Genomic DNA, 114723 nt, shown 5'->3' with positions numbered 1-114723 from the left:
GACGGCCTGAGCCGCCGCGACGCCGCTGCCGGCGGTGACCGGAATGCCGACATCGAGCATCGCCATCTCCGCGCCGGCGATGGCGCCGAGCAGCATCAGCTCGTTGAGGTCGCCGAGATGGCCGATGCGGAACACCTTGCCCGCGACCTTGTTGAGGCCGGCGCCGAGCGCGAGATTGTAGCGCTTGTAGGCGATCTCGATCACCTTGGCGGCGTCGAAGCCTTCCGGCACCACGATCGCGGTCACCGTGTCGGAGTTCCACTTGGCCTCCTTGGCGCAAGGCTTGAGGCCCCAGGCCGCGACGGCGGCGCGAACGCCCTCGGCGAGATGGTGATGACGCGCATAGACCTGATCGAGTCCTTCCTCGAACAGCACATTCAACGACTCGCGCAGGCCGTAGAGCAGCGGCAGCGCCGGCGTATAGGGGAAGTAGCCGGTGGCGTTGGCCTTGATGTGGTCCTGGAAGTCGAAATAGGCGCGATGCAGCTTGGCGGTCTCGCCGGCCTGCAACGCCTTCTGGCTGACGCTCATGATGGCGAGGCCGGCCGGCAGCATGAAGCCCTTCTGCGAGCCGGACACGGCGACGTCGACGCCCCATTCGTCCTGCTTGAAGTCGAGCGAGCCGACCGAGCTCACGCCGTCGACGAACAGCATCGCCGGATGCTTGGCGTTGTCGATCGCCTTGCGCACCGCGCCGATGTCGGAGGTGACGCCCGTGGCGGTCTCGTTATGCGTGGCGAAGACGGCCTTGATCTCGTGATTCTTGTCGGCCTTCAGCGTCTCTTCGATGCGCTCGGCGTTGTTGCCGACGCCCCACTCCTCGTCCTGCTCGATCACGTCGAGGCCGATGCGCTTGGCGAGGTCGATCCAAAGATGGGTGAACTGGCCGAAGCGCTGGGCGATGACCTTGTCGCCGGGCGACAGAGTGTTGGTGATCGCCGCTTCCCAGCCGCCGGTGCCGGACGCCGGGAAGATGAAGGCCTGGCCGCTCTCGGTCTTGAACACCTTCTTGAGCTGCGTGAACAGCGGCAGCGTCAGCTCCGGGAACTTCGGCGAACGATGGTCCTCGGACACGACGTGCATCGCGCGCAGAATGCGGTCCGGAATATTGGTCGGGCCCGGAACGAACAGAAAATTGCGGCCCGGAATTCTGGAATTCGACATGTGTTGGGCTCCCTTCGAGCTCATCGGTTCCTGATTATTCGCCGGACGCCGCGGACTGACGAGCCCGGCGCCCGAAGCTTCTTGCCGCGACGGCCGCGTTTTAGAACAGGCCGGCGATGCGTCCGTCCGCGCCGACCTCGATATTATTGGCGGCGGGGACCTTGGGCAGGCCGGGCATGGTCATGATGTCGCCGCAGATCACGACGACGAATTCGGCGCCGGCCGACAGGCGCAGCTCGCGCACCGGGATCACATGGCCCGAAGGCGCGCCCTTGGCGTTGGCGTCGGTCGAGAAGCTGTATTGCGTCTTGGCGATGCAGACCGGCAGATGGCCGAAGCCTTCCTTCTCCAGCTCGGCGAAGCGCGTCTTCACCGATGGATCGAGCGCGATGTCGGAGGCGCCATAGAGCTCGCGCGCGATGGTGCGCACCTTCTCGACCAGCGGCAGATCGTCCGCGTAGAGCGGCTTGAACTGCGAGGGCTTGGATTCGATCGTCGCGACGACCTTATGCGCGAGCTCGGCCGCGCCCTCGCCGCCCGAGCCCCAATGATCGGCGAGCACGCAATCGACGCCCTCGGCCTGGCTCAGCTTCTGCAGCAGCTCGATCTCCGCCTGCGTGTCGGTGCTGAAGCGGTTGACCGAGACGATCACCGGCACGCCGAACTTCTGCACATTGGCGATGTGACGCTTCAAATTGGCGAAGCCCTTCTCCAGCGCCGCGACATTCTCGACCTTGAGATCGTCCTTGGCGACGCCGCCGTGCATCTTCAGCGCGCGAATTGTCGCGACGATGACGGTGACGTCGGGCGTGAGCCCCGCCTTGCGGCATTTGATGTCGAAGAACTTCTCCGCGCCGAGATCGGCGCCGAAGCCGGCCTCCGTCACCACATAATCGGCGAGCTTCAGCGCCGCCTTGGTGGCGATGACGGAGTTGCAGCCATGGGCGATGTTGGCAAACGGCCCGCCATGGATGAAGGCCGGATTATTCTCGAGCGTCTGCACGAGGTTCGGCGCGATCGCGTCCTTCAGCAGCGCGGCCATGGAGCCCTGCGCCTTCAGCTCGGAGGCGCGGATGCTCTTCTTGTCGCGCGTCTGGGCGACGATGATGTCGCCGAGCCGGCGCTGCAGATCCTCGAGGCTGGTGGCGAGGCAGAAGATCGCCATCACCTCCGAGGCGACGGTGATGTCGAACCCGTCCTCGCGGGGGAAGCCGTTGGCGACGCCGCCGAGCGAGGAGACGATCGAGCGCAATGCGCGGTCGTTCATGTCCACGGCGCGGCGCCAGGAGATGCGGCGCGGGTCGATGCCGAGCGCATTGCCCCAATAGACGTGATTGTCGATCAGCGCGGCGAGCAGATTATTGGCCGTTCCGATGGCGTGGAAGTCGCCGGTGAAGTGAAGGTTGATGTCCTCCATCGGCACGACTTGTGCATAGCCGCCGCCGGCGGCTCCGCCCTTCACGCCGAAGCAGGGGCCGAGGCTCGGCTCGCGAAGGCACATGATGGCCTTCTTGCCGATGTGGTTGAGCGCGTCGCCGAGGCCGACCGTGGTCGTCGTCTTGCCCTCGCCGGCGGGCGTCGGCGTGATGGCGGTGACGAGAACGAGCTTGCCGTCCGGGCGGTCCTTCAGGGAGGAGAGATAATCTAGGGAGATTTTCGCCTTGTAATGTCCGTAAGGCAACACATGTTCGGCGGGGATGCCGAGCTTCTCGCGCGCGACATCGACAATCGGCCGCATCGATGCGGCTTGCGAGATCTCGATGTCGGACTTGGGAGAAAGATGCTGGTTGCCTTTCCCGCTCGCGGCGGGGGTGGACGTTTCGGACATTTAAATTTTTCTCCCCTCGCTCGAAGCGTTTCGCTCGGCCCTTCGAAGTTTTATGTCCGCGCCGCGCGAGACCGCCCGAGGACGCGCAAACGGCTGCGGGGCGAAGACCACGGCTCGCCCGGTCTTCGCCGTTATCGAGCGGCGAAGTTAGAACCTTCCGATTGCTTCATCAAGTTGTCCCCGGATGCAGTCCCGCGCCTTCGGCGCGTTGTCGCCCCTCGCGGCATCCGGTCGAAAACTCGCCCGCGCCGCCCCTATGGCGGAAAGCGAATTTCCTCGTCAAGGGAAATTATTGTCGCGGCGCACGCGTCTATCGCCCCGAAAACAGGGGGAATTGCGCATTCCCTCTTCGCTCGGAGACGCATATGGGGAGACCGCCATATTCGATCAGCCGGGCTGTAGACCCTGCCCGAACCCCACTCGTTCAGGCTAGCACGGGGGCGGCGCCCAGACGATCGCCGCCTGGGACGAAAATCCCAGCAAAGGCCGAGCATTTTCGGCTCGACGAATCAGCAGAACGGTGTGCCGCTATCTCTAGAGGTGGGTCGGGCGGCGCCGGTGGAAGGTCGGGACCCCACCCTGCCCCCCACGAGCGGGGGAGGGGTGGGTCGCTCGACGAATGGGACAACGCCCACCCGAGCGTCACTCCGGAAAAAAATTCAGCGCGACGCCGTTGATGCAGTAGCGCAACCCCGTCGGCGGCGGGCCGTCGGGAAAGACATGGCCGAGATGAGAACCGCAGCGGCTGCAATGGACTTCCGTCCGGACCATGCCATAGCTGCGGTCGACGGTGGTCGCGACCGAGCCCTCGACCGGATCGAAGAAGCTGGGCCAGCCGGTGCCGCTGTCGAATTTCTGGCGGGAGGCGAATAGCGGCTGATCGCATCCGGCGCAGGTGAAGACGCCGGCGCGCTTTTCCTCGTTGAGGGCGCAGCTGCCGGGCCGCTCGGTGCCATGCTCGCGCATCACCGCATATTGCTCGGGCGTCAGGCGGGCGCGCCATTCCTCGTCGGCGCGCGTCACCGCGAATTGATCGTCCTTCATCTCTCGTCTCCTCGAGCGGGTCTCGGGACTGTCTCTGGCGGGCATTCTAGCACGGGCTTGCGGCGGCGCGAGCAGACCGGAGACGCCGGCTCTTGTTTCCGCTCCGCGGCGCAACCATAATCTCCCGCCGATTTCGGGCCGCGCTCCCGTCCGGGAGCGCCACTCGCAGGGAAGGGGTATTTGGTGGTCCAAAAAACGACGACCGGCGCCAAGACGCCGAGGCGGCATTTCTTCGCCCGCAAGTCGGTCGAGCAAATCCTCGCCGAGCACGATCGTGGCGAGGGCGTCAAATTCGCGCGCGCGCTCGGTCCCGTCTCGCTCACCGCGCTCGGCATCGGCGGGATCATCGGCGCCGGCATATTCGTGCTGACCGGCACTGTGGCCGCCAATTCCGCGGGCCCGGGCGTCGCGCTCTCCTTCGCGCTCGCCGGCCTCGCCTGCGCCTTCGTCGCCTTGTGCTATGCGGAGCTCGCGGCGCTCATTCCCGTCGCCGGCAGCGCCTATACCTATACTTACGCCACGCTCGGCGAGCTCTTCGCCTGGATCATCGGCTGGGACCTCGTGCTCGAATATGGGCTCGGCGCCGCCACGGTCGCCGTCGGCTGGGCCGGCTATTTCAACCGCGTGCTGAATGGATTGGGAATCGTTCTGCCGCCGCAATGGACGACGGCCATGTTCGCCGATCCGGGCCATGCCGGCGGCGGCGGCTATTTCAACGTCCCGGCCGCGCTCGTCGTGCTGGCGCTCTCCGCGCTGCTGGCGCGCGGCACGCGCGAATCCTCGCAATTCAACAATTTCATCGTGCTCGTGAAGCTGGCGGTGGTGCTGATCGTCATCGGCTTCGGCGCCTTCCATGTCGACATGGCGCATTGGACGCCCTTCGTGCCCGAGAACACCGGAGAATTCGGTCATTTCGGCTGGAGCGGCGTGCTGCGCGGCGCCTCCATCGTCTTCTTCTCCTACATCGGCTTCGACGCCGTCTCGACCGCGGCGCAGGAGGCCAAGCTCCCGCAGCGCGACGTGCCGGTCGGCATCATCGGCTCGCTCCTCATCTGCACGATATTGTTCATCGCCGTCGCCGCCGTCGCGACCGGCGTCGTATCTTACACGACGTTGAATGTGCCGGATCCGATCGCCGTGGCGATGGATGCGACCGGCGCGTCCTGGATGGCCTGGATCGTCAAGATCGGCGCCCTCGCCGGCCTCACCACTGTGATCTTGGCTCTGTTGTTCGGCCAGACCCGCGTCTTCTACTCGATGGCGCATGACGGCTTGCTGCCGCCGATCTTCGCCCGGCTGCACCGAAGCTGGGGCACGCCCGCGATCAGCCAGATGGTCGTCGGCGTCCTGGTGGCGATCGCCGCCGGCCTGTTTCCGATCGCCATTCTCGGCGAGATGGTGTCGATCGGCACGCTCTCGGCCTTCGCCCTCGTCTGCGGCGCGGTGATATATCTGCGCCGCAAGAGCCCGGATCTGCACCGGCCGTTCCGCGCGCCGGGCATTCCGGTGGTGCCGATCATCGGCATTTTCTCCTGCTTCGGCCTGATGGCCGCCCTGCCGATCGAGACCTGGATCCGTCTCTTCGTCTGGATGGCGATCGGCCTCGCCTTCTATTATTGCTACGGCAGCCTGCGCACGCGGCGCGGCTGAGAATCGCGGGCGTGGAAGCGCGGCCAGACACTCGGATTGCAAGATGCTCGTTCTTCCCTTTCCGATGATCGATCCGGTGCTCGTCGAGATCGGCCCGGTTCCGATCCGCTGGTATGCGCTCGCCTATATCGCCGGGCTCGCGCTCGGCTGGGCCTGCGCGCGCCGCCTCGTCGCCGCCGATGGGTTGTGGAGCGCGACGCCGCGGCCCTCGCCTGCGAGCCTCGACGACCTCCTCGTCTATGTCGCGCTCGGCGTCATCATCGGCGGGCGGCTCGGCCATGTGCTGTTCTATGAGCGCGCCTTCTATTTCGCCCATCCGGAGGAGATCGTGAAAACCTGGAAGGGCGGCATGGCCTTCCATGGCGGGCTCATCGGCGCGATCGTCGGCATGAGCGTGTTCGCTCTGCGCGAGAAAGTGCTCGCGCTCACGGTGAGCGATATTTGCGCGACCGTGGCGCCGATCGGCATTTTCTTCGGCCGCCTCGCCAATTTCATCAAGCCGGAGATGTGGGGCCGGCCGAGCGACGTTCCGTGGGCCATGGTCTTTCCGGGCGCGGGCGATGTGGCGCGCCATCCGAGCCAGCTCTACGAGGCCGGGCTCGAAGGGCTCGCGCTGTTCCTCGTGCTCGCCGTCGCGGCGCGGCGCGGCGCGTTGAAGCGGCCCGGCCTCGCGACGGGCCTGTTCGGCGTCGGCTATGGCGCCGCGCGCATCGCCAGCGAGTTCTTCCGCGAGCCCGATCCCGTGTCCGAGGCGCTCGGCGACGGGCTCACCATGGGCATGGCGCTGTCGGCGCCGATGGTTCTCGTCGGCGCGGCGCTCGTCGCTTTCGCGCTTCGCCCGCAGCGGGTCGCGGCATGAGCGCGCTGCGCGACGAGATCATCGCGTCGATCGCGCAGGACGGCCCGATCACGCTCGAGCGCTTCATGTCGCTGGCGCTCTCGCATCCGACGCTCGGCTATTACATGACGCGCGATCCGTTCGGCGCCGGCGGCGATTTCATCACCGCGCCGGAGATCAGCCAGATGTTCGGCGAGCTCCTGGGCCTGTGGGCGCAGGAGGCCTGGCGCGCCGCCGGCGCGCCGGCGCCGGCGCAACTGATCGAGCTCGGCCCCGGGCGCGGAACGCTGATGTCGGATGTGCTGCGCGTCGCGCGCATCACGCCGAGCTTCCTCGCTGCGATGCAGGTTCATCTCGTCGAGACGAGCCCGGTTCTGCAGGCAACGCAGCGCCGCACGCTCGCCGACGCGAAGGCGAGCGTCTCCTGGAGCGCCGACATCGCCTCGATCCCGCAGGGGCCGGCGATCCTTCTCGCCAATGAGTTTTTCGACGCTCTGCCCGTGCGCCATTATGTGAAGACGCCGCGCGGCTGGAGCGAGCGGCTCGTCGGCCTCGACGAGGCGGGCGCGCTCGCCTTCGGCGTCGGCGAGGCGATCGAGCCCGACCTCACCGTCGACGCGCCCGAAGGATCGATCATCGAGATCGGCGCCGTCGGCGTGCGGCTGATGAGCGAGATCGCGGCGCGGCTCGTGGCGCAGGGCGGCGCCCTGCTCGTCGTCGACTATGGCTACACGCAGACCGCCCTCGGCGAGACGCTGCAGGCGGTGGCGCGGCATGCCTATGTCGATCCGCTGGAGGCGCCGGGCGAGGCCGATCTGACGACCCATGTCGATTTCGCCGCGCTCGCCCGCGCTGCGAGCGCGGCGGGCGCGCGCGTCCAGGGGCCGGTGACGCAGGGCGCCTTCCTGGAGCGGCTGGGCATCGTCGAGCGCGCCGAAGCCTTGAGCAAGCGCGCGACGCCGGCGCAGGCCGCGGACATCGCCGCCGCGCTGCAACGGCTCATTGGGACCGACGAGCCGAAGCGCGACATGGGCGAATTGTTCAAGGTGATGGCGGTGACGCATCCGGCCATGCCCGATCTTCCCGGATTCGTCCCATGAACGAGCTGACCGCCGAAAATCTCGCTCTGCCGGGCGTCGCCCATGCCTTTTTCACGCGCGCCGGCGGCGTGTCGGACGGCGTTTACGCTTCGCTGAACGGCGGGGTCGGCTCGCGCGACGATCCGGTCCGCGTCGGCGAGAACCGCGCCCGCATGGCGCGTCGCCTCGGCGTCGCGGCGGAGCGCCTGCTGGTGCCCTATCAGATCCATTCGAACGAGGCGCTCTATGTCGCCGAGCCTTGGCAGGACGAGGCGCGGCCGCGCTGCGACGGGCTCGTCACCGATGTCGTCGGCCTCGCGCTCGGCGTGACCGGCGCCGATTGCGGCATGCTGCTCTTCGTCGATGCGCGCGCCGGGGTGATCGGCGCCTGCCATGCGGGCTGGAAGGGCGCCATCTTCGGCATGATCGAGGCGACGCTCGCCGCCATGGAGCGGCGCGGCGCGCGGCGCGCCGATATTCATGTCGCGCTCGGGCCGGCGATCGCGCGCGAGAGCTATGAGGTCGGACCGGAGTTCGTCGAGCGATTCCGCGCCGAGGACCCCGCCCATGCGGGCTTTTTCGCGCCGTCGACGCGCGAAGGTCATTGCCTGTTCGATCTGCCCGGCTTCATCGCAACGCGCGTGACGCGGGCGGAGGTCGCGTCCTTCGTGGATTTGCGCATCGATACTTACGCCAATGAGACGCGCTGCTTCAGCTATCGCCGCAGCGTGCATCGCGTCGAGCCGGATTATGGCCGGCTCGTCTCGGCGATCGCGCTCGCTTGAGGCGGGGACGATGGTTTCCCACGAAGATCAGCAATTCTAAATCGCCCTCGCGCCGAACGCTCATCAAAAAGCCGAGCTCACGAAAGCCCAAAAACGCGACCCAGGCCCAGCCATTTGGAATCACTGGCGCGCGACGCCTCCGATTGGCGCTGCGAGCGCGATCGGAGTAGAATGGCGCGCGAGCCGAGGACTCGACCATTTCCCATCGTCAGCCGGCTGGCTTGCTTCTTGCCACGCAGGGCTCATGGGCGCGCCGCGCGCGCGAACGGCCGCCCGTGCTGAAACCCCTCGAGGAGAGCGACACGTGCTTTCGAAGGCGGCACAATTCGACGAAATGGGCGGAGTCGACGGCGTGACCCGCCTCCCTTACGAAAAGCTTTCGAAATGGCTGTCATCGGTCGAGCCCGAATTTCTCGCCTCGCGGCGCGCGCAGGCCGAGCTTCTGTTCCGCCGCATCGGCATCACCTTCGCCGTCTATGGCTCGCAGGAGGCGACCGAACGGCTGATCCCCTTCGACATTCTGCCGCGCATCATCGCCCGCGCCGAATGGGCGCAGCTGGAAAAGGGGCTGGTGCAGCGGGTGAAGGCGCTGAACCTCTTCCTCGGCGATCTCTATGGGCCGGGCGAAATCCTGCGCGCGGGCGTCGTCCCGTCGGAGCTCGTGTATCGCAATCCGGCGTTCCGGCCGGAGATGGCGGGACGCCGGGTTCCGCATGATATTTTCGTGCATATCGCCGGCATCGACATCATCCGCACCGACGACGACGGCTTCTATGTGCTGGAGGACAACGCCCGCACGCCCTCCGGCGTCTCCTATATGCTCGAGAATCGCGAAGTGCTGATGCGGCTGCTGCCGGATCTCTTCGCTCTGCATCGCGTCGCGCCGATCGAGAATTATCCGGATCAGCTGCTCGCGACATTGCGCTCGGCCGCCCCGCGCAGCGCCGGCGCCGATCCGGTCAGCGTGCTGCTGACGCCCGGCCAATATAATTCAGCTTTCTACGAGCACTCCTTCCTCGCCGACAAGCTCGGCGTCGAGCTGGTCGAAGGGCGCGATCTCTTCGTCAAGGACGACGTCGTCTTCATGCGCACGACCGAGGGGCCGCGCCGAGTCGACGTGATCTATCGCCGCATCGACGATGATTTTCTCGATCCGCTCGCCTTCCGCCCCGACTCGGCCCTGGGCGTCGCCGGCCTGATGGGCGCCTATCATGCGGGCAATGTGACGCTCGCCAATGCAGTCGGCACCGGCGTCGCCGACGACAAGGCGATCTACACCTACATGCCGGAAGTGATCCGCTTCTATCTCGGCGAGGAGCCGCTCTTGAAGAATGTGCCGACCTGGCGCTGCCGCGAGCCGGAGGCCCTCGCCTATGTGCTGGAGCATCTCGACGAGCTGGTGGTGAAGGAGGTCAATGGCTCGGGCGGCTATGGCATGCTGGTCGGCCCGCATGCGACGCGCGCGCAGATCGCCGATTTTGCCGTCAAGCTCGCCGCCAATCCGACGAACTTCATCGCCCAGCCGACTCTCGCCCTCTCCACCTGCCCGGTGTCGGTCGAGCGGGGCGTCGCGCCCCGCCATGTCGATCTGCGGCCTTTCGTGCTCTATGGCCCGAATGGCGCGAGCGTGGTGCCGGGCGGCTTGACGCGCGTCGCCATGACGGAGAATTCTCTGGTGGTGAATTCGAGCCAGGGCGGCGGAACCAAGGACACCTGGATCATCGACGACGCGCCGGCGCGGGCGTGACGATCTTTCGACGACGACTTGCGCGCCGACACACGACGGGACCTCATGCTCTCACGCACCGCCGATAATCTCTACTGGCTGGCTCGTTACATGGAGCGCGCCGATTTCCTCGCGCGCATTCTGCAGGCGACGCGCCGGCTCGCGACGCTGCCCAAAGCTTATGGCGGCGCGGAGACGGAATGGGAGAGCGCGCTGCTCTCCTCGGGCGCCGCGCCCGCCTTTCACGCCGCCGGCCTTCCGGTCGACGAGGCCAATGTCACCGACTTCCTGGCCTTCTCGCCCGATAATCCGAGCTCGATCCGCAATTGCATCGAGCTCGCCCGCGCCAACGCCCGCGCGGTGCGCACAGCGCTCACCGTCGAAATGTGGGAGGCGATCAACGGCGCTTATCTCGAGCTCAAGGCCTTCGGCCAGCGCGGCGGACGCTCGAGCGAGGATCTGACGCGCTTCCTCGATGTGGTGAAGCAGGTGTCGGCCGCCTATGACGGCGGCGCGCATCGCACCATGCTGCGCAACGACGCCTATTGGTTCTCGCGCGTCGGCCTCTACATCGAGCGCGCCGACAACACCGCGCGCCTGCTCGACGTGAAATATCACGTTCTGCTGCCGGATTCCGAGGCGGTCGGCGGCTCGCTCGATTATTTCCAATGGACGGCCATTCTGCGCGCGGTGTCGGCGCATACGGCCTATCATTGGGTCTATCGCGACAGCTTGAAGCCCTGGCTCGTCGCCGATCTGTTGATCCTGCGGCCGGAGATGCCGCGCTCGCTGATCGCCTGCTATGAGAGCGTCGTGCAAAATCTCGATCGGCTGGGCAAGTCGCACGGCCGCCACGGCCCCGCGCAGCGCCACGGCCGCGCGGTGCTGGGGCAGCTCGAGAACGCCACGATCGAGAGCGTCTTCCACAAGGGCCTGCACGAATTCATCCAGACCTTCATCGCCGACAACCACCGGCTCGGGGCGCTGGTGTCGGAGCAATATCTCTTTTAAGATGCCGAATTCCAACAGAATCGACCCGGCGGAGACATGCTGATCCGAATAAGGCGAGAGACGATCTTTCGCTATGCCGAGCCCGTGAAGACGGCGATCCAGAAGCTCGCGCTCACGCCCCGCAACTATGACGGGCAGCGCGTGCTCGGCTGGCGCATCGACGTCGATCACGATTGCCGCCTGCGCGCCTGCGAGGACGCTTTCGGCAATATCGCGCATAGTCTCGGCGTCGAGGGGCCGCTCGATGCGCTGACCATTCTCGTCGAGGGCGAGGTCGAGACCTTCGACACGGCCGGCGTGGTGCGCGGCGCGGTCGAGCGCTTTCCGCCGCAGCTCTATCTGCGTGAGACCCCGCAGACCGAAAGCGTCGCCGCGCTGCGCGCCTTCGCGTGCGAGACGACGCAACGAGCCGCGGACAATCTGTCGAAGCTGCATGCGCTGCTCGGCGCTCTGCATGAAACGCTGCTGTTCGATCCGCATGTGTGCGAGCCGAAGGGCGCCGCCGCCGACGCGCTGGCGCGCCGCAATGGCGGCGCCGCCGATCTGACGCATGTCTTCATCGCCTGCTCGCGCGCGCTCGACATTCCGTCGCGCTTCGTCTCCGGCTATGTGCTGCGCGCCGACGCGCGCGCCGCCGAGCACGCTTGGGCGGAGAGCCTGGTGGAAGGGCTCGGCTGGGTCGGATTCGACGCGGCGGAAGGCGCCTCGCCCGACGAGAGCTATGTGCGCGCCGCCGTGGCGCTCGACCATCTCGGCGCGGCGCCGATCCGCGCCGCGCGCGCCGGCGGCGGCAAGGAGACGACGCAGGTGCGCGTGTCCGTGGCGCGCGGCCAGAGCCAGTTCCAGAGCCAGTCCTAGAGCGCCATCCGATCCGATTGGATCGGATGGCGCTTTCGAACCGCTAGAGGCGCGCTCCCCGGCCCGCTCGCCTCGAGCTCGCTCTCGCCGACTTGACAGCTCGCCGCCCATGGGCCACTCGGCGCGCCTGTCGAGGGCAATGAAACGAGGCGAGCAGCGCATGGCGAGGGCTTTTCTTTTTCCGGGTCAGGGGTCGCAGGCGGTCGGCATGGGCAAGGCGCTGGGCGAGGCGTTCGCCGAGGCGCGAGCCGTCTTCGCCGAGGTCGACGACGCGCTCGGCGCGCCGCTCTCGACCTTGATGTTCGAGGGCCCGGAGGCCGAGCTCACTCTGACCGCCAATGCTCAGCCGGCGCTGATGGCGGTCTCCCTCGCCGCGATCCGCGTGCTGGAGGCGCAGGCGGGCCTCGATCTTTCTTGCGACGCGGCTTTCGTCGCCGGCCATTCGCTCGGCGAATATTCGGCGCTCGCCGCCGCCGGCGCCCTTTCGATCGCCGATACGGCGCGGCTGCTGCGCCTGCGCGGAAAGGCCATGCAGGCCGCGGTCCCGGTGGGAGAGGGAGCCATGGCCGCGCTGCTGGGCGTCGAGCTCGAGGCGGCGCGCGAGATCGCCGCGGAGGCGGCTCGAGGCGCCGTGTGCCAGGTCGCCAATGACAATGGCGGCGGCCAGATCGTCGTCTCCGGGACAAAGGCGGCGGTGGAGCGCGCGATCGAGATCGCCAAGGGGCGCGGCGTGAAGCGCGCCGTTCCGCTGCCCGTGTCCGCGCCCTTCCATTGCATGCTGATGCAGCCCGCGGCCGACGCCATGCGCGCGGCGCTGGCGACGACGCGGATCGACGCGCCGCGCGTCCCGGTCGTCGCCAATGTCACGGCGGCGCCGGCGCGAGAGCCCGAGGAGATTCGCCGCCTGCTCGTCGAGCAGGTGACGGGAACAGTGCGCTGGCGCGAATGCGTGGATTTCATGGCGGGAGAGGGCGTCGACAAATTCGTGGAATGCGGCGCCGGCAAGGTGCTGACCGGCCTCTTGAAGCGCATCGCGCCGCAGGCGGCGGGGATCAGCGTCGGCGCTCCGGCCGATCTCGACGCCTATCGCGGCTTCGTCTGAGCACGAGAAAAGCCCGGCCGTAGGGGCCGGGCTCTAATTCGGACGGAAGGCGGGCCTCAGTATCTGGCGATGACCGGAGCGGGCGTGAACAGGTTGAAATGATAGTTCACGCCGGCCCGCACCGTGTTGATCTGGGTGCGGCGGCGATTGTTCCACCAGTTCCCGCCCCAGGCGCCGACGCCGACGACGCCGGGCGTGACCGGCAGCGTCGCCAGCAGCCACGCGTCGTTGTTGTTATTGTTATTTTCGAGCTCCGTATAGAGGTATTCGATCTTCGCGGACCAGTTCGGCAGGAAGGCCCATTCCAGGCCGCCGCCGGCGGTCCAGCCGGTGCGGATCTGGCCATTGTTGTTGTTGCCCCACCAGTTCAACAGGGTGGAGCGATTCACCTCGCCATAGCCGAAGCCGCCCGTGCCGTAGATCAGGAGGCGCGAATCGAGCAGGGCGACGCCGAGGCGGCCGCGAACCGTGCCGAACCACGGCACGCGCTCGCGATCGAAGCCGTTGTTCCACCAGCCGGCGCCCCAGCCCCACCAATTATTATTATTGTTGTTGCCGCCGATGCTCGTGCCCTGGATATCGGTTTCGAGGCCGACCACGAACATCGGGCTCAGCTGATAATTATAGCCGATCTGGAGGCCGCCGGAGACGCCAGCGTTCGAGCCGTTGTTGTTGTTCCAATTGTTCCAGCCCCAGCCCCAATTGTTCCGGTCGTTGTTGCGGGTGAGCCAGCTGCCGCCGAGATTGAGGCCGATATAGGGACCGGTCCAGGAGAAGACGGGCGGCGGCACGAACACCGGGGCTTCCTTTCGGGAGGGGAGATCGGCGGCGGCCGCCGGGCCGGCGACGAGCGCTGCGGCGACCGCGAGGGCGGAGAACTTCATATTCATAGGTAGCTCCTTCATTTAAAAAAAATGGCGCGCGCACGCCAATCGCTGTTCGGCTCGTGCGTCACAAGCATTTGGACCGCCACGAAGCAAAGATTTCGTAAATAGGCAGCCGTGTAAACGGCGCGGCTCTCAAAAGCGACATGTTTCCGCGTTTTATATCATCACTGTTGCAAAGAAGCACCCTTAAGTATGGCGATTTTGTCTTGTGATATATACGTAATATACTGACATAGGTTCCGCACAACTACCTAGATCGTTTTCCGATCGAACGGGATCGTTCGATCGATCAGAATTTCCTCCAAATCAAAAAAGCTGGAGCAGAGGGGGCGGCGCAGGGGCGGCGCGGCGGCGATTGCGCGGCGCGCGTCCGGCGCCGTATACAGCCGCGCAAACGACGGGGGAGACATGTTCGATCTGACCGGCAAGACGGCTCTCGTGACTGGCGCGAGCGGCGGCATCGGCAGCGACATCGCGCGTGCGCTGCATGCGCAGGGAGCGGCAGTGGCTCTCTCGGGCACGCGCCACGAGGCGCTGGACGCGCTCGTCGCCGAATTGGGCGAGCGGGCCCATGCCCTGCCCTGCGACCTCGCCGACAAGGCGCAGACGGAGGCGCTGGTCCCCGCGGCCGAGAAGGCGCTCGGCGGGCTCGACATTCTCGTCAACAACGCCGGCATGACCCGCGACATGCTGTTCATGCGGCTGAAGGACGAGGATTGGGAGGCCGTGCTCAACGTCAATCTGACCTCGGCCTTCAGGCTGTCGCGTGCGGCGCTGCGCGGCATGATGCGCAAGCGGTTCGGCCGAATCATCGGCATCTCCTCGGTCGTCGGCGTGACCGGCAATCCGGGGCAGGGAAATTACGCGGCCTCCAAGGCCGGCATGATCGGCATGACCAAGTCGCTCGCCGCCGAGGTCGCCTCGCGCGGCATCACCGTCAACTGCGTCGCGCCCGGCTTCATCGCCACGCCGATGACCGACGCGCTGACCGAGCCGCAGAAGGAGGCGATCCTGCGCGCGGTGCCGGCCGGCCGTCTCGGGACCGGCGCGGACGTGGCCGGCGCTGTCGTCTATCTGGCGAGCGAAGAGTCTGCCTATGTCACGGGCCAGACGCTGCATGTAAACGGCGGAATGGCGATGATCTGAAGCTGCGCCGAAGGGGCGCCGCGCCCCCTCGCCATGGCGAATGAATTATGCTACCAGACGCGACGCTGGCCGGGGGAGTCTCCGTTCGTCGAGTCGGGCGAGCCTCCGGCTCGTTTCCAAAGAGGCGACATTCCGCCGACGTCGCGTGTGCCGAGCAGCGGGAAGGTTGAAGAGGTTTGCCCCCTGAACGATCGAGCGCGGCCGGGACAACGCCGTTCCGGCGCTGCGAAATCGGTATCAGCAGAACAATCGAACGAGGATCAGAACAGATGAGCGATGTCGCCGAGCGCGTAAAGAAGATCGTTGTCGAACATCTCGGCGTCGAGCCCGACAAGGTGGTCGACAAGGCGAATTTCATCGATGATCTCGGAGCCGACTCGCTCGACACGGTCGAGCTGGTCATGGCCTTCGAGGAAGAGTTCGGCGTCGAAATTCCCGACGACGCCGCCGAGACGATTCTCACGGTCGGCGACGCCGTCGCCTTCCTGGAAAAAGCCAAGGCCGCCTGAGAGCGAGCGCTGGCCGCGCGGCGCGATCGGTCCGTTTCGGATCGGCGTCGCGTCTCCCCGTGACATGCGACGTCCGTTGGACGCGGATTGAGAGCAGCGCTCGAGAGCAATCATGCGAAGGGTGGTGATTACTGGGCTCGGCATCGTCTCGCCGCTGGGCTGCGGCGTCGAGGCCAATTGGAAGCGGCTGATCGCCGGCGAGCACGGATTTCGCCGCATCGACACGTTCGAGGCGTCCGACCTTCCCTGTCAGATCGCCGGCGTCGTCCCGCGGGGCGACGGATCGAATGGCGCTTTCGACGCGGATGCTTGGTTCGAACCGAAGGAGCAGCGCAAGGTCGACGATTTCATCGTCTATGCCGCGAGCGCCGCGACGCAAGCGCTGGCCGACGCCGGCTGGAAGGCGGACACGCCGGAGAAGCAGGAGTCGACCGGCGTGCTGATCGGCTCCGGCATCGGCGGGCTCGGCGGCATCTATGAGACGTCCATCACGCTGAAGGAGAAGGGGCCGCGTCGCGTATCGCCCTTCTTCATCTCCGGACGCATCATCAATCTGGCCTCCGGCTATGTGTCGATCATGCACGGGCTCAAGGGGCCCAATCATGCGGTGGTCACCGCCTGCTCGACCGGCGCGCACGCCATCGGCGACGCGGGCCGGCTGATCGCGCTCGGCGAGGCCGAGGTCATGGTGGCCGGCGGCGCCGAATCGCCGGTCAACCGCATCGGCGTCGCCGGCTTCGCCGCCTGCCGCGCGCTGTCCACCGGCTTCAACGACCGGCCCGAGGCCGGCTCGCGCCCCTACGACCGCGACCGCGACGGCTTCGTGATGGGCGAGGGCGCCGGCGTCGTGGTGCTCGAATCCTATGAGCACGCCAAGGCTCGCGGCGCGCGCATCTATGCCGAGCTCGTCGGCTATGGGATGTCGGGCGACGCCTATCACATCACCGCTCCCGCGCCCGACGGCGACGGCGCCTTTCGATGCATGTCGGCGGCGCTGAAGCGGGCGGGGCTGCGGATTTCCGATGTGGATTATGTCAATGCCCATGGCACCTCGACGCCGCTCGGCGACGAGATCGAGCTGGCCGCCGTGCATCGGCTGATCGGCGACGAGCCGCCGCGGCTGTCGATGTCGTCGACCAAATCGGCGATCGGCCATCTGCTCGGCGCCGCCGGCGCGGTGGAGGCGATCTATTCGATTCTCGCCATGCAGCACAATATCGCTCCGCCGACCCGCAATCTCGACAATCCATCCGTCGAGACGGCGATCGATCTCGTTCCGCATGTGGCGCGCGAGCGGACGATCGACATCGCTCTGTCGAATTCCTTCGGCTTCGGCGGCACCAACGCCTCGCTGGTGTTCCGGCGCGTGCAATAGCCGCGCCTTTTCTTTCGCGCTATATGGAGAGCGGTCGCGGTTCCGTCCGTTTCGCGGCCTTTCCGGGATTTCGAGCCGATCGACGCCGCGCCTGACCAAACCGAAGACGGAGTGCTCCGATGATCGATGCTGAGAACGGCCCGCCGGACCAGCCGGAGCACAGCCCAGGCGAGCCGGGTGATCAAAAAAGCTCTCCCGCCTTTTTTCGCCGCCGAGCGAGCCTGCAGAGCGCGAGCCAGGCGCTCCAGCCGGACGCGCCTCCGCCGCCGCCTCCGCGCCGCGCCAAACGTCGCGAGGGCGCGCTCTCGGCGCTCAGCGGCCTGTTGTCGCTGCTGCTGCTGTTCGCCATCGCCGGGGTGTTCGGCCTCATCGCGGTGCTGCACAAGCTGCGCGAGCCGGGTCCGCTCGGCGCGGAAAAAGTGGTCTATATCGCGCCGCGCAGCGACGTTCCCGACATTCTGTCGACGCTCGAGCGCGAGGGCGTCATCGACAGCCCCATGCTGATGAATGTCGCCCTGCTGGTCGAGGGCGCTCGCTCGAAGCTGAAGCCGGGCGAGTATTTGTTCAAGCAGAACGCCAGCCTGCGCGAGGTCATGGACGAGCTCGTCAGCGGACGGCAGCTGCTGCATGGAGTCACCATCCCCGAAGGGCTCACCACCGAGCAGGTGCTGGCGCGGCTGCGCGACAATGACGTGCTCGCAGGCGACATGCCGGAGCTGCCCAAGGAGGGCGCGCTGCTGCCGGAGACCTATAAGGTGGCGCGCGGCTATCCGCGCGCCAAGCTCCTGCTCAAGATGCAGGAGGACCAGCGCAAATTCCTCGACCACATCTGGGCGCGCCGCGCGCCCGACCTGCCGGTCAAGACGCCCTATGAGCTCGTCACCCTGGCGTCGATCGTCGAGAAGGAGACGGGCCGCGCCGACGAACGGCCGCGCGTCGCCGCCGTCTTCGTCAATCGCCTGCGCAAGGGCATGCGGCTGCAGTCCGATCCGACCATCGTTTATGGCCTCGTCGGCGGCAGGGCCACGCTCGGCCGGGGAATCCTGCGGTCCGAGCTCGAGAAATACACGCCCTACAACACGTACACGGTCGACGGGCTGCCGCCGGGGCCGATCGCCAATCCGGGCAAGGCGGCGCTCGAGGCGGCCGCCAATCCCTCCCGCACGCCGGATCTCTATTTCGTCGCCGATGGAACCGGCGGCCATGTGTTCGCCGACTCGCTCGAGCAGCATCAGCGCAATGTGCAGCGCTGGCGCCAGATCGAGCGCGAGCAGAAAGACAAGGCCGCCGCCGGCGTCGACCGGGTCGATCCCGGCGCATTGGTCGGCCCGGCGCCGCAGCCCGATCAACCGCAGCCCGCCGCGCCGCCGGCGCGCCGCCGGCGCAGCGACGCCGACGGCATCGGCCGGCTGGTGGCCGTGGACGAGCCGCGCCAAGAGCACCCGCGCGGTCTGCGCGTCACCGCCGATCATGGCGCGCTGAAGCGGCTCGGCGCCTATCTGCCGGATGTGCCGCCCGAATATTCCGGCGAGAACGAGGAGAGCCTGCGCTCGGCCGCCGAGCGCGCCGCTCTGCCGCAGCTCGCGGCGCCCATATTCGCCACGGCTTTCGCACAGCGCGCCCGGCCCGAGGCGGCCAATGTCGCGCTGCTGCTCGCCGCGCCGCAGGAGGCGGCGGACGCCGACGCCGCCGATGCGGCCGACGACGTCTTCGACCCCTCGGCCAGCTATCCCGTCTCGGATCGTCTGCGCGCCGAGCAGCGTGCGCGGGCGGCGCGGCTCGGCCTCGGCCCGGAGCCGGCGGCGGACGCCGGGGGCGAGACAATGGTCGCCGGCGCCGCGCCGGAGGCAGCCGTCGCGCCTGGACGACGCGGCCGCGCGCGCGCCTTCGACGCCTCCGAGGGCACGCCGCTCGACCCGCTGCGCGACAAAGGCTGGGATTTGAGCTCGCCGAAGACCGTGCCGAATTTGGCGAGCTATCGGTGACGGGCGAATAGCGAGTAGCGAATAGCGAATAGAATGCCGATCGCTACTCGCTACTCGCTACTCGCTATTCGCTATTCGCATTCCACGGGAGCAACATGCCCCTCGCCAGCATGACGGGCTTCGCCCGCGCCCATGACACGCTCGGACCATGGCGCTACGCCTGGGAAATAAAGACCGTCAACGCCAAGGGGCTGGATCTGCGGCTGCGCGCCCCGCCCAATTTCGACGCGGTGGAGATCAAGGCGCGCGCGCTGATCGCCGGGCGCGTCGCGCGCGGCGCATGTTTCGCCGGCCTCACCGCCAAGCGCGACGATTCGGTGGTCGAGACGCGGATCAATCGCGTCGCGCTGGAGCGCCTGTTGAAGGCGCTCGACGACGTGCCGTTCCACGCTTCGCTCGGTCCGGCTTCGCTCGATGGCCTGCTCGCGGTGCGGGGCGTCGTCGAGATCGTCGAGCCCGAGGATGACGAAGAGCAGCGCAGCGCGCTCGACGCGCAGATTCTCGCGACGCTCGCCACGGCGCTCGACCAGCTCGTCGCCTCGCGGCTTGCGGAGGGCGCGGCGCTCACTGCGGTGCTCGCCCAGCGGATCGTCCGCATCGCCGAGCTGACGACGCAGGCCGAGGCGCTGCCCGGGCGCGGCGCCGAGGCTGTTCGCGCGCGTCTTGCGCAGCAGATCGCCGCTCTGCTCGACACCGGCGCCGCCTTCGATCCGCAGCGCCTGCATCAGGAGGCGGTGCTGCTCGCGGTGAAGGCGGATATTCGCGAGGAGCTCGACCGGCTGAAGACGCATGTGGCGAGCGCGCGCGAGCTGCTCGCCAAGGGCGGCCCGATCGGCCGCCGCCTCGATTTCCTCGCCCAGGAGCTCTCGCGCGAGACCAACACGCTCTGCGCCAAATCCAATGACGGCGCGCTCACCGCCATCGGCCTCGAGCTGAAGATCGAGGTCGAGCAGTGGCGCGAGCAGGTGCAGAATATCGAGTGAGGAGCGAATAGCGAATGGAGCGAATAGCGAATAGGGAGTAGCGAATAGGGGGAGTGGACCTTCAATTCGCTACTCGCTATTCGCTACTCGCTACCCGCTCAGTCCCGGACCGCCGATGCCCCACACACCCGACCGCCGCGGTATCGTCCTCATCCTCTCCTCGCCCTCGGGCGCGGGAAAGACGACGCTGACGCGCATGCTGCTGCAGAATCGGGAGCTCGATCTCACGCTGTCGATCTCCGTGACGACGCGCGCGCGCCGCTCCAGCGAGGTCGACGGCATTCATTATTCCTTCATCTCGCAAAAGCGCTTCGAGGCGATGCGTGATTCCGGCGATCTGCTCGAATGGGCCGAGGTGCATGGCAATTTCTACGGAACGCCGCGCGCGCCGGTCGACGAGATTTTGAGCGAGGGACGCGACGCTCTGTTCGACATCGATTATCAGGGCACGCAGCAGGTGCGCGACAAGATGGGCGCCGACACGGTCACGGTGTTCATTCTGCCGCCATCGATGAAGGAGCTGCGCGCGCGGCTCGAGCGACGCGCCGAGGACACGCACGACGCCATCGAGCGCAGGCTCGACAACGCCCGCAATGAGATCCAGCGTTGGAAGAGCTATGATTATGTGCTCGTCAACGACGATCTGCAGAAGACCTTCGACGATCTCATCGCCATTCTGCGCTCCGAGCGCCAGCGCCGGCCGCGGCGCATGAAGGGGATCGAGGCTTTTGTGGCGCGTCTGTTGAGCGAGTGACGTTTGGGGGGCCGATGACGAATTATCAGCGCTTGCTCTTCGCCGCCTGCGCGCTCGCCGGCTGCAATTCCGCGCAGCCCCCGACGGCGGTCGCGCCCGTCGTCGCGAGCCGCAATGTGACGCCGCGGAATTTCACGCTTCCGTCCGGCTCCGGCTGCGCGGGCGCTATCGCGCGCTACCGCGCCGTGCTGGACAACGACCTCGCCATGGGCCATGTCGGACAGGGCGTCTACGCCACGATCCAGTCCGAGCTGGGGCCGGCCGATTCGGCCTGCTCTGCGGGGCGCGACGGCGAGGCGCTGTCGCTGCTGCGCGCCAGCAAGTCGCGCCACGGCTATCCCGGCTGAGCCGCGCTGCGACCTTTGGACCCGGCATAGATTGGAAGCAATCCGATCTGACGCCGTTGTTCGCGCACGATCATTACTTTACGTTATTGTGACAGTTCGTCGACGCTTCCGCGGCCTCGCCCGCGCTCTCCTGGGCCGGTTTTTGCTTCCGCTTCCGCGAGGCTCGGCGGGGGCGTCGCCATTCGCTCTCGAAAGGCATGAGATGACCTTTTTTCGCACCCTTCTCGCCGCCGCCGCTTTGGTGGCCGGTTCCGCCGCTTCGGCCTCCAGCGAGACCGCCCTGCAATTGACGATCAAGGATCACCGCTTCGAGCCCGCTTCGATCAACGCCCGCGCCGGCGAGCCGATCGCCATAACGGTGAAAAATTTGGACGCTACTCCCGAGGAGTTCGAGAGCAAGGCGCTCAAGGTCGAGAAGGTGGTCGCCGGCAATGGCGAGATCACCGTGCGGCTGCGTCCGCTGAAGCCCGGCCGCTACGCTTTCGCCGGCGAGTATCACGAGGACACCGCCAAGGGCGAGCTGATCGTCGAGTAAGAGGGAAGAATACATGCTGGGCGCGCTCATCATCGTCTTTCGCGAGGTCATAGAGGCGGGCCTCGTGATCGGCATCGTGCTCGCGGTCACCCGCGGGGCGCAGGGGGCGCGGCCCTTCATCTTCGGCGGCGTCGCGGCGGGCGCGCTCGGCGCCGGCGTCGTCGCCGCCTTCGCCGACGCTTTGTCGCAGGCGGTCGCCGGCCGCGGACAGGAGCTGTTCAACGCCGGCGTGCTCGCGGTCGCCGTGGCGATGCTCGCCTGGCACAACATCTGGATGGCCCGCCATGGCCGCGAGCTCGCGTCGGAGCTGGCGGCGGTCGGCCGCGCCGCCGCGGCAGGCGAGAAATCCTTTCTGGCGCTCGCCGTCGTCGTCGCCCTCGCCGTGCTGCGCGAGGGCTCGGAGGTCGCGCTGTTCCTCTACGGCATTCTCGCCTCGGGCGAGTCGGGCAGCGCGCTCCTGCTCGGCGGGCTCGGCGGCCTCGCGCTGGGCGCGGCGGTCAGCGCGCTCACCTATTTCGGCCTCGTCACCATACCGGCGCGCCATTTGTTCGCTGTCACCACGGTGATGATCACTCTGCTCGCCGCCGGCCTCGCGGCGCAATGCGCCGGCTTTCTGCAACAGGCCTGGATCGTCACGGCGCTGTCGGAGAGCTTGTGGGACACGTCGGCGGTCCTGCCCGATTCCAGCATTCTCGGCCGCGTCCTGCATACGTTGATCGGCTACACCGACCAGCCGACCGGGTTGCAGGTGATCGTTTATCTCGCCACTTTGGCTGGGATCGCCATTGCGACGAGACTCGCCTCGCCGCCCCCGCGCGCGCCGAAGACGGCGCAGGCCCCGGCGGAATAGGCCGGATCTCACCCCCTCGGCGACGGCCTCACGCTCCGCCCGCCCCTTCCAGCAGCCGCGCGGCGGCGGCGCGGGCCTCGTCGGTAATCGTCGCGCCGGCCAGCATGCGGGCGATCTCCTCGCGCCGCTCGGCCGCCGCCAGCTCGGCGACGCGGGTTGCGACCCGGCCGTCCTCGGCCTTTCTGCCGGCGCCGGTCGCGCTGTTGGCCGCGCTTTTGGCAATGCGCAAATGGCGGCTCGCGCGGGCGGCCACCTGCGGCGCATGCGTCACCGTCAGCACCTGCGTGCGCTGCGCCAACCGGGCGAGGCGCTGGCCGATGGCGTCCGCCACCGCGCCGCCGACGCCGGTGTCGATCTCATCGAAGACGAGCGTCGGGGCCGAGCCGCGATCGGCGAGCACGACCTTCAGCGCCAGCATGAAGCGCGCGAGCTCGCCGCCAGAGGCGACCTTCACCAGCGGGCCGGGACGCGAGCCCGGATTGGTCTGCACCCAGAATTCGACCCGGTCATAGCCGTCCGGCCCGCCACTGCCCGAATCGCTGACGATCTCGGTGCGAAAATGCGCGCCATCGAGCCTCAGCGGCTTCAGCTCCGCATCGACCAGAGCGTCGAGCTTCTTCGCCGCCGCCCGCCGCGCCGCCGACAGGCGTTCCGCCGCGCGCGCATAGGCGGCGGCGGCCCGCTCCGCCTCCTGCTCCAGCGCGGCGATGCGCGCCTCGCCCGCCTCCAGCGCGGCGAGCTCGCCGGAAAAGCGCTCGGCGAGCGCGGCGAGATCGTCGACGGCGACCTGATGCTTGCGCGCGGCGCCACGCAGCGCGAACAGCCGCTCCTCGAGCCGCTCCAATTCGCGCGGATCGAAATCGGCGTCGGCGAGCGCCTGCTCCAGCGCCTGCTCGGCGAAGCCGATCGCGTCGAGCGCCGCCGAGATCGCCCGCGCCGGCGGCTCCAGCAGCTGCGGCGCCTGCGGCAGCCGACGCTCCAGCCGCCGCGCCGCCGCGGCGATCTCCGAGGCCGGCGAATGATCGCCGGAAAAAGCCGCGAGCGCGTCGCGCAGATCGCCGGCGACTTTTTCGGATCGCTGCATGGACTGGCGCCGCTCGGCGAGTAAGGCCTCCTCGCCCTTCTGCGGCGCCAGCGCCTCCAGCTCGTCCACCGCATGGCGCAGATAATCGGCCTCGGCGCGGGCCGCGGCGACGCGCGCCTCCTCCTCGGCCAGCGCCTTGCGCGCGCACTGCAGGGACGCATGCAGCGCGCGGGTCTCCGCGGCGAGGCCGGCGAGGCCGCCATGGGCGTCGACGAGCGCGCGATGGGCGCTCGGATCGACCAGCGCGCGATCATCATGCTGGCAGTGGATTTCGACCAGCTCGGCGCCGATGGCGCGCAGCGCCTGCGCGCTCACCGGCTGGTCATTGACAAAGGCGCGCGTGCGGCCGTCGGCCGTCTGCACGCGCCGCAGCACCAGCTCCTCGCTCGTGTCGAGATCGAAGGCGCGCGCGGCGCCATGGGCGGCGTGGGTCGGCGGCAGGTCGAACACTGCGGTGACCTGTCCCTGCGCCTCGCCGGCGCGCACCAGCGCGGCGTCGCCGCGCGCGCCGAGCGCCAGCAGAAAGGCGTCGAGCAGGATGGATTTGCCGGCTCCCGTCTCGCCGGTCAGCGTGGTCAGGCCGGACGCGAACTCGAGATCGAGCCGGTCGATGAGGACGATGTCGCGAATGGACAAGCGGACGAGCATGTGCGCGCTACTTCACTGCCGGCGCCCGCCGACCATCGCGGCCGTCAGCTGGCGCCGAGCGTCTTCCCGATCTTGGAGAGCCAGGAGCCCTGATGCTCCTGCGGCGCCACGCCGCCCGCTGCGAGCAGCGCGTGAGCGTCCTTGTACCACTGCGAATCAGGGAAATTATGCCCCAGAATGGCGGCCGCCGTCTGCGCCTCGTTGACGATTCCCATGGCGAAATAGGCTTCGGTCAACCGATAGAGCGCCTCCTCGGCATGGCGGGTCGTCTGATATTTGGCCAGCACGTCGTGAAAGCGGTTGACCGCCGCCGGATAATTCTTGCGCGTGAGATAGAAGCGGCCGACGGCCATATCCTTGGCGGCGAGCTGGTCGCGCGCCACCTGGATCTTGTATTTGACGTCGGCGACATATTCCGATTTGGGATATTTCTCGACCAGCTGATTGAAGATGACGAGCGCCTTCTGCGCCGTCTCCTGATCGTGCATCACGCTCGGCACTTGATTATAATAGGACATGCCCGCGAGATAATACATATAGGGCGTCTCGGGCGAGGTCGGATAGAGCCCGATGTAGCGCTGCGCCGAGGCGACCGCGTCGTCATAGCTCGGCTTTTGATATTGGGCGAAGGTCTGCATCAGCAGAGCTTTGCGCGCCCAATGCGAGAAGGGATATTGCTTCTCCAGCTCGCCGAACTTCTTGGCCGCGTTCTCGTAGTCCTTCGCCTCGAGCTTGGCGAGAGCTTGATTATAAATGTCCTCCGCCGGAATGTCGGGCAGCAGCTCCGTCTTGTATTTCTCGCCGGAGAACAGGCCGAAGCCGTTCGAGATGCTGTCCAGAATATCGGCGCGGCCCGGCGCGGCGGGAAGAGACGCGACGAGCAGCGCCGAAAGAGCGATGCGGCGCGCGGCGGCGAAACGGCGGGACGGGCGTGAAATCATCGGCATGTCTTCTGCCTCATCGGCATTCGCGGGTCGACGTTCTGTAAACCATATCATTGCACGGCGCCACTCGGGGCGCAGCGAGCCTGTGAATCGAGAGAAGACGAGCCGCTTCGGGCGAGAATATGGCCGATGCACGAAAGCGCGATCCGTAATCGTCCTCAGGCCGCGCTTTCCCGCGTGCGCTGACGCGCGCGCTCGGGTGCGAGATCCCAGCGGGTGCGGAAGATCGTGTCGCAGAGGCCGGGGCTGCCGAATCCGTCGGAGAAGCTCACATTGCCGCGCGTGTGATGATTGCCATGCGCGACGCTGGAGGTGAGATGGTCGAGAACGAAGTTGAGCCGCCGCCGCCAGCCGGTCGCCGCGGAATCGCGGAAAGCGACGCCGAAATCATAGCCCGAATGCTCATAGAGCCCGCCGAAGGCGCCGAGGCAGGGCACGGCGAGCTGGAACAGCATGTTCGAGCCCCCGCCGCCGACGAGAATGAGCGGCAGCAGATAAGGCAGGGCGATCTCGAGGAAGAAGTCGGCGCCCGATTGGTAGCAGGCGCTGATCGCCTTGCTGGCGCCGGTCGTGTGATGGAGCGTGTGGCCGAGCGGGCGCATCAAGGCGGGATGATGCATCAGCCGGTGCGAGACATATTGCACGACGTCATGGCCGATGGCCATGCCGACCAGCGACGCGACCGCCGGGACGAGCGAAAGCTCCGGCGAGCCGACGAAGGCGAGGCCGAAATATTGCGACGCCAGCATGGCCGGCAGCAGGATCGCCGTCTGATTGAACAGCACCCGCGGCAGCAGCTGCCGATAGCTCATTCGATCGAGGTCGCGCACCTTGAAGCGCGCGAGCCGCCGGGTTCGGTCGCACCATTCGAAGGCGAGCCCGACGCCGTGAAAGGCGAGCATATGGACGAGCCAGGCGAGGAAGGACAGGGGCAGGGCGACGAGCGGATCGAAGAACATGAAGACGAGCATTCCCGAAAGGAGCCGTCGCGACGCGCGCCGCAAAGCGCGCCGAGCGGCTGAACTCGTCAGTTCATAGCCGAGTTCTGGGCGATTTTAAAGGCTTGCGCGCGGCGCGCTTTGTCGCGCGCGGCGGGCGGCGCAGGGGCGATCGACCGCCGAGCGCCGCGCCCTCGATTCGCGCAAGCGGCCGCCGCTCGGCCATCGCTCGGAACCACGATCATCCCAGCGCGCGATTTTGGGTTCTTCCCGACGCTCCGCCACGCCGCCTGGCGCGCCGATCTTCGCCGGCGCCCTCGCTGTGCTGGCCGCGCGCGGCTCGCCGCAATTTCTCGCTCTGCCGGTCGGGGCGATTCTCGTCATCGGCCAGAGCGTCGGCTCATGTCAAAGCCTCTCGAATTCGTCGGCTGGCCTTGGACAGGCTCGGACTTCGGCCGGAGGCCCGTTCCGCCGACCAGCTCGTTCGAACGAACTCGCATAATCTCGAATTATAGCCGAACCCCTGCGACGCCGCGGCGCCTTTCATCGGCAGAAGATCGTTTTGCAAGTCCCTCGGCGCGGCGCGAGCGAGGCGCAGAAGATATCGCTTGGGGTCTCGCAGAGACTCGGGGTCGGCGACGATCTTCTGCGGGGAAATGTGAAGGAACGTCCCTAGTCCTTCTCTGTCCGCCAACAGCCATGCTTCGACCTCGCGAACCGCCACGCGAAAAACGAGATTCGGCGGCCGGGTTTTCGCGCCGAACCATTCACGGATCAGCACGGGCGGACAGGACGCCGCGTCGAGATCGGTGAGAACGATGACCGGCGCTCTCCTCGCCGTTGCGCAAAACTTGTCGATGCTCCGGCGAAGATAGCCATAGCCGTCCTTCCGAACGGCCCGAACGCCTGCTTCGCTTCCCGTGGCCTCGACGACGAGGCGACAGACCACGGCCTCGCTCAACTCGTCCTCCGTCGCGACGAGCAGCATCGGCTCAGCTCAACGCCATTTTATGCAAATCTTTGGGATGCGCTTTGGGGAGCAGAATTTCGGCCGGCGAAAACCCTTCCCGCATCAAATCGAGCTCTTCGTCCGAGGGCGACCGAACAATTGTTCCCTCTTGAACGCGTTCGAGCCAGAGAACGCCTCTTCCATCGACGCTCTTGTTATCGAGCAGCGCCTGACTATGGGTGCTGATGATGATCTGTCGTTGCCGCTTCTTCGTCGAGCGGCGAACCTGCTCGATCAGTCGAGGAAGGTTGCGAACGATCTCCTCGTCGAGAGAAAGCTCGGGCTCTTCCAGCAATAATAAGCTGTCGCCTTCCATGAGCAGCCAGAACAGCGCTATCAGCCGGAGCGTTCCGTCCGAAAACTGATCCTCCCGCTGCCAACCCGCGCGCGGGCGATGATGCGCATATTTGGCTTCTAAATGAGGGCGTCCGGTAATCTCGTCACGGACGAATTTCAATTCCTCGAATTGAGGCACGGCCACAGACAGCGCTTTTTGTATGCGCGACAGCCGGGAGCTTCTGACCTTTGCGCTCGATTTGGCGACACGCTCGAGAAAAGCCTGACCAAACGGATCGCTTTCGACGGTCTGCCCGCCGATTGCGCTTCCGAACTTCACCAATTGAGGCACGAGATGCAGATAGGCGATCTCGCTGAACTGGTCAGCAAGCTCTCTGAATTCAGAGTTCGTCTGAATTTGCTCCAGAGAGGTTTGCGTCAAGCGCTCTCGATCGAGAAGGTCGTTTTTGTCGGGTCTTCGAAGCAGGCAAGTTTCTTTGCCAGCGACGGACTTGTACACTTCCTCTGCTGCAACGATCGGCCGCTTGGCGCCGCCGCCTTCAGACTTGAGCGCGAGAATATATCTCCAGAGGGGCGCCGGATCATCGAATTTTTCCGAGAGCTGAACCTCTATCACAACCTCCGGCTTGCTGCGCGCGTGCAAGCAACGCAGCTTCTTCAGCCCCCCGCGATCGGCTATGGCCTTTTGAATGCCGCCGCCCTGAGCCTTGGCGATATCTCTCAAGAAACGGAACACGTCGAGCAGGTTGGATTTCCCGGTCGCATTTGCGCCGAGCACATAGGTCACGTCCAAAAGCCTCGCTTCTGCGTGCTGGAAGTTCTTCCAATTCTGAAGCTCGACTCGAGAAATCAGCATGACCTATGCGCCCGCCCGATATCTTTTGCGTGTCCCTCGCTTTTGACGCCAACTACGAAAAGCCCGAAGCTCCCTCACGCCGCCTTCTGCTTCGGCGCGATCAGCTTCCTGTTCATCAGCACCTCGGCGATCTGCACCGCGTTCAGCGCCGCGCCCTTGCGCAGATTGTCGGAGACGCACCACAGCACGAGGCCGTTCTCGACGGTCGGGTCGTCTCTGATGCGCGACACATAGGTCGCGTCCTCGCCCGCCGCCTCGTGCGGGGTGATGTAGCCGCCGGGCTCGTGCTTGTCGATGACGAGCACGCCCGGCGCCTCGCGCAGAATATTGCGCGCCTCGTCCGGCGACAGCGGGTTCTCGAACTCGATGTTCACCGCCTCGCTGTGGCCGATGAACACCGGCACGCGCACGCAGGTGGCGACGAGCTTGATCTTTGAATCCAAGATCTTCTTCGTCTCCGCCATCATCTTCCACTCTTCCTTGGTGAAGCCGTCCTCCATGAAGACGTCGATCTGCGGAATGAGGTTGAAGGCGATGCGCTTGGGAAACTTCTTCGATTCCAACGGATCGGAGACGAAGACCGAGCGGGTCTGGGCGAACAGCTCGTCCATGCCCTCCTTGCCCGCGCCGGAGACCGATTGATAGGTGGAGACGACGACGCGCTTGATCGTCGCCACGTCGTGAAGCGGCTTCAGCGTGACGACGAGCTGCGCGGTCGAGCAATTGGGATTGGCGATAATGTGCTTCTTGGTGAAGCCCGCGGCCGCGTCGGCGTTCACCTCCGGCACCACCAGCGGCACGTCCGGGTCCATGCGCCAGGCCGAGCTGTTGTCGATGACGACGCAGTTCTGCGCGCCGATGCGCGGCGACCATTCGCGCGACACGTCGCCGCCGGCGGACATGAGGCAGATGTCCGTATCGGAGAAGTCATAGGTGTCGAGATGACGGCATTTGAGCGTCTTGTCGCCGAAGGACACTTCCGTCCCGATCGAGCGGGACGAGGCGAGCGCGACCACTTCCGAGACCGGAAAGCGACGCTCCGCCAGAATGTCGAGCATTTCGCGGCCCACATTGCCTGTGGCGCCCACGACGGCGACCTTGAAACCCATGGGACGTTCTCCTCGTGCCCCGCCACGACGGCGGCGCGGCAAAGCGAGCCTGAAGGCTCGCGATCCAGTTCCCGCCCTTGGACCGCGAGCCTTCAGGCTCGCTGTTCGCGCTGCCCTTCGACTTTGGGGTTATGGCCGCCGCGGCGCGAATTGTCGAGCCCCGCCGCACGCCGTCACCGCTTGCGCAGCACGCAGCCTTCGTTGCAGGTGTCGCGGAACACGCCGACCTCGAAGATCGCCGGCAGATCGGGCTCGAGGTCGCGCCAGATATAGACGCAGAGATTCTCGAGCGTCGGCTTGCCGAGCCCCTCGAGCTCGTTGAGGAAGGAATGATCCAGCTTCTCGCGCAGCAGCGCGAGGCGGCGGCCGAGCTTGCCGAGGTCCATCACCCAGTCCTCGCCCTCGACCCGCGGCCCGCGCAGCGTCACCCGCACGCGGAACGAATGTCCGTGCAGATTGCGGTAGATTCCCCCTAGCGGGTGCTCCGGGTCGCACAGAGCATGCGCCGCCTCGAAGCAGAACTCCCGATAGACTTCGAACTCGAGCGTCATCTCACCCCGATCGCCTTGTGCGTCTGCAGCGAGAACCGCCAGCGCGGATGCGCGAGGCAATAGTCCGCCGCCGCCCTCGTATTGCGCGCCGCCTCCGGCCCGTCCATGGGCTGGAGCAGGAAATGGTGGAAGGCGAGGCCCTCGAACAGCTCCGGCTCGGCGCCCTCCTGCGGATAAACGAGCTTCAACTCGTCGCCGCTGGTTTGCACGAGCGGCGCCCCGGCCTTGGGGCTGACGCAGATCCAGTCGATCTCCCGCGGGACCGCCCGGGTCCCATTGGTCTCGACCGCGATCTCGAAGCCCTGCGCGTGCAGCGCCTCGATCAGCGCGCCGTCGATCTGCAGCATCGGCTCGCCGCCGGTCAAGACGACGAATCGCCGCTCGCGCTTTTCGCCCCAGAGCGTGGCGAGATGATCGACGAGCGCGGCGGCGCTCTCGAAGCGTCCACCCCCCTCCCCGTCGACGCCGACGAAATCCGTGTCGCAGAAGCGGCAGGAGGCCTCGGCCCGATCGGCCTCGCGGCCGCTCCAGAGGTTGCAGCCGGCGAAACGGCAGAAGACGGCGGCCCGTCCGGCGTGGCGGCCCTCCCCCTGCAATGTCTTGAAAGCCTCCTTGACCGCATAGGCCATGACGCCGATCTCCGATCGATCGGCGCTGATTAGGGCCTCGCGGCGCCTGCGTCCAGCGCGGCCGCGCGGCTCACCCGTGCCGCGGCCTCTCGTCCTTGTCGACGCCGGGCTCCGGGGGACGCGGGCGCGGGTCGAGGCTGCGGATATAGGAGACGATGTCGTCGATCTCGCGTCGCGACAAATGCATGTCGGGCATTTTCGGATGCGGGTCGACGAGGAAATTTGCCAGCGCCTTGGCGTCCTCGCGGCGGCGTGCGATGTCGGCGAAGCTCGGCGCGTCGGCCATGGCCCGCTTCTGCCCGTCGGTCACCAGATGGCAGGACGCGCACCAGCGCTGGGCGATCCGCTTGCCATGGGCGGCGTCGCCGGCGGCAAAGGCCGGAAGGGCGGCGATGATCACGGCCGCTGCGGCGGCGATCGCCGATTTTTGTGGCGCCATTGGCTCTGTCCTCCCTGTGGCGACGCCGGACGCCGCCCACCGATTCGGCATGAGATCATGATTTATCGCCCGAGAGAATGCGACCGAGGCGCGCGAGGGGAGCCCCGCGGGTCGTCTCCGCGAGGGGCGCGCGGCGAATTGTTCGTCGGCGGGCGCTTGACGAGCCTCGCCGCAAAATGCTCAACGTGCGCCCGAGCAGCGTCCCGAGGGCGCCTCGCAAGCTCGACCTAGCAGGAGATCGACATGACGACGGAAATCGTGATCGTTTCCGCGGCGCGTACCGCCGTTGGATCGTTCAACGGAGCGTTCGGCTCGACGCCGGCCCATGAGCTCGGCGCCGTCGCGGTGAAGGCCGCCATCGAGCGCGCCGGCATTGCGGCCGCCGATGTCGACGAGGTCATCCTCGGCCAGGTGCTGGGCGCCGCGCAAGGCCAGAATCCGGCGCGCCAGGCGGCCATCAAGGCCGGCGTGCCGCAGGAGAAGACGGCTTTCGGCATCAATCAGGTGTGCGGCTCGGGCCTGCGCGCGGTGGCGCTCGCCGCCCAGCAGATCCAGGCGGGCGACGCCAGCGTGATCGTGGCCGGCGGCCAGGAGAGCATGTCGCTGTCGCAGCACTCCGCGCATATGCGCGCCGGCACCAAGATGGGCGACGTCAAATTCGTCGACACGATGATCGTCGACGGCCTGACCGACGCCTTCAACAATTACCACATGGGCATCACCGCGGAGAATGTCGCGGCCAAGTGGCAGATCAGCCGCGCCGAGCAGGACGCTTTCGCCGTCGCCTCGCAGAACAAGGCGGAAGCCGCCCAAAAGGCGGGAAAATTCAAGGACGAGATCGTCCCCTTCACGGTCTCCACCCGCAAGGGCGATGTGATCGTCGATCAGGACGAATACATCAAGCATGGCGTGACGCTCGAGGGCGTCGCCAAGCTGAAGCCGGCCTTCACCAAGGAGGGCACGGTGACGGCGGCCAACGCCTCCGGCCTCAATGACGGCGCCGCGGCGCTCGTCGTGATGACGGCGGCGGAAGCGGCCAAGCGCGGCCTCACCCCGCTCGCCCGCATCGCCTCCTGGGCGACGGCCGGCGTCGATCCGTCGGTGATGGGCTCGGGCCCGATCCCGGCCTCGCGCAAGGCCCTGGAAAAGGCCGGCTGGAAGATCGGCGATCTCGATCTCGTCGAGGCCAATGAGGCGTTCGCCGCTCAGGCGCTCGCCGTGAACAAGGACCTCGGCTGGGATCCGGCGATCGTCAACGTCAATGGCGGCGCCATCGCCATCGGCCATCCGATCGGCGCCTCCGGCGCGCGCATTCTCACGACGCTGCTCTATGAGCTCGCGCGTCGCGGCGGCAAGCGCGGCCTCGCCACTCTGTGCATCGGCGGCGGCATGGGCGTCGCGCTGACGATCGAGCGCTAATTGTCAGCGAGTGGCGAGTAGCGAGTAGCGAATAGAATTTTGCTGCTCCTCTACTCGCTATTCGCCATTCGCTATTCGCAAACAAAAGAAAGGAGCATCCAGTGGGCAGAACAGCGGTTGTGACGGGCGGCACGCGCGGCATCGGCGAGGCGATTTCCAAGGCGCTGAAGGCGGCCGGCTATGGTGTGGCCGCGACCTATGCGGGCAATGACGAGGCGGCGGCGAAGTTCAAGGCCGAGACCGGCATTCCGGTCTATAAGTTCGACGTGTCGGACTATGACGCCAGCGCCGCCGCTCTCGCCCAGATCGAGAAGGATCTCGGCCCCGTCGACGTGCTCGTCAACAACGCCGGCATCACCAAGGACCGCCTGTTCCACAAGATGGAGCTGGCGCAGTGGCGGGCGGTGATCGACACCAATCTCAACTCGCTGTTCAATGTCACGCGCCCGGTCATCAACGGCATGCGTGATCGCGGCTTCGGCCGCATCATCGTCATCTCGTCGATCAACGGCCAGAAGGGCCAAGCCGGCCAGACCAACTACTCCGCCTCCAAGGCCGGCGATATCGGCTTCGTCAAGGCGCTGGCGCAGGAGAGCGCGTCGAAGGGCATCACTGTCAACGCCATCGCGCCCGGCTATATCGCCACCGAGATGGTGAAGGCCGTCCCGCAGGAAGTGCTCGACAAGCACATCATCCCGCATATCGCCGTCGGCCGCCTCGGCGAGCCGGAAGAAATCGCCCGCGCGGTCGTGTTCCTCGCCTCCGACGAGGCCGGCTTCATCACCGGCTCGACGCTGACGATCAACGGCGGCCAGTATTTGACCTGACGCATGTCGCGAGGGGACGCGCCGCGCCGGCGCGTTCTCCTGTCACTCGGCGAGGACTTCGTCGCCGTGCTCGCCGGCGAGAGGCAGGGTGAAGCTCAAGATCGCGCCGCCGCCGGGGTTCGCTTCGGCCCACAGCCGGCCGTAATGCGCCTCGACGATCGCGCGCGAGACGGCGAGTCCGACCCCGAGGCCATAAGTCTTGGTGGTGACGAAGGGCTCGAACAACAGGCTGGTGATCTCCTCCGAGAGTCCCGCGCCGGTGTCGGCGATGTCGGTGCGGATCATGCCGCCGTCGACGAGGCGCGTCGAAATGACGAGCTCGCGCTTGTCCGCGCCCTGCATCGCCTCCACGGCGTTGCGCTCGAGATTGATCAGCACCTGCCGCATCTGCCCGCGATCGACGATGACCCGATCATTCGCCGCCGCGAGCTCGACCGTCACTGCGACCTTCGCGGCCATCGGCTCGAGAGCGGCGTAGCCGCGCGCTTCTTCTATAATCACATGCAGGCTCTGCAGCGTCTTGTCCGGCTCCGCGGCGGCGACGACGCCGCGCAGCTGGCCGATGATCTGCGCGGAGCGCATCACCTGGGCGATCGCCCGCTCCAAAATGCGGTCCAGATCGCGGGCGGGGTCCTGCGCCGGCCCTCGCTGCAGCAGCCGCCGCGCCGTGCCGAGATAGGCGGCGATCGCGGAGAGCGGCTGGTTGATCTCATGGGCGACGCCGGCGGCGACTTGCGCCATCAGATCGAAACGGTCGACCCGCAATTTGCGCATCTGCGCCTCGGCGCGGCGACGCTCGGTCAGATCGCGCAGGAAGCCGATGAACAGGCGGCCGCCGTCGAAGGGCGCCTCGCCGATGGTCAGCTCCAGCGGAAATGCGCCGCCGTCCTTGCGCCGCCCCATGAGCTCGCCGGCCCCCGGCGCGCCTGCGTCCTTCGTCGGCGGCCATTCGGCGAGGAGGCGTCCGGGGTCGCACGCTTGCGGCACGAACAGGTCGAGCGGACGGCCGATCGCTTCGGACGCCTCATAGCCGAACATCTGCAGAGCCGCCGAATTCAGCGAGAGAATCACGCCGCTCTCGTCGAGCGTGGCGATGCCGTCGACGGCGCTTTCGACGAGCGCGCGCAAATGGGCTTGATTGGCCATCGCCTCGCGCTCGGCGCGCTTGCGCTCGCTCACGTCCCGCATGGTCCTGGCGAAGCCGCGTAGCTGCCCGCGATCGTCGCGCAACGGCGAAATCTGCGTCTCGACGGGGAACAGCGTCGCGTCCTTGCGCAGGCATTCGCTCTCGCCCCTATAGCCGCCATGCGCGGCCGCATGCTCGAGCTCCAGCGCAGCCGAGCCGCGCCGATCCTCGGGATAGAGAAGGGCGCCGTCGCGGCCGACGATCTCCGCCGCCGCCCAACCGCAAATTCGCTGCGCGCCATGGTTCCAGCTCGCGATTCGTCCTTGCGGATCGAGCGTGAACAGCGCCGTATCGGGGGCGCCCTGGGCGATCAGGCGGAAATATTGCTCGCTGTCGCGCAGGGCCTGTCTGGCGCGATGCGCTGCGACATTCTCGACCACGTCCCAGCGGCCGTTGCGGCGCATCAGCGCGAAATCATGGCGCGCGATGACCTCCAGCGCCTCGTCGGCCCCGCAGCACGACAGCGGATAGGCGCAGAGCGACAGGATACGCCTCGATGCGACCAGCGCGCCGAGCCGCGTCGCGTATGTGGTGATATGGGGCCAGTCGTCGGCGGCGAATTCGGGGGCGTTGCCGGCGATGCGCAGCCCTTCGAAACCGCGAATATAGGCGTCCTCGAGCTCGGCCTCCACCTTGCGCAGCGCTTGACTGCCGTCGAGCCTGCCCTCGAGGACGTAAATCGCCTCGAACGGCACGATCGCGATGCGGCCGCCCTCATGGCGATCGCGCAGCTTTGGCGAGAGGCGACGCAAGGCCGCCGTCGCGTCCGCGACCGCGACCGGCGGGGCCACGGCCCAGAGGCACAGCTCGCCGGCGGCGAGGCCGGCGGCGAAATAGGGCGCGACGATCTCGAGCAGCTCGTCCGCATTGCGATAGAATTGGCAGAAATGCGAGCCCCAGGCCAGCTCGCCGACGCCCTCGATGCCCGACGCGCGCAGCGCTTCGCCTATTCCAAACGATCCCTCGAAGCACAAATGCGTTTCGGAATGCATGCGCTCTGTTCCGGAATAGACAGCCTGCGCCGACATTGGGGCCCCGCGACGGCGATCGCCGAGCGCGTGACTTTGCCGCCGCGTGAACTTTGCCAAAATGGGACAGCGATGGGACGCCTATCCGGGCGGATCAAGAAACGAGCCAGCACTGCTCCGTGCCTGCCTGAAACAAGCGTCTCAGGTCATCGCTCCGCCGTTGCTCCGCCGCGCGCGGCGACCACCTCGCGCGCCTGGCGGCCGACCACCTCCGCGAGATGATCGAAGGCGGCCTCGAAGCTGCCCGCGCCGGAGGTCGCCGAGCGCAGCTCGATGATGAGGGCGCCGATCTCCGCCTCGGGGATGAGCGCCTCGATCTCGTCCCACCCGTCCCAGCCGGCGCGCGGACGAAATCCGAGAATTTGTCCACGTCTGGCCGAGACGAGGGAGGTCGCGCGCGACATTGCCTCGCTCGGCGTGCGGATCACCACGGAGAGCACGGGCTCGAGCAGGACCGGCTCCGCCTTGCCCAATGCCTCGATCATGCCGATGCGCGCGGCGGTGCGGAACGCCATGTCGGACGAATCGACGCTGTGATAGGAGCCGTCGACCAGAACGGCCTCCACATCGACCACCGGAAAGCCGAGCGGGCCGCGGGCCAGCGCGTCGCGACAGCCGGCCTCGACCGATGAGTAGTATTGTTTTGGCACAACTCCGCCATGCACCCGCTCGAGGAAGGCGAAGCCCTCGCCGCGGCCGCGCGGCGCCACCTCGAGCGCCACATCGCCGAATTGGCCATGGCCGCCCGACTGTTTCTTATGCCGTCCGCGCACGCTCACCGCGCGGCGGATGGTCTCCCGATAGCCGATCGCCGGCGGATGGGCGCCGACGGTGACGCCGTAACGGGACGCGAGCCGCTCCAGCGCGACGCGAATATGCATCTCGCCCTGACCGAGCAGCTTCATCTCGCCGAGCTGCTGATCGTGGACGAAGGCCAGCGAAGGGTCCTCGTCGATCAGCTTGGCGAGCGCGGCGGTGAGCCGCATTTCGTCCTTGCGGTCCTTCACGGCGAGCGCGAGCGCATAGACCGGCGCCGGCGCTTCGATCTTCGCGGCGGCAGGCGCCGTCCCATGAGTGTCCGCGCTCAGAATATCGCCGACCGCGGCGTGCTCGAGCCGGCCGAAGGCGAGCGTATCGCCGGACTCGGCTTTGGCCTGACGCGTCGCCGCGCCGCCGATCAGCGAAAAGAGGCCGGAGATCTTGTCCTCGACGCCCGCCGCGCCGACGACGGCCTGTCCATCGTTGAAGCTCCCCCGCAGCACGCGCGCGAGCGACAGCTTGCCGCCATGCGGCGTGTGGACCGCGCGGATGACCTGCGCGAGCGCGGGGCCATTGTCGGCGAGGCCGCGCCGCGCCCGCGTCTCGCCGATCCTCGGCGCCTCGTGGCGCAGCGCCTTCAGCAGCCGCGACACGCCGGCGCCGCGCTCGGCCGCGCCGACGAACGCCGGCGCCACATGGCCGCCGCGCATCTCCTTGGCGAGATCGTCGAAAATCTGATCGCGCGGCGGCTCGATATCGGTGAGCAGCTCCTCCATCAGCGCGTCGTCGTAATCGGCGAGCCGCTCCAGCATGGAATAGCGCGCCTCCTTCTCGAGAACCGCTTCGCCCGGCGGGATCTCGACGACCTCGGACGGCGCATGCTCGCGATAGACATAGGCGCGCTCGAGCGCGAGATCGATGAAGCCGACGGCGATACCATTGTTCCAGATCGGGATCTGCCGCAGCAGCAGCGGCGTGCGCGAGACCGATTGCAGCAGCGACAGCGTGTCGCGCAGATTGCCCTGGGCGACGTCGATCTTGTTGAGGAACAGGAAATGCGGAACGCCCGCATCCTCGACCGCGCGCAGAACGAGCTGCAACGCCGGCAGCTTGCGCGGATCGGCCTCGGCGACGACGATGGCGGCGTCGGCGACGGGCAGGACCTGGCGCTGCTCGTGAGCGAATTCGACCGAGCCGGGGCAGTCGACGAACACATAGCGGTCGCCGAGATAGTCGACGCCGCCGACATTGCTCTCGACGCTCATCGCATGGGCGCGCGCCTCGGGCGAGGAATCGCCGACGCTGGTTCCGTCGCGCACGAAGCCCTGGCGCGCCACCGCGCCGCATCGCGCGAGCAGGCATTCGAACAGGCTGGTCTTGCCGCTCTGAAAAGGGCCGACAAGCGCGATCAGACGCGCGCCTGCGGCTCTCGCCTCGCCGGACGTTCTCGTTTCACTCATGACCCGCTCCCGTTGCCGGCGCCGGCGAGTGGAAACCTTGTCGGCTCCGTCAGACGATGCTCCCACCAAGCCGGCGGGCGCGCAAGCGTGAAACTCGGACGCGTCGCCGCAGGAGTCATTGCGCTGCAGCATCAAGAGATAGGAACGGGAGCCTTCGCATTCCACTGCGCCCAGCGGCCGTGGAAGTCGGCGCGGCCGAGCGCGACGCTCTCGCCGCTGGGCCAGAGCGTCAGCGTGACAGCGGCCGAACGCATGTCGCCATCGGCCTCCATGCGCGCCCAGGCGAAGGGCGCCGCGCGCGTCGCCGCCGCGCCCGCCGCCTCGATCAGCGCTTTGGCGCGGGTCTTCGTCTCGAGCGGCAGATATTGCCAGACGATGCTGTGGTGCAGCAGCCGGGCGCGGCCGGGCGCGAGCGGCGCCGCGAGACGCGCCGCGAGAAAATCGCCGGCGTCGGCGCGCTCGACGCGCTCCTCGCGCCGCGCTGCGAGAGCGAGCGCCGTCTCCATGCGCGCGAGACGCTCGGCTTGATCGGGCCAGACATAGGCGAGCAGGCGCTCGCGGTCGGCCGGGAGACCAGGGTCGAGCGGATCGACGTCGCAACCGGAGCGGGCGGCGATCTCGAGCGGCGCGCAGAGCGGCGGCGGCGCGCCGCGCCAATCGCAGACGAGCCGCAGCCCTGCGTCCGGCGGTCCCCAGCGGCCGACGCCGAGATCGTGAGAATAGCGGTCGAAATGGAGGTTGAGCCCGGCGCTGGCGCCGATCTCCAAGATCTCGAGCGGCCGCTTCACCACAGAAGCGACGTAGAGAGCGCCGCCGAGCAGAATGGACGAACGCGCGGCCTCATTGGTCTGTGGCGGCCGATCGAGAAAGCCGGCCAAAAATTCGTCATGCTCTCCGATGGCGGCGGCGAGCGCGCGCCGCAGCGCCGCTTCGCCGACGTCTTGCGGCGGATAGGCCGCGGCAAGCTCCGGCGCGCGTTTCGAGCGGGCGAGGAAATGCAAGGCGCCAGCGGCGCGCAGAGCGAGCGCGTCGGCCGTCGCCCGCCTGCCCCATGAGAGAATGCGGCGGCCGAACGCGCTCCTCGTATCGAGATCGGCGCGCAGCATCTCGCAGAGCGCGGCGGTGAAGGGCGAGCCGAGATGGCGGCAGGCTTCGGCCTGCGTCGCGAAGCAGGCGTCGACGGGCGCGCGCTCGCCCGGCGCCGCGGCGCGCGAGGAAGGTGTCTCCATAGCGAAATCTTAGCCGAAGATTCCCGTCGAGAAAAATGCTCCGGCGCGCAGCGTCAATGAGAATGCGCGTGCGGCTCCCCTTGGCCGGCCGAATGCGAAGCAGACCCGCGATGATGCGCAGCGTGCGCTCGCGCATCCGCGCCGTGATCATGTCCCGCGCCATGCTCATGCGCATGCTCATGCTCGGCGTGCTCATGATCGCCGTGATCATGATCCGCGTGATCGGCGTGACCGTGATCGGAATGCACGTCGCCGAACAGCGGACGCCCGATCGTATCGGGAAAGATCTTGTCCAGATAAATGCCGAGCGCGGCCATCCAGCCGACGCCTCTGCCACTCTGATTATTGATCGGAATGATTGCCTCGGCGCCGATCTGCCAGGCGTCGTCGACATAGAGGAGGCCGGGATTGATCGTGCCGACCGTGGCGCTCGGAACGAAAGCCGTGGAGAAGGCGCGCGCATTGGGCCAGATCTCGACTCCGCCCTGCACGGGGAAGCTCCAGGAGGCGGCGCCCGAGACGGGCGTGCGGAACTGCGCCTCGACGAGCGGCGTCAAGCCGCTGATGAGGCGCTCGACGCCTTGTCCGCGCGACTTGCGACCATAGCCGAGATTGTACTGCAGGCTCGCGCCATAGACGAAGGTCGGCGAATGCCGGCAGTCATTGACGCTGCGCATGTCCATCGTCACGCCGAATGTGTAGGGGCTCGGCATGTCGATGCAGGACATGTCCATGACCGAATTGATCATGCCGGACATGTTTGCGCCGACCGGGATCATGCCGGTGTTCGAAACAGAGAGCGTGCGCGACCATGTCGGCAGCCGCAAGCCGAATTGGCCGGTGATCGCAAAGGGACGCGCCCAGGCGAGCGTCTCGGGCAGATCGCCGAAGCCCTTGCCGAACCACAGCATCGGCGTCAGCGTCGTGTAGCGCGGCGCGCCGGAGGAGCGGTCGCCGCTGCCGCCCCAATCGACCATCGCTCCAGCCGAGAGGACGAGCTCGCTCCCCTTGTCGACGAGGAATTGATATTTGAGCGTCGTCTGCAGATTCTGCCAGCCCGTCATGGTCATGGTCGGCATATACATCGGCATCCACATGAGCATGGGCTCCATGCCATGCATGTGCATCGGATCCATGCCCATCATATGGTCCATCGGCATGGCCATCAGCGAGTAATTGTCCGGCATCCGCATGCGCGTCCATGTGCCGGCCAGGGTGACGCCCAAATCCTCGGTGATCCGCTTGGACCATTGCATGGGGACGTCGAATTCGCGCGTGTAATCGCCATTTTTCGTTCCCATCGCCATCGGCATGAAATCATCGGTGACGCAGGGCGTGTCGATGGCGAGCGTCATCGGAATATGGCGCGGGCCGATCATGCAATGAGCCGAAGCGCGCGGCGCGGCGGCGACCGCGGCGAGCGTCGCCAGCGCGGCGAGCAAGCGGGGAAAGGGAGACATGGAGCGCGTCCCGATGGCTGGCGCAAGAATGGACTGCGAGACGCAACGCGATGATTCGTCGACGATAGCGCAATCTAGCCCCGCACAAGGACGCGCCAATTCGGGGAACTGCGCGGAAATCTTTTCAACATCAATGCTGTATGAAAATCGAACGGCTCCGATGACGACGCCGGCGAGCGCGAGCATCGCGCGGAGGGCAGGCGCGCCGCACCGCCGTGCGGCGGAGCCGCCGCGGTCTCGTCGGTTGTGAGCGAGGCGGGCGCTTGATCGCGCCGAGCTTCGGCTCCATATACGCCGCGGGGCGCCGATGACGGGCCTCGCAAATCAACGACGAGAAGCGCCGCGAGGGCTTCGCCATGGCACGACTGCCGACGCTCAATTCCCCTTTTCTCCTCGGCTTCGATGAGATCGAGCGCGCGCTCGACCGCGTGACCCGCTCCGCTTCGGACGGCTATCCGCCCTATAACATCGAGCGCTTGCCGCGCACGGAGGACAGCCCCGAACGGCTGCGGTTGACCTTGGCCGTCGCCGGCTTCACCCGCGACCAGCTCGACATCGCGCTCGAGGAGAATCAGCTGGTCATTCGCGGCAAGCAGGTCGACGATCGCGAGCGGCACTTTCTCCATCGCGGCATCGCCGCGCGGCAGTTCCAGCGCGCCTTTCTGCTGGCCGAGGGAATGCAGGTGCTCGGCGCCGATCTGCTCAACGGCCTCTTGTCGATCGACCTCGTCCGGCCCGAGCCGGAGCGAGTCGTCCGCAAGATCGACATTGCGACGCCGGAGTAGCGGCGCGTCACTCGAGCTTGAAGAGCCGAAAGCCCCTCCCTCCTCTGCTGCGCAGAAGAGGGAGGCGGCGGACGTTTCGCGAAACTTCGATGACACGCCGAATCTGCTCCCTCTCCCGCGAAGCGCTACGGTATGCACACATCTTGGAATGCGCAGCGCCGTCATGGCCGGGCCTGTCCAGGACGAGCCCGGCCATGACGGCCTCCTGGAAATGTGTGACTCCGTTAGCGCGAAGCGGGGGAGGGGCGTCGAGCCCGATCGCCTGTTCCTCGCCGGCCGTCGCTCCGCCCTTTCCCTTCGGCGATCGCCCCAGTCGACAATCGTCGGCTCGGCCGTTAGGTTGTCGCCCATGGAGGGCCTGGAATGAAAGAAACGATTCGCGCCGTAGCGGCGCTCGGGATCGTCGCGCTCGCCGGTTGCGCCAGCGCGCCGACGGACACGGGCTTCGTCGCCAAGGCGCCGGACGAGCCCGTTCCTCCGCCGGAGCCGATCATCCTCACGCCGCGTCAGAAGCTCGAGGCGAGCATCACGCGCAATGCCATCGCCTACGATATTCCGGAATCGCTCATTCATGCGGCGGTGCGCCGCGAGAGCAATTACAATCCCGCCGCCAAGCATGGTCCCTATTGGGGCCTGATGCAGATCCGCTACGAGACGGCGCGCAGCGTCGGCTACAGCGGCCCGGCCAAGGGCCTGCTCGACGCCGAGACCAATCTCAATTACGGCGTCGCTTATCTCGCCAACGCCTATCGCGTCGCCGAGGGCGACATCTCCCGCGCCATCAGGCTCTATTCGACTGGCTTCTACTACGAGGCCAAGCGCAAAGGCCTGCTCGGCCACATGCGCACGGCCGGCGACGCCGCGCCCGAGGCGACCGAGCAGGTCGCAAAAATCGCCGACGCGGGCGCGTCCGAGGGGGCGGCCGGCTCCGCGAAGTGAGCGCGCACCGCTGCGCGACCACGGCGACCTTTCCGCCGCAGACCTTTCTACAGCGTCACGCCGGACGACAGCGTCGCGCAGAGCCCGCGGGCGTCGCGCCGACGCTCCAACAATACGCCCTCGATCGAGCTGTTCTGGCCCTCGACGCGCGCTTCGAAAATGCCGCCCGTCCCCGGTACGAAGCGAAGATTGCGAATATCAGAAGATTCACAAGCTCTGAGGAGCCGCCGCAGACGGCGTCTGGAATGACGGCCGCAGTCGAAATCAAAGCTTCTCTCCATTGCCGTCGGGCGCACGGAGCCCGGTTGCGGTGGCGAGCCGGCTCACGCCTCTTTCGTCTCGGCGCGATATTCCAATATGTCGCCGGGCTGGCAGTCGAGGACCTCGCAGATCTTCTCCAGCGTGTCGAAGCGCACGCCCTTGACCTTGCCCGATTTCAGCAGGCTGACGTTCTGCTCGGCGATGCCGATATGCGCGGCGAGATCGCGTGAGCGCATCTTGCGCTTGGCGAGCATCACGTCGAGGTTGACGATGATCGGCATCTACACGAACCGCTCATGCTCGTCGACGATCTCGGCGGCCGTCTCGAGGATCACGCCGAGCGCGAACACGCCGCCGCAGAACAGCAGATAGAAGACATCCTGCGGGGTGATCCAGGCGCGAGCGGGCGACTCGGCGAGGAGCTCGGTCGAAAGAAGTCCATTGACGAGAGGGTGCGCCATGATGTCGAACATTACGGCAGCCGAGCCGGTCAGCGCAAAAAGACGCATCGCCGCCGCCGCCGCGACGGAGAACACGCGTCCTTCGAGGTAGATCCCCGTGAGACGCCACAAGCGCGCGACCGCGAGCGCCGCCAGCGCCCAAGTGGACAGAGCGATCGACGTCGAGGACCAATAGGCGAGATCGGAAACGCTCTCGGGGTCCAAGCCATAGAGCTTGCGCATGGTTTCCAGGCTGTCGGCGCGATGGCCCCAGTTCCAGCATGTCAGTCCGATTCCGAAAACGAGCCAGGCCGCGGCGACGAGGCGAATCGAATAGCAGGTCCAACGCAGCTTCGCATTGAGTGCGACGAGCTGCACGGATGGCGGCGGGGCGCTCTCATCGATGGCGTCGGTCATGATCCTCACCCATAAAAGACCCCATCGAACGGTTCAACTCTGGCGCAGGCCCACCTTCGCTACGCTCAGACGAAGCGCGCGTGCTCGCGGGCGATTTTCGCGGCGGTCTCGAGGATCACGCTGAGCGCCAGAGCGAAGATGCAGCACAGCACGCAGAATATGTTTATCGGAGCCAGCCAGATCTGTAACGGAACCTTGACGATCTGCTCGGCCCACAGCAGCGCCGCGCCGAGCGGGAGCGTCACGAGGCCGGCGATCGTGGCGGCGAAGCCCCACAGCGCGACGAGGCGCAGGGTCGCCGCAGCTTCGATCGAAAAGACTCGTCCGTCCAGATAAATGCCGGTCAGGCGCCAGAGCCGCGCTACGACGATCGCAGGCAACACGAATTCGAGCATCCAGAGAGTCACCGCGCTCCAATATCTCAAATCAGAGACTCCCGCCGAATCCAGCCCGTAAAGCTCGTTCATCAGCGCCAGAAACGCGTCTCGGTCGCCGAGATCCCACAGCGTGGTCGCCGACTTGAAAAGGATCAAGACCAGGGCGGCGAGGCGGATCGAGTGACATGCCCAGCGCAGCTTCGGATTCAGCGCGAGGCGCCGCGCGGAGCCGCTCGACGCCCTGTCGCTGGTCGTGTCGTCGCTCATCGTCGCCATCCTCGTTTTCGCGCCGAGCAAGAGGCCCGACCTCCATAGCATAGGCGCCGGCCCGGATATGCACGCGCCGCTCCTGCTCGGCCCGCGCAGCGGGCGGCGCCTCAGGACGAGGGTTGGGGATTGGTCCTTCACCTGACCGCCCTGCCTCGAGGCCCGAGCAACATTGACGCGAGAAATTTTTAATGTAAAACATGAATATATTAATCTATTTCATGCTATATACGGCCTGTTGCATGAACGCTGCCTCGACCCGGCGGCGGCCAGGGCCAAACGATCACTCGAACGAAGGATGCGATATGAAAACCTGGACCATCGCCTGCTGCTCGGCCTTGCTTTCTGTCGGCACGGCGACAGCCGCGGATTTGCCTGCCCGCAAGGCGGAGCCCGCTTTCGCGCCGCCGCCGGCTCTGCTTTTCGAGGGGTTCTACGTCGGCGCGCACGCCGGCTACGCCGGGTTCGGCGACCGCGCGCAAACGGTGCTCGCGGCGAACAATGCGGTCCTCTCCTCCAAGACCGGAAGCGGCGGCAGCTTCATCGGCGGCGTCCACGCCGGCTATGATTGGCGCTACGGCCCTCTCGTCTATGGCGTTGTCGGCGACATCTCGGGCGCCCGCGCCCGCGCCTACACGGTCGACCCGATTTTCGGCTATGGCGTGCAGAACACGATCGATGCTCAAGGATCGATTCGCGGACGCTTGGGCTGGAACTACGAGCGCGCGCTGCTTTACGTCACCGGCGGCATGGAACTCGCGCATATCGAGCGGTCCTATCAGGCGCCGCTCGGCTCGACGACCACCAATTGGTGGTCGGTGACGCCGACGGTCGGCGCCGGCGTCGAATACGCCCTCGATACGCGCTGGAGCGCGCATATCGAAACGCGGTGGTTCGGCGGGCGCACGCGAGCCGAAGCCGAAAATTTGGCGCGGCCGGCGCTGGCGACGCGGCACGCACAGGGCGAAGGCTCGCTGACAGCGGGCGTCAGCTATCATTTCGGCGACTGAGCAGCGATCGGGCGGCTCGTGTCATTCGAGCGACGCGGGCCGCGCCGCTCGAGGAGACGCCTTCGGCCTGCCGGCGGCAGCGGCAGGCTGACATAAAGACTTGTTTATATCTTTATTGCATCCCTTCGCCCGTCTTGCTATAGGCGGGCGCTAGGACCCGCGCTCGCCGCCCGTGCGAGGCAACGCCAGAAGGGAGCGTCATGACCACGCATTTCAATGATTATGTCGTCGCCGACATCGGCCTCGCGGAGTGGGGCCGCAAGGAGCTCGATATCGCCGAGACCGAGATGCCCGGCCTGATGGCGACGCGCGCCGAATATGGCCCGTCGCAGCCGCTCAAGGGCGCGCGCGTCGCCGGCTCTCTGCATATGACCATCCAGACCGCCGTGCTGATCGAGACGCTGAAGGCGCTCGGCGCCGACGTCCGCTGGGCCTCCTGCAATATTTATTCGACGCAGGATCACGCCGCCGCGGCGATTGCCGCCGCCGGCACGCCGGTGTTCGCCATCAAGGGCGAGAGCCTCGAGGATTATTGGGATTACACCCATCGTATCTTCGAATGGGGCGACGGCGGCGCGCCCAACATGATTCTCGACGACGGCGGCGACGCCACGCTGCTCATCCATCTCGGCCTGCGCGCCGAGAATGGCGACACCGCCTTCCTCGACAAGGCGACCAATGAAGAAGAAGAGGTCCTCTTCGCCGCGATCAAGAAGCGCCTCAAGGCCAATCCGGGCTTCTACAAGCGCAACGCCGAGGCCATCAAGGGCGTGACCGAGGAGACCACCACCGGCGTGCATCGCCTCTATGTGATGCATAAGGAGGGCAAGCTGCTGTGGCCGGCGATCAACGTCAATGATTCGGTCACCAAGTCGAAGTTCGACAATCTCTACGGCTGCCGCGAATCGCTGGTCGACGGCATCCGCCGCGCCACCGATGTGATGATGGCCGGCAAGGTCGCCTGCATCGCGGGCTATGGCGACGTCGGCAAGGGCTCGGCCGCCTCGCTGCGCAACGCCGGCTGCCGCGTGCTCGTCACCGAGATTGATCCGATCTGCGCGCTGCAGGCGGCGATGGAAGGCTATGAGGTCACCACGATGGAAGACGCCGCGACGCGCGCGGACATCTTCTGCACCGCGACCGGCAATGTCGACGTCATCACGACCGAGCACATGCGCGTCATGAAGGACCGCGCCATCGTCTGCAACATCGGCCATTTCGACAGCGAGATTCAGGTCGCCGGCCTGCGCAATCTCAAATGGCACAATGTGAAGCCGCAGGTCGACGAGGTCGAGTTCGCCGACGGCAAGCGGATCATCCTGCTCGCCGAAGGCCGCTTGGTGAATCTCGGCTGCGCCACCGGCCATCCGTCCTTCGTGATGTCGGCGTCCTTCACCAATCAAACGCTGGCGCAGATCGAGCTGTGGACCAAGCAGGGCCAGTATCCGGTCGGTGTCTACACGCTGCCCAAGCACCTCGACGAGAAGGTCGCTTCTCTACATCTCGCCAAGATCGGCGTGAAGCTGACCAAGATGACCGAGCAGCAGGCCGCTTATCTCAACGTGCCGCAGAACGGCCCGTTCAAGCCGGAGCATTACCGCTACTGAGGCGGCGGACGCGCTGAAAACTTCGGCCTCGCTCTCCGCTTGAGAGCGGGGCCGTTCTCTTATTCGGCTCCCGGCGTATGGTGAACACCAGTCCCCTCACCCTGAGGAGCCCGCGCAGCGGGCGTCTCGAAGGGTGGGCCCCGCCCGCGCCTTCTGGAGCATCCTTCGAGACGGCCCTTCGGGCCTCCTCAGGATGAGGAGGCTGGGTTCTCGAACGCGATCCCCCGGCGTCACGGGATCGACGGCTCCAGCGCCGCCGATATCGCGCGACCTGCATTAGATGCAAGCTGCGCCCGCCATTGCAGCCCGCGCAACGGACGCACGCAATTCACATCGCCCATGATTTCGCCAGAGCGATCGGGCCGCAATTTCTCGGCGGCGCAGTCGCCGCGCGACATTTTGGAGCAGGGAGCCTCGCCGCGTCGTTTCAACCGAGATCGACAACCAGAAAACGCGAGACGGCCAACTCCGTACGCGGCTTCAATTTTTTGTCATGCGTCTGCAACGATAGAGGTTAGACTGACAATCGGGACTTGCTCCCGAGAATTTGCGAATGAATTCGACTCTCACTGGTTCGACTGCGGTCGAAAATGGCGAAAATCGAATGAGTCACAAGCTCTGAGGCGAGCCCCTTCCATGTTGTGAGAGCAGCAGGCTGACGCTCGTGGGATGCGCGCATGGACCAGCGTCCTCGCTCGAGCGTCACGCAATGCGGCAATCAGGAGAATAATATGAACGCCGAATTTCTACGAGCCACCGCTCTGGCGACCTTTGTCGCTTTTTCCGCGTCGGCGGCGCTTGCCGACACCGCGACATTTACCTCAGCGCCTTTGACCGGGTGCCCGAATTGCACGGCGACGGACAGCAGCGGCCTGGTCGTATCCGCTCTCGGTCATCTTCTCCCTAATGGTTGGGACGTGCGAACGGGAAACGGCGGGCTGTATTTCGCCAACCGCACCGGCGGCGTCTTTACTATTCCCGCCTCTAATTTCCCTGGTAAATCTTTCGATTTGACCGGCCTTAAGCTTTTTGCCTATGGCGCGACAAGTATGTCGATGCCAGTAACATTCACTCTTTACGCTTATCATTTCGGTATTCCGACCGCTGACACGGTACAGGTGACGGTCAACTCACAAGCCACTCAGGACGTGACTCTGTCAGACCCTCGTCTACGCAACATCGACACGCTCATTATTCGTTACGATCCGTTGCAGGTTCGATACGTCTATTTCATCGAGACACGTTTTACACCGCACTGAGCTTGGAGCGCTTTTTTAAGCTCGCATGACTCCTGGCGAGCGCGCTCTGTCATCGGGAAACGCCGCGAATCGAGCTTTCAGGAAAAGGCGCGATTTCGCGGCGACCGGGGCTCTCTTCAGCGCGAGCCGCGCATTCGCGAGTCTCGGATACGCGGTCGGCGCGCCCGGGCCGAGGTGAAATTTTTCCCCACGGCGACGCCGACGCCAGTTCGGCGAAACCTCTACGTGAGAATGCTCCCCGTCGCGTCGCGCGTTTCCCTTTCGATCAACGCGTTTTAGATTGGAGACGATTCGGGACGGCGCGTCGCTCGGGCGCGCGAACGGCTTGCGGCGTTTGTTTGCGATGAGCCTTTGCAATCGAACGTGGAGACCGGTTCGCATGCACGACAGGACGGCCTTCGGGCCGATAGCGCAGTCGCCCGCCGGGCGCAGGCGGAGCCTCCGAGCCGGCTCGCTGCGACGATCGGCGGCCGTGGCGCTGACGGCCGGCGGCCTGCTGCTCGCCCGTCCCGCCCGGGCGCAGGCGCTGGCGGGACTTTTCGCGGCCGGCGACAGCGGCGAATTCGCCCATCTCGCGCTCAGCCTCGGCCTCGCCCTTTTCTCCACCGTCGTCGCCCTCGGCTATCTCTCCGAGCGGAAGAGATGGAGCCGCGGCCAGACGCGGCTCGCCGCCGAATTGGAGCTGGCGCGCAGCAAGCTCGACCGCGCCGAGACCTTTCTGTCGAGCGAGCCGCAGCTGCTCGTCTCCTGGGACGGGCCTGCGAGCGAGCCCGATGTGGAGAACAGCCTCGGCGACGCCGCCTTCGCGCGCCGGCCTCTCGCCTTCGGAACTTGGCTCACGATGAAGGACGCGCGCGAGCTCGAGCAGTGGATCGAGCGGCTGCGCCAGAGCGGCGAAGCATTCCGCCTCGCCCTCGCCAATCCGCAGGGCCGGCGCTTCGACGCCGAGGGCCGCGCCGTCGCCGGCCGCGCCGTGCTGCGCATTCGCGAGGTCTCGGGCGACCGGCTCGAGCTGTTGTCGCTGCGCGAGCGGCACGCCCGCTGCGTCGCGGAGGCGGAGGGGCTGCGCGCGATGCTCGAAGCGCTGCCGACGCCGGTGTGGATGCGCGCCGCCGACGGCCGCCTCTCCTTCGTCAACGCCGCCTATGCGAGCGCCGTGGAGGCGGAGAGCCCGGCCGACGCCCTGCGCCGGCAGATCGAGCTGCTCGATCACCAGGCCCGCGCCGAGGCCGCGGCCGCGCGCGGCCGCGACGAGGTTTTTCGCGCGCGAGTCACGGCGGTCGTCGCAGGGGAGCGGCATGGTCTCGATGTCGTCGAGGCGCCCTTTCATGGGGCCTCCGCCGCGCTCGCGCTCGACCGTCACGAGATCGACGCCATGCGCTCCGATCTCGAGCAGCAGATGCAGGCGCATTCGCGCACGCTGGATCAGCTGCCGATCGCCGTGGCCATTTTCGACCGCCGCAAGCGGCTCGTCTATCGCAACGCCGCTTATGAAAGGCTGTGGCCGCCGCTCGACCGCGCCTTTCTCGACCAGGGCCCGAGCGATTCGCAGATTCTCGACCGGCTGCGCGCCGAGCAGCGCCTGCCGGTGGAGGTCGACTTCAGGGCCTGGAAGTCGCGGCTGCTCGAAGCCTATCGCTCCTCGGAAGAGCATCACGAGCACATCTGGCACATGCCGGACGGACGCACGCTGCGCGTCGTCGTCAATGTCAATCCGCAGGGCGGCGTCACTTATCTCTATGACGATGTGAGCGAGCGCTATTTCCTCGAGACGCGCTTCCATGCGCTCGACCGCATGCAGAACGAGACGCTGGAAAATCTGCGCGAGGGCGTCGCCGTCTTCGGCGCCGACGGACGCCTGCGCTTTTGCAATCCCGCCTTCGTCGCCCTGTGGCGGCTCGACAAGCGCGCGCTGGACGAAAAGCCGCGCTTCGACGCCGTTTCCAAGCTCTGCGCGAAGCTGCATCCCAATGAGGAGACCTGGAGCGAGCTGCGCGGCTTCGTCACCGGACTGCAGGAGATGCGCCAGGGCTTCACCCGCCGCATCGAGCGCTCCGACGGCAGCGTGCTCGACTGCACGGCGCAGGCCCTGCCCGAGGGCGCGGCGCTGCTCACCTTCGTCGATGTGACGGCGGGCGTGAATGTCGAGCGCGCGCTCACCGAGCGCAACGAGGCCCTGATGGCGGCGGAGAAGATCCGCAACGACTTCGTCCATCACGTCTCTTACGAGCTGCGCTCGCCGCTCAACAACATCATCGGCTTCAGCCATCTGCTCGGCGAGAGATCGACCGGCGAGCTCAACGCCAAGCAGCTGGAATATTTGGGCTATGTGGCCAAGTCGTCGGCAGCGCTGCTCGCCATCATCAATGATATTCTCGATCTCGCGACGATCGACAGCGACGCCATGGCGCTCGAGCTCGGCGACGTCGATGTCGAGGATGCGATGCGCGCGGCGGCCGAGGGCGTGCAGGACCGGCTCGCCGAAAACACGATCGAGCTCAAGATCGTCGCCACCGGCGATGTCGGCCGCTTCCGCGGCGACGCCAAGCGCATCAGGCAGATTCTCTTCAATCTGCTCTCCAACGCCATCGGCTTTTCACGCCCTGGACAAACCATTACCCTCGCCGCTCTGCGACGGGAGGGGGAAATCGTGCTCAAGGTCGCCGATCGCGGGCGCGGCATCGCGCCCGAGGCTCTGGAAAAAGTGTTCGACCGGTTCGAATCCCATACCGCCGGCTCGCGCCATCGCGGCGTCGGACTCGGCCTCTCCATCGTGCGCGCCTTCACCGAGCTGCATGGCGGCCGCGTGCTGATCGATTCGGCGCTCGGCGAAGGCACCACGGTCACTTGCATCTTTCCGACCGACGAGCGCCACGATCATGCCGCCTCGACGTCGGAGGAGACGCGAGAGAGAGGACGCGCCTCATGAGCGATTCCGCCGAATGGATCGTCGATGTCGCCGACGAGGCGCAGACCGCGGCTCTGGCGCGCCGTCTCGCGCCGATCATTCGCGAGGGCGTGCGCCTCGTGACGCTCTCGGGCGATCTCGGCGCCGGCAAGACCACTTTCGCGCGGGCGCTCATCCGAACGCTGGCGGATGATCCGACGCTGGAGACGCCGAGCCCGACCTTCACCTTGATGCAGATCTACGAAGGCGAGGGCTATCGGCTGCTGCACGCCGATCTCTACCGGATCTCCGGCGAGGCGGAGCTCGAGGCGCTCGGCTTCGAGGAGGCGAGCGAGGAGGGAATAGCGCTCGTCGAATGGGCCGAGCGCGCGCCCGGCCTGTTCTCGGGCGAGCGGCTCGCCATTCATCTTTCTTTCGTCTCGCCCGACGCGCCGGACGCGCGACGCATCGCCATCGTCGCTCACGGCGCTTTCGCGGGGCGCTTCGCCGCGTTCAAATCGCTGGAGATCTTTCTCGCCGGCGCCGGCTGGAGCGAAGCGGAGCGCGCCTTCCTGCAAGGCGACGCCTCGTCGCGCGTCTATGAGACATTGCGCAAGCCGAGCGGCGAGCGCGCGCTATTGATGATCTCGCCGGCGAAGCCGGACGGGCCGCCGATCCGCTACGGCAAGTCTTATAGCGCGATCGCCAAGCTCGCCGAGACGGTGAAGCCTTTCGTCGCCATGGCGGGCGCGCTGCGCGCGCAGAAGATCTCGGCGCCGGAAATCTTCGCCTTCGATTTGAACGCGGGCTTCGTGCTGCTCGAGGATTTGGGCCGCGACGGCGTCATCGCCGATGGCGCGCCGATCGCCGATCGCTATCTCGAGGCGGCCGCGCTGCTCGCGACGCTGCATTCGCGCGATCTGCCCGACGTGCTGCCGACGCCGGGCGCCGCCGCCTATCGCATGCCGTCCTATGATCTCGACGCGCTGCTGATCGAGGTCGAGCTGCTGGTCGAATGGTATGCGAGCCGCGTCGGCGGATCGGCGATCTCCTCGGGCTCCAAGGCGACCTTCGTCATTCTGTGGCGGCAGGCGTTGATCGAGATCGTGATGGCGCCGCCGACCTGGACCTTGCGCGACTATCACTCGCCCAATCTCATCTGGCTCGAGGATCGCATCGGGACGGCGCGCATCGGCGTCATCGATTTCCAGGACGCCGCGCTCGGCCATCCCGCTTACGACGTCGCCTCGCTCGCTCAGGACGCGCGCGTAGATGTGGCGAACGAATTGGAGATGCGGCTGCTCGGTCATTACGCGCGCCTGCGGCGCGAGGCCGATCCCGGCTTCGACATGGCGGGTTTCGCGCGCGCCTACGCCATTCTCGGCGCGCAGCGGGCGACGAAGATCCTCGGCATTTTCGCGCGGCTCGATCAGCGCGACCGCAAGCCGCAATATCTCGCCCATCTTCCCCGCGTGGAAACCTATCTGCGCAAGGGCCTGCGCCATCCCGCGCTCGCCGATCTCGAGGCCTGGTATGTCTCCCACCTTCCCGCGCTGTTCCGTTCCTGAGACGGCGATGGTGTTCGCCGCCGGGCGCGGCTCGCGCATGCGGCCGTTGACCGATTCGATTCCGAAGCCGCTGGTGCGGGTCGCCGGCCGCAGCCTGCTCGACCGCGCGCTCGACGCTTTTGCGGAAGCGGGCGTCGCGACGGCGATCGTCAACGTCCATCACCTCGCCGATCAGATCGAGGATCATCTGCGCGGCCGCTCGGCGCCGCGCATCGTGATGTCGAACGAGCGCGAGCTGCTGCTGGATCAGGGCGGCGGGATCAAGAAGGTTTTGCCGCTGATCGGCGAAAAACCGTTTTTCATCTGCAACACCGACGCCTTCTGGATCGGCGCGCGCGCGGATAATCTCATTCGCCTCGCCTCGCTCTGGGACGGCGACAAGATGGACATCGCGCTCCTGCTCGCGCCGCGCGAGGGCAGCGTCGGCGTCGACTGGACCGGCGATTTCCATCGCGACGCGGACGGGCGGCTGACGCGGCGCGGCGCCGCAGAGACGGCCGAATACGTCTATGCGGGAATCGGCATCTTGAAGCCGCAGCTCTTCGCCGACGTCACGGCCGATGTGTTCCCGCTCGCGCCCTATTTCTTCCGCGCGGCGGAGCAGGAGCGCCTTTATGGCGCGCCGCTCGACGGCAAATGGCTGCATGTCGGCACGATGGCGGCGATCGAAGCGGCGGAGCAGGCGGCGGCGGAGGAGCGCGTCGTGTCTCCTGCCTGATCTTCAGAAGCGTCTCCGCTTCGATTTCGAGAATTGCGCAAGATCGACCGCCATCTATGAGGGACGCGCCAGATGAAAGCCCTGGTGATCGGAGGCACACGCTTCATCGGGGCCTATGTCGTTCGGCGACTCCACGACGCCGGCGTCGAGACGACCGTCTTTCATCGCGGGACGAGCCGCCATCCCGTCCTGCCCGACATAGAGCATGTCTGCGATCCGAGCGCGGCCTATCCGATCGTCTCGTTTCCCGAGAGGCTGCGACGCGATTGGGACCTTGTGGTGCATATGGTCGCGATGGGAGCAGACGATGCCGAAGCGGCGGTCGAGACGTTCTCGGGCCGCACCCGGCGCCTCATTGTCATTTCGAGCTGCGATGTCTATCGGGCATATGGTCGTCTGACTGGAATTGAACCGGGCTCGCCGGAGCCGGTTCCGCTGACGGAGGAAGCGCCGCTCCGCTCGATATTTTTCCCTTTTCGCGGGATGGAGGAGCAGCTCGGAGCCTATGTTCGCGACTACGACAAGGTTCTCGTCGAGACGGCCGTGCGAAGCGCGAATGATCTCGACTGGACCATCCTGCGCTTGCCCAAGGTATACGGCTCGGAAGAAAACGGCGACCTCGCCACCATATACGGGTTCGCCGCCGCGCCTGCCTGGCGTTGGACGCACGGCCACGTCAGGAACGTCGCCGCGGCGATCGCGACAGCGGCGGTCGATCCGAGGGCGCGCGGCTCCATATTCAACGTCGGCGAGGAAACGACGCCGAGCATGGGCGAGAGACTGGCTCGGTTGCCGGCTCGACGCGGCCCGCCGGCTGAACCACCGTCCTTCGACTATCGTCAGGCCTTGGTCGTCGACACAACCAAAATTCGAGCCGAATTGGGCTATGCCGATGTGGTGGAGGAGCGATCGGCGATGATCGAGCTGGCGGCGCAACATCTAGATATTTCGTGACGGAGCTTTATACGCATGACAAAGCGCGGGCATGTCCGAGATTCCCAGAGTGCGCGCGGCAGGGAAATCTGAAGCTCGAGCGGCGTGATGAACTTCCCGAGCCGGACGATGGGGCCCGGAGGACGGGAACTGCGAACATTGAAACTGCCGTTCTTTCGTCAGTCGCGATCGATGCGCGCCGCCGCCCCGCCTTGCCTCCGCCCCTCGCCTTCCCTATAAGCTGCGCCGCGCGCCTGCTTTCCGACACCCCTGGAGGCGATGGGCGCGCTTTTCTCTTGAAAGGACACCGAAATGGCCGAGGTCAAGAAGCTCGCGGCCACGGTGCGCAGCGGGACAGGCAAGGGGGCCGCCCGCAGCGTTCGCCGTGAGGGCCGTATTCCAGGCGTCATCTATGGCGGCGGCGACGCGCCGACGCCGCTATCGCTCGACCGGAAGGAGCTGACCAAGCTCATCTATGCCGGGCACTTCCTCACGACGATCTTCGAGCTCGACATCGACGGGAAGACCGAGCGCGCCATTCCGCGCGACTATCAGCTCGACGTGGTCAAGGACACGCCCCTTCACGTCGATTTCCTGCGCCTGCGCGCCGGCTCGCGCCTGCGCGTCGACGTGCCGGTGCATTTCATCAATCACGACGCCTCGCCGGGCCTGAAGCGCGGCGGCTCGCTCAACATCGTCTACCATTCGGTGGAGATGTGGGTGCCGGCCGACAATATTCCGGACGGCATCACCGGCGATCTGACCGGGCTCGAGTTCAACGACGCGCTGCACATCTCGGCCTTCACCCTGCCGCCGAACTGCAAGCCGACCAATCCGGACAAGAACTTCACCGTCGTCTCGATCACGCCGCCGCTGGTGGCGGAGGAGACGCCGGCCGCCGCCGCGCCCGCCGGCAAGGGCGGCAAGGCCGCGAAGGCTCCGGCCGCCAAGGCGCCCGAGAAGAAGAAGTAGAGAAGAGAAGGGCAGTCGGCAGTCGGGAGCAGGCAGTCGAACCCGATCTACTGCCGACTGCCCGTTGCCGATCCGCCGCTCCTTTAGGAGCCCACGGCCATGCTGCTGTTCGTCGGCCTCGGCAATCCCGGCCGCGCCTATGCGAAGAACCGGCACAACATCGGCTTCATGGCCGTCGAGGCCATCGCCGACGCCAATCGCTTTTCCCCGCCGAGGACCCGCTTTCAAGGCCTCGCGCGCGAAGGGACGATCGCCGGCGAGCGCGTCATCGCGCTGCTGCCGCAAACCTACATGAACGAATCGGGCCGGGCTGTCGGCGAGGCGCTGCGCTTTCACAAGATCGCGGTCGGCGATGTCGTCGTGTTTCACGACGAGCTCGATCTGCCGCCGGCCAAATGCCGCGTGAAGACGGGCGGCGGCGCCGCGGGACACAATGGCCTGCGCTCGATCGGCGCCCATATCGGCGCAGAGTTCAAGCGCGTGCGCCTCGGCATCGGCCATCCGGGCGACAAGGCGCTGGTGCATTCCTATGTGCTCAATGATTTCGCCAAGAGCGAGGAGCCCTGGGTGCGCGCCCTGTGCGACGCGCTCGCCGACAATGCCGCGCTGATCGCCGAGGGCGACGACGCCGGGCTGCAGAACAAGGTGCATCTCGCCATGGAGGCGGCCGGCTTCGGCGCGCAAAAGCGCGTCGGCGAAGCATGAGGCTCGCCTCGGCTCGCCTTGTGGCCGCGGCGCTGATGATGACGCCGGCCGTGCTCGCCGCGCAAGACGCGCCCGCGCCTTCGGCGCAGGAGAAGCCGACGCAGGCCTATGGCGAGGATCATCCCGCCTGTCTCGAATGGACCGACGGCTGCCTCGTCTGCGCCCGCCGGGCGGACGGCGCCGCCGCCTGCTCCATGGTGGGCGCGGCCTGCCTGCCGGCGGCGGTCTCCTGCCTGCAGGGCAGATAAGCGCGGGCCCTGCGGATGAATTGCGCCTGAACGGCGCATTCAAAGCCCGTTCAAGCCGCTCGCCGCATGATGCCTCTCGTCGATCGGGAGATCATTTCCGATCAAAGGAGCCAGGTCATCATGAAGCCCAACGCCATTCTCGCCATCGCCATGTTCGCCGCCGCCACGCCGGCTCTGGCCGAGACGACGACGCCGCCGGCCGCCAAGCCCGGCAATCTCGTGGTCGCGCCGGCTCTCGGCAAGCATGAAGCGGCGACGACGCTCGACATCAACACGGCGACGGTGGAGCAGCTCGCAGCCGCCAAGGGGCTGGATCGCCTGCTGGCGGAAGCGATCGTCAAGGGCCGCCCCTATAAGGCGACCAGCGAGCTGGTGAAGCACAAGATCCTGTCCGACGCGCAATTCGCCGCGGTCAAGGACGCTCTCGTCGTCAAGCAGAACTGACCGCTCGCCGGCTTTCAGCCGATGAATTTCTTGCGCCCGCCGATCCGTCGGCGGGCGCTTTGTCGCGCTCGAGAGGACCGAAAATCGGGGAGGAGCGAAGCGCTTTGTTCGTCAGCCCCTTTTCGATCGGCCAATCGATGCGTATATTGTCCATTGCCGCCGTTCGCGGCGGCTATGGCGATAAACGAGCATCGGAATAAGCCTATCGGACCCGGGGGCGGTACCCGGCGCCTCCACCCGAGGCCGTGACGAGCGTTTCCGCGAAGCGGGCGCGCGGCTTGGGGCGGGGGCGAAATAGGATCGACGAGGGTGTAAAGGGTGTTTTTTCGCTCGGCATGATACCGCCGTTATCGGGTCAATCTTATAGTTGCCAACGACAACTATGCTCCGGTGGCCGTCGCTGCGTAATGCAGTGAAGGTACTGGGTTCAAAGCCCTAGGGGGTTGCACTTCTAGGCGGGGCTCGGAGGCGCCTGGCAACAGAAGCCTCCACTTCCTCACTGGCTGGGCGGCGCCCAATAGAGGATTTCGGTTCGGGTCCACATGTCCACCGACATCATCAGATATGATCTGCTCCTTCAGGATGCGTTGCGCGGCGTGATGCGCAAGGTCCTGGCCGACGCTGCTCTCGCCGGACGTCTGCCGGGCGATCATCATTTCACGATCAGCTTCCGCACGAGAGCGCCCGGGGTCAAAATCTCGAGCCGCTTGGCCGAGCAATGGCCGCATGAGATGACGATCATCCTGCAGCATCAATATTCCAATCTCGTCGTCGACGAGCGCGGCTTCTCGGTCTGCCTCTCCTTCCGCAGCATTCCCGAGCAGCTCTATGTGCCTTTCGACGCAGTGACGGTCTTTTCCGATCCGTCGGTCGAGTTCGGCCTCAAATGGGAGGTCGAGGAGGGGCCGGCCGGCCCGCGGGACGAAGCTCCGGCGCCCTTCCCTGCGCGGCCCGTCCCGGTCGCCGCGCCCGCATCCGCCGCGCCGAAACCGGCGAAGGCCGAGCGGCGTCCAGACGAGCGCGCGGCGCCCGAGGGCGAGGAGACGAAGATCGTCTCCATCGACGCCTTCCGCAAAAAGACCTGACCGGCCAATGGGCGAGATCGTCAATCTGCGCCGCGCCCGCAAGGACGAGGCGCGCCGTCGCCGCGAGGCGGAAGCGTCGTCCAATCGGCTCGCCTTCGGACGCTCAAAAACTGAGCGCGAGCTTGCGGCCGCCAGCGCCGAGCTCGAGAAAAAACGGCTCGACGCGCATCGCCTCACGGACGGCGAGGAGGACGAGGCGCGGCGCTGACCCTTCGCCTCAGGCGAACAGCCATTGCTTGAGCGAGAAGCCGGAGCTCAGCGCCTTGCGATAGAATTCATAAAGCGCGAGATGGCCGGTCGTGGGCTTGGGCAGATCGCTCTTCTTCAGCTTGCGGAAGAACGGCGCCAGAACCTCCTCGAAATTATGGAGCGTATATTTGCCGCCATGGCGGTCGGCGACCCGTTCCGCGACATTGGCGAACAGCAGGATCAGCGCCTTGAACAGCGCCGGATTGACGATATTGCCGGCGACGCCATGCATCCCGAGCCCGTTCAGACAGGCCTGCAAATAGGTATTGAGCACCCGGTAGACGTCCGCCGCCTCGGCGTCGACGAAGGCGCCGTCGATCGATTTCAGCGCGGAATTGAAGGTCACGCGCGAGATCTTGCCCTTGCGGCGCTCCGATGGGCTGAGCAGGCCGGCCAGCACGCTGTCCGCCTCATTGGCGAACAGGTCGAACACATTGTGTAGCAGCGCCTCGGCCTCGGATTCGGTCTCCGATAGGCGACGAATGTCGAGCAGCAGCTCCGGCGGCACCGGCCGCTGCTTGGTGTTGATGTCCATGAACAGCTGACATTCCTGCGCGCGCGTCAGCTTGTTGTAGACGACCACCGGCGCGTCCACGCTCTTTTCCGCCAGATTGAAGCCGAAGACGCGGTGCTGTCCGTCGATGATGAGAAAGGAGCGCTTGTCCATGCGGAAGGTCAGCTCGCCCGTTCGCTTGTCGAAGCGCAGCTCGGCGGCAGGCTGGGCGGAGAGGATGATCGCGCTCGGCACGCTGCCGAAGCCGCAATCGATATAGTCGGCGATCTCTCTCGCGCGCTTCTTGTCGAGCAGGCGCTGAAACCCGTCGATCGGATTTTCGAGCCGCGCCTCGACCGCGCATGTCGCGGCGAGCACGCGGCTCGGCAGCACGAGGGAATAGAAGCGCCGCTTTCCTTGCGTGACCTGCAGGGCCGGGGCGCAGACGAGGCGCGGCCCGGAGTCATCCGCCACGGGAGCGGCGGCGGCGGCGGGACGCTCGGCTTCGGCGTCGCTCTCGAGCAGCCGCGCTCGATCGGCGTCGGGCGCGAGGGCGCCGTCGATGGAATCGACCATGTTCTGATCCTTCGAAGACCTGCGGCCGCACGCCCGCGACTGTTGGGACCAACCGAATCGAACACGTACTTTTTTAAAGTGTAACGCCGACCAGCGCCAAACAACAAGCGGTCTCGACCGCTCTGCAGGGCAATCGGGCGAACGAGAATTGTTGCCGGAAGAGGCGTTTTCACCTCCCCTTCGAGTGGGGAGGCCCTGCGCCGAAGACGCTCGGGAGGGGGCGCTCCCCGAGTCTTTGCCGTGAAACTCCTCCCCGGACCGCTTTCGCGGTCCGACCCTCCCCCTAAAAAGGGGGAGGTTGATGCGCCCCTTCCTGCGTTCACCCGATTGCCCCGACCGCTCTACTGGGCGGTCGGATTTCGGCCGATCGGCTCGCGAGCGTCCGTGCCGCTCTGCTGCAACAGGACAAGAAAAAACCGGCCGCGAAGGGCCGGTTTTCTAGAAACGGTCGCTTTTGGACGCGTCAGTATTTGGCGAGGACCGGCGCAACCAGGCCGGCGCCGAAGCGGAAGGTCAGGCCGACGCTGGCGATCCACGGATCGATATTCACCTTGGCGTCGATCGGAACATAGGTGTTGGTGCCGATCACATTGATCTGGCCATGCGCGTTCGGCTCCATCAGGATGCGCTTCAGATCGACGTTCACGCCGAAATTTTCGGTGAGCATGTAATCGAAGCCGATCTGGCCGACCACGCCCCAGGACGGGGTGATGCTGAGCGAGGTGAAGGTCACCGGGATGCCGGCGGCGGTCAGGAACCACCGATTATTGCCCGCGTCGGAGAAATAAGCGGTGTAGTTCACGCCGACGCCGACATAGGGCTGGAACGCGCCGAAATTGGTGAAGTGATACTGCAGAATGAGCGACGGCGGGAACACCCAGGTCCGCGACAGGCTCGCGCCGAACAGCGTGTCGATTCCCTGAACGTGATGGCGCGAGATGCAGCAGATCGCCTCGATGGCGATGTTCTTGGTGAGATAATAGCTGACGTCGAGCTCGGGGATGATCGAGTAGGAAATGCTGGTGCTGGCGCCCGGAACGACGCTGCCCCGTCCGGCGCTGAGGCCGAGCGCCTGCAGCGCGCCGCCGCCCTGGCCGTCATAGACGGTCGCGCTGCCGCTGTCCGGCACGACGGCGGCGGCGCGCAGGCGAATCTGGAACGGCTGATAGGTGTCGGTGAAAGCCGGCGGAGGCGGCGGCGGGGGCTCCTTGATGGCCGAGAGATCGGCGGCGTGGGCCGCGGCGCCCATCGCGCCCGACATCAGTGCGGCCAACGCGCCGCGCAGTAGTGCTCTCATCAGGGTCCCCCGTCCATTGTTCCGGGACGCGACGCGACGCGACGCGATCCGAGTCAGGCGTCAAACTGCCTCGAATCCGGGAAGGAAGACTTGACCTAGATCAAGAAATCACGACTTCGGCATAATTTCTGCGCATGTGTGTCACTTCGGCAACAGCACCGCAAATGTGTCTCAGAGCAAATAACAGGCAAATACTGTGGTTTTACAATGCAGTGAGCCGCAACAAAGGCTTTCTGGCGCCGTTTGGGGATCTGAATGCCGGCTCGAGCGTGACAGCGCGGCGCAATGCCGCAGAAGGGCGAGCCGTAGCGGAGAGCGCCGTCTGTGCTGACGATGTCTCGTGGCGATTCGGCGCCGCGCGAATGAAACGCTCCGATGCTGTTTCAATGGCAGTCGGCAATGGGCGATCGGGCAATAGCCGCCGACTGCCGGGCGCCGGCTGATTATTTCGTTTGTTTCGCATTGTCCCCTCATTATCCTCGATTTTTCGCCGCGCCGAAAAACTGACGGATGTCATGGCGCGTTCGGCTGTCCCGGTTTCTCATCCCGCTTCTCTCCGTGGAGGCGAACGCATGAGCACGAGCAGCATTTCTGACCAGCCGTTCCCCGGCGGTCCGTTCGGCGTCGACCGGCTGACCGCCAAAAACGCCATTCTGGCCCGCAACTGGTGGGCGGTCGCCCTGCGCGGGCTGGCGGCGATCATCTTCGGGCTCATCGCTTTGTTCATGCCCGGAGTCACCATTCTCTCGCTGGTTCTGGTGTTCGCCGCCTTCGCCATCGTCGACGGCGTCGCGACAATGGTGTCGGCGGCGCGCGCGGCGCGGCGGGGCGAGGCTTGGCTGTTCATGTTCCTCGCCGGCCTCGTCAAGATCGCCGCCGGCCTGTTCGCGGCCTTTTGGCCGGGGATTACCGCGCTGATCTTCGTGCTGCTGTTCGGAATAGAAGAGATCATCGCCGGCGGGCTGTTCCTCGGCTCGGCCTTCGAGCTCAGGGAGGATCACGGCCGCTGGCTGCTGGCGCTCACCGGCATTCTCTCCATCCTGTTCGGCCTGTTCGTCGCGCTGTCGCCGGTCATCGGCGCGGTGGTGCTGGCCTGGTGGATCGGCGCCTACGCCATCGCGATCGGAATCGTCGAGCTGATGCTGGCCTTTCGGTTGCGCGCCAGGCATGTGGCGGGCGGGCCGCTGGCGACGCCCCAGGGCGCATGAGGCGCAGGTTGGAAGGGAGAGTCGTCGGTCTCGACGGCGACCCGCGCGGCACGGCTGCGGCGCGCGAGACCGGCGGGGGGGCGCTCTGATCGCGGCCTATGGCGCGGACAAGCGGCCGGCGCGCAATGTCGTCATGACCAGCATGAACGGCCACGAAGGCCGCGCGTGCCGCGGAATGTCGGTATTCGAGGCTCGTCCCACATCTCGACATTCGCGAGCGGCGCCGCATGGCCGACGAGATCCGCGCGTCGCGACGCCGCCCACCATCGGTGTTGAAGAAGTCGACGCGAGCATCGACATGGGAGAGCGCGTTGTCGTCCAGCGCACGAACAAGCATACCGCACAGATAGGCGTGACGGCGCCGGACATTTGGTGTATTTATGTTCGTGGAGCGCGATCGTTGCTTGCTCCGACGGGCGTGATGGCGCGGCATGTCTCGGAAATGCTGTGCTCTGCGAGCCGTTTGAAGCAAATCGACGTCTTTGTCAACACGACGTTTTATTTTCTCACGCGGAGAAGCGACTCATGCCGACGATCACTGGCGATAACACTCCCAACATCATCAATGGCTCTAATATCGACGATTATATTTACGGCAAGAGCGGCGCCGACACGATCAACGGCAACGACGGCAATGACACGATCTATGGCGGCAACGGCAACAGCGCGGACGATGATGGATCCGCCGACACGATCAACGGCGGCGACGGCAACGACAGCCTTCATGGGGAGGCAGGCAACGATACGATCGCCGGCGGCGACGGCAATGATTATCTCTATGGCGACGGCGGCAACGACACGCTGAACGGCGGCAACGGCGGCGACACCATATATACGGGTCTCGGCGTCGACACGGTCGACGGCGGCGCCGGCAACGACACGATCTACGCCGACCGCGGCGTAAAACACATCAATGGCGGGACCGGATACGACCTTCTCGTGCTCGACCGTTCGACGGACTCGATCGGGCTCACGCTCGTTCTCAACAGCAGCAGCGCCGCGAGCGACGGCTCGACGACCGCGGGCATCGAGCAGCTTCGCTTCTATGGCAGCTCCGGCGATGACGACATCGATGGAGGAACGAGGAACGACACGCTATACGGGGGCGCCGGCAAGGATTTATTGGCCGGCGGCGATGGCGACGATTATCTTTCCGGCGATATAGGAGCGGACAGGCTCGACGGCGGCGCCGGCAATGACACGATCTACGGCGGCATGGACGCCGATGTGATCTCCGCCGGAGACGGCAACGACACGGTATATGCCGGCACGGGAAACGACACGGCCGATGCGTCGAACGACATCGTTCATGGCGACGACGGCGATGACAGTCTCCATGGCGAGGCCGGCAATGACACGCTCTACGGCGACGACGGCGCCGACTATCTCTATGGCGGACTCGGCAACGACACGCTGAACGGCGGCGCCGGCGCCGACACCATCTATACGGGCGCCGGAGTCGACGTCGTCATCGGGGGCGCGGGCGACGACGTCATCTACGCTCTTCTCGACAAGAAGACGATCGACGGCGGCTCCGGCTATGATTTTGTCGAGATCGACCGCTCGAGCGCGTCGACCGGCCGCACGTTCACGCTGAACGGCGGCGCTGGAAGCGACGGCAGCCGCACCACGAACGTCGAGGTTCTGCGCTATTATGGCGGCAGCGGCAACGACACCGTGAGCGGCGGGGACTATGCGGACACTCTCTATGGCGGCGCCGGCGCTGATGTGCTGTCGGGGAAGGACGGAGGGGACAGCGTCTACGGACAAGACGGCGCCGATACGCTGAACGGCGGCGAGGGAAACGACTATCTCTACGGCGGCGCCGGCGCCGACGTGATCAATGGCGACGCGGGCAACGACTCGATCTATGGCGGCTCGGCCAACAGCACGGTCGATGCGTCCGCCGACACGATCCATGGCGGCGACGGAAACGACAGCCTCCACGGCGAGGCCGGCGACGACACGATCACCGGCGACGCGGGCAATGACTATCTCTACGGCGAGGATGGAAACGACAGTCTGGACGGCGGCGACGGCGATGACGTGCTCTACAGCGGCCTCGGAATCGATACGCTCGCCGGAGGGGGCGGCAGCGACACGATCTACGCCGGTCTCGGCAAGAAGCTGATCGACGGCGGCGCGGGTTTCGATGTCCTCGAATTGGACCGCTCGACCGACACGCTCGGGCTCGTTCTCACGCTCAACAGCGCCAGCGCCGCCAGCGACGGGACGAAGACCGCCGGCATCGAGCAGTTCCGCTTCCATGGCGGCGACGCCGCCGACAGGATCGTGTCCGGCGCCGGCGCCGACTATCTCTACGGCGGCGCCGGCGCCGACAAGCTCGATGGCGGCGACGGCAACGACATTCTGTATGGCGAGGGGGGCGCCGACACGCTCAGAGGCGCCGCCGGAAACGACTACCTCTATGGCGGCGACAGCGCCGACACGCTGTATGGCTCTGACGGCAACGACACGATCTATGGCGGCTTCGGCAATAGCTCCGTCGACGCCAGCGACGACCGGATCTCTGGCGGCGACGGAAACGATAATCTCCACGGCGAGGCCGGCAATGACACGATCACCGGCGACTCGGGCAACGACTATCTCTACGGCGAGGATGGAAACGACAGTCTGGACGGTGGCGGCGGCAATGACGTGCTCTACAGCGGCCTCGGAAGCGACACGCTCGCCGGAGGGAGCGGCAACGACACGATCTATGCCGGTCTCGGCAAGAAGCTCATCAACGGCGGCGCGGGCTTCGATGCCCTCGAATTGGACCGCTCGACGGACACGGTCGGGCTCGTTCTCACGCTCAACAGCGCCAGCGCCGCGAGCGACGGGACGAGAACCGCCGGCATCGAGCAGTTCCGCTTCCATGGCGGCGACGCAGCCGACACGATCATGTCCGGCGCCGGCGCCGACTACCTCTACGGCGGAGCTGGCGCCGACAAGCTCAATGGCGGCGACGACAACGACGTTCTGTATGGCGAAGCGGGCGCCGACACGCTCAAGGGCGACGCCGGCAACGACTATCTGTATGGCGGCGACAGCGCCGACACGCTGTACGGCTCGGAGGGCAACGACACGATCTATGGCGGCTTCGGCGGCAGCTCCATCGACGCCAGCGGCGATCGGATCTTTGGCGGCGACGGCGAGGATAATCTTCATGGCGAGGCCGGCAACGACACGATCAACGGCGACTCCGGCAATGATTATCTCTATGGAGACGACGGCGTCGACAAATTGAACGGCGGCGCGGGAGCCGATTATGTCTACGGCGGCGCCGGAAACGACACGATCGATGGCGCCGGCGGCAATGACAACCTCTACGGCGACGATGGCGCCGACAAGCTCAACGGCGGCGCCGGCAATGATTACCTCGCTGGCGGCGCGGGAAGCGACAATTTCGTTTTCAACACCGCGCTGAACGGCGCATATCTCGACAATGTCGACACGATCGCCGATTTCGACGTCACGGCGGACAAGATCAGCCTCGACAATGCGATCTTCACCGCCCTGACGGGCGCGACATTGTCGTCGGCCGCGTTCCACATCGGCGCGTCCGCGGCTGACGCATCGGACCGGATCATCTACAACAGCACGAACGGCAATCTCTATTATGATGCGGATGGCGCGGGAGCGACCGCGGCGATCCAGTTTGCGACCCTGTCGAACGGATTGGCGCTGACCAACGCCGATTTTTCGATCATCTGAGCCGAGATCGGCGCGAAGGCGAAGGCCCGGGCGTTCGTCCGGACCTTCAGCGCTTCACTCCTCCGGCGAGATCGAGCCGCGCTCCGGGACTTTCGAGGCTGTCTCGGGCGCGGATTATCGCTCCCGTCCGGGCTCCGGCTCGCGCGGCTCCAGCGGATGCCCGGCCTTTTCCCAGCCGTCGGCGCCTTCCGGATACCAGCCGACGCTCGCATAGCCGAGCGCGAGCGCGCGCTTGGCGGCGTTCCACGACATCCAGCAATCGGCGAGGCAATAGAAGACGATGGCGCGGCGCCGGTCGTTCGCCGTCGCCGTCTCCAGCCCCTCTTCGAAATAGCGTTGCGCCGCCTCGGAGAGGGCGCCGAAGCCGGTGTCCGGCAGCCAGGCGCTGCCCGGAATGTCGTAGCGCGGCTTGTCGCGCCAGACGGCGTCCGGCGGCAGGCCGGCGGGCCTCGGCGGACGCGGCAGCACATCGATGAAGACGGCGGCTTTGTCGCGCCAGAGGCCGAAGACGTCCGCGGTGGAGAGCACGCGGGCTCCCGCGAGGGTCGCCGGAACCGGAGCGCGATAATCGCCGAGCCGATAGCCGGACGGCTCGGGCGGCCGCTCGGCGGCGGCGGCGGTTCCGAAAAAGGCCAAAAGGATTGTCGCGGCGCGCAAGCTCATAGGGCGAAGATCACGGATCGACGGCGATCGGCGCGCCCGCCTCGTCGAGCAGCGGCACGCCATAGGAGGCGAGCAGCCTGTCGATCTCATGTTGATTCTGAGCGATGAGACGATTGAGCTCGCGCTTCCATTCCTGATCGGAATGGCGCACGCCCATGCCGATGCGAAAGCTCATGCGCGTCCCCGGCTCCTGCGCCAACATCGCCTCGACCAGCCGCCCGTTCGACCTCTTCACATGATAGCCGGCGATCGGTCCCCACAGAATCGCGACGTCGATCACGCCGGATTCGAGGTCCCGGATCATATCGGCCGCGGGGGCGTCGACGCGCGTGTCGACCACCAGCGGATAGGGTTTCACCGCGGCGAGAAGGCCGAGGCGCGCGAGCAGATTGCCCGGCGGGGTATTGGCGACGAGGCCGATGCGCCGGCCTTTTGCGGTGAGGCGGGAATCGGCGAGCGTCTTCAGCCCCTCGAGGTCGGAGCCGGCGCGAGTGACGATCGCATAGGACGTCCGGTAATAGGGATTGGTCGGCTGGACGAGGTCGTCGCCCTGCGGCATGCCCATCACGACGTCGCAGAGATGCGCGTTCAGCGTGTTGCGAATAAAGCCCGTCGCGCCCGGATAAAAGACATAGGCGATGTCCTTGCCGAGCTTGGCGGCGACGAATTGCGCCAATTTGTTCTCGAAGCCCTCGCCGGCGCTATTGGAGAACGGCAGATTATTGGGATCGGCGCAGACGCGCAGCACTTTGGGGTCGATCAGCTCGATCGCGCCCTTGGCGTCGTCCGCTCCGGGACGAGCGAATTGCTCGGGCGACTGCGCCCGGACGGGGGCCGTCGCGAGAACACCCGCGACGGCGACCATGGAGACAGCGATCTCACGAAACATGGCGAACCTTTGGCCCATGCCGCCGCCGGCCATCCGCCTTCGGCTCACTTGCCGCTCATGCACTTCGCTTCGGCCTCGGCGAAGGCCGCTGGCTTCGCTTCTTTCTTCTCCGGACGGCCGCGGCCGACCGCTTCGGTCGAGCGGGCGCGGAGATAGATATAGAGGTCGTCGATGTAGCACATGGCGTTCTTGTTGTCGGCGAAAGCCGGCATGACGCTGTCATTGCCCGCCACCTTGTTCTCGCGGCCGCTGACGACGATGCCGTAGAATTCGGCGTAATTGAAGGTCTTGACCGAATTCTTCAGCGCCGGCGCGTAGGTCGAGCCTTCGGCGTTGGGGCCGTGGCAGACGTGGCACTCGGCGTGATAGCGGCGATAGCCGGAGAAGGTGTACCAATCGACCGTGCCGTCGGCCTGGACCTTGTACGTCGGGTCGCCGTTCTTGTCGAAATACTTTCCGTCCACTTCCTTGACCGCGGTCGGGTCTCCCGGCGGTTCGGCCCGCGCGGTCGTTCCAACGACGAAGACGCTCAGGGCCACGGCCCCGACGAGCGGCAGTCTCATTACCTCATCCTCCCGATGCTTCCTCTACACGACACGAGCGCCCGGCGACGCGCCGAGAGGCGATTCGCCGGGCGCCAGAGCTATTTTTTCCGCGGCCTCAGTTCGCCGGAGCGATGATCGGCAGAGCGGAGTCGGGCAGGGTGAAGACCGTCAGCACGCCGCCGAGGGCGGTGTAGTCGGACAGCGCGCGATAGCCGCCGACCGCGCCCAAGCCTTCGTTGCTCTTCGACAGGCCCGCCGCGAGGCCGATGCCGGCCCAGCCGCCGACGCCGGACAGGACGGCGACGTATTGCTTGCCCTTGTGGTCATAGGTCATCACATTGCCGATGATGCCCGACGGAGTCTTGTACTTGTAGAGCTCCTTGCCGGTCTTCACATCGACCGCCTTCAGATAGCCCTCGAGGGTGCCGTAGAAGGCGAGGCCGCCGGCCGTGGTGACCGTGCCCGACCACACCGAGAACTGCTCCTTGTTCGACCAGACGATCTTGCCGACACGGGCGTCCCAGGCAATGAAATTGCCCATGTTGGTCTCGCCGGGCGGCGGGAACATCTCCAGCGTCGCGCCGACATAGGGCTGGCCCGCGGTGTAGCTGACGCGGAACGGCTCATAGTCCATGCAGACGTGGTTGGTCGGCACATAGAACAGGCCGGTGTCCGGCGAGAAGGACGCCGGCTGCATGTCCTTGGAGCCGAGAGCCGCCGGGCAGACGCCCTTGGTGTTCACGTCCTCGCCGTTCTGCTGCGTCGAATATTTGGCGACGACCAGCGGACGGCCATAGGTCTTGGAGCTCTTGTCCATGTCGACCTTGGTCGCCCAGTTGACGGCCGGGTCATATTTCTCGGCGACGAGCAGCTCGCCGGTCACGCGGTCGAGCGTGTAGCCGAAGCCGTTGCGGTCGAAGTGGACGAGCGTCTTGCGAGCCTGGCCGCCGATCGTCTGGTCGGCGAGGATCATCTCGTTGATGCCGTCATAGTCCCACTCGTCGTGGGGGGTCATCTGATAGACCCACTTCACCGTGCCCTTGTCGAGATCGCGCGCCCAGATGGTCATGGACCAACGATTGTCGCCCGGCCGCTGAGCGGGGTTCCAGGTCGAGGGGTTGCCGGAGCCGTAATAGACGAGGTTCAGCTCGGGATCATAGGAATACCAGCCCCAGGTGGTGCCGCCGCCGATCTGCCACTGATCGCCTTCCCAGGTGTTCAGCCCCGAATCCTTGCCGACCGGCTTGCCGAGATGGGTGGTCTTCTCGCCGTCGATCAGCGTGTCGCTGTCCGGGCCCATCGAGTAGCCGCGCCAGGCGAGCGAGCCGTCCTTGATGTTATAAGCGGTGATGCTGCCGCGCACGCCGAACTCGCCGCCGGCGATGCCGACGAAGACCTTGTCCTTGAAGACATGCGGAGCGGCGGTCGAGGTGGCGCCCTTCGAAGGATCGCCGTTCTTCACCGACCAGACCAGCTTGCCGGTCTTGGCGTCGAGCGCGACGAGGGTGGTGTCGGCCTGCGCGAGGAAGATCTTGCCGTCGCCATAGGCGAGGCCGCGGTTCACGGTGTCGCAGCACATCACCGGAACGACGCTCGGATCCTGCTTGGGCTCATACTTCCAGAGGATCTTGCCGTCGCTGTTGAGATCGAGCGCATAAACGATGTTGGGGAACGGAGTATGGACATACATCACGTCGCCGAGCACCAGCGGAGCGCCCTCGTGGCCGCGCAGCACGCCGGTCGAGAAGCTCCAGGCCGGAGCCAGCTTGCCGACGTTCTCGGTGGTGATCTGCTTCAGCTTGGAATAGCGGAGATTGGCGTAGTCGCCCGTCGGCAGGGCCCAATCCTTCGGGTTCTTCTGGAGCTCGAGCAGCTCGTCGGCGGCGTACGCCACGCCGGCTCCGAACAGCGCGAGGATCCCTACCGAAGTCGACAACAACAGCTTTTGCATGAGCTTTTCCTCCTGACGACATTACCGCGCAAAAGGCCCGGCCACGTCGCCGACATCGCGCCTTTTTTGAGACGCCACAGGCTTTGGGAAGCCGTTTCCTCGTGATTTTCACCACGGCGACGAGGCGGAAACGCCGCGCCCGCAGCCCCGCCAAATCTCCGTCGAGACATCCTCCGGTTCCCGGCCGGAAAACGTCTTTTTGGTCGGAAACGGCGGGATAATATGTCGCACAGGATTGAAGCGCAATCCCCAAAAGCCATGCCAGACTTCCCCGTTTCTTGCGGGAAAAGGCTAGAAAAGGACGCGGAATCCGCCATGCTGCAATGCACTAGAGACGCGCTTGCCATCGCCCTGTTCTGCCTCTTCGCGAGCGCGGCGAGCGCGTTCGATCTGACCGAGATCGCGCCGGGCGTGTTCGTTCATCAGGGGCGGCTCGCGATGATGACGCGCGAGAACCTCGGCGACATCGCCAATCTCGGAGCGATCGTCGGCGCGGAGGCGGTCGCGGTCATCGACACCGGAGGAAGCGCCGCGGAGGGGCGAGCGTTTCTCGCTGCATTGCAGCAGCGCACGTCCAAGCCCATTCGCTATGTCATCAACACGCATGTGCATCCCGACCATATTTTCGGGAATATTGCCTTCCGAGACTCGGGCGCCGTGTTCGTCGGGCACAAGAACCTGCCGCGGGCGCTCGCCGCGCGCGGTCCGCACTATCTCTCTTCTTTCCGGGAGGCGCTCGGCCCGCTCGTCGATGATGTGGCGCTCATCGCGCCGAGCCTGACGGTCGACGGCGCAATGACGCTCGATCTCGGGGGCCGCGGCATCGAGCTGCGCGCCTGGCGCACGGCGCATAGCGACGCCGATCTCACTGTGCGCGACTCGGCGAGCGGGACGCTGTTCGCCGGCGACCTGCTGTTCCTGCGCCATGTGCCGATCGTCGACGGGAGCCTCCTCGGCTTTCTCGCCGTCGTCGACGAGTTGCGGAAGATCGAAGCCGTGCGTGTCGTGCCGGGCCATGGGCCGGCGGTCGCCCCCTGGCCGCAGGCGCTCGACGCCCAGGCCGCCTATCTCGAGCGCCTGACCCGCGATCTGCGACGCTCGATCGCCAAGGGCGAGACTCTCGGCGCGGCCGCGACGTCGGCGGGCCAGAGCGAGAAGCCCGCCTGGAGCCTGTTCGACGATTACAATGTCCGCAACGCGACGGCCGGCTTCGCCGAGCTCGAATGGGAGAGCCCTTGAGGCGGCGGCCGAGACCGGGCTGTGACAGAGGCGGAAGCGCGTCCGGAGGGCGTCCCGAGAGCGCCCTTCGCAGGTTTGCCAAACGAGGCGAAAGGGCGCAAAATAAGCTCGCGTTCTTTCGGACAAAGCGCCCGCTCATGACCGCAAATTTTCTTGCGAAGGCTCCGACCGGCATATCGGGCCTGGACGAAATGACCATGGGAGGGTTGCCGAAGGGGCGTCCAACCTTGCTCTGCGGGGGGCCGGGCAGCGGAAAGACGCTGCTTTCGATGAGCTTTATCGTGAACGGCGCGCTTCGCTACGGAGAGCCGGGCGTCTTCATGAGCTTCGAGGAGCGGCCCGAGGATCTGAGGGCGAATTTCACCTCGCTCGGCTTCGACGTCGATGATCTGACGAAACGCGAGCTTCTGGTTGTCGACCATGTGCGCCTGGAGCGCAGCGAGATCGAGGAGAGCGGCGAATATGATCTCGAAGGCATCTTCGTCCGCTTGGGCTATGCCGTCGATACGATCGGCGCCAAGCGCGTGGCGATCGACACGATCGAAGCGCTGTTCGCCGGCCTCTCGAATGAAGCGGCGCTGAGGTCGGAACTGCGTCGCTTGTTCGGCTGGCTCAAGGAGCGCGGACTGACGGCGATCATCACCGGCGAACGCGGCGCGAGCCACCTGACGCGCTACGGCCTCGAGGAATATGTCTCCGACTGCGTCATCGTTCTCGACAACCGCATCGTCGATCAGCTTTCGACCCGACGCCTTCGCATTCTCAAATATCGCGGCTCGGCGCATGGCGCCGACGAATATCCTTTTCTGATCGACGAGCGAGGCGCCTCGGTCCTGCCGATCTCCTCGGCCGGGCTCGATCATTCCGCCTGCCCGGAACGCATGTCCACCGGCGTCGCCTCGCTCGACTCCATGCTGGGCGGCGAGGGCTATTTCGTCGGCTCGAGCATTCTGGTCTCCGGGGCGGCGGGAACGGGCAAGTCGAGCCTCGCCGCCCATTTCGCCGAGGCGGGCTGCGGGCGCGGCGAAAAAGTCGTCTATGTCGCGCTCGAGGAGTCGGCCCCGCAGATCATCCGCAACATGGCGAGCATCGGCGTCGATCTCGGGCGCTGGGCGACGAGCGGCCTGCTGCGCTTCAACGCCGCGCGGCCGAGCTATTACGGGCTGGAGACGCATCTCGCCAAGATCCTGCGCGAGGTCCAGTGCTTCCAGCCGAAGCTCGCGGTGATCGATCCGATCTCGAGCTTCCTCTCGATCGGCTCGGGGCGCGAGGTGCATGCGATGCTGCTGCGTCTCGCCGATATATTGAAAGCACACAATGTGACCACGGTTTTCACCGAGCTCGTCGCGACCAATTTGCGTCGCGACGAGGCCGAGGCGAGCGTCTCGTCACTGATGGACACCTGGATATCGCTGCGGCGCCTCGAGATCGCGGGAGACGCCAGACGGGCCCTTTGCATCGTCAAGTCGCGCGGCATGGCGCATTCGCGGAGGGTGCGCGAATTCGTCCTCGAAGACGCCGGCTTCACTGTGGTCGATGAGCCGCTCGATCCGTCGATCACGACATTGCGACAGGAGCCGGGCGCGTGATCCGGCCGAGCGAGAGCGAGCGCCACATCGGCGAGGACACTCAGGCTTGGCGGTTGCGGCTCTATGTCGCGGGCCAGACTCCGAAATCGCTCACGGCGATCGCCAATCTGCGCCGCATTTGTGAGAAAAATCTACACGGGCGTTACATCATCGAGATCGTCGATCTGGTCGAGCGACCGCAGCTCGCCGCCGGCGACCAGATCGTGGCGCTGCCGACCCTGGTGCGAAAACTGCCGCCGCCGCTGAAAAAAATCATCGGCGACCTATCCAATCAGGAAAAAGTTCTCGTCGGGCTCGACCTTCTCTAGGGCGCGCGATGATTCGAGGAGCATGTTCAATGACCGATACCGCGCCGACGCCTTCGACGCGCTACGTCCTCTGCCTGTTCGTGACAGGAGCCAGTCCGAGATCTGTGCGCGCGATTCGCGCCGTGCGCGATATCTGCGACGAGCGCCTCGCCGGGCGCTATGATCTCGAAGTCGTGGATATTTATCGGCATCCGCAGCGCGCCCGTGAGGATCAGGTCGTCGGCGCGCCGACTTTGGTCAAGTCGCTGCCGCTCCCGGTCAGGCGGATCATCGGCGACATGAGCAATGGCTCGCGGCTGGCGAGCGGACTGGGATTGATTGCGCGATGACGCGACGGGTCGCCCCGTATAGGTGAAAGAACGGAGCTGCCTTTGGGAGCCGCCGCCGAGCAGCAGCAAATCGAGGATCTCCAGCGGCGTCTCGCCGAGGCCGAGGAGACGCTGCGCGCCATCCGAGCCGGCGAGATCGGCGGGATCGTCGTCGACGCCTGCGACGGGCCTCGCGTCTTCACGCTGGAGGGGGCGGATCGTGTCTATCGCGCGATGGTGGAGCAGATGGGCGAAGGCGCGGCCAATGTCGACGCCGATGGAATTGTCCTCTACTGCAATCCCCGATTGGCGGAGATGGTCTGCAAGCCGCGCGACAGGCTGGTGGGCGCGACGATTTTCGATCACTTGGGCGCCGGTCAGGCTTCGGCGTTCTCCGAATTTCTCGCCGCGCCGGAGGCGAGGAGGATCGATATCCAGCTTCGACGCGCCGATGGCGAGGAGATCCCCGCGAGCGTCGCGATCAGCTCGTTGCAGCTCGATGGGACGACGACGTCCCGCCTCCTCATCCTCACCGATCTGACCCAGCTCAAGCATATGGAGCGCCTGCTGGTGGAGGCCGAACGCCTCAACGCTCTGGCGCAGATGGCCACGGGCCTCGCGCATGAGCTCAATCAGCCGCTCGCGGCGGCGACCACCTATTTCAACGCGGCCCGCCGTCTTCTGCGCCTGGACGCGCATCTGCGTTTGGCCGATATCGAGAGCGCATTGGACGCAGGCGCCGCGCAAATCCTCCGGGCAGGACGCATCATCGCGCATTTGCGCGAGTTCGTGGCGCGCGGCGAGCCGGACAAGCTCGTCCATAGCATGCATGATCTCATCAGGAAGTCCGCCGAGCTCGTCGTCGCCGGCGCGGAAGGCAAAGACGTCCAATTGTCGCTCGATCTCAACGCCGACAATGAGTTCGTGCTCGCGGATGGAGTTCAGATCAAGCAGGTTCTGGTCAATCTGATGCGAAACGCGCAGCAGGCGATGCTCGCTTCCGCGTCACGGCGACTGGTCGTGTCCAGCTCGACGACCCGCAACGGCGAGATCAGAGTCGATGTCGCCGATACGGGGGCCGGGCTCTCGGAAGCGGCCAGAGCGAGCGTGTTCGAGCCGTTCCGCACCATGAAGACGGGCGGCCTCGGCGTCGGCCTGTCGATTTCGCGCTCGATCATCGCGGCGCATTACGGGAAGATATGGGCCGAGCCCAATCCAGGCGGCGGCGCGATCTTCAGTTTCACATTGCCGCTGGCGGAAGCTCTGGCCGGCGGAGCGCTTGCAGAAGAGGGAAAAGGGGCCCGTCCATGACATCATCGGCTCATCGCCAGGCTGCGGCGCTCGCGATCTGGCTCGCGTCATGCGCCGGCGGCGCGCTCGCGCAGGCGCCGAAGATCGATCCCTGGCCCGGCCTCGTCACCGACATTTTCCAGGGCCGTTCCATCGCGGCGCATGAAGGCGTCGTGGCGCTGCAGGCGCCGGTGCGGGCGGAGGATGCGGCCATCGTGCCGATGACCATCGCGCTCGTCGAGCCGGGGGTGCGCAAGGCGACGCTGGTCATCGACGAGAACCCCATGCCCATGGCCGCCGCCTTCACTTTCGGCGACGGCGCGGCGGTCGCTTCGATCGAGACGCGCGTGCGGGTCAACTCCTACACCAATGTGCATGTCGTCGCGCAGACCGCCGATGGCGCGCTGCATTCGGTGGTGAAATTCGTCAAGGCGTCGGGCGGCTGCTCGGCGCCGGCGATCAAGGATCAGGACGAGGCCGCCGCCAATCTCGGCAAGATGAAGTTCCGCCGCTTCGCCAGCGCCGATCCCGCCCGCCGCGAGGCGCAGATCATGATCCGCCATCCCAATAATTCCGGCCTGCAGATGGACCCGATCTCGCGCGCCTATATCCCCGCCCATTTCATCGATCGGGTGGAGGTGCGCCAGGGCGACGCGCTGATCTTCTCGATGGAGGGCGGCATTTCGCTCTCGGAGGACCCGGCCTTCCGCTTCTCCTACAAGCCCAATGGCGCGAAGACGATCCGCGTCGAGGCGCATGACAATGAGGGCGGCGTGTTCACCGGCGAATGGCCGGTCGACGACGCCTCCTGAGGCCCTGCCCTCAGCGTGCCCCGTTCTTGCCGAGCCAGGCGGCGAGCCGATCGAGGCCGAGGCGGATCTCGGCCTCCGGTCCGGCATAGGAGAAGCGCACCGCCCGCCCTCCCCGCGCGCGGTCGAAATCGATCCCCGGCGTCGCGGCGACGCCCGCCTCCTCCAGCATGCGCCGGCAGAAGGCGGCCGCATCGGCGCTGAAGCGCGAGACGTCGACATAGAAGTAGAACGCTCCGTCCGGCGGCGCGAAATTGTCGAGGCCGAGCTGCGGCAGGCGTTCCAGCATCAGCGCCCGGCTGCGCGCATAGCCAGCCTTCGCCGCCTCCAGCTCCGCCGTCGCCTCGAAGGCTTCGAGCGCGGCGATCTGCGCCAGCGTCGGCGCCGATATGGCGAGCGACTGCTGCAGCCGCTCGATCGGCCGCACCAAGGACTCCGGCGCGACCAGCCAGCCGAGCCGCCAGCCGGTCATCGCGTAATATTTGGAGAAGGAATTGACGACGATCGCATGGCGCGAATGCGCCAGCGTCGTCTCACAAGGCTGCGCGTAAGAGAGGCCGTGATAAATCTCGTCCGAGACGAGAAGAATTCCCGCCTCCGCGCAGAAGGCGCAGATTTTGGCGAATTCGGCGCTGTCGATCATCGAGCCGGTCGGATTGGCTGGACTCGCGAGCAGCGCGGCTTGCAGGCGCCGTCGGCGATGCTCGGCCTCGAGCGCCGCGGCGGTCGGCGCGAAGCGGGTCTCGCGCCCGATCTCGATGAAGGCCGGCTCGAGCCCGAGCGCGGCAAGAATATTGGCGTAGGCCGGATAGCCGGGCGCCGTGAGAGCGACGCGCGCGCCTTGGTCCAGCGCCGCCAGAAAAGCGAGCACGAAGGCGCCGGAGGAGCCCGTGGTGACGACGACGCGCTCCGGCGAAATCTCGGCGCCATAGGCGTCGGCGTAATGGCGGGCGATGCGCCGCCGCAGATCCGGCCGCCCCAGCGCTTCGGCATAGCCGATGACGCCCTCGCTCAGCGCGCGCTCCGCCGCCTCTCGTACAGCGCGCGGGGCCGGCGCGCCGGGCTCGCCGAGCTCCATATGGACGATGCGCCGCCCCTGCCGCTCGAGCGCGCGCGCCTCGCGCAGAACGTCCATGGCGATGAAGGGAGCGACGGCGCTGCGCCGGGAGGGGAGTGGCGGGGAGTTCATCGCCCGCATCATAGCAAATCGTGCGCGTGGCGCGAGCCGCCCCCCGGGACGTCGGCGCGCTCCACTGCGCCGACGCCCGGACGGCCCGCCGGAGCGTCAGTTCGCGCCGCCGAAGCGATAATTCAAGCCGGCGCGAACGACATGGCCGGCGCTGCTCACGCCGCCGCTGACCGTGCCGATGTTCGACGTGTAGCTCGGGCTGCTGCCGACGAGCCAGACGTAGAGATATTCGCCCTTCACCGAGACGCGATCGAACAATTGGTGCTCGAAGCCGCCGCCGACGGTCCAGCCCGCGCGAACGGTTCCGCCGGTGCTGTCCTGTCCCGAAATGCCGTAAGAATTGGCCGAGAAGGTTCGCGGCACGAAATCCGTTCCATAGGCGAAGCCGCCGGTCGCATAGAGGAGCCAGCCCGGCGTGAAGGCGTAGCCGGCGCGGCCTCTGAGCGTGCCGAGAACGCCGCTGTCGGTCGGACCCGGGTAGATGCCGGAGACGGTCTCGGCCGCGATCTGGCCGCGGAAGCCGAAATCGGCTTCGACGCCGAGCACGACTTCAGGCGTGTATTGCCAGTTGTAGCCGAGCGTGCCGCCGCCGACGAAGCCGGAGCCGCGCAGCGGCGCCTGGCCGAGGAAATGGAACCGGCCTTCGCCGAGCAGCGCGCCGGCGTAGAGGCCGATATAGCCGCCCTGCCAGCTGAATGCGGGCGGGGCGACGATCGGCGGGGCCTTATGGCTGGGAAGGTCGGCGGCGCAGGCGAGGCTCGCCGACAAGACGCCGGCCAGCGACAGGAAAGACGAGCGGAAGAGGGTCATATCGAATCTCCGGAAGGATATAGTTTCGCGAGCACGCTCGGCGGAGCGTCTCAATACAGTTTTACGCGCAGCGTTCCGCCGAACCAGCGTGGATCGCCGAATGTGTAATAATTCGGCGTCGAGAGGGCGATCGTCATGGATGTCTTGTAGCGCTCGTCGAACAGGTTCTTAGCCCAGAAGAACAGATTATATTTGTCGTCTTCTGTCCGCAGGCCGATACCGAGATTGACGAGCGTATAGGGCCGCTGCTCCAGTTTGTAGATGGAATAGGGATTGGAGAAGGGCGTCGTGTCCTTCCAGGAGGCGTTGACATAGGTATAGGCGAAAATCTGGTCGGGCAGTCCGGCGTCGGCGAAGACCGCGCCGATGGGATGCTCGTATGTCGCGCCGACATTGAATGTCAGCGGCGATACGCCGAGCGCCTTGGTCCCGGACAGATTGACGGAGGTCGGCGCGCCGTCGTAACCCCAATCGACCGGCCGCGGACCTTTGGGGTGGTCGATATAGCGAGCTTCCGTGAGAGCTCCGGAAAAAGTGAAGGCCAGGCGCTCGATCGGCGACTGCCAACGGCCGTCGAATTCGACGCCGCGGAACCGCACATGGCCGATATTTCCGAGATAAGAATTGACGATCGGATTGCCTGACCCGTCGCGGAGCGAATCGTCGGTGAGCTGGGTCTGGAAGTTATACGTGTCCTGCCAGTAGAGATTGGCGTTGAGGACGAGCTTGTTGTCGAACCAGCTCGTCTTTGCGCCGAGCTCATAGTCCCAGGTGACTTCCGGCTTGATGATGACCGGCTGGTATGTGCCGGTCGTTCCGACCGGCTGCGCCGTGGTGTTGACGCCGCCTGACTTCTCGCCGCGCGACACCGAGCTGTAGACGAGAAAATTCTCGTTGACTCGATAGGAGGGATTGAACAGGCCGGAAAGCGAGTTGTTGGCCTTTTCGTTGAAGCCGGTGTCGAAAGTGGTCAAGCCCTTGGCTTTTTTCACGAGCGCGAGGACGGCGGCGTAATTATAGGCGGGATTGGCGCCGCTGATCCAGGCGACATTCGAACCGGTCTTGATCTCATAGGTGTCGCGCAGGCCGGCGGTGAGCGCCCATTGCTCGTCTATACGCCAGGTCGCTTGCCCGAACGCTGCGAAGCTCGTCGTCGACATCTTGCCGTCGCCGTGCCAAACGACGCCATTGAGAAGCCCGGGATCGGTGTCGATATTGTTGCTGAACCATTGCGCGGCGTCGCTGCCGTAATCGTCGTGTCGCAACGACCAGACGTTCTCGCGCAGGCCATAGAGGCCGACCTGCCATGAGAGCGTCTCGTCCTTGGGGGAGGCGAGGCGGATCTCCTGCGAAAATTGATTGGCGTAGGTGTCGAAGGCGCCGGACGAGACTTCGAGCTCGTTGCCGACGGTCGTGCCGGCGCCGAGCGAATTGCGCGGATGCAGAATGAAATTGCGCCAGGCGGTCACCGAGGTGAGGGTGTTGGCTCCGATCTGGATATTGATTTCGTTCGACGCGCCATGCGTGCGCTGATCGAGCTTGCCGAGGCGCGTCAGATAGGGGCTGTAAGGATCATTGATGTTGAGCGCCGTCTTGCCGAGGCGGGTGGCTATCAGCTTCGAGAACTGATTCGGATTCGCCGCGCCATTGGCGAAGAACGGAATCGAGTCGCCGTTGAATGCCGAATAGTTGTTGTATTCGTCCGAACGCAGACGCTCGAAGATGAAGCGGTCGGTGAAATTGTCGCCGACATAGAGCAGCTGCGCGCGCACGCCCCAGCGGTCGTTGTCGAGCAGGCCCGCACCCGTCACCTTGTCGTGGATGAAGCCGTCGCTCTTGTCGAGAAAGAAGGTCACGCGATAGGCGAGCTGGTCGTCGATGATCGGCCCGGTGACGTTGAGCTTCTCGATGAAGCGGTTGCGGTTGCCGTAGGAAGTTTCGAGCGTCGCTCCGCGCGCGAAGGAGGGCAGTTGCGTGTGAATGACGACGGCGCCGGCGGTCGTGTTCTTGCCGAGCAGCGTTCCCTGCGGGCCGCGCGCGATCTCGAGCGATTGCAGATCGACATAGTCGGCCCATTGGAAGCCGGTGTGGGTGAAGAACACATTGTCGACGATGAAGCCGACCGCGCTCTCCGCGCCGTCCGTGCTCTGGAACGCGCCCGAGGTGCCGCGGATGGCGACGCCGGAGCCGCGCGGATTGCCGACGAAATAGGTGAAGCTCGGCGCCTTTTGCGCGAAGTCCTGAAGCCGCTCGATATGCTCACGATCGGCGGTCTTTCCGCCGACGACCGAGACGGGAAGCGGAACGTCCTGGGCCTTCTCCTCGCGCAGACGGGAGGTGACCTTGACCTCCTCGACCTGAGCGGCGGCGGCTTGGCCGCCGGCCTGCGCGCTCGTCGCCGGCTCCTGTGCGACCGCCAGCGAGGCGAAGCCGCTCAAGGCCGTCGTCGCGAGGGCGAACCGCCGCACGGCGGGCCGGCCGCGCAACATCGACTGGCGCGCTCTGGCCCGAGAATCAGCCTTCATGAACCCCTCCATCACATTTTCCAGACCTATTTTATAGGTATTAATGCGGCTGTCTAGAGCGAAGCCGTATGCGCGCAAATTTGATAAATCAGAATGATATCATTGTATTTCGAGCGCGGAGGAGCGACGCCCGCGCTGGTCGCCTGAGGCAATTTTCATATTACAATGATATCAATAGAGAGGTCGGGTCGCGGCCGCTGTGCCGCCGGCCCGTGCTCGCAAGGCCGGGAGAGTCGACGAATGCGGCTGCGCCGCCCCGGCTACGATAGTAAGTCGCTCGCGCGGACCTGCGCCGTTCTTCGGACCACTTGCGGGACAGAGGGGAGCCGGCAGGGTCGGACGCTCCAACCTCACGAAACGCTTCGGATGCTCTTGACGCATGCGGCGCCGTTTCGTACAGCAGGCCGATCCCGGGCGGCTAGCTCAGCGGGAGAGCACTCCCTTCACACGGGAGGGGTCACAGGTTCAATCCCTGTGCCGCCCACCATTTCGTGCATTACCTCGGCGCGCGCAGCCGCTCCCTTATCGCCGCCAGCAGATCGCCCTCGAACAGCAGCGCCGACCCGTAATGCGCCTCGATGTCGAACGGGCGCCGCGCATTCATGTCGAGCGAGGCGCTGTGCATGGCGATCAGCCGATCCTGTTCGTCGAAGAGCCCGGACCCCGAGCCGCCATAGCCGTCGTTGCAGTCGTGGCGCGCGCGGCGGACATGGGTCTCGGTCGCCGCGTCGATGCGATGAATCTCGCAGGGCTCGAGCGTCGCCGCGAGCCGCGAATTGCCGTGTCCGGCCGGCGACACCATCGTCACGCGCATCTGCGCTCCGGTCGCGACGCCGCTGGCGTCGGGTTCCGGCTGTGGCCGGATCATGTCCGGGGCCGGCCATAGCAGCCGCAGCAGCGCCCAATCATCGGTGATGTGCAGAGCGCTCGTTCCCTTCGGCGGTCCGAGCCGCAGGCTCTCCGGGTCGAAATAGAGATCCTGCTCGGCGATGCGAAAGAAGCAATCGCCGACCGGGCGCGTCGGCGCGCCCTGCCGATCGATGAAATTATGCGCGTTGACGACGACGAGATCGCGCGAGCCGATCAGCCATCCCGCGGCGGCGCGCTCGAGCGCGCCAGCGTCGGTGTAGCACATCAGCACGCCGGCGCCGGGAAAGCGCTCCTCATCCGCGCGCCCGAACATCCGCCGATCGTCGCGCGGATAGAGCGCCGCTTCCTCGATCGAGGCCGAGCCCGCGCCGCGGGCGAACGAAGCGAAGGCCGCGGCGGCGAGCAGCGCCGCAATCAGCGAAAGAGCCACGCCGCGCGCGCGAATCCGTGCGAGAAACGACTGCGACGCCATAGCCGGGAGGCCGCTCGAGCTCATTTTCGATCTTCCTTGTCGCGCGCATCGAATCATGCGCGCGCGTCGCGATTGCATGCGCAGATTTAGCCGCTTTTGCGCGCTCGTGGCGATGCGAGATATTTTCTGCGGCGGTTGCATGTTTTTCCCGCGCGACATGACCGATAAATCATGCAGACAGACTATCGCGCCTAAATTTATATGCTCCCGGTCCACCTGATCCGTCATCGAGCTCTCTACGGAGAAGGGACGGACGCAAAAACCAAGACGGTTTCGGATCAGCCGACCGTCAAATCTATTTCACGAGGCGACGAAAGCGCTCGACGAAAGCGCCGCGAGGCGCGCGCGCCCGTCGCAGGAGGACTCGTCGATGAGGAAGCTGCTGAATTCCGTATCCCTCGTGAGCGTCCTGCTCGCGGCGCCATTCGCGCTCTCCGCCCCGGCGCGCGCGGAGGACAAGCTCGAGGCTCTGGCGAAGAGCGAAGACAATTGGGCGATGCAGGGCAAGAACTACAGCGCCAACCATTACAGCACGCTGACGCAGATCAACACCGACAATGTCAAGAATCTGAAGGTGTCGTGGTCCTTCTCGACCGGCCTGCTCAGCGGGCATGAAGGCTCGCCGCTCGTCATCGACGGCAAGATGTATGTTCACACCTCTTTCCCCAACAATACATTCGCGCTCAATCTCGACGATCCGACCCGCATCCTCTGGCAGGACAAGCCGAAGCAGAACGCCGCGGCCCGCGCCGTCGCCTGCTGCGACATCGTCAATCGCGGCCTCGCCTATTGGCCGACCGACGGCGTCACGCCGTCGCTCATCGTCAAGACGCTGCTCGACGGCAATGTCGTCGCGCTCAACGCCGAGACCGGCGCGCTGGTGTGGAAGATCGAGAACTCCGACTATAAGGTCGGCTCGACGCTCACCGTCGCTCCGCATGTCTATAAGAACATCGTGCTCATCGGCTCCTCCGGCGCCGAACTCGGCGTGCGCGGCTATATGACCGCTTATGACGTGCGCACCGGCGAGCAGAAGTGGCGCGCCTACGCCACCGGCCCGGATTCCGACGTGCTGATCGGCGACGACTTCAACAAGGCCAATCCGCATTACGGCCAGAAGGGCCTCGGCACCTCCACCTGGGAAGGCGACGCCTGGAAGATCGGCGGCGGCACCAATTGGGGCTGGTTCGCTTATGATCCGGGCACGAACCTCGTCTATTACGGCAGCGGCAATCCGGCGCCGTGGAACGAGACGATGCGCCCGGGCGACAACAAATGGACGATGACCATCTGGGGCCGCGATCTCGAGACGGGCGAAGCGAAGTTCGGCTATCAGAAGACGCCGCACGACGAGTGGGACTACGCCGGCATCAACTTCATGATGCTGAGCGAGCAGAAGGACAAGGACGGCAAGCTGCGCAAGCTGCTGACCCATCCCGATCGCAACGGCATCGTCTACACGCTCGACCGCACCGACGGCACGCTGGTCTCCGCCGACAAGATCGACGACACGGTCAATGTGTTCAAGAAGGTCGATCTGAAGTCGGGTCTGCCGGTTCGTGATCCGGAATATGGCACGCGCATGGATCATCTCGCCAAGGACGTGTGCCCCTCGGCGATGGGCTATCACAATCAGGGCCTCGACTCCTATGATCCGACCAAGGAGCTGTTCTTCCTCGGCGTGAATCATATCTGCATGGATTGGGAGCCCTTCATGCTTCCCTATCGCGCGGGTCAGTTCTTCGTCGGCGCGGCGCTCAACATGTATCCGGGTCCGAAGGGCGATCGGCAGAAGGGCGAGGGTCTCGGCCAGATCAAGGCCTATAACGCCATCACCGGCAAGTTCAAATGGGAGAAGATGGAGCGCTTCGCCGTTTGGGGCGGCACGGCGGCCACGGCGGGCAATGTCGTGTTCTACGGCACGCTCGACGGCTTCATCAAGGCCCGTCACAGCGACACCGGCGAGCTCTTGTGGAAGTTCAAGCTTCCGTCGGGCGTCATCGGCCATCCGATCGTCTATCAGCACAAGGGCGTCGAATATGTCGCCATCCTGTACGGCGTCGGCGGCTGGCCGGGAGTGGGCCTCGTGTTCGACCTGCAGGACCCGACCGCCGGCCTCGGCGCGGTGGGCGCCTTCAAGCAGCTCGCCAATTACACGCAGATGGGTGGCGGCGTGATGGTGTTCTCGCTGAATGGCAAGGGCCCTTATGACGATGTGAACCTCGGCGAATACAAGGCGAACTGATCGCTTTCCGCACCGCCGCCGGCTCAGCCGGCGGCGGCTTCCGCGTTCGGACGCCGACACGCCCGGACGCTCGAATACATATCGCGATCCGCTGTCTAGGGTGAAACATGTCTCGTAAACTCCGCTCCGTCGTGACGCTCTCCGTGCCGGCGCTGCAGCTGATGTGGAGCGCGACCGCCGGCGCCGCGTCTCTCGGCGTCCAGAACCCGGACGCGCCGCCCGCGCCGGCCCAGGCCGTGCAGGCCGCGGACCCGAATATGCTTCGCATTTGCGCATCGAAGAACCAGCCGCCGCTGTCCCTGGCGGACGAGACCGGCCTCGAGAACAAGATTGCCGTGGCGCTCGCCGAGGCGATGAAGCGCAAGCCGCAATTCGTCTGGACCGACCGGCCGGCGATCTATGTCGTTCGCGACCTTCTCGATAAGAAGCTCTGCGATGTCGTCGTCGGACTCGACACCGGCGATCCGCGCGTCGCCAGCTCCAAGCCCTATTATCGCGCCGGCTATGTCTTCGTCACGCGCGCCGACCGGGGGCTCGACATCAAGTCCTGGAACGATCCGCGGCTCAACAGCCTCGGCCGTCTCGCGGTCGCCTTCGGCTCGCCCGGCGAGGTCCTGATGAAGGACAAGGGGCTCTACGAGAACAATATGAATTATCTCTATTCGCTCGTGAACTTCCGGTCGGCGCGCAATCAGTACACGCAGATCGATCCGAGCCGGATGGTGCAGGAAGTCGCGACCGGCGCCGCCGATATCGCCGTCGCCTTCGCGCCGGATGTCGCCCGCTATGTGAAAAGCTCCTCGACCGCTCTGCGTGTCGAAACGATCGCGGATGATGCGGCGAAGAGCAATGGAGAAAAGGTTCCGCAGCAATTCGACCAGTCGGTCGGCGTGCGCCGCGACGACACGGCGCTGCTGGCGCAGATCGACGCGGCGCTGACGACCGCAAAGCCGAAGATCGACGCGATTCTCGAAGCGGAAGGCGTTCCGCTTCTCTCGCTCGCTCATTGATCGAGCCGTCTAGCGGATCCGGAGCAGGGAGAGAAAAATATCGTGAGCAGGAACAAGAAAAGCGCGTCCATTCTGCTGTGCTGCGCATTGATGAGCGGAGTCGCGACCGTGGCTTTCGGCCAGTCGACGTCTCTCGGCTTCCACAACACGGTCACCGGCGAGCCGCTCGACTTCAACGAGGCTTTGCCGGAAGGGCGCGACACGCCCGGCGTGAAGAAATTCCTGGAGACGGGCGTCGATCCTTACATCGAGGACAAGAGCTGCCTGAAGCAGGGCGAGCAGACCTTCCTCTCGGCCTGTTCCGGCTGCCATGGCCATCTCGGCGAGGGCAAGATCGGTCCCGGCCTCAACGACAGCTATTGGACCTATCCGGACAATGCGACCGATGTGGGTCTCTTCTCCACCATCTTCGGCGGCGCGCAAGCCTCGATGGGGCCGCAATACGGCAATCTGACGCTCGACGAAATGTTGAAGGTCATGGCCTGGGTCCGACATCTCTATAAGGACGATGTGGCGCAGGCGCCGTGGTTCACCGAGGCGCAGAAGAAGGCCTACAAGCCCTATCAGCAGGGCGAGACATTCCCGGACGACGCCCCCGGCCTCTGCGCCCCGGCGAAAGGGAAATAGGGGAGAGCGCGCTCAGTCGGTCGGGCGCGCTGTCGCTTCGCATCAGAAAGGGAGGACAAGCAAATGAAATTTGAGCATCGGACTGTCGCGCTGGCTCTCGCGGCCGCGCTGTGCTCGGCTCCGTTCGGAGCGGCGCTCGCCTATGACGGCACCAAGTGCAAGGCCCCCGGCAATTGCTGGGAGCCCAAGCCCGGCTTCCCGGAGAAGGTCGAGGGCTCGAAATACGATCCCAAGCATGATCCCAAGGAACTCGCCAAGCAGCAGACCTCCATCCAGGCGATGGAAGCGCGCAACCAGAAGCGGGTCGCCTATTTCAAGAAGAGCGGCAAGTGGATCTACGAAGTCGACAAGATCCCGGCGGAATAAGGAAATCTCGCGGCGAGCGTGTTCCGTTCGAACGCAATCGGTCGAGCGGTGGCCCTTCGCTGCAAATGAAATGACTCGAGACCTGCTTCGATGAAAACGAAGGGGGCTCATTGCCCCCTCCTCAACTCTCCACCGCTGCGCGGGAGAGGGAGCAGCTACGGCGCTTCATCGAGGGTCCGTGAAAGTTCGGCCGCCCCTCTCCCGCGCAGCGGGGGAGGATGAGGGAAGGGGCCTTCGGCGTCTTCGTCTCGGGCGACGCAGACCATCAGAAACAGGCGGCCACGATCTGGACCAACGATGTCATTCGACAACAACGCATCGTGTTCCTTCCCGAGATCGTGGCCGCGCTGCCCATATGTCGAAGGGCGCAAGCGTGAGTGAGACATTCGACGGAAGGCTCGACGTCTGGCGGGACCGCGCGCGCCGCTTCGAGCAGGAGATCGAGAAGGCCGTCATCGGGCAGTCGCGCGCGATCCGGTTGATCACCATTTCGATCTTCTCCCGCGGCCATGTGCTGCTCGAAGGCGATGTCGGCGTCGGCAAGACCACTCTGCTGCGCGCGGTGTCGCGCGCGCTCGGCGGCGATTTTGTCCGCGTCGAGGGCACGGTCGACATGATGCCGACCGACATTCTTTATCACACCTACCTCGCCGACGATGGCCGGCCCCGCGTGGAGCCCGGCGCGCTGCTGCGCAAGGCCGATCGGCTGTCGGTCTTCTTTTTCAACGAGATCAATCGCGCGCGCCCGCAGGTGCATTCGCTGCTGCTGCGGCTGATGGCCGAGCGCAGCGTGTCCGCATTCGATCGCGACTATGCTTTTCCGCATCTGCAAGTCTTCGCCGACCGCAATATGATCGAACGGGAAGAAACATTCGAGCTGCCGGCGGCGGCGCGCGACCGCTTTCTCATGGAGATCGCCGTCACGGCGCCGCGCGACGCGGAAACCCGCCGGCAATTGCTGTTCGATCCGCGCTTCCATGATCCGGACGCGCTGGTTCAGCGGGTCGAGCCCGGCTCCTTCGATTATCGCGCCGTCGGCGCGGTCGCCGATGCGATTCAGGAGCGGGTACAGGCCAGCGAGGCCCTTCAACATTATGTGCTGCGGCTCTGGCTGGCGCTGCTCGAGCCGGCCTCCGCTTCGGTGTCGCTTCCCGACCTCGATGTCGCCCATCTCGTCAAGGGCGGCGCGAGTCCGCGCGGCCTCGCCTTCCTCGTGCGCGCGGCGCGCGTGCGCGCCTTCCTCGAGGGGCGCGACTATCTCATTCCCGAGGACATTCGCGAGCTGTTCATCGAGGTCATGGCGCATCGCATCTTCGTCGATCCGATCTATGCGATGCGCGGCGATCAGCCGGTGAAGCAGCTCTGCCGCGCCGTCTTCGACGCGACGCCGACCCCATGACCGCGCCGCTCGACATCGCCTATCGACCGCGCGGCCGCTTTCGCTCGAATCGGATCGGCTCGCATTCGTCCAGCGAGGTCGGCGGCTTCGGCGTGTTTCGCGATCAGACGCCGTTCCTGCGTCATCCCGATGCGCGACGCATCGACGTGCGCGCGACCTTGCGCGATCCTTTCGGGGAAACCTATGTCCGACGCTTCGAGCAGCGGCAAGCGATCGACATCTATGCAATCGCCGATCTCTCGGCGTCCATGGCCTTCGGCGCAAAATTCGACTTGATGGCCGAGCTCTGCGGCACGCTCGCCTTTTCCGCCAATCGCGTCGGCGATCGCTTCGGCCTCATCGGCTGCGATCATGCGCTGCGGCAAGACGCCTTCATTCCGGCGACCGCTTCGCGCAGCCTCGCGCTGCGCGCCGCCGAGCGTCTGAGGGCGGCGCGATGCAGCGGCGAAGGCGCGCGCGGCTTTCTCGACGCGGCGGCGGCGCTCGGCGCCTCGCGGCGGCTCGTCTTCTTGATCTCCGACTTCCGATGGCCGGCGGAGCTGACAAACGGCGTGTTCGCCGCCTTCGCCCACCATGACGCGATCCCGGTAGCGATCGTCGACTCGAATGAGGAGAGGCCGCCGCGCTGGGGCCTGCTCGAATTGGTGGACGCCGAGACCGGAGCGCGCCGCCTGACCGCGATGCGTCCGAGCCTGCAGGCGCGCTGGATCGAGCAGGAACGGCGACGCCTCGACGAGATCTCGCGTCTCGCCGGCGGACGCGCGCGGCCTCCGATCATTGTGCGCGATCGCTTCGACGCGCTCGAATTCGGTCGAGAATTGGCGGCGGCGTGAGGCGCGCGATGCGATTTGCTTTGCTGCTCCTCCTGCTGCTGTCCTCCCTCGCGGCCCGCGCGGAGAGCGTCGCCGAAATTCATTCCGAGCGGCCGTTCGGCTATTTCGTCGGCGATCTCATTCATGCCTGGGTCGACATTCGCGCGAGCGCCGACGCCGAGCTGCAAGCTGCTTCCCTGCCGAGCCCCGGACCGTTGACGATTTCGCTCGACCTGCGCGATGTCGCGCTCGAGCCGCTCGGCGACGACGGCGGCAAGCTGTGGCGCCTGCATCTCACCTATCAGAACTTCTATGTCTCGCTCGATGTGCGCGACATTAAAATTCCCGGCTTTGCTCTGATCCTCTCGCATCCGGCGGGCAACGAGACCTTGCAGATACCCGCCTGGTCGGTTGGCGTCGCGCCGCTGCGGGAGGTGACGCCGACGAAAGCCGCGGAGGCGGTCGACTATCTGCGTCCGGATGGCGCGCCGCCGAAGATCGACGAGGCGAGACCGAAGCGTGTCGCTGCAATTCTGGCGGCCGCGACCCTGCTGGCCTTCGCCGCCGTCGCACGCGACCGCGGCTGGCCGCCCTTTCATTTGCGCCGCGCGCGTCGCTTCGCGCGGCTCGCACGCCGCCTCGGCGCGCAGGCGCGACATGCTTGCGCCGACGAGGAGATTCGCGCAGCGACGCAAAGCCTGCATCGCGCCATCGACGCGACCGCCGGCCGCAGCATTCTCGGCCATGATCTCGGCGCCTTTCTGATCGCGCATCCGCAATATGCGCCGCTCGAGGCGCCGCTGCGCCGGTTCTTCACGGCGTCCGAACGCCTGTTCTTCGGCGGCGCGCGCGAGAAAGATCATGATGTCGGCGGGCTCGCACGCCTCGCCGGCGCGCTCGCCGAGCGGGAGCGCGCGACATGAGCGGCTTCGGCGTCGAAACTCTCTGGGTCCTGGCGTTCCTGCCCTTCGCTGTCGCGCCGCTGCTGCGCTCCGCCCTGCGCGCGTCGCGCTTTTCGGCTATCGACGCGGCGCCGCGCGACGGCGTGTCGCGCGCCGTCGCCGTCGGACTGAAGGCGCTCGGCGCCGGCGCGATCGCCGCGTCGATCCTCGCCGCCGCCGCGCCCTATCGCGCGGGAGCGGAACATGAGCGGATCGGCGAAGGCGCGGATATCGTCTTCCTCATCGATCGCAGCGGCAGCATGAACGAGACTTTTGCCGGACGCACGCCGGCGGGAAGCGAAGAGTCGAAAGCCTCTGCGGCCAAACGCCTGCTGCAAGGCTTCGTCGATCGCCGCGCTCACGATCGCGTCGGCGTCGTCGGCTTTTCTACCGCGCCCCTGCTGTTGATGCCGATGTCAGACCATCGCACGGCGATCAAGGCCGCGATCGACGCCGTCGATCGTCCGGGCCTCGATTACACCAATATCGGGCGCGGGCTGGCGATGGCGCTGGCGATGATCGGCTCGGGCGAGCGCGATCGATCGCGCGCCATCGTGCTCGTGTCGGATGGCGCCGGCGTGATCGATCCGCGCATACAGGACGATCTGCGTGCGGAAATGAAGAAGGCGAATGTCGCTCTCTATTGGCTGTTTCTGCGCACCGCCGGCAGCGCCGGCATCTTCGACGAGCCGGACCCGGAATTCGACACGCCGCAAGCTGCGCCCGAGCGCCATCTCGATCTCTTCTTCCGATCGCTGCGCGTCTCCTACCGCGCCTTCGAGGCCGAGGGACCGGCGGCGACCGAGCAAGCGGTCGCCCAGATCGATCGCCTGGAGCGGCGTCCGGTCCGCTATGTCGAAAAGCGTCCGCGCGACGAGCTGAGCGGCCTCGTCCTCGGCATTGCGCTCGGCTGCGCCGTCGCGCTGCTTCTCGCCAAGCTCGCCGAAGTTCGCCCGCCGACGCGCGAGCAAGGCGCATGACCGCCCGATCGCTGCACGAAAAAATCGCGCGGGCGCGCCGCGCCGCCGGCGGCGCATGGCGAAACTGGCGCTCTTTCCTGCTGGTCCTCGGGCTGTGCGCGCTCACGGCGGCGACTTTATCCTCGGTCGCGCGATGGCGCGACGCGCATGCGACGAACGCGGCCATCGAGCGGCTGCGCTCGGGGCATGACGTCGAGATCGGCGAGGGCGCCGCGCCCGAGCTGCTCCTCGCGCGCATCGCCTTTTTGACGATACGAGACGAGGTCGATCGCGCGCGCCTCCTCGTCGACGCGCTCGATCGACGCGGCGAGGCGGCGCTTCGCGCGCGCGCGCATTATCTCGTCGCCAATGCGCTGCTGCGCAAGACATTCGATCTCATCGAGCGTGGCGAGCTCGACGCCGCTCCGCCCTTCGTCAATCTGGCGAAGCGGGACTACCGCCGCGCCCTGCAGCTCGCGCCCGCATTTTGGGATGCGAAATATAATTACGACGTCGCCTCGCGCCTCATTCGCGATTATCCGGCCTTCGAGCAGGAGCAGGGCGACGAGCTGCAAGCCGATCCCAGGAAGCTGTGGACCGACACGCCCGGCGCGCCCAAGGGCCTGCCGTGATGCGGCCCGACTGGCGCGATCCGCGGCTCCTCCTGCTGCTCGCGGCAACGCTGCTGCTGGCGTCGAGCTTCCTCGCGCCGCAGATCTCAGTGGCGCGCGTCGGCTATGACGCGCTGCTCGTCGTCGATATCACCGGCAGCATGAACACGCGCGACTATGCTGCGAACGGGCGTCCGCAGAGCCGGCTCGACGCGGTGAAGGCGGCGCTGCGCGAGATGATCGCGGGCCTGCCCTGCGCATCGCGCATCGCGCTCGGCGTGTTCTCCGAACGGCGGCCGTTTTTGCTCTACGAGCCGATCGAGGTCTGCGCCGATTATGCGCAGCTCGGCGGCTCGATCGACGCGCTCGACTGGCGCATGGCCTGGGAGGGAGACAGCCATGTCGCCGCCGGGCTCTATCGCGCGATCGACATGGCGAAGGAGCTGCGCGCCGATGTTCTGTTCTTCACCGATGGACAGGAGGCGCCGCCGCTTCCGGCCTCGGGCGGTCCCGTTTTCGACGGCCGTCCCGGCGAGACGAAAGGGCTGATCATCGGCGTCGGCGGCTATCGATTGTCGCCGATCCCCAAATTCAACGACGAAGGCCGCGAGATCGGCTTCTATGGCGTCGACGACGTGCCGCATGAGAATCGCCATGGCTTGCCGCCTGCCGGCGCCGAGCAGCGCGAAGGCTACAACGCCCGCAACGCGCCCTTCGGCGCGACGATGACCGCCGGCGTCGAGCATATGTCGTCCGTGCGCGAGCCCTATCTTCGCACGCTCGCCGATCGGACCGGGCTCGTCTACACGCATCTCGACGGCGCCGCGGAGCTGGCGCGCGCATTCCGGTCCGCGGCGACGCCGCGAATGCGCGAGGCGGCGCTGGATATGCGTCCCGTCTTCGGCGCATCGGCGGGCGCGCTGCTGCTCGCCGCCTTCGTCGCGACGCCCTTGCTCGAGCAACGCGCGCGTCGAAGAGAGATCATTCGCGCAGCCAACAAGCCCCCCGAAAGGAGAGTCGCATGAAAATCTATCTGACATTGCTCGCCGCGCTGCTCGCATCGCCGGCGCTGGCGCATGGTCCGACGCCGATCAAGGTCAATGAGTCGATCACCATCGCCGCCGATCCGAAGGCGGTCTGGGCGGTCGCCGGCAAGTTCGACGGACTCGCGGCGTGGCATCCGTCTATCCAGAGCGTCGAGGCGACGGGCGGCGACGCGATCGGAGCGGAGCGCGTGCTCACCTTCCGCAAGGGCGGCACGTTGAAGGAGAGCCTCGATGAATATGATCCGGCCGCCTTCAAATATTCCTATCGCATGGCCGATCCCAATCTCGACGTGCTGCCGATCAGCTCCTATTCGGTGACATTCGCGATCAAGCCCGCGGCCGGCGGCGGCAGCGAGGTGCAATGGTACGGCCGCCTCTATCGCGGCGACACCGGCAATGAGCCGCCGGACAATCTCAGCGACGACGCCGCGCGCACGGCGATGTCGGAGTTTCTCTCCTCCGGCTTGAAGGGCTTGAAGAGCAAGGTGGAAGCGAAATAGGGCGGCGCTCATGGCGGCGATCGCCTTCATCGCTTCGACAGGCGCGGTGCGCATGCGGCCCTTGCGCATCGCCGTCGCGCTCGGCTGCGTCGCTCTCTGCGCTTGTGATGACGGCAGGAGCAAGGGTGAGGCGCCGTCGAGCGATGCGGTTCGCGTCGAGGACAAGACGCCGGGCGCGTGGCTGCGGCGCGACGAAGCCGATCCGGCCGTCTGGCTCGCGAGCAAGGAGCAGGGCCGCGCGGCGACGCCGGACGACGCGCGCGTCGCGACGCTGAAAAAGGCGCTCGCGCGCGCGGACTTCTCCTTTCTCGAAACCGAGCGCATGGTCGCGAACCGCACCGCGCAGCTCGCTGAAATGCTCGCCAGAGAGGGCATGTCGGAGGATTACGCGACGATCATCGAGGAGCTTGCGGCTGTGGTCGACGCCAAAAAGGGCAAGGCGACCTATGGCGAGCTGTGCGGCTATTATTTTTCGCTGCGTCGCGGCGGCGCCAGCAGAGCGGAGACATTGCGCATCTTGAAGGAGCGTTTCGGCCCGTCGGAGCAATGACGGGCGACGAAGCCTCAGCTGAGCTTCTTCGACAAGCGGTTCTCCACAGCGATGCGAATGAGGTCGGAGCGCGACCTCGCGCCGAGCTTGCGCTTCAGCAGCGCGCAGCTGTTGGCGACGGTCTTGTAGGAGACCTTCATCGCAAAGGCCATTTCGGTCATGTCCTTGCCGTCGGCGAGATGGCGCAGGATGTCGAGCTCGCGCTCGTTGAGCGCCGCGAGCGGATTGGCCGTTCGCTTGTCCGAAAAGGCAACCTTCAGCGCGAGATCGCTCGAGAGATAGCGCTCGCCGCTCGCAACGGCGCGGATCGCCCTCACGAAGCTGGCGGGATCCTCGCTCTTGGCGACATAGCCGCGCGCGCCCTGCTCGATCGAGCGCGCCGCGAACATCGGATCGTCGTTCATCGTGAACACGATGACCTTCGATTCGCGATCGCGCTCGAGCAAGGAGCGCAACAGATCGAAGCCCGACGCGTCGGGAAGGTTGATGTCGAGAACCGTCACGTCCGGCGCGGACGAGGCGTGCGACTTCAGCGCCTCTTGCGCGTCATGCGCCTCGATGACTTCGATGTCGGCCTGCCCCGAGAGCATGCCGCGGCATCCCTCGATCACCATGGGATGGTCGTCGACGATGAGGACGCGCATCATGGCCCTTCTTTGCGCTGGATCGAGGACTATGTTGAAATCTTGTTCGATTTGTCAATAATCTTCCGTTGTCTGGACAGCGCCATCGGGTGAAGGGAAACAATCCTCCCCCTCGTCGGCCGAGCCGTTTCGGCGAGGCTCTCTCCTTGTGCTCGCGGCGCCGGCGCTTCGCGTTCGCGACGCCCAGGTTGCGGCTCGCAGCCGGACTCGATTCTCCCTACTTTCTTCCTTCGTTCGGCAACCCGGCGGTCTCACATGTGGTTCCTGTCGCTCAAGGCGAGATTGAGCTGGCTCATCGGAGCCGTGCTCGTCGCGACCTTGCTGGTCGATATCGCAATTCTCGTCCTGCACGCGGGACCGCGCATCCGCGCGGAGGACGAGACGAGCCTGCGTCTGACGCGCGAGCTCGTCCTGATGACGGTCGCGAGCATTCAGGAGACGACCGATCCGGCGCCGGCGCTGAAGCGATTTTACGAGAGCCTCGGGACGCTGCGCCATGTCGACGTGCGCGTGCTGTCGGCGGGCGAGTCGCCGGTCGAGGCGCTGGCGCGGCGTCCTTCGGCGGAGATGGACGTTCCCGGCTGGTTCGTCGAGCTCGTCGACGCGCCGCCGCGCGTCTCGATCATTCCGGTGCGCGTCGGCGGCGTCGACTATGGGCGCATCGCGATCATGTCCAATCCGCTCGACGAGCTCTCCGAGATCTGGTCGGACGTCTCCTGGCTCGCGCTCGTCAGCCTGCTCGCGACTTCCGCAATATTGGCGATCGTCCTCGTCATCGTCAGATGCTCGTTGAAGCCCTTCGGCCGCATGCAGCAGGCGCTCTCGGAGCTGGAGGCGGGAAAGAGCAACGTGCGCGTCGCGCTCGCCGGGGCGACGGAGTTTCGCGGCATCGCCGGCGCCGTGAACTCGCTCGCGGCGACGCTCGACCAGGTGAAGGCGGAGAACAGATCGCTGCTCAGCGAGATCCTTCGTGTGCAGGACGACGAGCGCAAGGCGATCGCCCGCGATCTCCACGACGAGGCGGGGCCCTGCCTGTTTTCGATCCGCGCCGGCGCCCATGCGATTTCCGAGCTCGCCGAGAGCGGCGCGCCCGATCTCGGACGGCTGCGGCAGATCTGCGCCAATATCGGCAAGGCGAGCGAGGCCCTGCAGAGCTTGATCAGCGGCCTTCTGGGGCGGTTGCGGCCGAGGGGCCTCGCCGATTTCGGCCTCGGCGCGGTGCTGGACGGCCTCATCTCCTCATGGAGGATCGCGCGTCCGGACGTCGCCGTCGTGCTGATCGCGCCGCATGATCTGTCGACTTTGGACGAGCAGACCGCCTCGACCGCCTATCGCGTGGTGCAGGAGGCGATGACCAATGTGTTTCGCCACGCCGGCGCGAGCCGGGCGAGCATTCGCATCGAATTCGAGCCGCTGGACAGCGACGCCGAAGCCGAATGCGGCGCGGCTCTGCGCATCACGGTGGAGGACGACGGCAGAGGCGTTCCGGATCGCCCGCAAATGGGCCTCGGCATCATCGGCATGCGCGAGCGCGTCCAGGCGCTCGGCGGCCGCTTGACCATCGAGAAGCGCGCCCCGGGAGGCACGCGTCTCGACGTGTCGCTTCCGATCGCCGACGACGGCGAGAGCGCAGCCGAGCGATGAGGACGAGCCGAGCGTCTCGGGGACGCGAGTGTTCTGATCGAGCGCCGCAGGCCGCCAGGCGGCTCGCGTCGACGAATTTGAAGCCTGTCGAGTGCGAGCCTGAAGACACGCGGTTCAAGGCTGTGCATGGACCGCGAGCCTTCAGGCTCGCTCAAATCGGCTGAATCACGCCGTTAGAGCAGCAACGCCAGCGCCGCTGCCGGCGCGCAATCGGCGGCCGTCGGCGCCGCCTGTGGGGCGGCCTCGATGAATTCGGCGATGTCGCGATAGGGGCGGCCCTCGGCCCAGGCGAGCCGCACGGCCAGCCCGCGGCCGACGCCGGCGCCGACGATCGGCGCATCGTCGCGCAGCGCGCCGCGCGAGCGCAGCAGGGCAATCTGGTCCTCGATCAGCCGCATCTGCGCGCGCGCCAGAAAAGCGGCGAAGGCGCGCCATTGCTCGGGAGAGGCGTCCGCCGCGTCGCGGCCGGCGAGCCGCGCGAGCCGCGCGATCGAGGCCTCCGCCGTCTTGCCGCGCCCGTCGGCGGCCGGCTCGGCGTCCGCCTCCCCGGGCAGCGCGCCGAGCAGGCGATGAACGTCCGACATGGTGGCGAAGCTCTCGCGCAGCAACGGGGCCCAGCGCCCGGCGAGCGGGGCCATGGCGAGCGTCGCCGCGGGGTCGCCGCGCAGCAGGCCGGAATAGACGAGCTCGCCATTGGCGAGGCGGTCGGCGTCGCCGCCGCCTTGCGCCGTGACGCGGCCGCCGGAAATCGGAACGAGATCAGTGGTCGTCGAGCCGATGTCGACGAGCAGCGCCTCGGGCGTCTGCCGCGCGACCAGCTCGGCGCTCGCCCGCCAATTGGCCGAGGCGATGGCGGTCGCCGTCGCCGGGATCGCGCCATAGGGGACGAGGCCCTGCTCGCCGGCGTAGAAGAGAGCATGAGTGGCGCCGGACTGGCGCAGGAAAATGGCGGCGATCGTCGCGACGCCGGCCGCGCGCGTCTCGAAAGCGTCCGACAGCTCGGCGGTCATGGTGACGCTGTGACGCTCGGCGGGGCCGAGCCGCTCGCGCGCCGTCGCGATCGCCTCCTCGAGCCGCGCCAGCCCGTAATGCGGATTGCAGGGAAGCTGCACAGCGGCGACGACCCGCCCGCCCTCGGCGCGCGCGGCCTTCAGATTGGCGCCGCCGATGTCCCAGCCGATCGCGCTCGTCATGTCGAAACCCTCCGAAAGTCCAAAGAGCGCGCGGAATGTCGATGATTTCGGAAATTCGAAGCGCGCTGCGCGCCCCCTGGGGAAGGGGGCGGTCGGCCTGGGCGTTCTTGCGGGACGCCCTATGGCCTCGGGTGGATGGGGTCGACGGCTCGGAACGGCTTCGCCCGCTCCGAGCCGCCGAGGCGTTGCCGTTCCGCGGTCAGACCAGCTCGCGGGCCAGGGCGAAAGCGTGGCGGAAGTCGAGGCAGAGCGGCTTGTCGGAGGTTGTCATCTGCTTGAACAGGCCGGCTTCCGTCCCGTATTTGATGTCGCCGATGGCCAGCGCGCCGATGCCGAGGGCGCCCGAAGGCAGCTCCACGCCCTTGTCGTGCAGGCCGACGCCTTCGACGCCGAGCGGCGGCACCGCGTTGACGTCGGCGGCGATCAGCAGCGAGGATTTGGCGGCGGCGAGGTCGTCCTTCGACAGCACCTGCACGCCGGCGCGCGCGGCGCAGAGCGCGATCTCATGCTCGACGAGCAGGGCGCGGACATGCTCGGCGGTGCTGCCGTCTGCCGGCTTCACCTTGACGCCGAAGCGCGTCTCGATCTCGTCCGCCTGCTTCACGACGCGGTCGAGACCGCTATAGCCGACGATGGTCACCTCGGCCCCCTCGAGCGCGGCGATGACGGCGGAGGAGAAGCCGACGACGCCGGTTGCGCCATAGACGACGACCTTGGCGCCTTTCAGCTCGCGCTGCTTCTTCTCGCGCAGCACCTTCTCGACGAAGGCGACCATGGCGCCGGCGGTGGTGAAGGAGCCGTAGGGATCGGCGAACAGCGAAATCTCGAAGGGCTTCAGCAGCGCGCCCTTGGCGGCCTCCAGCATGTCGAGCGCGAGAATCGCGTCACGGCCGGCGAAGAAGACTCCTGTGCGCAGGGCCGCCGAGGGCGCGCGAGAGAACATCGCGTCCTGCACCAGAGCGGTCACCTCGTCGAGCGTCACATTGGTGTAGGGAATCGCCGCGTCGAAACCCGCGTCGAGCGCCATATTGACGTCGAACGGGCTCATATGCTTCAGCGTGCTCAACATATGCAGGATCGCTTTGGCGGCCATGGGAAATTCCTAACCTTTCTGTGGCGCGCGCGGACGCCGGGGGCGTCGTGGGGACGCGCGAATCCCGGGACGGCGGGGGCGGCCCGGGTCTTGCGAATGGCGAGACGCATAGACCGCAGAACGGGGCGAATGTCCAGCCTCTTGTCCCGCCATAGGACGGGGCGTAGAGGGCGCCTCCCGGCTCGCCCATATTTGGCGCGTTCACATCGATTTGAGTCAGATTATCGGCTCGGACCCTCATCCGACCCCGCTTCGCGGGGCCACCTCCTCCCGCAAGCGGGAGGAGGAACGCTTTATTCGTCGGCGGGCGGGAATATTCGGTCCGCCGCCCGCGCGTCCCTCACCCCGCCGGCCGGTTCCTGATCAAATCCTCCACCACGCTCGGGTCGGCCAAGGTCGATGTGTCCCCGAGCGCGCCGAACTCGTTCTCGGCGATCTTGCGCAGGATGCGGCGCATGATCTTGCCGGAGCGCGTCTTCGGCAGGCCGGGGGCGAATTGGATCACATCCGGCGAGGCGATCGCCGAAATCTCCTTGCGGACGAAATCGACGAGCTCCTTGCGCAGCCGCTCGGATGGCTCCGCGCCGCCCATCAGCGTCACATAGGCGTAGATGCCCTGGCCCTTGATCGCATGGGGGAAGCCGACGACGGCAGCTTCGGCCACCTTGTCATGGGCGACGAGAGCGCTCTCGATCTCGGCCGTGCCCAGGCGATGGCCCGAGACATTGATGACGTCGTCGACGCGGCCGGTGATCCAATAGTAGCCGTCGGCGTCGCGGCGGCAGCCGTCGCCGGTAAAATATTTGCCCGGATAGGCGGTAAAGTAAGTCTGCACGAAGCGCTCGTGATCGCCGAACACGGTGCGCGCCTGTCCGGGCCAAGAGTCGGCGAGCACCAGATTGCCCTCCGTCGCCCCTTGCAGAATAGTGCCGCCGGCGTCGACGATCTCCGGCTGCACGCCGAAGAAAGGCTTGGTCGCCGAGCCCGGCTTCAGCGCCGTCGCGCCCGGCAGCGGCGAGATCAGAATACCGCCGGTCTCCGTCTGCCACCAGGTGTCGACGATCGGGCAGCGGCCCTCGCCGACGACGCGGTGATACCATTCCCAGGCCTCCGGATTGATCGGCTCGCCGACCGAGCCCAAGAGGCGCAGCGATTTGCGGCTGGTCTTCTTCACCGGCTCCTCGCCCGCGCCCATCAGCGCGCGAATGGCGGTCGGCGCCGTGTAGAAGATGTCGACCTGATGCTTGTCGATCACCTCCCAGAAGCGCGAGACGGTCGGATAATTGGGCACGCCCTCGAACATCAGCGTCGTTGCGCCATTGGCGAGCGGGCCATAGACGATATAGCTGTGGCCCGTGACCCAGCCGACGTCGGCCGAGCACCAGAACACCTCGCCGTCGCGATAATCGAACACCAGCTCATGGGTGAGCGCGGCGTAGACGAGATAGCCGCCGGTCGTGTGCAGCACGCCCTTCGGCTTGCCGGTCGAGCCGGACGTATAGAGAATGAACAGCGGGTCCTCGGCGCCGACCTCGGCATAGGGACAATCGTCCGGAACCTTTTTCGCCTCGTCCTCGTAACGAAAATCGCGGCCCGGCTTCATGTCGATCTTCGCGCCGGTGCGCGTGACGACGATGACGGTCTTCGCCGGCGTCTTTTCCAGCGCCGCGTCGACATTGTCCTTGAGCGGAATCCGCCGGCCGCCGCGCACGCCCTCGTCGGCGGTGACGACGACATCCGATTGCGCGTCCTCGATGCGTCCGGCGAGCGCGTCCGGCGAGAAGCCGCCGAACACCACCGAATGCACGGCGCCGATGCGCGCGCAGGCGAGCATGGCGTAGGCGGTCTCCGGAATCATCGGCATGTAGATCGTCACGCGATCGCCTTTGCGCACGCCGTGGGCCTTCAGCACATTGGCGAAGCGGCACACCTGCTCGTGCAGTTCGGCGTAGGTGATGTGGCGCGAGAGCGAGGGATCGTCGGCCTCCCAAATGATGGCGGTCTGCTCGGCGCGATGCGGCAGATGGCGGTCGATGCAATTCATCGCGACATTGGTCGTGCCGTCGCCGAACCATTCGATCGAGACATTATGCGTGTCGTAGCTGACATCCTTGACGCGCGTGAACGGCGTGATCCATTCGATGCGCTGGGCCTGCTCGGCCCAGAAGCCGTTCGGGTCGTCGATCGAGCGTCGGTAGAGCTCCTCATATTTCTCGGAATCGATGCGCGCGACCTTTTGCCACGCCTCCGGAACGGGATAGATTTTTTCCGACATTCGAGCGTTCTCCCCGATCGCCGGCGCCGCATGCGAGCGCCATCTTCTTTGTCGTGAATATGACTTGGTTTGCCGCCGGAGGCCATGGCCCCGTTCGCCCGAGGCGCCCGTCGTTTCGGCGCCGGGCGCCTCACAAAGGGCCCGGGCAGGCCGCCCGCCGCCGCGACAACGGGTCGCAGATCGTTCCCAAATCCCACGTATTACAGGAGCGGCGCGCATGCTGCGAGCTGAATTTCACCCTGCCGTCATCGTGATCGGCGCCGGATTTGCGGCTCTTTTGGCGCGACATCCTTTCGACTTCGAGGAGCCGACATGAAGAGAAGCGGGTTTTCTTTCGACGCCATCCAGGAGCTCTGCCTTCGCCGTTGCGACACCATCTTCTATTCGCTCGTGGCGATCGTCGCCCTCGCGCGGGCGATCGTCGATGTGCAGAACGGCATGTTCAGCGTCGAGCTCTATTCGCCGCTCGTCAATCTCGTCGGCTATCGCGAGCTGCTGCGCCTGTTCCTGTGGGCGCGAGAGAATCCGCGCTATGCGATCGCCTCGCTCTATGGCGCGGTCATCGCCTCGGCGCTGCCGGTGATGTTCACGCATCCGAGCGCCTTCCTGTTCGAAGGAACCGTCTATCTGCTGTTGCGTCTCGCCGCCGGGATGCTGTTCGCGCTCGACGAGCGGCAGGTGGTGAAGCTCTATCGCGAGGTCCTGTTCGACTATTACAATCGCAAGCCGCCGCGTCCGCGCGATCGCAAGCGTCGCAAGAGCCTGCTCGAGCGTCTGTCGATCGACGACGGCCTCGTTCCCGACGCAGCCTGAAGCTTTGCCAGATGAGGGGGCTTTCGCTCCTCGGATCGCTCTGCCTGCAGCGCTACTCCTCCGCCCGTCGCGCGAGCCGCGCGGCGCGCGCCTTCAGCGCGTCATAGATCGGCTCGTTGCGGCATGCCGCGGCGGCGGTCATGGCGCCGAAACAGGCGGCGAGCATGGGCAGCAACAGCTCGGAGCTATTGGTCATCTCGGTGATGAGGATCATGCCGGTGAGCGGCGCGCGCACGACGGCGGCGAAATAGGCCGCCATGCCGATGATCGCATAGGCCATGCCCTTCTCCTGCGCCTCGGCGCCGTGCAGGACGAGGCCGAAGAAGAAGCCGAGCTCGGCGCCGAGCGTGAGCAGCGGCGCGAATAACCCGCCCGGCGTCCCCGCTGCGTAAGAGACGACGCCGAGCAGGAAGCGCAGCGCGAACAGGATCAGGAGAGTCGCGAGGGTGAATTCGCCGTCGAGTGTTCGCTGCGTCAGCGTTTCGCCGCCGCCGACGACGCCGGGCGCGAAAAAGGCGAGCGCGCCGACCGCCGCGCCGACCAGCGCCGCCTTTCGCTCGATCCGCCAAGGCAGATCGTCGGCGAGATCGAGCGCGCGGAGAATAGCGCGATTATAGGCGAGGCTGACGACGCCCGCCGCGGCGCCCAGGGCGAGGCTCGCCGGAACGTCGAGCGCGTCGGCCGTGAAATGCGGCGCGACGCGCAGCTCCGGCGTCGGGCCGATCATGAGCCGCATCACAGCGATGGCGCCGGCCGAGGCGCCGAGCGCGACGGTCGCATGGCGCATGTCGAAGCGGCGCAGCAGCTCCTCGAGAACGAAGGCCGAGCCGGCGAGCGGCGCGTTGAACGCCGCCGCCAGTCCCGCCCCGGCGCCGGAAGCGAGCAGGGCCTCGGCGTCGCGCCACTCGCAGCGGAAGAGACGGCCGATCTGATGCGCGAGCGTCGCGCCCATCTGCACCGACGGCCCCTCGCGGCCCAGCGCCAGCCCGGCGCCGATGGCCAGCACGCCGCCGATGAATTTGACCGGCAGCAGAATGAGCGAAGCCGGCGGCTCGTCTCTATGGAGGACGGATTCGACATGGGGGATGCCGCTGCCGACGGCGGAAGGCACGATGCGCCGCACCAGAAAGGCGGCGAGCCACGCCGCCGCGGCGGCCCCGAAGATCATCAGCGCGCAGCCGAGCGCGGGCCGGTCGTGCAACGCGATTGGAATTGTGGAGCGGAAACGATCGGCGCTCTCCAGGGCGAGGCGGAAGGCGCCGCAGAGCAGCCCCACCATCACGCCGGCCCCGACCGACAACAGGCCCAGCGGCGGCAGGCCCGGGAGCTGCGAGGGCGGCGGCGGGGGCGGCTCGATCGGAGCCGGCGCCGGGTGATCGATATTCGGCTCGACGACGATATCGTTGGGGCCGCCGATCAGAATGAGCCGCTCGGCATGAGGATCGCGCATCAGCACGAGACGACGCCGGCCCCCGAGGGACAGCACATCCGCCGCCTCGGCCATCTCGACCCCTCGTGCGTTGCGCAGCCGGCGACTGCGCGCGAGGCGTAGCATCAGCGGCAGCATGATGCAGCCCAGGACGACGAATGCCGTGAGCAGCAGGTCCGTTTGGTCGCCGGTCATGATCGCTTGCGATTCGAATCGAAAAACGCGCGCCAGCATAGGGCTCCGGCGGCCAATGAGAACGGCGGAAAAGCGAAAGCGACGGGCGACCCCTTGGCGAAACAGCTATGTTAATGTATATAACATTCACATCGGCCGCGGTCGAAAGGACTGTCCGATCGCGCGGCGCCGATGGAAAAGGAACCGGAGCGTCCGAACATGGGCTGTCATCGTCACTCCCGCATGGGCCAATCCCCGAGCGGCGCAGGCTTCGACCCGCATGAGCGTTTCGGCGGCTGCGGACGCGGCTTCAAGCCGGTCGAGCTGTTCGCCATCATCCTCGGCTTCATCGTCTTCTGGCCGATCGGCCTCGCCATTCTGCTGTTCAAGGTGTGGCAGCGAAAATTCGGCTATGAGGGCGATGTCTTCGCGTTCGCGCAGGAGCGCGCCGCCGATCTGCAGGCGCGCTGGCGCGAGGCCACCGGGCAGAGCCGCTCCGAGGGCTGGCGCGGGCCGGGCTTCATGCGGTCTTCGGGCAATGTCGCCTTCGACGATTGGCGCGAGAGCGAGCTCGCCCGGCTGGAGGAAGAGCGGCGCAAGCTCGCCGAAGCGGAACGCGAATTCGCCGAGCATATCGAAGAGCTGCGTCGCGCTCGCGATCGCGAGGAATTCGAATCCTTCATGCGCGCCCGTGGCCGCTCCGGCGGCGGAACGCAGCCGCAAAATTGATCCGCAATAGACGCGCCGCGGTCGTCTTCGGTCGCGGCGGTCTTCAGCGTCCGTTCGAAAACACATCGACCGCGATGCTCATCTCGCGCGGCGGCGGCGCGAAAGGGCTCGCGGCGCGAACGGTTTTCAGCGCATCGGCGTCGAGCTGCGGCTGACCGCTGCTGGCGGCGACGCGCAGGGTGCTCGCGACGATCTGCCCGCTCGCGGCGATGGTGAAGGAGACCGTCGCCGAGCCGTGCAGGCCAGCGGCCCGCGCTTTCGCCGGAGAGGCGAGCCGCCGAATCTTCTTCGACAATTGCTTTGCGTAGGCGTTGACGAGATCATCCTCCTCCTTCTCGTGCCTGGCGCTCGTCTGCGCTTTACGCTCTTCTTCCTCGCCCTTCGTATCGCGCACGCCCGGGTCGACCTTCGTGGCCTTTGTCGGCGGCGCGCTCTTCGCCTGCGTCGCGTTCTGCGCGATCTGGCCTTCTGGATCCTCTTCCTCTCGGGGCGCCGGCTCTTGCGTTTGGGCGGACTCCGGCTGCACGGGCAGCTCGGCGCCTTTCGTCTCCTGGGCGGTCGCTTCCTCCGTCTCGCTGTCGGACAGGGCGCCTTCGAGATCGAAAGCCAGCGATAGGGGGGCGTCCGCATCATCCGCCCAGAAATCGGCGACCAGCGGCAGGCAGGCGGCTCCGTGCAGCGCCAGCGAGGCGACGAGGCCATGCGCGAAAGTGAAGCGGCGCCCTGCCCGCCGCGTATCGAATAGGGGGAGGACTGTCGCCACGCTCTACCTCGCCGCCGCTCTGGTCTGCAACGCGACCCTGGTGAATTTCAGCCGTTTCAATAGTTCCGCGACATCGACGAAGGCTTGAAAGACGATGGCGCGATCGGCGCGCACGAGCAATTGCGTGTCGGAGGGAAGGCCCGCGAGCCGCCGCTCCAGCTCCTCCTTGCTCATGCTCTCTCCGTCGAATCGGACCCCGCCGTCCGTGGTGAGATCGATCGTCTTGTCCTTTTTCTTCTCCACTTGCGCATGTCCCGCCTGCGGCAGCGCGACGGGGATGCGTCCGGTGGCGACGAAGCTCGCCGTCGTCAGCACCATTGTGAGCAGCACCAGCATCACATCGATGAAGGGCACGACATTGATCGATTCGAAGGCCTTCTCATCCACGGGCGATCTCCCATCGCATCAGCAGCACCTTGGTTCGCCGCTGCAGCGCATTGTAGGAGGCGACGGCGACGAGCGCGACGAGCAGGCCGATGGCGGTCGCCTTCAAGGCGAGGGCGAGGCCGCCCATGATCTTGCTCACATCGGCCGAGGCGTCGAGGCTCATCTCATAGAAGGTCGACATGATGCCGAGCACCGTGCCGAGCAGGCCGATATAAGGCGCGTTGGACGCGACCGAGGCGATCACCACCAGCCGCTCGGTGAGCGCGAGCTCCAGCGCCTTGGCGCTGGCGAAGCCGCTGGTGTCCACCGAGCGATAGAAGATCCAGCGCTCGAGCGCGATCGCGACGACGAGGACATTGAGCACGACGAGCAGGCCGATGACGCCGTAATCGATCAGCGACGCCAGTATTTGCGATTGCATTGATCTCACTCCGCGCGCGCGTCAGAACGTGAAGCCGATCTGTACGAGGCCTTTGGTGTGGCGGTCATAGGCCGAGGCCCCGTGATTGGTCCCGTAGCTGTGTGCGGCCTGCGCCTTCAGCAGCAGGTAGCGCCCGCTCGAATATTCGTAAGTCGCGGCATAGCCGACGCCGACATCGGCGATTTGCGTGTAGCTGCGCTGCGTCCTCGTATAGGAGCCGTCCTCGAGCCAGGCCGCGCCGATATCGGTGAAGACGCCGAGCGAATGACGGTAGCGCTCGATCGTCGGCAGCGCATATTTGAGCTCCGGCGTCACCACCACGCCACTGTCGCCGGCGAGGCCTTCGTCGAACGAGCGCACGGCGTAAAAGCCGGCGATACCGATCTGCTCGCTCGAATCGAGATTGCGGTTCAGCGCCTTCTGCGCGCGCAGCGCCGTGGAGAAGGAGAATTTCTCGTCGATCGCCAGCGTCGCGTTCACCGACAGATTGATGCGATAATAGTCTCCCGCCGTATGCGCGCCGGCGATATTGAGCCGGTATTGCGCGGGATCGGAAATTTCGACGGAGCCGCCGGCGAAGGACAGGGACGAGCTGGTCATCAAGGGCCGGCCGAAGAGATCGCCGAGCGTGTCGTAATTGACCCCGACCGCGCCGAGCGCGAGCCGACGCCGCGCGATCGAAATGTCCGTGATCTTGTCGTCGAGCCATTTATAGGTGAAGTTCGACCAGACATAGAGGCTCGCGTCGCGCTGGCGCACCGCCGCATAGCTCAGCGTCGCGGTGACGGCCTCGGCGCGGCCGGTCGCGTCGAGCGCATCATAGACGCCGGTCAGCGCATAGGTCGTGCGATAGGCGCCGACCTCGGCGCGCAAGCCGTCGAAGCCGAGCGGAAACGCATAGGCGACGCGCGCATTGGCGAGATTGGCCGCCTCCGACACGATGCCCGACGCCGTGAAGCGATCGCCGATTCCGAAGGGCGAATTGACCGTGACGCCGCCGTTCAACCGGTCGCGGCCGGTGTAAGGCGAGCCGACATTGTCGCCGAACAGATAGCCGGTGACGCGATTTTCCTCCGGCACGTCGAAGACGAGATCGGACGCGCCCTGCTCGCGTCCGGGAGAGACGACGATGCGCGGCGTCGCGGCGCCCTGCAGATCGGAGATGAGCAGCATGGCGCGCTCGAGCGGGTCCTTGCGGATGATCGGCGAGGCTTCGCGCGCCCCGTCGACATAGCCCTGCAAAATATCGTCGTCGACCAGCGAGCCGTTCTTCACCGCGACGCTCCCATATCGGCCGGGAAGGAGCTTGATGCGCAGCGCGCCCTTGCGCGCGTCCTGCGCCGGAACATAGGCTTTGGCGAGCAGATAGCCCTTCGCCCGATAATAGGCGGTCACCTGATCGGCCACTTCATAGATCTGGGCGAGCGTCAGCTTCCCGCCTTCATGGGGCGCCAGAAATTCGCGCAGCGCCGCATCATCCTCGGCTGCGTGACCCTCGACGACGAAGCTGCGGACGATGAGGCTTTCCTTTCCCGAGAGCGTGAAGCGCGGCTCCACGAGCTGCGGCAGCACCGGCGCGGCGGCGGCGGCGCGCGGCGGCGCCTGTCGCGACTCCTCCGCCTCGCGCACCGCGGAACCGATATTATAGGAAGGAGTCGGAATACTCTGCGCGAGGGCCGACGGCGCCGTGAGAGACAAGGCGCAGAGAAGTGCGGCGCGTGACACGGCCATGCTACGGAACATCATTCGACCGAAGACCTTTCGAGCGTTGGAGCGCTTTTGCTCGGACGGAATGTTCGGAGCGAACGGGATCGCTCCAAACGAAAATACGGAGTGGCTTCCGATCCGATCTAGTGATTTTTGGGAGCCGAGGAGCCGCCGCCGTTCATCTCGTAGTGCTGTCCATCGACATCGATGCTGCGGATGCGCGCGCCGAAGCCGCCGCTCTGTCCCCCGCCATGCGCCTTGTGCGCCGCCGCCGCGGCGACCGCCCGGCGCTTTGGTCGCGGCTTCGGCTCCGCCGCCGGCGCGGGCTCCTCGATCGTCATATTGGCTTCGAGCGCGGCCGGCGCGGCGGAGGCGACGGCGCGCGCTCCGGCGGACGCGGACGCTGCGGCGTCTGGCGACGTCTCCGAAGAGGCGCGCGCATTGTTCATCGAAACATTGGCGGCTTGTCGCCCCGCCGCCGCGGCTGCGGCGTTCGCGGCGGCATTGGCTGCGGCGTTCGCGGCAGCGGCGGCGGCCGACTGCTGCGACGCGGCCTGCTGCGCCAATGATCGAGCCGCATCCCGCGCCGCCGCCGCCCGCTGCGCCGCGCTCGATGCGGACGTCCCTTGGCCAGCCGTCGGTCCCGTGTCGCTGGTCGCGGTCGCGTCGGTGGAGCCGCGATTGAATCCCGTGCCCGTTTGCTGCCCCGACATGGCGAGGTTGAATGTATTATTGATGTAGATGCCGTCATTGAATCCGGCGAAGCCGCCCACGGCGCCCTCGCCGCTCACCCGGCCGAACGCGCTGGAATTGCTGATTAGCGACCCTTCCCCATTGTGTCCGACGAAGCCGCCGATGGAGTCGCTGAAGCCGGCGTTCTCGGGATCGCCGCCGATCGTGCCCGAGACGGAAGAGGTGCTGACGGACCTGTCGACAACGGCGTGATATCCGCTGTCCGTATTATTGTAGTTCTGGCCGACGAAGCCGCCGACCAGCTGGATCGAGATATAATAGCCGGGATAGCCGACCGCCGTCGCCGTCACCGCGCCGCTGGAGGACGAGGTCGTGATCAGGCCGCCGTTGGTGCCGACGAAGCCGCCGAATCCATGGCCTTCGGAATTCGATATGGCGGCGTTGGAATTCGTGATCGTCACATTCACGTCGCCAGCGGCCGATGAATTGTGGATGACGCCCCAGGGGGATGGCTGGCCCAGATAATTCACCCCGATGAGCACCTCGTTCTTTCCGGCGAAGCCGCCCACATCGACAGAATCGACCGTCGTGACGTCGACATCGGCATGGGCGTTGTAGACAGCTCCCTGATTCCATCCGATCATGCCGCCGATGAATTGGCTGCCGCGCCAAAAGCCGGTCGGTCCGCCGGTGACCGCGGTGACGGAGATGGAGCCGCGCGCATAGACATTGGTGATGAAGCCACCCGTATTCTCCCCCACAGCCGCTCCAATATAGCTGGAGCGCGCCGAGATTTTCATATTTTCGAGGTCGATGTTCCGCACGCCCGAACTCGCATAGTCCGACGTCGAGATGCTGCCGACCAGGCCGAGACGCTGATTGTCGCCGCCGTCGATCGTGAGATTGCTGATCGAATGACCGAGGCCGTCGAGCACGCCGGGCAATGAGCTACGATCGGCGGCGACCCCGCCGAGCCGAGCGATGACCGCGCTGGCGTAAGCCGTCGTTGGCGCGGTCAGATCGGCGGCCAGCGCATAATAGCCGACGCCTCCATTGGCGTTGATGATGTCGAGGTCATGCGGATTGGGCGAGCCGTCGGCCAGCACCGGCTGCCCGATGCTCGTGATGAGCGTGTAATGATGGCCGTTGATGGTGAGCGGATTATTTGCGACATTGCCGACGAAATCGATCCGCCCGTCGAATTTGCGGCTCGTCGTGTTATAGAGCGGCGTCAGGCCTCCGAGCGGGATTCCATACGTCAACGTCGGCAAGCCATTGGCGTCGACGCTCCTGTCGATCGCCGTATTATAGACGAGCGCGAGACTGGCCGTCTCGGAGGCCGTCATGACGGCATTGAGATAGATGAATTTGGCCGCATTCAAAGCGAGCGTGCCGGCCGACCAGGCGACGGCGTCGTTGACGTTGATATTGGCGCCCGAGAAGCTCCAGTTCCCCGCCGTCGTCCAATTCTGCGCCGCATTGATGTTGACGTCGCCTCCCGCCGACGCCGCGAGGCTCGCGACCTGCAGCGAATACGGCGCATTGATATCGATGTCCTTGCCCGCGTTCAGCGCGAGCCCGCCTTTCGTTCCGGTAATGGCGGCGTTGACCCTGATGCTGTTGGTCGCATTGAAGGTGAGCGTGGTGCTCGCCGCCCAGCCGATCACATCATTCACATCGATATTGCCGCCCGAGCCCTTCCCTTGCGTCGAATAGATCGTCACATTGTTCGATTCGAGCTGCTGGCTCAGCGCCGCGCCGGTGATGTCGCCGTCGCTCGCCGCGACCGTGAAGCCGTCCGGATCGATGATCCACTCGCCATTGCGGCCGCTCGCCGCCTTCGTCGTGATCACGGTGCCGGCGGCGATCTTCACCTTGTCGCCGCTCGTCTCGATCACGCCGCCGCGCCCGCCATTGGGCGCCGAAGCGTCGAGCTTGCCCGCGACCCTGGTCCGTCCGCCCGAAGCGAGCAGCTTGATCTGGCCGATCCGCACCGTTCCGTGCGCGGCGGCGCGCCCGGTGAGATCGGCGAGCGTGCGCGCCTGCACGAGGCCGCTGTTGTTGACCTGCGCCGACAGCACCGCATCGGCCGCTTTCGCGGTCATCACCACGCGGCCGCCGTCCGCCTGGATCAATCCCTTATTTTCGACGAGCGCCTTGTAGGCTCCCTTGTCGATGGTCACGTCGACGAGGGAATCCCCGCCGAAATTGAGCGTGATCTTGTCGCCCGAGGCGAGCGCGATGGATCCGAGCGTCGCGACGATGGCGCCCTCGTTGGCGACCGTGCGGCCGAGCAGCGCCACAGTGCCGCCGTCGCTCGCGCGAATATTGCCGCGATTGATCACGGCGGCGGAAGAGGAGCCGGAGAAGCGATAATTGCCGGCCATGAAATCGCTGTTGGAAATGTCGAGCGTCGAGGCGACGAGGCCGCCGACATTGACGGTCGCGTTCTGCGTGAACATCACGCCGGCCGAATTGACCAGGAACACGGAGCCATTGGCGTTGAGCGCGCCGTCGATGACGCTGCGCTCATTGCCGATGACGCGGTTGAGCGTCGCCGAGAGCTGGCTCGGCTGATAGAAGTTGACCGATTCTCCGGCGCCGACGGAAAAGCCCTGCCAATCGATGATGGCGCGATTGGTCGATTGATGAATGTCGGTCGCCGCGCCATTCTGCGAGATCGACGCGGCGCCGTCGACGACGGTTCCGCCGGTCGGCCCGGCGAGCGCGGGGCGGGCGCCGGCGAGCAGGGCCGCCACTGCCGTCATGGTCGCGAGGGTCGACCGCCGCGCTTCGAGCCTGCGCGGCGACGGCTCCCACATCGGCGCGCCGCGCGTGGAGAAATCCGAAGGCGCAGAGAACGGAGGAAGACAGGCCCCGAAAACACCGAGCCGGGCGCGGCGGCTGTTTTGCATTTGCGTCATCGCAATCTCTCTCCACGGAACGCATCGAAACAATGCGCGGCGATCTCGGGAGGAAGACGGTTGACGCGCATATTGGAATGCGACGTCCCGCCTCGGCCTCGATATGTAAATTTAATATATTATGAATTGCAGGAGCGGGTAATGCGAAAAATAAACGCATCGCGAACAAAATTCAGACACTATGTTCGCTTGCGCGCCTGAGCGCCTGCCTGAGGAAGGCGACTATATAATGCCTGCTCGCAGTCGGCCCGCGTCGAGGCTCACGCCGCCCAGCGTCTCCAGGCCCCTCTCAGCGCAATATCGAGGTTCTCGCCGAAACGGCTCGCGTCACATAGCGGCGACGCGCGCAGCTTGTCGCGCAGTCCCGCGCGCAACTGCGCCAGCTCTTGCGGTCGCCGCGCCCAGCTCGCGGCGAGCTCGACATAGTCCTCGACCGAGCCGCAGCAGAAATCCGCGAGGCCCGCCGCGGTGAGATGACTCGCGGAATGACGGCCTGCGAATGTGTCGCCGACGAGGGTAACGGTCGAAACGCCCATCCACATGGCCTCGAGCGTCGTGACGCCGCCGGAATAGGGAAACGGATCGAGCGCCAGATCGACCCGTGTCGCGTAAATCTCGAGCAGCTTGGACTGGTCGGTCTCGCCGATGACGTCGACGCGGTCGCGCGTCAGGCCGCCGCTTTCCAGAACGCGATAGACGGAGTCGCGCGTCGTCGCCTCCTGCAGACCGCCATAGGCGAGCAGAATGCGCGCGCGCGGGGTGCGCTCCAAAATTTGCGCCCAGGCGCGCGCCACTGCCGAATTGAGCTTGGCCGGGCGGTTGAGGCAGCCGAAGGTGAAAATCTTCTTTTCGAGGACGGGCAGTGGGCCCGGCGCCGGCGCCTGCTCGGGCGGCAAATAGCAGACATAGCAGTCGGGCAGCCGGACGATCGGCTCCACATAGAAAGAATCGTGGTCGGGCGGAATCTCCACGGGGTCGGCGATGACGCCGTCATAAGTGTCGAGGCCGATCGTCCCGACATAGCCGGCCCAGCTCAATTGCACCGGCGCCGCGCGCATGGCGAAGACGCCGAGGCGGCAGCCGGCCGTATGTCCGGAGAGATCGAGCAGAATGTCGATTTTCTGCTCCTCGATGAGCGCTGCGAGAGCGGCGTCATCGAGATCGGAGACGTCGCGCCAGCCGCGCGCGATCGCCTTGAACCGATCGCTGAAGGCGTCGTCGGCGAATTTGCGGTCGGTCTTGTAGCAGTAGAGCTCATAGCCGCGCGCCGAAAGGCTCTCGAAGGCGCGCAGGGTGAGAAAGGCGACGGCGTGCCGACGCAGATCGGCGGACACGAGGCCGATGCGCAGCGGCCGGTCGGGCGAACGGTCGTTGCCGAAGCTGCGGCGGTCGCGCGGCGCCTGCGGCCGATAGAGCGCCGCCCAATTGCGATGCGCCTCGAAAAGATCGGCCTTGGTCACGCCGGGCTTGTGCTGCAAGGCGAACAGGAGATTTCCAGCGAGATTGGCGTCGTCCGGCCGCAGCGCCGCGGCATGGCGATAGCTCGCCACCGCCTCGTCGATGCGTCCCTGGCCGAGACAGCCATAGCCGCGCGCGGCATGGGCTTCGGGCAGCAGCGGGTCGATCGTCAGGGCGCGGTCGACATGCGCCATGCCGTCCTCATAGCGGCGATGGGCGATGAGGAAATGGCCGAGCACGAATTGCGGAAAGGCGATATTGGGCGCAACGCGCGCGGCCAGCTCGAACAGCCGCCCGGCCTCGAGCTCGCTCGCCTTGCGATTGAGCAGCTCGCCGGCGACGAGCATCGCCTCATGGTCCTTATTGTCGATCGCGAGAGCGGCCTGCATGTCGATCGCCGCCTTCTCGCCCTCGTCGCCCATCGCATGAGCGAGCCCGCGCAGGCGGTGGGCGTCGGCATAGGACGGATTCAGCGCGATCGCCCGTCCGAGCGCCTCGATCGCGTCGAGGCGGCGATGTTCCGAGAGCAGGGCGAGGCCGAGATTATAGTGCGCATAGGGCATGTCGGGCCGGTTTTGCAGCACGGCCTCGAGGCAGAGAATGGCCTCGGCCCTGCGGCCGAGGCGCGCGAGGCACCCGCCGAACTCGGCGAGCGCGGGCGCGTCGCCCGGAAGTATGGCGAGCTCGCGCTGATAGGCGGCCATCGCCTCCTCGACCCTGCCGAGCTGCGACAGCGCTCCGCCGAGAGCGAAGTTGAAATCCGGCTGATCGGGCGCCGTGCGCGCCGCCTCCTCGAATTCGCGCGCCGCCGGCTCCCAGCGGCCGGCTTTCGCATGTTTCAGTCCGCGCGCGTGGTGACGCCGGGCGCGCCGCACGAGATTATCCGGGGTTTCGAGAACCGAAAAGCCGAGCGGACCGCCGACGAGCTTCGGGAACGCTGCGCTTCTCACGGCGGACGCCGGCAGAGCGACATTGGATCTCTTCGCCATTTCTTCCTCTGCCCGCGGCCCGAGCGCATTCGGCTCGACGGCTGATCGTCAGCTATCTCGTCTCCCTAGCATTGTCTAGCGATCGGTTTCCAACTTGCATTGCGAATGTCGTCCGCGACGAAGATTCGCCGCAATCAACCGAGAATTCCGGCCGCGATACGCCCGTTTTGCCTTTGGATGGCGAGATCTTGGGCGCATTGCGCTCATTTTCCGCATTACGTAGAGCCAGACTCGTCATATAGCCAAATTACATTCTGCATTGTGCGGATGTCGGTCGCTCGGACAACCGACCGTAGGGGATGCGCTCGTCCTTTCGTCGGACTTCTCCCACGAGCCACCGACAGGCGCATGTTGTTCGCAGCGTTGATCGAGAGGCTTCCCACGCCTCGCAAGGCTTTCGGCAGAGGATAGATCCATGTTGGATAGTAAGCTAAAGACATTCATGCTGGGGCTGTCGGCGGCCCTCGCATTGACGGCTCCGCCGGCGCAAGCGGCCGCCACCATCAAGGTGGCCGTGGACACGATCTTCGCCAATGCGGCGAACGAGATCGTCTCCGCGTTTCAATATTATTACCCCACTTCGGGATACAGCGTCATCGTGACCGCCGCCGATTCCGCGGCGCTCGCGAACAATATCATCGCCGGCTCGGCGACCTATGATCTCTTCCTCGCGGGGAGCAGGAAGCAGCCGATCAACCTCGCCGTCAATCACTCGAGCCTCGTGGTCGGCGCTCCGTTCAAATATGCCGAGGACTTCCTCGCGCTCTATTCGCCGACGACCGATGTCAGCCATGGCCTGCCGCACCCACTGACCACCACTCTCATACTCCCCAATCCGGCGACCGACCCCTACGGCAAGTGGGCCGCCCTGGCGCTCGCCCTCGCGCCTCTGCACATCTGGAATATCCCGAGCCTCCATGTCGAGGTCGCGCCCGACGCCTCCACCAGCTATGCTGCGATCGACAGCGGCGCCTATGCTCTCGGCTTTGTCGCCAACTCGTCGATCTGTTCGCTCGACGCCAATAACCAGCAGGCCTATCCTGCAGGCAGCACACATTACCTCTACGCCTCTGACGACGATAGCCATCGGCGACACCGGCATCATTGGCGCATTCCCCTCCGCAGCAATAAACTCGACAGCAGCGTCATGCTGGCGGGCGTGAAGCTCGCCTCCTCGACCCGCACCGCGGATCAGGAAGCCGAGCTCAACAATTTCATCGCCTTTCTGACTGGAACGGCCGATTTGAACGGCAGCGTCTTCACCGCCGGCACGGAGCTGATCGAAGGTCATTGCTTCGAGATTCCCGCCACTCCGTGAGCCACGGCCTCCCGCGGCGGCTCGCGCCCCGCGACGGCAGACGAAACGACTGTCACGAATCGAGTAGAAAAGGAAATTGTCATGTTGAGGAACAAGACGATGGCGTTGGCCGGCGGCGTCTCCGCGGCCTGCCTGCTCTGGGGCGCGCCCGGCGCTCACGCGACCGATTATGCGATCTACGTCGGCGTCGCGGCGAATTTCAACGCGACTGTGCTCGACATCATCAACAAGTATAAAGCCTATCACAACAACGATGGAAATACTTATACGTTCTACACGACGTCGGACTCGACGGGCAATCTGAGGGCCGCGATCCTCGCCGGCGGCACGGCGACGACCGCCCCTTACGACCTGTTCCTCTCCGCCGACGTCGTTTCGCCATCCACGGTCGCCTCGGCGGGCCTCGGAATGGTGGTCGGCACGGTGACGCAGACGCCGTTCTTCTACGCCACAGGCTCGCTGGTGCTCGCGGCGCAGTCCGTGGACATTGCGAGCTGCCCGACGCCCGGCGCCGGCGCGAGCTGCGGCCTGCCGACGACGGGAAGCTCCGTCTACACGAATTTCGTCATCGCCGATCCGTCGAAGGCGCCTTACGGAGCGGCGGCGCGCACGGTGATCAACCAGGCGCCCTGGAGCCTCGGCCTTTCGACCGCGACCACCTTCACCTATCCGCCCGCGACCTTCCCGGCGTCCTATGTTCATACCTCGGCCAATATCGGCACCACCTTCTACGCCGTGAACAAAACGTCTCCGGCCTACGCCTATGGCTTCGTCGCTAAATCGCAGGTCTGCAACAACGGCGCGCTCGGCTCGGCGAGCGGCGGCTCGTTCAAGATCACCAAGGCGTTCGAATATGTCCATGACGGCTCGAGCTCGCCGAATTTCGGTCATGGCGCGACGACCCCGCAGACCTATTCCAAGATCGTGCAGAACGGCATCGCGATCGAGCGGCAGCAATCGGCGGACCTGAAGACTGTCGTGATCGACTTCAAGAACTATATTTTAGGCGGCGGCAACGGTCAGGGCACGACGCTCAGAACGAAATATTGCTACGGCACGACGCCTTAGCGTTCCGATTGGATCAGGATCGGCTCCAGCTTTTTGGTTCGAAGCGGATGCCGATCGCTCCAACGAAGCGGAAAGCGCTCTAGCCGGCGGCGGCGGACCCAGGTCCGCCGTCGCTTCCTCACGGAAACGTTTCTCCTCGATGCTCCCGGCCGTTCGAGCCGGTCCGCGGCCGCCCGATTCTCGTTTTCTTGCGCAAGAGAGCGGATTCGCGCTATTGGCGAGGCCCCGAGCTTCAGCGGATCAAAGCGGCCCCCAATGTCATCCTTGTTCAATCGGCCGGGCAAGGCGGCTATCGCCTTCATCCTGGTCACTGTGGCGCTCGACATGCTCGCCCTCGGCGTCATGGTTCCGGTGCTGCCCAAGCTCATCGTCGAATTCGAGGGGGGCGACCTGCAGCGCGCCGCGTCGATCGCCGGCATGTTCGGCTTCGCCTGGGCCTGCATGCAATTCCTGTTTCAGCCCGTGCTCGGCGCGGTCTCCGACCGTTTCGGCCGACGGCCGGTCGTGCTGCTCTCCAATCTCGGCATGGGGCTCGATTACATCTTCATGGCGCTCGCCCCGTCGCTGCCATTCCTCTTCGCCGGGCGGCTGATCTCGGGCCTCACCGCCGCGAGCCTGTCGACCGCGACCGCCTACATCGCCGATGTGACGCCGCCGGAGCAGCGCGCCGCCCGCTTCGGCTTTATCGGCGCCGCCTTCGGCGTGGGCTTCATTCTCGGGCCGGCGATCGGCGGCGTGCTCGGCGCGCATGACCTGCGCTACCCCTTCTGGGCGGCGGCGGGACTCAGCCTCCTCAACGCCGCCTATGGCTATTTTATCCTGCCGGAATCGCTCGCGCCGGAGAAGCGCGCCTCCTCGATCCTCTGGCGCAGCGCCAATGTGATCGGCTCCCTCGACTTCCTGCGGCGGGAGCGGTCGCTCGCTCTGCTCGCGTCGGCGATCTTCCTCTCCTATCTCGCCCATGAGTCGCTGCCGAGCCTGTTCGTGCTCTACACGCAATATCGCTATCACTGGAATGCGGAGACCACGGGCTGGGCGCTGGCCATCGTCGGCGTGTCGCAGACCATCGTCTCCGGCGGATTGGTGCGGCCGGCGGTGAAGCGCTTCGGCGAGAGCGCGACGCTGGTCGCGGCTCTCGCCTTCGGCGCGGCGGGCTTCGCGCTCTACGGCCTCGCGCCCACCGGCGAGATCTTCATGGCGGCGCCGCCGCTGATCGCGCTCTGGGCCATGGCCAATCCCGCCTTCCAGGGGCTGGCGACGCGGCTCGCCGGCGCCTCGGAACAGGGCCGGCTGCAAGGCGCGCTGGCGAGCTTGCGGGGGGTCTCGGGCATGGTCGGCCCGCTGGTGTTCTCGCAGATCCTGGCGGCCTCGATCTCGGCGGACTCTTTTTCGGGGGCCGGCTATCTCGCCGCGGCGGTCCTGCTCGGCGTGAGCCTCCTCATCGCCCGCAGCGCGGTGCGCGGGACGCGCGCCGAGGCGTGAGCCCTTTCCGAAATCCTCGGATGCCCTCGATCGCGCGAACACCCATTTTTCGGTTCGGACGTGAGCGCACAGGGCTCCGAATTCGGGTTAACGAGCAGAGAGTTTCCAGCGTCATGGCCGCGCTTGTCGCACGGCTGTCCGGTTCAAGATAGGCATAGTATTATCTCGTATTGGCGTGGGTCCGGCTTGTTATTCGGCGTCGGCGC

Annotated in this window: 101 protein-coding genes, 1 tRNA gene and 1 other RNA gene (1 of these 103 only partly in view); 62 read left to right on the top strand and 41 right to left on the bottom strand. The window is 66.1% G+C overall.

Features of this window, described 5'->3' with window-relative positions:
- From K3F48_RS07070 to msrB, 3 genes are all read right to left on the bottom strand, one after another.
- Positions 1-1164: the 5' portion of an aminotransferase class V-fold PLP-dependent enzyme gene (locus tag K3F48_RS07070; protein ID WP_222574712.1), read on the bottom strand. The gene continues 30 nt to the left of window position 1, outside the view; the window shows 1164 of its 1194 coding nt (coding positions 1-1164); its start codon is at positions 1162-1164; its stop codon lies off the left edge, out of view.
- Between the two features lie 100 nt (positions 1165-1264).
- On the bottom strand, positions 1265-2992 hold the full coding sequence (locus tag K3F48_RS07065; protein WP_222574711.1) for a formate--tetrahydrofolate ligase: 1728 nt from the start codon (positions 2990-2992) through the stop codon (positions 1265-1267).
- Positions 2993-3634: 642 nt separating this feature from the next.
- Positions 3635-4036, bottom strand: a complete 402-nt coding sequence (gene msrB, locus K3F48_RS07060) for a peptide-methionine (R)-S-oxide reductase MsrB (protein WP_222574710.1) — start codon at positions 4034-4036, stop codon at positions 3635-3637.
- A 183-nt stretch (positions 4037-4219) separates the two neighbouring features.
- On the opposite strand from msrB, the gene K3F48_RS07055 reads away from it, so the two are divergent.
- From K3F48_RS07055 to fabD, 8 genes are all read left to right on the top strand, one after another.
- Entirely contained in the window at positions 4220-5686 is a 1467-nt protein-coding gene (locus tag K3F48_RS07055; protein WP_222574760.1) for an amino acid permease, read from the top strand.
- Positions 5687-5729: 43 nt separating this feature from the next.
- Positions 5730-6545 carry a prolipoprotein diacylglyceryl transferase gene (gene lgt / locus K3F48_RS07050; protein WP_222574709.1) on the top strand — a complete coding sequence of 272 codons (816 nt, stop codon included), beginning with the start codon at positions 5730-5732 and terminating at the stop codon, positions 6543-6545.
- Positions 6542-7624 carry a class I SAM-dependent methyltransferase gene (locus K3F48_RS07045; RefSeq protein ID WP_222574708.1) on the top strand — a complete coding sequence of 361 codons (1083 nt, stop codon included), beginning with the start codon at positions 6542-6544 and terminating at the stop codon, positions 7622-7624. Before lgt ends, K3F48_RS07045 begins: the two co-directional genes overlap by 4 nt.
- Positions 7621-8388, top strand: coding sequence for a polyphenol oxidase family protein (locus K3F48_RS07040; protein ID WP_222574707.1), 768 nt, complete (start codon positions 7621-7623; stop codon positions 8386-8388). Before K3F48_RS07045 ends, K3F48_RS07040 begins: the two co-directional genes overlap by 4 nt.
- Positions 8389-8722: 334 nt before the next feature.
- Positions 8723-10135, top strand: coding sequence for a circularly permuted type 2 ATP-grasp protein (locus tag K3F48_RS07035; RefSeq protein ID WP_255608572.1), 1413 nt, complete (start codon positions 8723-8725; stop codon positions 10133-10135).
- Between the two features lie 45 nt (positions 10136-10180).
- On the top strand, positions 10181-11125 hold the full coding sequence (locus K3F48_RS07030; protein WP_222574705.1) for an alpha-E domain-containing protein: 945 nt from the start codon (positions 10181-10183) through the stop codon (positions 11123-11125).
- A 36-nt stretch (positions 11126-11161) separates the two neighbouring features.
- The gene (locus K3F48_RS07025; RefSeq protein ID WP_222574704.1) at positions 11162-11983 is read left to right on the top strand and encodes a transglutaminase family protein; all 822 of its coding nucleotides are present in this window, start codon (positions 11162-11164) and stop codon (positions 11981-11983) included.
- A gap of 160 nt (positions 11984-12143) precedes the next feature.
- A complete protein-coding gene (gene fabD, locus K3F48_RS07020) occupies positions 12144-13085 on the top strand; it encodes an ACP S-malonyltransferase (RefSeq protein WP_222574703.1) in 942 nt (313 codons plus the stop codon).
- Between the two features lie 56 nt (positions 13086-13141).
- On the opposite strand, the gene K3F48_RS07015 is transcribed toward fabD, so the two are convergent.
- Entirely contained in the window at positions 13142-13975 is an 834-nt protein-coding gene (locus tag K3F48_RS07015; protein ID WP_222574702.1) for an outer membrane protein, read from the bottom strand.
- Between the two features lie 405 nt (positions 13976-14380).
- Between K3F48_RS07015 and fabG the strand changes: the two genes are divergently transcribed.
- The 9 genes from fabG to K3F48_RS06970 all read left to right on the top strand — a co-directional run bounded on the left by fabG (position 14381) and on the right by K3F48_RS06970 (position 22456).
- The gene (gene fabG / locus K3F48_RS07010; protein ID WP_222574701.1) at positions 14381-15118 is read left to right on the top strand and encodes a 3-oxoacyl-[acyl-carrier-protein] reductase; all 738 of its coding nucleotides are present in this window, start codon (positions 14381-14383) and stop codon (positions 15116-15118) included.
- A gap of 269 nt (positions 15119-15387) precedes the next feature.
- Complete coding sequence (locus K3F48_RS07005) at positions 15388-15627, top strand: acyl carrier protein (protein WP_116637600.1); 240 nt, start codon at positions 15388-15390, stop codon at positions 15625-15627.
- A gap of 112 nt (positions 15628-15739) precedes the next feature.
- On the top strand, positions 15740-17002 hold the full coding sequence (gene fabF / locus K3F48_RS07000) for a beta-ketoacyl-ACP synthase II (RefSeq protein WP_222574700.1): 1263 nt from the start codon (positions 15740-15742) through the stop codon (positions 17000-17002).
- Positions 17003-17121: 119 nt separating this feature from the next.
- Positions 17122-18987, top strand: coding sequence for an endolytic transglycosylase MltG (mltG, locus tag K3F48_RS06995; protein ID WP_222574699.1), 1866 nt, complete (start codon positions 17122-17124; stop codon positions 18985-18987).
- 95 nt (positions 18988-19082) lie between these two features.
- Positions 19083-19970 carry a YicC/YloC family endoribonuclease gene (locus K3F48_RS06990; protein WP_222574698.1) on the top strand — a complete coding sequence of 296 codons (888 nt, stop codon included), beginning with the start codon at positions 19083-19085 and terminating at the stop codon, positions 19968-19970.
- Between the two features lie 115 nt (positions 19971-20085).
- The gene (gmk, locus tag K3F48_RS06985; RefSeq protein ID WP_222574697.1) at positions 20086-20724 is read left to right on the top strand and encodes a guanylate kinase; all 639 of its coding nucleotides are present in this window, start codon (positions 20086-20088) and stop codon (positions 20722-20724) included.
- A gap of 14 nt (positions 20725-20738) precedes the next feature.
- Positions 20739-21071, top strand: a complete 333-nt coding sequence (locus K3F48_RS06980; protein ID WP_222574696.1) for a hypothetical protein — start codon at positions 20739-20741, stop codon at positions 21069-21071.
- Positions 21072-21273: 202 nt separating this feature from the next.
- The gene (locus K3F48_RS06975; protein ID WP_222574695.1) at positions 21274-21606 is read left to right on the top strand and encodes a cupredoxin domain-containing protein; all 333 of its coding nucleotides are present in this window, start codon (positions 21274-21276) and stop codon (positions 21604-21606) included.
- Positions 21607-21619: 13 nt separating this feature from the next.
- On the top strand, positions 21620-22456 hold the full coding sequence (locus K3F48_RS06970; protein WP_222574694.1) for an FTR1 family protein: 837 nt from the start codon (positions 21620-21622) through the stop codon (positions 22454-22456).
- Positions 22457-22484: 28 nt separating this feature from the next.
- Here the strand turns inward: K3F48_RS06970 and recN are convergent, their stop codons facing one another.
- The 9 genes from recN to K3F48_RS06925 all read right to left on the bottom strand — a co-directional run bounded on the left by recN (position 22485) and on the right by K3F48_RS06925 (position 30960).
- Complete coding sequence (recN, locus tag K3F48_RS06965) at positions 22485-24188, bottom strand: DNA repair protein RecN (protein ID WP_222574693.1); 1704 nt, start codon at positions 24186-24188, stop codon at positions 22485-22487.
- Between the two features lie 44 nt (positions 24189-24232).
- A complete protein-coding gene (locus K3F48_RS06960) occupies positions 24233-25135 on the bottom strand; it encodes an outer membrane protein assembly factor BamD (protein ID WP_222574692.1) in 903 nt (300 codons plus the stop codon).
- A 155-nt stretch (positions 25136-25290) separates the two neighbouring features.
- Positions 25291-26103 carry a sterol desaturase family protein gene (locus tag K3F48_RS06955; RefSeq protein ID WP_255608525.1) on the bottom strand — a complete coding sequence of 271 codons (813 nt, stop codon included), beginning with the start codon at positions 26101-26103 and terminating at the stop codon, positions 25291-25293.
- Between the two features lie 367 nt (positions 26104-26470).
- Positions 26471-27058, bottom strand: coding sequence for a DUF4276 family protein (locus K3F48_RS06950; RefSeq protein WP_222574691.1), 588 nt, complete (start codon positions 27056-27058; stop codon positions 26471-26473).
- 4 nt (positions 27059-27062) lie between these two features.
- On the bottom strand, positions 27063-28232 hold the full coding sequence (locus tag K3F48_RS06945) for an AAA family ATPase (protein ID WP_255608523.1): 1170 nt from the start codon (positions 28230-28232) through the stop codon (positions 27063-27065).
- A gap of 74 nt (positions 28233-28306) precedes the next feature.
- The gene (locus K3F48_RS06940; RefSeq protein WP_222574690.1) at positions 28307-29341 is read right to left on the bottom strand and encodes an aspartate-semialdehyde dehydrogenase; all 1035 of its coding nucleotides are present in this window, start codon (positions 29339-29341) and stop codon (positions 28307-28309) included.
- Between the two features lie 173 nt (positions 29342-29514).
- Entirely contained in the window at positions 29515-29892 is a 378-nt protein-coding gene (locus K3F48_RS06935; protein WP_222574689.1) for a 6-carboxytetrahydropterin synthase, read from the bottom strand.
- The gene (queE, locus tag K3F48_RS06930) at positions 29889-30521 is read right to left on the bottom strand and encodes a 7-carboxy-7-deazaguanine synthase (RefSeq protein ID WP_222574688.1); all 633 of its coding nucleotides are present in this window, start codon (positions 30519-30521) and stop codon (positions 29889-29891) included. Before queE ends, K3F48_RS06935 begins: the two co-directional genes overlap by 4 nt.
- Before the next feature lie 70 nt (positions 30522-30591).
- On the bottom strand, positions 30592-30960 hold the full coding sequence (locus tag K3F48_RS06925; RefSeq protein ID WP_222574687.1) for a cytochrome c: 369 nt from the start codon (positions 30958-30960) through the stop codon (positions 30592-30594).
- A gap of 243 nt (positions 30961-31203) precedes the next feature.
- Here K3F48_RS06925 and K3F48_RS06920 point away from each other — a divergent pair, with 243 nt between their 5' ends.
- Both K3F48_RS06920 and phbB read left to right on the top strand, forming a co-directional pair.
- Positions 31204-32379: an acetyl-CoA C-acetyltransferase gene (locus K3F48_RS06920; protein ID WP_222574686.1), complete on the top strand. Its 1176-nt coding sequence runs from the start codon at positions 31204-31206 to the stop codon at positions 32377-32379.
- A gap of 101 nt (positions 32380-32480) precedes the next feature.
- On the top strand, positions 32481-33206 hold the full coding sequence (phbB, locus tag K3F48_RS06915) for an acetoacetyl-CoA reductase (RefSeq protein WP_222574685.1): 726 nt from the start codon (positions 32481-32483) through the stop codon (positions 33204-33206).
- 42 nt (positions 33207-33248) lie between these two features.
- On the opposite strand, the gene K3F48_RS06910 is transcribed toward phbB, so the two are convergent.
- The 4 genes from K3F48_RS06910 to K3F48_RS06895 form a co-directional block, all read right to left on the bottom strand.
- The gene (locus tag K3F48_RS06910; RefSeq protein WP_222574684.1) at positions 33249-35384 is read right to left on the bottom strand and encodes a PAS domain S-box protein; all 2136 of its coding nucleotides are present in this window, start codon (positions 35382-35384) and stop codon (positions 33249-33251) included.
- 182 nt (positions 35385-35566) lie between these two features.
- Positions 35567-37639: an elongation factor G gene (locus K3F48_RS06905; protein ID WP_222574683.1), complete on the bottom strand. Its 2073-nt coding sequence runs from the start codon at positions 37637-37639 to the stop codon at positions 35567-35569.
- Between the two features lie 131 nt (positions 37640-37770).
- On the bottom strand, positions 37771-38868 hold the full coding sequence (locus K3F48_RS06900; protein ID WP_222574682.1) for a DUF2332 domain-containing protein: 1098 nt from the start codon (positions 38866-38868) through the stop codon (positions 37771-37773).
- A gap of 53 nt (positions 38869-38921) precedes the next feature.
- Complete coding sequence (locus K3F48_RS06895) at positions 38922-40328, bottom strand: hypothetical protein (protein WP_222574681.1); 1407 nt, start codon at positions 40326-40328, stop codon at positions 38922-38924.
- 356 nt (positions 40329-40684) lie between these two features.
- Here K3F48_RS06895 and K3F48_RS06890 point away from each other — a divergent pair, with 356 nt between their 5' ends.
- Positions 40685-41113: an Hsp20 family protein gene (locus K3F48_RS06890; protein WP_222574680.1), complete on the top strand. Its 429-nt coding sequence runs from the start codon at positions 40685-40687 to the stop codon at positions 41111-41113.
- A 363-nt stretch (positions 41114-41476) separates the two neighbouring features.
- Positions 41477-42052 (top strand): lytic transglycosylase domain-containing protein, encoded by a 576-nt coding sequence (locus tag K3F48_RS06885; RefSeq protein WP_222574679.1) that lies wholly within the window; start codon positions 41477-41479, stop codon positions 42050-42052.
- Positions 42053-42375: 323 nt separating this feature from the next.
- On the opposite strand, the gene K3F48_RS06880 is transcribed toward K3F48_RS06885, so the two are convergent.
- The 3 genes from K3F48_RS06880 to K3F48_RS06870 all read right to left on the bottom strand — a co-directional run bounded on the left by K3F48_RS06880 (position 42376) and on the right by K3F48_RS06870 (position 43814).
- Entirely contained in the window at positions 42376-42594 is a 219-nt protein-coding gene (locus tag K3F48_RS06880; protein ID WP_222574678.1) for a helix-turn-helix transcriptional regulator, read from the bottom strand.
- A complete protein-coding gene (locus K3F48_RS06875; RefSeq protein WP_222574677.1) occupies positions 42595-43170 on the bottom strand; it encodes a hypothetical protein in 576 nt (191 codons plus the stop codon). It lies immediately after the preceding gene.
- 65 nt (positions 43171-43235) lie between these two features.
- A complete protein-coding gene (locus K3F48_RS06870) occupies positions 43236-43814 on the bottom strand; it encodes a hypothetical protein (protein ID WP_222574676.1) in 579 nt (192 codons plus the stop codon).
- A 305-nt stretch (positions 43815-44119) separates the two neighbouring features.
- On the opposite strand from K3F48_RS06870, the gene K3F48_RS06865 reads away from it, so the two are divergent.
- The 14 genes from K3F48_RS06865 to K3F48_RS06800 all read left to right on the top strand — a co-directional run bounded on the left by K3F48_RS06865 (position 44120) and on the right by K3F48_RS06800 (position 57458).
- Positions 44120-44824 (top strand): outer membrane protein, encoded by a 705-nt coding sequence (locus K3F48_RS06865; protein WP_222574675.1) that lies wholly within the window; start codon positions 44120-44122, stop codon positions 44822-44824.
- A 200-nt stretch (positions 44825-45024) separates the two neighbouring features.
- Positions 45025-46431, top strand: a complete 1407-nt coding sequence (ahcY, locus tag K3F48_RS06860) for an adenosylhomocysteinase (RefSeq protein WP_222574674.1) — start codon at positions 45025-45027, stop codon at positions 46429-46431.
- A 677-nt stretch (positions 46432-47108) separates the two neighbouring features.
- Complete coding sequence (locus K3F48_RS06855) at positions 47109-47690, top strand: hypothetical protein (RefSeq protein WP_222574673.1); 582 nt, start codon at positions 47109-47111, stop codon at positions 47688-47690.
- A gap of 379 nt (positions 47691-48069) precedes the next feature.
- Positions 48070-50619 carry a PAS-domain containing protein gene (locus K3F48_RS06850; protein ID WP_222574672.1) on the top strand — a complete coding sequence of 850 codons (2550 nt, stop codon included), beginning with the start codon at positions 48070-48072 and terminating at the stop codon, positions 50617-50619.
- Positions 50616-52145 carry a tRNA (adenosine(37)-N6)-threonylcarbamoyltransferase complex ATPase subunit type 1 TsaE gene (gene tsaE / locus K3F48_RS06845; RefSeq protein ID WP_222574671.1) on the top strand — a complete coding sequence of 510 codons (1530 nt, stop codon included), beginning with the start codon at positions 50616-50618 and terminating at the stop codon, positions 52143-52145. Before K3F48_RS06850 ends, tsaE begins: the two co-directional genes overlap by 4 nt.
- The gene (locus tag K3F48_RS06840; protein WP_255608492.1) at positions 52111-52863 is read left to right on the top strand and encodes a nucleotidyltransferase family protein; all 753 of its coding nucleotides are present in this window, start codon (positions 52111-52113) and stop codon (positions 52861-52863) included. Before tsaE ends, K3F48_RS06840 begins: the two co-directional genes overlap by 35 nt.
- 72 nt (positions 52864-52935) lie before the next feature.
- Positions 52936-53817: an NAD-dependent epimerase/dehydratase family protein gene (locus K3F48_RS06835; protein ID WP_222574670.1), complete on the top strand. Its 882-nt coding sequence runs from the start codon at positions 52936-52938 to the stop codon at positions 53815-53817.
- A gap of 291 nt (positions 53818-54108) precedes the next feature.
- A complete protein-coding gene (locus K3F48_RS06830; RefSeq protein WP_222574669.1) occupies positions 54109-54768 on the top strand; it encodes a 50S ribosomal protein L25/general stress protein Ctc in 660 nt (219 codons plus the stop codon).
- Positions 54769-54867: 99 nt separating this feature from the next.
- On the top strand, positions 54868-55473 hold the full coding sequence (pth, locus tag K3F48_RS06825) for an aminoacyl-tRNA hydrolase (protein ID WP_222574668.1): 606 nt from the start codon (positions 54868-54870) through the stop codon (positions 55471-55473).
- Entirely contained in the window at positions 55470-55721 is a 252-nt protein-coding gene (locus K3F48_RS06820; RefSeq protein ID WP_222574667.1) for a hypothetical protein, read from the top strand. The genes pth and K3F48_RS06820 overlap by 4 nt, the downstream gene beginning before the upstream one ends.
- A 66-nt stretch (positions 55722-55787) precedes the next feature.
- A complete protein-coding gene (locus K3F48_RS06815; RefSeq protein WP_255608488.1) occupies positions 55788-56165 on the top strand; it encodes a helix-hairpin-helix domain-containing protein in 378 nt (125 codons plus the stop codon).
- A gap of 115 nt (positions 56166-56280) precedes the next feature.
- Positions 56281-56658, top strand: a transfer-messenger RNA (tmRNA) gene (gene ssrA / locus K3F48_RS06810).
- A 49-nt stretch (positions 56659-56707) separates the two neighbouring features.
- Positions 56708-57250 (top strand): SspB family protein, encoded by a 543-nt coding sequence (locus K3F48_RS06805; RefSeq protein ID WP_222574666.1) that lies wholly within the window; start codon positions 56708-56710, stop codon positions 57248-57250.
- A 7-nt stretch (positions 57251-57257) separates the two neighbouring features.
- On the top strand, positions 57258-57458 hold the full coding sequence (locus K3F48_RS06800) for a DUF4169 family protein (RefSeq protein ID WP_222574665.1): 201 nt from the start codon (positions 57258-57260) through the stop codon (positions 57456-57458).
- Positions 57459-57467: 9 nt separating this feature from the next.
- On the opposite strand, the gene K3F48_RS06795 is transcribed toward K3F48_RS06800, so the two are convergent.
- Positions 57468-58568, bottom strand: coding sequence for a DGQHR domain-containing protein (locus K3F48_RS06795; RefSeq protein ID WP_222574664.1), 1101 nt, complete (start codon positions 58566-58568; stop codon positions 57468-57470).
- Positions 58569-59031: 463 nt separating this feature from the next.
- Positions 59032-59865, bottom strand: coding sequence for an OmpW family protein (locus tag K3F48_RS06790; RefSeq protein WP_222574663.1), 834 nt, complete (start codon positions 59863-59865; stop codon positions 59032-59034).
- 572 nt (positions 59866-60437) lie between these two features.
- On the opposite strand from K3F48_RS06790, the gene K3F48_RS06785 reads away from it, so the two are divergent.
- Complete coding sequence (locus tag K3F48_RS06785; protein WP_222574662.1) at positions 60438-61073, top strand: HdeD family acid-resistance protein; 636 nt, start codon at positions 60438-60440, stop codon at positions 61071-61073.
- A gap of 525 nt (positions 61074-61598) precedes the next feature.
- Positions 61599-64790: a calcium-binding protein gene (locus tag K3F48_RS06780; RefSeq protein ID WP_222574661.1), complete on the top strand. Its 3192-nt coding sequence runs from the start codon at positions 61599-61601 to the stop codon at positions 64788-64790.
- A gap of 114 nt (positions 64791-64904) precedes the next feature.
- Here the strand turns inward: K3F48_RS06780 and K3F48_RS06775 are convergent, their stop codons facing one another.
- The 4 genes from K3F48_RS06775 to xoxF5 all read right to left on the bottom strand — a co-directional run bounded on the left by K3F48_RS06775 (position 64905) and on the right by xoxF5 (position 68838).
- Positions 64905-65453: a PQQ-dependent catabolism-associated CXXCW motif protein gene (locus tag K3F48_RS06775; protein WP_222574660.1), complete on the bottom strand. Its 549-nt coding sequence runs from the start codon at positions 65451-65453 to the stop codon at positions 64905-64907.
- 10 nt (positions 65454-65463) lie between these two features.
- Complete coding sequence (locus K3F48_RS06770) at positions 65464-66342, bottom strand: substrate-binding domain-containing protein (protein WP_370631368.1); 879 nt, start codon at positions 66340-66342, stop codon at positions 65464-65466.
- 44 nt (positions 66343-66386) lie between these two features.
- The gene (locus K3F48_RS06765) at positions 66387-66905 is read right to left on the bottom strand and encodes a c-type cytochrome, methanol metabolism-related (RefSeq protein ID WP_255608483.1); all 519 of its coding nucleotides are present in this window, start codon (positions 66903-66905) and stop codon (positions 66387-66389) included.
- 97 nt (positions 66906-67002) lie between these two features.
- Positions 67003-68838, bottom strand: a complete 1836-nt coding sequence (gene xoxF5 / locus K3F48_RS06760) for a lanthanide-dependent methanol dehydrogenase XoxF5 (RefSeq protein WP_222574659.1) — start codon at positions 68836-68838, stop codon at positions 67003-67005.
- Positions 68839-69153: 315 nt separating this feature from the next.
- Between xoxF5 and K3F48_RS06755 the strand changes: the two genes are divergently transcribed.
- Genes K3F48_RS06755 through K3F48_RS06730 form a run of 6 tightly spaced genes read left to right on the top strand, consistent with a single transcriptional unit; the run spans position 69154 to position 74384 of the window.
- Positions 69154-70077, top strand: coding sequence for a quinoprotein relay system zinc metallohydrolase 2 (locus K3F48_RS06755; RefSeq protein ID WP_222574658.1), 924 nt, complete (start codon positions 69154-69156; stop codon positions 70075-70077).
- Positions 70062-71666 carry a circadian clock protein KaiC gene (kaiC, locus tag K3F48_RS06750; RefSeq protein WP_370631366.1) on the top strand — a complete coding sequence of 535 codons (1605 nt, stop codon included), beginning with the start codon at positions 70062-70064 and terminating at the stop codon, positions 71664-71666. Before K3F48_RS06755 ends, kaiC begins: the two co-directional genes overlap by 16 nt.
- Complete coding sequence (locus tag K3F48_RS06745; protein ID WP_222574656.1) at positions 71663-71974, top strand: circadian clock KaiB family protein; 312 nt, start codon at positions 71663-71665, stop codon at positions 71972-71974. The genes kaiC and K3F48_RS06745 overlap by 4 nt, the downstream gene beginning before the upstream one ends.
- 29 nt (positions 71975-72003) lie before the next feature.
- Positions 72004-72303, top strand: a complete 300-nt coding sequence (locus K3F48_RS06740; protein WP_222574655.1) for a circadian clock KaiB family protein — start codon at positions 72004-72006, stop codon at positions 72301-72303.
- 42 nt (positions 72304-72345) lie between these two features.
- Positions 72346-73593, top strand: coding sequence for a nitrogen regulation protein NR(II) (locus K3F48_RS06735; RefSeq protein WP_222574654.1), 1248 nt, complete (start codon positions 72346-72348; stop codon positions 73591-73593).
- On the top strand, positions 73590-74384 hold the full coding sequence (locus tag K3F48_RS06730; RefSeq protein ID WP_222574653.1) for a quinoprotein dehydrogenase-associated SoxYZ-like carrier: 795 nt from the start codon (positions 73590-73592) through the stop codon (positions 74382-74384). Before K3F48_RS06735 ends, K3F48_RS06730 begins: the two co-directional genes overlap by 4 nt.
- A gap of 10 nt (positions 74385-74394) precedes the next feature.
- Here K3F48_RS06730 and K3F48_RS06725 read toward each other — a convergent pair whose 3' ends face one another.
- The 3 genes from K3F48_RS06725 to K3F48_RS06715 all read right to left on the bottom strand — a co-directional run bounded on the left by K3F48_RS06725 (position 74395) and on the right by K3F48_RS06715 (position 78905).
- Positions 74395-75570, bottom strand: coding sequence for an aminotransferase class I/II-fold pyridoxal phosphate-dependent enzyme (locus K3F48_RS06725; RefSeq protein WP_222574652.1), 1176 nt, complete (start codon positions 75568-75570; stop codon positions 74395-74397).
- Positions 75571-75666: 96 nt separating this feature from the next.
- A complete protein-coding gene (locus K3F48_RS06720) occupies positions 75667-76380 on the bottom strand; it encodes an outer membrane protein (protein WP_222574651.1) in 714 nt (237 codons plus the stop codon).
- A 50-nt stretch (positions 76381-76430) separates the two neighbouring features.
- Entirely contained in the window at positions 76431-78905 is a 2475-nt protein-coding gene (locus K3F48_RS06715) for a TonB-dependent receptor (RefSeq protein ID WP_255608478.1), read from the bottom strand.
- A 412-nt stretch (positions 78906-79317) separates the two neighbouring features.
- On the opposite strand from K3F48_RS06715, the gene K3F48_RS06710 reads away from it, so the two are divergent.
- Positions 79318-79392 (top strand) — tRNA-Val (locus tag K3F48_RS06710).
- A gap of 9 nt (positions 79393-79401) precedes the next feature.
- Here the strand turns inward: K3F48_RS06710 and K3F48_RS06705 are convergent.
- Positions 79402-80271, bottom strand: coding sequence for a trypsin-like peptidase domain-containing protein (locus tag K3F48_RS06705; RefSeq protein ID WP_255608476.1), 870 nt, complete (start codon positions 80269-80271; stop codon positions 79402-79404).
- Positions 80272-80617: 346 nt separating this feature from the next.
- On the opposite strand from K3F48_RS06705, the gene K3F48_RS06700 reads away from it, so the two are divergent.
- The 12 genes from K3F48_RS06700 (at position 80618) to K3F48_RS06645 (ending at position 91313) form a co-directional block, all read left to right on the top strand.
- Entirely contained in the window at positions 80618-82492 is a 1875-nt protein-coding gene (locus K3F48_RS06700; protein WP_222574650.1) for a methanol/ethanol family PQQ-dependent dehydrogenase, read from the top strand.
- A 107-nt stretch (positions 82493-82599) separates the two neighbouring features.
- Positions 82600-83502, top strand: coding sequence for a methanol oxidation system protein MoxJ (gene moxJ, locus K3F48_RS06695; protein ID WP_222574649.1), 903 nt, complete (start codon positions 82600-82602; stop codon positions 83500-83502).
- Between the two features lie 42 nt (positions 83503-83544).
- Complete coding sequence (gene moxG, locus K3F48_RS06690; protein WP_222574648.1) at positions 83545-84129, top strand: cytochrome c(L), periplasmic; 585 nt, start codon at positions 83545-83547, stop codon at positions 84127-84129.
- Positions 84130-84192: 63 nt separating this feature from the next.
- Positions 84193-84495, top strand: coding sequence for a methanol dehydrogenase [cytochrome c] subunit (locus K3F48_RS06685; protein ID WP_255608473.1), 303 nt, complete (start codon positions 84193-84195; stop codon positions 84493-84495).
- A gap of 373 nt (positions 84496-84868) precedes the next feature.
- Positions 84869-85894: a MoxR family ATPase gene (locus K3F48_RS06680; protein ID WP_222574647.1), complete on the top strand. Its 1026-nt coding sequence runs from the start codon at positions 84869-84871 to the stop codon at positions 85892-85894.
- A complete protein-coding gene (locus K3F48_RS06675; protein ID WP_222574646.1) occupies positions 85891-86727 on the top strand; it encodes a DUF58 domain-containing protein in 837 nt (278 codons plus the stop codon). The genes K3F48_RS06680 and K3F48_RS06675 overlap by 4 nt, the downstream gene beginning before the upstream one ends.
- Before the next feature lie 8 nt (positions 86728-86735).
- Positions 86736-87629, top strand: coding sequence for a nonribosomal peptide synthetase MxaA (locus tag K3F48_RS06670; RefSeq protein ID WP_222574645.1), 894 nt, complete (start codon positions 86736-86738; stop codon positions 87627-87629).
- On the top strand, positions 87626-88627 hold the full coding sequence (locus K3F48_RS06665; protein WP_222574644.1) for a vWA domain-containing protein: 1002 nt from the start codon (positions 87626-87628) through the stop codon (positions 88625-88627). The genes K3F48_RS06670 and K3F48_RS06665 overlap by 4 nt, the downstream gene beginning before the upstream one ends.
- Complete coding sequence (locus K3F48_RS06660) at positions 88624-89238, top strand: MxaK protein (RefSeq protein WP_222574643.1); 615 nt, start codon at positions 88624-88626, stop codon at positions 89236-89238. The genes K3F48_RS06665 and K3F48_RS06660 overlap by 4 nt, the downstream gene beginning before the upstream one ends.
- On the top strand, positions 89238-90242 hold the full coding sequence (locus K3F48_RS06655; RefSeq protein WP_222574750.1) for a vWA domain-containing protein: 1005 nt from the start codon (positions 89238-89240) through the stop codon (positions 90240-90242). The genes K3F48_RS06660 and K3F48_RS06655 overlap by 1 nt, the downstream gene beginning before the upstream one ends.
- Positions 90239-90763: an SRPBCC family protein gene (locus K3F48_RS06650; RefSeq protein ID WP_222574642.1), complete on the top strand. Its 525-nt coding sequence runs from the start codon at positions 90239-90241 to the stop codon at positions 90761-90763. The genes K3F48_RS06655 and K3F48_RS06650 overlap by 4 nt, the downstream gene beginning before the upstream one ends.
- A 10-nt stretch (positions 90764-90773) precedes the next feature.
- Positions 90774-91313, top strand: a complete 540-nt coding sequence (locus K3F48_RS06645) for an MxaH protein (protein WP_222574641.1) — start codon at positions 90774-90776, stop codon at positions 91311-91313.
- Positions 91314-91327: 14 nt separating this feature from the next.
- On the opposite strand, the gene K3F48_RS06640 is transcribed toward K3F48_RS06645, so the two are convergent.
- A complete protein-coding gene (locus K3F48_RS06640) occupies positions 91328-91957 on the bottom strand; it encodes a response regulator transcription factor (RefSeq protein ID WP_222574749.1) in 630 nt (209 codons plus the stop codon).
- 255 nt (positions 91958-92212) lie between these two features.
- On the opposite strand from K3F48_RS06640, the gene K3F48_RS06635 reads away from it, so the two are divergent.
- Positions 92213-93601 (top strand): ATP-binding protein, encoded by a 1389-nt coding sequence (locus K3F48_RS06635; RefSeq protein ID WP_222574640.1) that lies wholly within the window; start codon positions 92213-92215, stop codon positions 93599-93601.
- Positions 93602-93774: 173 nt separating this feature from the next.
- On the opposite strand, the gene K3F48_RS06630 is transcribed toward K3F48_RS06635, so the two are convergent.
- From K3F48_RS06630 to acs, 3 genes are all read right to left on the bottom strand, one after another.
- The gene (locus tag K3F48_RS06630) at positions 93775-94794 is read right to left on the bottom strand and encodes a hydantoinase/oxoprolinase family protein (RefSeq protein ID WP_222574639.1); all 1020 of its coding nucleotides are present in this window, start codon (positions 94792-94794) and stop codon (positions 93775-93777) included.
- 199 nt (positions 94795-94993) lie between these two features.
- On the bottom strand, positions 94994-95887 hold the full coding sequence (locus K3F48_RS06625; RefSeq protein WP_222574638.1) for an NAD(P)-dependent methylenetetrahydromethanopterin dehydrogenase: 894 nt from the start codon (positions 95885-95887) through the stop codon (positions 94994-94996).
- A gap of 340 nt (positions 95888-96227) precedes the next feature.
- Positions 96228-98162 (bottom strand): acetate--CoA ligase, encoded by a 1935-nt coding sequence (acs, locus tag K3F48_RS06620; protein WP_222574637.1) that lies wholly within the window; start codon positions 98160-98162, stop codon positions 96228-96230.
- Between the two features lie 312 nt (positions 98163-98474).
- Here acs and K3F48_RS06615 point away from each other — a divergent pair, with 312 nt between their 5' ends.
- A complete protein-coding gene (locus tag K3F48_RS06615) occupies positions 98475-98975 on the top strand; it encodes a hypothetical protein (protein ID WP_222574636.1) in 501 nt (166 codons plus the stop codon).
- Positions 98976-99027: 52 nt separating this feature from the next.
- Here K3F48_RS06615 and K3F48_RS06610 read toward each other — a convergent pair whose 3' ends face one another.
- Entirely contained in the window at positions 99028-100599 is a 1572-nt protein-coding gene (locus K3F48_RS06610) for a ClC family H(+)/Cl(-) exchange transporter (RefSeq protein ID WP_222574635.1), read from the bottom strand.
- A gap of 198 nt (positions 100600-100797) precedes the next feature.
- Here K3F48_RS06610 and K3F48_RS06605 point away from each other — a divergent pair, with 198 nt between their 5' ends.
- Positions 100798-101307 carry a DUF2852 domain-containing protein gene (locus K3F48_RS06605; RefSeq protein WP_222574634.1) on the top strand — a complete coding sequence of 170 codons (510 nt, stop codon included), beginning with the start codon at positions 100798-100800 and terminating at the stop codon, positions 101305-101307.
- A gap of 43 nt (positions 101308-101350) precedes the next feature.
- Here the strand turns inward: K3F48_RS06605 and K3F48_RS06600 are convergent, their stop codons facing one another.
- The 6 genes from K3F48_RS06600 to K3F48_RS06575 form a co-directional block, all read right to left on the bottom strand.
- Positions 101351-102070, bottom strand: a complete 720-nt coding sequence (locus tag K3F48_RS06600) for a TonB family protein (protein WP_222574633.1) — start codon at positions 102068-102070, stop codon at positions 101351-101353.
- Positions 102071-102073: 3 nt separating this feature from the next.
- A complete protein-coding gene (locus K3F48_RS06595) occupies positions 102074-102457 on the bottom strand; it encodes a biopolymer transporter ExbD (protein ID WP_222574632.1) in 384 nt (127 codons plus the stop codon).
- Positions 102450-102878 (bottom strand): TonB-system energizer ExbB, encoded by a 429-nt coding sequence (gene exbB / locus K3F48_RS06590; RefSeq protein WP_222574631.1) that lies wholly within the window; start codon positions 102876-102878, stop codon positions 102450-102452. The genes K3F48_RS06595 and exbB overlap by 8 nt, the downstream gene beginning before the upstream one ends.
- A 21-nt stretch (positions 102879-102899) precedes the next feature.
- Complete coding sequence (locus K3F48_RS06585) at positions 102900-104609, bottom strand: ShlB/FhaC/HecB family hemolysin secretion/activation protein (RefSeq protein WP_255608465.1); 1710 nt, start codon at positions 104607-104609, stop codon at positions 102900-102902.
- A gap of 119 nt (positions 104610-104728) precedes the next feature.
- On the bottom strand, positions 104729-108046 hold the full coding sequence (locus tag K3F48_RS06580) for a filamentous hemagglutinin N-terminal domain-containing protein (protein ID WP_222574629.1): 3318 nt from the start codon (positions 108044-108046) through the stop codon (positions 104729-104731).
- Positions 108047-108462: 416 nt separating this feature from the next.
- Entirely contained in the window at positions 108463-110649 is a 2187-nt protein-coding gene (locus K3F48_RS06575) for a tetratricopeptide repeat protein (protein WP_222574628.1), read from the bottom strand.
- A 415-nt stretch (positions 110650-111064) separates the two neighbouring features.
- Between K3F48_RS06575 and K3F48_RS06570 the strand changes: the two genes are divergently transcribed.
- From K3F48_RS06570 to K3F48_RS06560, 3 genes are all read left to right on the top strand, one after another.
- On the top strand, positions 111065-111967 hold the full coding sequence (locus tag K3F48_RS06570) for a substrate-binding domain-containing protein (RefSeq protein WP_222574627.1): 903 nt from the start codon (positions 111065-111067) through the stop codon (positions 111965-111967).
- Between the two features lie 81 nt (positions 111968-112048).
- Complete coding sequence (locus tag K3F48_RS06565) at positions 112049-113035, top strand: substrate-binding domain-containing protein (RefSeq protein ID WP_222574626.1); 987 nt, start codon at positions 112049-112051, stop codon at positions 113033-113035.
- Between the two features lie 255 nt (positions 113036-113290).
- Positions 113291-114517 (top strand): TCR/Tet family MFS transporter, encoded by a 1227-nt coding sequence (locus K3F48_RS06560; protein ID WP_222574625.1) that lies wholly within the window; start codon positions 113291-113293, stop codon positions 114515-114517.
- Positions 114518-114723: the final 206 nt, after the last annotated feature.

The sequence above is a fragment of the Methylosinus sp. Sm6 genome (genome assembly GCF_019802345.1).
In the GTDB taxonomy this organism is placed as follows: Bacteria; Pseudomonadota; Alphaproteobacteria; order Rhizobiales; family Beijerinckiaceae; genus Methylosinus.
This window is presented reverse-complemented; position numbering and strand designations above follow the sequence as displayed.

Excerpts from the sequence above, each read along its gene's own strand:
- K3F48_RS06615 (WP_222574636.1), top strand. The coding sequence starts at position 98,475 with ATGAAGAGAAGCGGGTTTTCTTTCGACGCCATCCAGGAGCTCTGCCTT.
- K3F48_RS06950 (WP_222574691.1), bottom strand. The coding sequence starts at position 27,058 with ATGCTGCTCGTCGCGACGGAGGACGAGTTGAGCGAGGCCGTGGTCTGT.
- K3F48_RS06870 (WP_222574676.1), bottom strand. The coding sequence starts at position 43,814 with ATGAGCGACGACACGACCAGCGACAGGGCGTCGAGCGGCTCCGCGCGG.
- K3F48_RS06890 (WP_222574680.1), top strand. The coding sequence starts at position 40,685 with ATGGCACGACTGCCGACGCTCAATTCCCCTTTTCTCCTCGGCTTCGAT.
- K3F48_RS06570 (WP_222574627.1), top strand. The coding sequence starts at position 111,065 with ATGTTGGATAGTAAGCTAAAGACATTCATGCTGGGGCTGTCGGCGGCC.
- K3F48_RS06565 (WP_222574626.1), top strand. The coding sequence starts at position 112,049 with ATGTTGAGGAACAAGACGATGGCGTTGGCCGGCGGCGTCTCCGCGGCC.
- fabF (WP_222574700.1), top strand. The coding sequence starts at position 15,740 with ATGCGAAGGGTGGTGATTACTGGGCTCGGCATCGTCTCGCCGCTGGGC.
- gmk (WP_222574697.1), top strand. The coding sequence starts at position 20,086 with ATGCCCCACACACCCGACCGCCGCGGTATCGTCCTCATCCTCTCCTCG.
- K3F48_RS06895 (WP_222574681.1), bottom strand. The coding sequence starts at position 40,328 with ATGTCTCCCTTTCCCCGCTTGCTCGCCGCGCTGGCGACGCTCGCCGCG.
- K3F48_RS06660 (WP_222574643.1), top strand. The coding sequence starts at position 88,624 with ATGACCGCCCGATCGCTGCACGAAAAAATCGCGCGGGCGCGCCGCGCC.
- K3F48_RS06705 (WP_255608476.1), bottom strand. The coding sequence starts at position 80,271 with ATGAGCTCGAGCGGCCTCCCGGCTATGGCGTCGCAGTCGTTTCTCGCA.
- tsaE (WP_222574671.1), top strand. The coding sequence starts at position 50,616 with ATGAGCGATTCCGCCGAATGGATCGTCGATGTCGCCGACGAGGCGCAG.
- K3F48_RS06715 (WP_255608478.1), bottom strand. The coding sequence starts at position 78,905 with ATGAAGGCTGATTCTCGGGCCAGAGCGCGCCAGTCGATGTTGCGCGGC.
- K3F48_RS07005 (WP_116637600.1), top strand. The coding sequence starts at position 15,388 with ATGAGCGATGTCGCCGAGCGCGTAAAGAAGATCGTTGTCGAACATCTC.
- K3F48_RS06665 (WP_222574644.1), top strand. The coding sequence starts at position 87,626 with ATGAGCGGCTTCGGCGTCGAAACTCTCTGGGTCCTGGCGTTCCTGCCC.
- K3F48_RS06925 (WP_222574687.1), bottom strand. The coding sequence starts at position 30,960 with ATGGCGCCACAAAAATCGGCGATCGCCGCCGCAGCGGCCGTGATCATC.
- K3F48_RS06675 (WP_222574646.1), top strand. The coding sequence starts at position 85,891 with ATGACCGCGCCGCTCGACATCGCCTATCGACCGCGCGGCCGCTTTCGC.
- K3F48_RS06855 (WP_222574673.1), top strand. The coding sequence starts at position 47,109 with ATGGACCAGCGTCCTCGCTCGAGCGTCACGCAATGCGGCAATCAGGAG.
- K3F48_RS06955 (WP_255608525.1), bottom strand. The coding sequence starts at position 26,103 with ATGCTCGTCTTCATGTTCTTCGATCCGCTCGTCGCCCTGCCCCTGTCC.
- K3F48_RS06980 (WP_222574696.1), top strand. The coding sequence starts at position 20,739 with ATGACGAATTATCAGCGCTTGCTCTTCGCCGCCTGCGCGCTCGCCGGC.
- K3F48_RS06775 (WP_222574660.1), bottom strand. The coding sequence starts at position 65,453 with ATGAGCTTGCGCGCCGCGACAATCCTTTTGGCCTTTTTCGGAACCGCC.
- K3F48_RS06795 (WP_222574664.1), bottom strand. The coding sequence starts at position 58,568 with ATGGTCGATTCCATCGACGGCGCCCTCGCGCCCGACGCCGATCGAGCG.
- K3F48_RS06935 (WP_222574689.1), bottom strand. The coding sequence starts at position 29,892 with ATGACGCTCGAGTTCGAAGTCTATCGGGAGTTCTGCTTCGAGGCGGCG.
- K3F48_RS06975 (WP_222574695.1), top strand. The coding sequence starts at position 21,274 with ATGACCTTTTTTCGCACCCTTCTCGCCGCCGCCGCTTTGGTGGCCGGT.
- K3F48_RS06645 (WP_222574641.1), top strand. The coding sequence starts at position 90,774 with ATGGCGGCGATCGCCTTCATCGCTTCGACAGGCGCGGTGCGCATGCGG.
- K3F48_RS07040 (WP_222574707.1), top strand. The coding sequence starts at position 7,621 with ATGAACGAGCTGACCGCCGAAAATCTCGCTCTGCCGGGCGTCGCCCAT.
- fabD (WP_222574703.1), top strand. The coding sequence starts at position 12,144 with ATGGCGAGGGCTTTTCTTTTTCCGGGTCAGGGGTCGCAGGCGGTCGGC.
- K3F48_RS07015 (WP_222574702.1), bottom strand. The coding sequence starts at position 13,975 with ATGAATATGAAGTTCTCCGCCCTCGCGGTCGCCGCAGCGCTCGTCGCC.
- K3F48_RS06790 (WP_222574663.1), bottom strand. The coding sequence starts at position 59,865 with ATGAGAGCACTACTGCGCGGCGCGTTGGCCGCACTGATGTCGGGCGCG.
- recN (WP_222574693.1), bottom strand. The coding sequence starts at position 24,188 with ATGCTCGTCCGCTTGTCCATTCGCGACATCGTCCTCATCGACCGGCTC.
- K3F48_RS06605 (WP_222574634.1), top strand. The coding sequence starts at position 100,798 with ATGGGCTGTCATCGTCACTCCCGCATGGGCCAATCCCCGAGCGGCGCA.
- K3F48_RS06650 (WP_222574642.1), top strand. The coding sequence starts at position 90,239 with ATGAAAATCTATCTGACATTGCTCGCCGCGCTGCTCGCATCGCCGGCG.
- msrB (WP_222574710.1), bottom strand. The coding sequence starts at position 4,036 with ATGAAGGACGATCAATTCGCGGTGACGCGCGCCGACGAGGAATGGCGC.
- K3F48_RS06610 (WP_222574635.1), bottom strand. The coding sequence starts at position 100,599 with ATGACCGGCGACCAAACGGACCTGCTGCTCACGGCATTCGTCGTCCTG.
- K3F48_RS06625 (WP_222574638.1), bottom strand. The coding sequence starts at position 95,887 with ATGGCCGCCAAAGCGATCCTGCATATGTTGAGCACGCTGAAGCATATG.
- K3F48_RS06770 (WP_370631368.1), bottom strand. The coding sequence starts at position 66,342 with ATGTTTCGTGAGATCGCTGTCTCCATGGTCGCCGTCGCGGGTGTTCTC.
- K3F48_RS06920 (WP_222574686.1), top strand. The coding sequence starts at position 31,204 with ATGACGACGGAAATCGTGATCGTTTCCGCGGCGCGTACCGCCGTTGGA.
- xoxF5 (WP_222574659.1), bottom strand. The coding sequence starts at position 68,838 with ATGCAAAAGCTGTTGTTGTCGACTTCGGTAGGGATCCTCGCGCTGTTC.
- K3F48_RS06635 (WP_222574640.1), top strand. The coding sequence starts at position 92,213 with ATGTGGTTCCTGTCGCTCAAGGCGAGATTGAGCTGGCTCATCGGAGCC.
- K3F48_RS06805 (WP_222574666.1), top strand. The coding sequence starts at position 56,708 with ATGTCCACCGACATCATCAGATATGATCTGCTCCTTCAGGATGCGTTG.
- K3F48_RS06830 (WP_222574669.1), top strand. The coding sequence starts at position 54,109 with ATGGCCGAGGTCAAGAAGCTCGCGGCCACGGTGCGCAGCGGGACAGGC.
- K3F48_RS06900 (WP_222574682.1), bottom strand. The coding sequence starts at position 38,868 with ATGGAGACACCTTCCTCGCGCGCCGCGGCGCCGGGCGAGCGCGCGCCC.
- K3F48_RS06970 (WP_222574694.1), top strand. The coding sequence starts at position 21,620 with ATGCTGGGCGCGCTCATCATCGTCTTTCGCGAGGTCATAGAGGCGGGC.
- K3F48_RS06785 (WP_222574662.1), top strand. The coding sequence starts at position 60,438 with ATGAGCACGAGCAGCATTTCTGACCAGCCGTTCCCCGGCGGTCCGTTC.
- K3F48_RS06685 (WP_255608473.1), top strand. The coding sequence starts at position 84,193 with ATGAAATTTGAGCATCGGACTGTCGCGCTGGCTCTCGCGGCCGCGCTG.
- K3F48_RS06840 (WP_255608492.1), top strand. The coding sequence starts at position 52,111 with ATGTCTCCCACCTTCCCGCGCTGTTCCGTTCCTGAGACGGCGATGGTG.
- queE (WP_222574688.1), bottom strand. The coding sequence starts at position 30,521 with ATGGCCTATGCGGTCAAGGAGGCTTTCAAGACATTGCAGGGGGAGGGC.
- K3F48_RS07065 (WP_222574711.1), bottom strand. The coding sequence starts at position 2,992 with ATGTCCGAAACGTCCACCCCCGCCGCGAGCGGGAAAGGCAACCAGCAT.
- K3F48_RS06730 (WP_222574653.1), top strand. The coding sequence starts at position 73,590 with ATGACATCATCGGCTCATCGCCAGGCTGCGGCGCTCGCGATCTGGCTC.
- K3F48_RS06720 (WP_222574651.1), bottom strand. The coding sequence starts at position 76,380 with ATGACCCTCTTCCGCTCGTCTTTCCTGTCGCTGGCCGGCGTCTTGTCG.
- K3F48_RS07045 (WP_222574708.1), top strand. The coding sequence starts at position 6,542 with ATGAGCGCGCTGCGCGACGAGATCATCGCGTCGATCGCGCAGGACGGC.
- K3F48_RS06700 (WP_222574650.1), top strand. The coding sequence starts at position 80,618 with ATGAGGAAGCTGCTGAATTCCGTATCCCTCGTGAGCGTCCTGCTCGCG.
- lgt (WP_222574709.1), top strand. The coding sequence starts at position 5,730 with ATGCTCGTTCTTCCCTTTCCGATGATCGATCCGGTGCTCGTCGAGATC.
- K3F48_RS06755 (WP_222574658.1), top strand. The coding sequence starts at position 69,154 with ATGCTGCAATGCACTAGAGACGCGCTTGCCATCGCCCTGTTCTGCCTC.
- K3F48_RS06990 (WP_222574698.1), top strand. The coding sequence starts at position 19,083 with ATGCCCCTCGCCAGCATGACGGGCTTCGCCCGCGCCCATGACACGCTC.
- K3F48_RS06820 (WP_222574667.1), top strand. The coding sequence starts at position 55,470 with ATGAGGCTCGCCTCGGCTCGCCTTGTGGCCGCGGCGCTGATGATGACG.
- K3F48_RS06640 (WP_222574749.1), bottom strand. The coding sequence starts at position 91,957 with ATGCGCGTCCTCATCGTCGACGACCATCCCATGGTGATCGAGGGATGC.
- kaiC (WP_370631366.1), top strand. The coding sequence starts at position 70,062 with ATGGGAGAGCCCTTGAGGCGGCGGCCGAGACCGGGCTGTGACAGAGGC.
- K3F48_RS06875 (WP_222574677.1), bottom strand. The coding sequence starts at position 43,170 with ATGACCGACGCCATCGATGAGAGCGCCCCGCCGCCATCCGTGCAGCTC.
- fabG (WP_222574701.1), top strand. The coding sequence starts at position 14,381 with ATGTTCGATCTGACCGGCAAGACGGCTCTCGTGACTGGCGCGAGCGGC.
- moxJ (WP_222574649.1), top strand. The coding sequence starts at position 82,600 with ATGTCTCGTAAACTCCGCTCCGTCGTGACGCTCTCCGTGCCGGCGCTG.
- K3F48_RS07030 (WP_222574705.1), top strand. The coding sequence starts at position 10,181 with ATGCTCTCACGCACCGCCGATAATCTCTACTGGCTGGCTCGTTACATG.
- exbB (WP_222574631.1), bottom strand. The coding sequence starts at position 102,878 with ATGCAATCGCAAATACTGGCGTCGCTGATCGATTACGGCGTCATCGGC.
- K3F48_RS06780 (WP_222574661.1), top strand. The coding sequence starts at position 61,599 with ATGCCGACGATCACTGGCGATAACACTCCCAACATCATCAATGGCTCT.
- K3F48_RS06580 (WP_222574629.1), bottom strand. The coding sequence starts at position 108,046 with ATGACGGCAGTGGCGGCCCTGCTCGCCGGCGCCCGCCCCGCGCTCGCC.
- K3F48_RS06940 (WP_222574690.1), bottom strand. The coding sequence starts at position 29,341 with ATGGGTTTCAAGGTCGCCGTCGTGGGCGCCACAGGCAATGTGGGCCGC.
- K3F48_RS06865 (WP_222574675.1), top strand. The coding sequence starts at position 44,120 with ATGAAAACCTGGACCATCGCCTGCTGCTCGGCCTTGCTTTCTGTCGGC.
- mltG (WP_222574699.1), top strand. The coding sequence starts at position 17,122 with ATGATCGATGCTGAGAACGGCCCGCCGGACCAGCCGGAGCACAGCCCA.
- K3F48_RS06575 (WP_222574628.1), bottom strand. The coding sequence starts at position 110,649 with ATGGCGAAGAGATCCAATGTCGCTCTGCCGGCGTCCGCCGTGAGAAGC.
- K3F48_RS06815 (WP_255608488.1), top strand. The coding sequence starts at position 55,788 with ATGATGCCTCTCGTCGATCGGGAGATCATTTCCGATCAAAGGAGCCAG.
- K3F48_RS06835 (WP_222574670.1), top strand. The coding sequence starts at position 52,936 with ATGAAAGCCCTGGTGATCGGAGGCACACGCTTCATCGGGGCCTATGTC.
- K3F48_RS06655 (WP_222574750.1), top strand. The coding sequence starts at position 89,238 with ATGCGGCCCGACTGGCGCGATCCGCGGCTCCTCCTGCTGCTCGCGGCA.
- K3F48_RS06910 (WP_222574684.1), bottom strand. The coding sequence starts at position 35,384 with ATGCATTCCGAAACGCATTTGTGCTTCGAGGGATCGTTTGGAATAGGC.
- K3F48_RS06630 (WP_222574639.1), bottom strand. The coding sequence starts at position 94,794 with ATGACGAGCGCGATCGGCTGGGACATCGGCGGCGCCAATCTGAAGGCC.
- K3F48_RS06905 (WP_222574683.1), bottom strand. The coding sequence starts at position 37,639 with ATGAGTGAAACGAGAACGTCCGGCGAGGCGAGAGCCGCAGGCGCGCGT.
- ahcY (WP_222574674.1), top strand. The coding sequence starts at position 45,025 with ATGACCACGCATTTCAATGATTATGTCGTCGCCGACATCGGCCTCGCG.
- pth (WP_222574668.1), top strand. The coding sequence starts at position 54,868 with ATGCTGCTGTTCGTCGGCCTCGGCAATCCCGGCCGCGCCTATGCGAAG.
- K3F48_RS07025 (WP_222574704.1), top strand. The coding sequence starts at position 11,162 with ATGCTGATCCGAATAAGGCGAGAGACGATCTTTCGCTATGCCGAGCCC.
- K3F48_RS06585 (WP_255608465.1), bottom strand. The coding sequence starts at position 104,609 with ATGGCCGTGTCACGCGCCGCACTTCTCTGCGCCTTGTCTCTCACGGCG.
- K3F48_RS06725 (WP_222574652.1), bottom strand. The coding sequence starts at position 75,570 with ATGAACTCCCCGCCACTCCCCTCCCGGCGCAGCGCCGTCGCTCCCTTC.
- K3F48_RS06880 (WP_222574678.1), bottom strand. The coding sequence starts at position 42,594 with ATGCCGATCATCGTCAACCTCGACGTGATGCTCGCCAAGCGCAAGATG.
- K3F48_RS06960 (WP_222574692.1), bottom strand. The coding sequence starts at position 25,135 with ATGCCGATGATTTCACGCCCGTCCCGCCGTTTCGCCGCCGCGCGCCGC.
- K3F48_RS06560 (WP_222574625.1), top strand. The coding sequence starts at position 113,291 with ATGTCATCCTTGTTCAATCGGCCGGGCAAGGCGGCTATCGCCTTCATC.
- K3F48_RS06850 (WP_222574672.1), top strand. The coding sequence starts at position 48,070 with ATGCACGACAGGACGGCCTTCGGGCCGATAGCGCAGTCGCCCGCCGGG.
- K3F48_RS06670 (WP_222574645.1), top strand. The coding sequence starts at position 86,736 with ATGCGATTTGCTTTGCTGCTCCTCCTGCTGCTGTCCTCCCTCGCGGCC.
- K3F48_RS07035 (WP_255608572.1), top strand. The coding sequence starts at position 8,723 with ATGGGCGGAGTCGACGGCGTGACCCGCCTCCCTTACGAAAAGCTTTCG.
- K3F48_RS06740 (WP_222574655.1), top strand. The coding sequence starts at position 72,004 with ATGACCGATACCGCGCCGACGCCTTCGACGCGCTACGTCCTCTGCCTG.
- K3F48_RS06945 (WP_255608523.1), bottom strand. The coding sequence starts at position 28,232 with ATGCTGATTTCTCGAGTCGAGCTTCAGAATTGGAAGAACTTCCAGCAC.
- K3F48_RS06885 (WP_222574679.1), top strand. The coding sequence starts at position 41,477 with ATGAAAGAAACGATTCGCGCCGTAGCGGCGCTCGGGATCGTCGCGCTC.
- K3F48_RS06765 (WP_255608483.1), bottom strand. The coding sequence starts at position 66,905 with ATGAGACTGCCGCTCGTCGGGGCCGTGGCCCTGAGCGTCTTCGTCGTT.
- acs (WP_222574637.1), bottom strand. The coding sequence starts at position 98,162 with ATGTCGGAAAAAATCTATCCCGTTCCGGAGGCGTGGCAAAAGGTCGCG.
- K3F48_RS06800 (WP_222574665.1), top strand. The coding sequence starts at position 57,258 with ATGGGCGAGATCGTCAATCTGCGCCGCGCCCGCAAGGACGAGGCGCGC.